The organism is Dolichospermum sp. DET69 (assembly GCA_017355425.1).
Classification (GTDB): domain Bacteria; phylum Cyanobacteriota; class Cyanobacteriia; order Cyanobacteriales; family Nostocaceae; genus Dolichospermum.
Map to the genome: position 1 here is coordinate 3,139,977 of CP070233.1, position 115,343 is coordinate 3,255,319.

A 115,343-nucleotide genomic window follows, 5' to 3' on the forward strand; every position below is an offset into this window, starting at 1 on the left:
GGATAAAAATTCATCTTTAGCACGGTTGGCTGTTTCTGCGGCATTTCTGGCTGACTGTTCTTGTTCTAGGAGTTGAACCCGTTCTGCTTCAAATTGTTTCTCTTGGGTAATATCCTCAATTACTAAAAGAATCAGTGTTTTATCCCCTATTTGCGGCATTTGACGGGCATTGAGAAGCATCACTTTGGAGCCGATTTCCTCGAAATTATGCTCAACTTCCACGTCTTGAAACTGGTTTTGCTGGGGGAGAACTTCTTCTAAGAGCGATCGCAGTTTAGCAATATTCCACTGTCCATTACCGATTTCATAAATTAGGCAATTTTCTGTTGCTTCTCGCACCACCCTAAATGTGTCGTAGAAAAACTGATTAGCTGTAACTACCCGTAAATCTATATCCAGCACCACCAAAGATTGGCGCACAGTATCTACAATTGCTTCTGAATAATCACGGGATGCTATAAGTTGATCAGCGCCATGTTTGAGTTCATCAATATCCACCACAACTACCACAGCACCATCAATTTTATCATCTAGCGTCCGATAGGGGCGAATGCGTAAATCATACCAATGACCATTTTGGTCTTGCACTTCCTGAGTTTTAAAATTCAGAGTCCTAATTACTTCTAAAACTTGTGTCTCCAAATCTGGTATATTTAACTTATGTTTAATATTACTAAATGGTCGTCCCATATCGGAAGGAATTAAATTAAATATTGACCCTGCCATGGGAGTAAAGCGACGAATCTGTAAATCACTACTTAAGATCAGGACAGAAATATTAATATTAGTCAGGAGATTTTGTAAATCATTGTTTACCCGATTAGATTCAAAATTTCGCCGTTGTAGTTCATCATTAATCGTATTTAATTCTTCATTAGTAGCTTGAATTTCTTCCTTCGCTGTTTGTAATTCTTCATTGGTACTTTGCAATTCTTCATTGCTAGAAAGTATTTCCTCATTTGCCGCTCGCAAATCTTGATTAGAAGCTTGCTGTTCCTCAATAACTGATTGCAGATAATCTTTATTATTTTTTAATTCCTGTTGCAGAGCAACAATTTCTTCTTTGTGATTGTTTTTTTCTGCTTGTTTGGGTTGGATATCGCTGGTTGGGGCTGTGGCAGAAGTAACTACAGAGGATAACTCGCTAAACAAAACTAAAAATGTGTTTTTTACCTCTTCACTATTAATACTAAAAGGAATTACATCAATTTTTATCAGCCTAACTGCATTTTTAGTTCTGATTTCTATTCCTGCTCTTGTGACTGGTATCTGTCCTTTTCTGGCTTGATAGATACAGTTACGTAGATCTAACCGCAATTCTTCCTTAGCCATTTTCAACAAATTAAAACTGGGTATGCCTGGTGCAGGTTCTAAATAAGAATTGGTCTGACCTCGGAATTGCAAAATTTCCAAATCATCATTAATCACCACACCCACAGGTGCAAATTCGTTTAAGACAATCTTGTCAGCTTGTTTCTGTATTTCCAGATCATCCCTATAAATATTAGGCAATGGTGATGATGTTGATACTTTCGGAGTTTCCAAAGCATAGTTCATGCTAATTAACTCAATCCCTAATCGGGAAGATATGAGTTTTCGAGCATATATCTTGTATTTTTTATCCACTACAGAAAACAACTCAGAAAAATCCCCTATTGTTTCTGATATCCCTAACATCAAAAAACCCGTAGGTTTAAGACCATAATGGAAAGTGGGAATAATTTTCTTCTGGACAGCCGCACCCAAATAAATCAGGACGTTGCGACAACTAATCAGATCCAATCGAGAAAAAGGCGGATCACTAATCAGGTTTTGTCTGGCAAAAACACACAGTTCTCGGACTGACTTAGTAATTTGGTAGCCACCCTCGACTTTTACAAAGAAACGTTGCAAGCGTTCTGGAGAAACACCTCCTATTTGGTTGGTTTTGTAAATGCCAGTTCTCGCTTTTTCTATGGCAATATCATTAATATCTGTCGCAAAAATCTGAATGGGGATATTAATAATGGGCTGATTTTTTAAAAATTCTATTAAGCAGATGGCAATAGAGTAGGCTTCTTCACCGGTGGAACATCCTGCTACCCATAAGCGGATTGGATCATCCGATTTACGTTCTTTCGTAAGAATAGGAAATACTTGAGTTTTTAAGGCTTCAAAGCTTAGTGGATCTCGGAAAAAACTGGTGACAGTAATTAATACATCTTGATATAGGGCGCTAACTTCCACCGGGTGAGTTTGCAGATAATAAACGTAATCTTCTAGCTTATCTAATCTATATAACATCATCCGGCGCTGAATTCGCCTTTGCAAAGTATTCTGTTTGTAATAGGTAAAATTAACACCAGTAGCCAACCGGAGGATATTGAAAATTTTGAATAGAGTATCTGTTGTGTCTGGAATAACTTCAATTTCTGGAATCGTTTCTACTTCTTTAATATAGGGATGAGTGCTGACAGTTGTTAGTTTCTGGGCAATTTGTTGGGGGGTGAGGATAAAATCTACATAACCAGAAGCTATAGCAGTATTAGGCATGGTATTAATCATTCCCGGTTCTTCAGCTTGGGCAAAGGTAATGCCTCCTGCACATTTAATGTTTTCTAAACCCTTTGTCCCATCTTCGTTACCTCCTGACAGCACCACACCGATGGCTTTGCTACCTAAATCCTCTGCTAAAGATATGAGGAAATCATTGACAGTTAGTGCCAGTCCGCGAGTTTTTTCACGGGGGTTGAGTTTTAGCACCCCTTTAACAATGGTCATGGTGACATTAGCCGGAATCACATAAACATGATTCGGTTCTACTTTCATCCCTTCCCGGACTTCATTTACAGGCATTGAGGTTGTCCGAGACAGAATTTCCGGCAGCATACTTTTTTGATTAGGACTTAAATGCTGAACTAGCACAAATCCCATCCCCGTATCTGTTGGTAAATGGCTTAATAGTTGGGTAAATGCCTCCAAACCACCGGCAGAAGCGCCAATACCGACAATGGGAAATAAATTTTTTTCTTGTTCTTGCTGTTCTGGGGATAGTTCAACAGTAGTTTTATTAACTTTAGATTTTTTGGTAGTCCGTCGAGTATTCATGATATGCACCCGATTAAAGTCCAGGGTTTGAATATTTTTGAGTTAAGGAAATTTGATTCTCCTCTATTTACTCTAGCGGAATCTAAGTTTGATATTATCAGTAAACCAAAAAGTTTTTTCCTGAAGGGAGATCGCCAAATACTGTGTAGTATAAAATACTTTTTTATTCCCGATACTCTAATCAGCAGACATAGTATAGATAATAATTACTTATGATTAGCTGGTTAATAATTTCTTGACGCTAACCGGATGGAATATAAATGCTTTCAACGACTTGATATTTCTTCTGTAGGGCTTGAGATAAAAAGGCTAACATCTGTTTGAGTGTAAAAAGTGTGCGATAAATTAATCTACTACCTTTCCTTTTACGACTGATTTTGAGCCATAGTAGATTCACCCAGATGTTAATTAGAAGAAAGGATATTCCAATGAATAGTAATCTCAAGACTGGATTTTTGTTATTCGTCTTAATTCGACAAATATTTTTCAGACGATAACTGGTTTCAATGCCAAATCTTTTTCGATAATCTTGATAGATATAATTTAAATTTGTTTTGACCTTATAAGCAACATAAACAAAGTATTGAACCCCATGCTTTTTATGCTTTCCCTTTCTATATTTACAGACGATCCATAAATCAAATGTGACAAAATCATCTTTGTCTCTTGTAATAGTATAGGTAGTTTTATAACTTTTTTTACCCTTGAGGAATTGTTTGATTCCTCCTTTTTTTCCAGTCTTGATAGCAGGCATAAGAAAGGGAATATCTAATGCCTGTAACCATCTAATTACAGGAGTATTAAAAAATCCCCTATCCAAATAGAGTTTTTTTACATTTATTTTTAGGGATTCAAGTTCTGCTAATAAATAAGTAATTAAAGCCACACTAGTATCTAATTGGCGAACACCTCTTATTGCTAGAGTTACACGCTTATTATTACTAATAACATATAAAGTGGCATAGGCATAAAATGAATTAGTACCAGATTTAGCTTCACTTCGATATATGTAGGGTAATTCTGACGATGTTGGTTGACCATAATAACAAATTAAATTTAAATCAATCGCTATTTTCAAACACCCTTTTTTTAATCCTAAAGGAATTCGACTTTTTAATGCTTGATTTATTTGCGCTTCTAATTCCTCAAAATTGTTAATTTTATTGAGATGATATCTAATATCATTAGCTGTCGGAATATTTTTTAACAATTTAGCTGTGTTTTCAATACTGTCTCCAGTGCTGGCTGCTTTAACCAGAATCTCGAATAAAGTTTGTTGGTCACAGGCTCCTTGCGTTTCAATCGAAAAATTTTCTACTAAACACTGAATAACCTCATCAAGAGTTTCTGAGTCGGTTAAAACGAGTTCTTCTGTAGACTCGCCCCGCGTGGCTTTTGTTAGAGATGAAACAGTCAATTTTTTCAGCCAATATGCTACACACTACTTTCATCATTTCATATTTTGATCCAGTGCAAATTATGATAACTATTTCTTATATATTTGGTATTCTATAGTACATGAGTATCTGTCGTATTTTGTTAGTGATGCCTGCTGCGTCTGTAGCAATAGCGTCAGCACTCCGTAAAAATCACTCTTTGGGAAAAACTTTTTGGTTTACTGATTATATATATAAAGTCATAATTGTTGATAAAATATAGTCAGTAACTCGTGTGTTGATTCTGTGTCTTTTGAGGGGGTAAAAATTCATGCAAAATCTCTGATATCTATTTAGGGCAAAAGCCTATTTTACAAGGGCTTTACGTTCACATGGACACAAAATTTGCATGAACGAAAAACGGGAAAATTTCATCAAAATTAAAAATTAACACACTAAGTAGGTGAACACAATAAAATCAATCTGTGTAAAGAAAAGTAAAATCGCCCAAACTCTCTTCAATCTTGCCTTTTGCCTCTTGCCTTGCCATAACGACAATTTTCAATGCTAACCTACTTAGTACCGCAAGGCGAAAGTCAAAAGTCAAAAGCTTGCCCTCGTGAAAACGGGGGTCAAAAGTCAAAAATAATATGGCGTAAGCTTTTTGGCGATTGAGAATGGTTGTTTTATTTACGCCGTGCTGTACTAGTAAAAAGGAATGTATGGTCGGTAACAGAACAACCCATAAACCGAGTATTTTGTGAATAAAATCCTCCTTGTCTACTATCCTTCCTTGTCTTCCTGGTCTTGCACAATGGAGAGGGGGAGATTCGAACTCCCGGAAGCTTTCACTTCACCTGATTTCAAGTCAGGCGCATTCGACCACTCTGCCACCTCTCCAGGTTATTTGTCAGAATTGTGTAATACAAAAACTGACAAATACAATCATAACATATAATTACAGAATTGGCACTACTGAAATCGAAGAATTATAGAAAACCTCCTCAGCAGCGACCTGGAAGTCTTTACCCACCCAAACTAGAGAGGCTTTTGTGACTACACCATCCTCCAAAGAAACTAGAGAAAAATTCCGTAACTTCACCCCGTTTTCCTGAATAATCCGGGGGACAGTAGCCGCATTTAAGTAAATTGTTCCCTCTGGACTTCTAAACACAGCCTTCCGTTGCAGCTTCTTAGTATGGCGCAGAGTCCGGTGCATATGTCCAAAAGTGACGAGAGAAACATTTTTCTTCAGGTTGAGACTTTGAGAAATAGCTTCAGCAAAATCAGGATCACCAAAATCACCGCCAATGGGATGCCAATCTTTGCCACAAGGGTCCTCAGCGCGATCGCCTAAACCACTTGGTCCATTGTGTCCGAGAAAAATAATATTGTCACAAGTAACACTTTTGACTATTTTAACGATTTTATCTGCGGATTCTTCTAAATTAGACACACCATAGCGTTCTTGACACATTTGGGCAAATCGCCATTCAGGTCCACCCCAGGTAAAAGGACGACCACCCACCACAGTTAAATTCCAATGGGGGAAATCCAACTTCCCATAACCGACATGGGACACTCCCAATAAATCTAATTGTTCCTGTACCCAGTCTTCCTTGGTGCGGTCATAAGGACATTTTTTGCGTCCCCATTCAGTTGCCGAGTACCAGGCATCGTGGTTGCCCATAACAGCCGCTTTGGGAATATCTAGGGAAGCGATCGCTTTTACCACTTCTACCGATTCATTCCCGAAATCACCGACAAATAGCGCCAAGTCAACACCAAGTTGCTTGAGTGCTATACCGTCTTCTACTTCCCATTGGTCGTGAACATCGCCAATTACAGCAATTTTCAAGGTTATTGATTGAGTTTTCTGACTGGTCATGCCACTTTAAAAAGCCGTATATCTCCAGGATATGAAACTACGCCGGATTTGGATATAAATTGCTCAAATCAATTCCCCACTATTTTGGTAAAAACTACTATAATTAAATGCACAAGATAATATAACTTTACAAAAAGCAGTTTTTAATTGTGTTTACAACTACACTTACTCCCCAAAAATCAGGAACTCTACCATTAGATTTATTTGCTGCTATTGCGGATCTAAAAACAGAACTTAATGCGGTGATATTAGCCCACTACTATCAAGATCCCGATATCCAAGATATTGCCGACTTTATTGGCGATTCCTTACAATTAGCTAAAGCCGCAGCCAATACCAAAGCAGATGTGATTGTGTTTGCGGGTGTTCACTTCATGGCGGAAACCGCAAAAATCCTCAATCCTGATAAATTGGTATTGCTACCAGATATCAATGCCGGTTGTTCTTTAGCAGATAGTTGTCCACCAAAAGAGTTTGCTGCCTTCAAAGCCGCACACCCAGACCATTTGGTAATTTCCTATATTAACTGTTCTGCGGAAATTAAGGGGATGAGTGATATTATCTGCACCAGTTCCAACGCTGTGAAGATTGTCCAGCAAATACCCAAAGAACAGCCGATTATTTTCGCCCCAGACCGCAACTTAGGACGGTATGTAATGGAACAAACCGGACGGGAAATGCTCCTATGGCAAGGTAGCTGTATTGTTCATGAGACTTTTTCCGAAAAGAAAATAGTCCAGTTAAAAATTACACATCCTCATGCGGAAGCGATCGCCCACCCAGAATGTGAAACCAGCGTCTTGCGTCACGCCAGCTTTATTGGCTCTACAGCCGCCTTACTCAATTATTGTCAAATCAGCCCTAGCCAGGAGTTTATCGTGGCTACAGAGCCGGGAATCATTCACCAGATGCAAAAACTAGCACCCAACAAACACTTTATTCCCGCCCCCCCGCAAAGTGATTGTAACTGTAACGAATGTCCATTCATGCGGCTAAACACCTTAGAAAAGCTGTATTTAGCCATGAAAAACCGCACCCCTGAAATTACTTTACCAGAAGAACTCCGCCTAGCTGCACTACGACCAATGCAAAGGATGTTAGAAATGAGTGTCTAGTTACAGCGGTTTCCGCTTTTATGAGGTACAAAGTTGAATCATGAAACTCTTGTAGTGCGGGCATCTTGCCCGCTAGATATGTACCTCATAACACAAAGGAAGTGCTGTATAATTTACAAGCATAACTGCGTTGCTGAATTAGAGGATAATTTTGAGGTTTAGAGATTTAGGGAACATCTTTAAACAAAGTAAAACTCAACCTACTTGACACTCTCACTGGCTAAAGCCGCTGAGATTCTTGGTTCAATGAGTCCACTTAACTTAGAACCCTTGCGGTATCTAAGCCAGAGGTGGTTCTCTCCCCAAGCGTTAACTTTCCCTCTGCCCGAAGGTAGTTGCATTACTGCAAATTTTGCTTGAGTTTAAATTCTGTGTTGTCTAGCTCCCATGAAGATTTTACCTATTCGGAGGGTAGTCACTAAAACTATGGAATAGAACCCTATATCCTCAATTGTCAAGGACCAGAAAAGCCGTTAGGCAGTTAGGTTTTTATACAGGTTGATTACCATTCCTGTTGTGAATAGTATAACATCATCAAATACAAAGGCGATAAACCTTTGCTCATTTTAACCAATCTTTATAAAAAGAAAAACTCTATGCGCTTTATTACCGCACGAGTCGCTTATATCTCAGGTCTAAAGACACTGAGTTTTACGCTTACCGGATATCTCTATAATTTAATTTTCAAGAACTTACGCACTGTACAAATCAATCATGATATGCGTTCACCAAAATACTTTATTTCAGGCTACAACTAATTCTGTTTTTACCGATAAATCAACCGTGGGGTAGGGGTTTAGCACTGCTCATTGGTGTCAACTTAACGTGAAACCTACAGCCCCCTCATCGCTTGCGATGAGGGGGTTGGGGGCTGACAGGTGTAGGTTTTTAATATTCTCTGTAAAGGCAAGACCAGGAAGACAAGGAGGGATAGTAGACAAGGAAGATTTTATCCATAAAATACCCAATTTATGGTTTGTTTTATTACCAATCATCCATTTCTTGTCCGGTTTTCCTCCCTTGTCACCTTGTCTGCCTTGTCTTCCAAGTCCTGTCCTCACCCAATTGTAAAAAACCTACACCTGTCAGGGGGTTGGGGGTGGGGTTCTTGTACCTCATAACACTCGGAAGTGCTGTAATCTCAAGAAGTTTAATTACCAGATTTTTCCGCAATCTGTCTTACGGCTTCAATATCCACAGCTAACCTTGCAGCTATTTCTTCCACAGTTAAACCCAATTCTAATAACAGCGGTACTGTTTCTAACTTACCTTCTAACTTACCTTCTAACTTACCTTCTAACTTACCTTCTAACTTACCTTCTAACTTACCTTCTACTTTTGCATCTTCGGCAACTTCTCGAAAATACCGTGTTTGCTTTAATTCATCTAGGGTAAACATGGCTTCAATCTCCTGACGAGTTAAATTAGTTAACTTATAAACCAAGATCGTCTCTAATAATTCTAGAACCTTCTGTCTTTTACTGGCATCTGTTAATTGTTGTCGGGTTTTTTGAATCAACTGCCTAGTATGATCAATTGCAGTTTCTTCTTTTTCCACAACTAGCTTTACCATTCCCAACCCTACAGAATTATCGGTTGTGACTTCCAACTCATCCAAATAAATAAACGTGACTTGCTGACTCATTAGCAAACCCCGATACTGCATTGGTACACCAGGATCTAAGCTACGTTTAGCAAAAATCGCTACTGCATGAAAATCATTCTTTGGTTGATATTGATTCAGATAAACAAAGATTTCTGTAAATAGTTTCCAGTAAAAATCCGCCTTTGGTTGAAATTGAACTTCTACAAAGTAAATAGGTTGTTCAGGAATATCCGAAGCAGGTACAAATAAACCATCAAAACGAAATGCTAGTTCCTTAATTTCTACAGATGTAAATTGATATGCTTCCACCTCTGTAGCTGGCTTACCAATCAATTCAAACAGGATACTCGGTAAGGTCTGAAATAGTTGATAGAATATAGTATCAGTTTTCACAATTTTTAAGTTATTTTACATTAGTTCACAAATATTAAGATTTACTTTTCTGAGCTTCTTTCTGAGCAGCCTCACTAAATTTTTTATACAACTTAGTTCTAATCTGTGCTTCTTGATAGCGGCTATGACTAGGTGAAACCTGACTCATTAAATCAGAAGCCCGTTGCCAATTAGCAGCCAATTCCAACCACTGAGTTGAAGTTATAGCAGTTTTACCAGCCGCAGTAGCCTGGTTAGCCAGTCGCACAGAAGCTGCAAATGGATCATTAGATGAATGAGAAAAACTTTGGCTAAGAGGAGGATTTGACGATTCTGGCTGTTTCTGGTCTGCTGTTTGGGAAGATTGAGAACCTGTTAATGGTAAGAGATTTTTTAGTGGATTACCTAACCGAGAATTTAGCAACCAAGCTAGTAAAATGACTGAAAATAACCCAGAAACCCCTATAAATAAAGTTTTAACTGAAATTTTGCCCTGATCTTGATTCTTCAGTAAAGATAGGGGTTTTGTTAAAATAGGTGTTCTTGATTTGGTATAAGTTTCAGTTAGATCTGAAAATAACCGCTTAAACAAATTTGGTTGAGATACAGTAATTTCCTGTGACCACAGTAATTGACCATCAACATCACGGTTAATCTCTTCCAACCATAATAATTGGTCTTCTCGAACAATTCGACTATTGATATTAACTCGACGAATGTGACGCGGTGCAAGTGAGTCCAAAATTTCTTTAATTTTTGGGACTAAAGTAGATTGCTCCAGTTGCTTTACCGTAGCCGCTTCACACAAAAGTTGTAAAATACCATTGGCAAAAATTGCTCTAATTCTGACACCAGACATAACTAGCTTTTCGTTCAAGACTTGAATAACCGCTGCAACGCTGCCCTGGTGAGCTTGCCAAGCGATATCATTTATTCTATCTACCATTTGATATTTAGTGATAGCCTTCACACCCTGATTTGTGAAATAATATAACCTAATTGGTCAGTGGTTAGTGGTTAGTGGTTAGTGGTTAGTGGTAAAGACCGGAATTAACGCTTTAGAGGGTGTTTGAAAAGTATTAAATAAAACCAATAATCTCCAAAAACCTAACCCCCCTGCCCCCCTTCCCTCGTAGGGAAGGGGGGTTTCAAAGCCTCTCTCCGCTTCGGGGAGAGGTTTACAAGAGGGGTTAATTTATACCTTGAAAACTTTTAAAACATCCTCTTAGGAGAATCGACCTCTACTTTGGTTGGAGTAATCCTGCTTTTGTAAGTTGGCTCATTGATTAAAGAATCTTAGTCCCTTTCGGGACTGAAAGTGTCAAGTTAATATACATTCAATTTGCATATAAGATGTTCCGCATTTAAATTGTATAACCTGTTAAGTTAGGAGTCTAAATATTGTGGGGTGGGCATCCCTGCCCGCCCAAATATTTAAACTAGGTGCGTTTTAGCTTATCAATTGTAAATTTGAGCAACTCTATATTCTATTTGCTCAAGTGCGAATTGCCACACTTGATAACCTGCTGGGGATAAATGCAATCCATCCGTAGTTAATTCAGGACGCAAGTTACCATCAGTATCCGTAAACCAATTATGAATATTCAAATAATTAGCTCCTTGCTTTTGGGCAATTACAGCAAGTTGGGCGTTAATATGACGAATTCGACTATTAGCAATTTTCCCAGAGCGGACAGGTAAGATAGATTGAACAATAATCTGACTGGTAGCATGACTCTGACGTAAACGGTGAATAATCCGCGAGGAATTTACCAAAATTGATTTGTCAGTAGCACCCTTACGTAAATCATTAATTCCAATCATTAAATAAATTACATCAGGCTTAGTTGCCGAAAATGCTGACAATCTTTGAGAAACCCCCTCGGAAGTATCTCCAGATATACCTTGATTCAGCCATAATTTACCCGTAGGTAGTTTATCTTTAGGAAACCACAAACTTAAAGAATCACCGACCAAAATACTCAAACGGTTTGCACCTTGACCTTTGGTAATAGCCTTAGCTTCAATAACTAAAAGGCTTTTCCAGTCTTGATAAGTTAGTTTATATGCTTTGTCTGACTCCCAGGATGATTCTGAATTTTCATCATTATCAGTGCGCGTATAAATTTGACCATTTCTCAGTGCGGCTAATCTTTGCTGGTAGAGTTGACTACCAGAAACAGGTGATTTAGTTGGAGTTATTTGGGAATTAAAGTTAAATGATGATTTTATTGGTGTTGATAATCCATGCCGTCTAAATTCTGATAATAAAATTCCCAACCTGGGGAGGTTTTTCCCTATTGCTGATGATTGTTCAACCTTCGGCAGAGTTTGTCTACTAAATTCTGGTAATGAGGTATCAATCTTGGCCAAACTCTTCCTGACGGGGGAAGACTTTTCAGTTTGACTACTAAATTCAGGTACAACAATTTGACGGGAAGAAATTTTTTCTCTTTCGTAAGATTGGAAACCCTGTGCCAAATCCAACAAGGATAGAGAATCTTTTGGAAGATTAGGGCTTTGAGGAATTGTTGATGTTGGGATTACCAATCCTGTTAACAAGCTTGCGGCTAACAGATAAGGTTCACTCATCGTTGTTTTGTTCCTTGTGTGTATTCACTACTTTTTCTTATGACAGCGTTAACTAAGTGAATTCAGGAAGATTTCGATTTCTGTCTATTTTTCTAGTTCACTGAAGAAGGGAATAGGGAACAGGGAATAGTTTTTCCTATTTCCTGTTCGGTGAACTGGGAGTAAGAGACCCCGACTTCTATAACAATGCCTTAGCCATTTTTGTGTAGGTCGGGTTGAGCGAAGAGAAACCCGACATATTTGTTGGGTTTTGTCCCTCAACCCAACCTACGAATCAATGAATTTTTTGATTTGGCTAAGAGGATGTTTTAAAAGTCCCTGGTGATGTATCAAATATTTATTACCCCCCTTAATCCCCCCTTGTGAAGCTACGGTGTACACACATCTCTAGACAGGATGCTAAACGTGATCCGATCCCCCTAAATCCCCCTTAAAAAGGGGGACTTTGAAGAATTTAGCCCCCCTTTTTAAGGGGGGTTGGGGGGATCTAAACGTTGTGGGGCAACTCTAGAAGACTTGTGTGTACACCGTAGCCGATGTATTGGGGGGTTGGGGGGATCTAAACGTTGTGGGGCAACTCTAGAAGACTTGTGTGTACACCGTAGCCGATGTATTGGGGGAAACAAGAAAATCTAGTCCCCTCCCCAACACATCGGGGAGGGTTAGGCTGACAGGTGTAGGTTTTTTACAATTGGGTTTTATGCGGGACTTGGAAGACAAGGAAGGAAAGTAGACAAGGGAGTGTGAAGAGAAAGAACCGGAAAATTCTGCCCGATATGTTCGCTATCTTCATGGGTTTTAATTCTTCTTTGTCCTTCTTCCCTGTCCACTTTCCCTCCTTGTCTGCCAAGTCTGTCCCCTATGATAAATCTCAATGTAAAAAACCTACACCTGTCAGGGAGGGTTAGGGTGGGGTATAACTGTGATAAAAATTACAGAATAATACTTTTAAAACAACCTCTAAGGTATTGCTATAAGTGGAGTGTTTCAGGTGGTGTCTAAATCCCCCTTTCTGAAACTCCCTGTTGCCGGTTCCCTCTTTAAAATATTTCACATTGTTGAGCAATATAATGCTATTAGATCCTTTTAACTATGATCCATGCTGTTCAGTTAGGATTAAAAGATACTAAAATTGAGAATTTATAATTTGAAAAGACTTACTATATATAGCTTATAGCGTTTTATCTGTCTTTGTATCACCATCATTTTCTCACGTCTTATTCCTTGATGATCTACTAAATGTGGAGTTTCATACTTTTGATAGATGACAATTATTAATAATTTATGCTTTATGTCGTAATAAAAATTAACAAATAATTGTATCAGTATCAATTTTCGTTTGTGAAAAAGTAGGGCTAAAAATCTGGAAGTATTAATATATATAGTCTAAATAGCATCTTTTTTTTAAAGATAGATATGTTTATTGATACCTGTTGGTTTAACAGCCTGACTATTAATACAAACAGAAATATGTCATATTATTATGCAATTTTAGCAATATATCTATATGCAATAAAATAAGAAAATCCTGGAAATGCTTGCTACAGAAGAGTTATAACTCCGTTTAAACTATGTCTTGATGATCTAGTAAATTTGGTTTTTATCCATCAAAAGGATGAAAATTATGCATTATTTGTAACGCTGGTGATAACAAAAATCAATAAATAAGTATATTGGTATCAATTTTCGGTTGTAAAAAAAATAGAGCTAGAAAGCTGGAAAGTCTAATTTATAAGGTTTAAACAGCATATTATTTTTTTTAAGCAGGTACGTTTATTTATACTTATTTAATTAAATATCTTACTATTAATACAAGTAAGAATATGTAATTTTATTATGTAATTTTAACAACATAGCTATGTGCAGCAAAATAAGTAAATCCTGGAAATGCTTGCTACAGAAGAGTTATGCCCGTAGTCAGAAAGTTAGATTTGCAGAATTATTAAGTCAGTTTGCTATTTATAGTCTGGACTAGACATATAAAGATTTATCGAAACTAAAGTAGATCAGTTCCGGGGATGTAGAATAACTTCGCAAAAAGTGCTACTATTTATCCGATGTAATTAATGTTTTCTTTTATCCCGTGGCTAGAGCTAGTACAGCAATCGGTGTATCTCCCATCATTAAGGAGATTGTGCAAAAACAGGCACATTCAACTCGCTTAACCTTGAAAGAGGTTATTCTCATGGGAATGTTGGCAATTGATAAGTTAGATCCTCAAAGTTGTCAAGAATTGGCAGATCAAGTTCATCAAATGCAGGTTAATGGTGAAATCTAAAACTGCGGGCAAGAGTCTAAAATTCAAAGTCTCAAGCCTCCAGTTTTCAAGCTAAAAGATAACAAGGGTGGTAGTGTGATTTATCAAATCTCTATTCTTGGCTAAAACAATAGCAATTTCCCATTAAATAGTTCTCATTCAGTTCCAAAATTAACCAGCGGTGTTGCTAATTTTCAGCAACAACTCCCGTTGTGTTAATACCAGCGAAGGGATCTAAAATTAGATACCCTTTATGTCTGAAAAACTTAATAAAAAACTCAGGGAAAGCCTGAGAAACCGTCCTGGATAAAGTTTAATTCCTGCTTGTTTACAGCGGTGGAAATAAGCAATATTAGACTTGATATTCGCAATCTTTAGCAAATTTGGCTGAATTGCCCCTGATGTTCCTTTAGGAATTGAGCAGAAATATCATGTCCAAGTCGTAAAATATTTTGGCCTTATAGCCGTTTTTGAGTAGTTTTGCATACTCTGGCTATAAGGCTTTGATATTTTTTAATTATTTATTGGGATTCTGATTTAAGAGGTTGTTTGAAAAGTATTAGATGAAACCGATAATCTCCAAAAACCTAACCCCCCTGCCCCCTTCCCTACGTTAGCGCAGCGTGCCGAAGGCTGGGAAGGGGGGTTTCAAAGCCTCTCCCCGCTTCGGGGAGAGGTTTACAAGAGGGGTTTCTTTATACATTAAAAACTTTTCAAACATCCTCTAAGAATTATTCTGATTTCTGACATTTAGTGTTAATGGTTCTGAGTTAAAAACTTTGACAAAAATAGTTAAGAAATAAAAATTTAGAATAATGCCATTATCGCAGCGGGAGAACCAGAACCTCCTTTCAACCGGAGAATCCCAATGATTAAGGTAGTACCTTGAGGTGGTAAGTTATCTAAGTTGGTGAGATTTTCGATCACAATTAGTGATTGCTCCAAGAGCAACCGATTAATAGTAAAGTTGGTATCCTGTCCAGAATCTACACCGTGAGTATCAATGCCCACTCCAGCAATTTGCCTGTGTGTAATTAAAAACTTAGTCGCTTCCTGGCTAAAACCGGGAAAGTGCATTTTCCCTTGTATATCTTGGTTAAAAAACTCCTTTTGATTTGACCATTTTTCTTGCCAACCAGTATATAGTATGACTAAATTACCTGCGGGAATTTGCCCAAATTGAGTTTCCCAAGTTTGAATATCACTAACAGTGAAGACATAATCAGGATTTATTGCCGCTTGTTCGCAAATATTAATAACTACAGCAGGTACTATGAGGGATGATGCTGGATATTTGTCAACACTGACACCGTTTGCATAGAAGCTATTGGGGGCGTTAATATGAGTGGCGCTATGTTCCCCCAAAGAAAAGCGTCCTAAGTAATAACCATCATCCTGAATTTCTGCAACACTAGCAAATTCTACTGGTGGATCACCAGGCCATTTGGGTATATCTGTATCAATCAGATGGCTGAGATGGATAACACGAGAGTAACTAATATTACTTGATGGGTGGGAATTTTTGCTAGTCAAAGGGATTTATTCCTAATTTGATGACATTTTCATAAATAAGCCCCCAAGCCTATTCACTTCAAGGTAATTGGGGGGAATTTTAATGTTGCAGCAAAAAGTGAATTTAATATCAGTAAACAGTGAAAAAGTTAAGCTTTAAATAAGGAATAGTTAATTTTAGATAAACTTTCTTAAAATTAGGATTACAGGAATCCGGTTTGATTTTTTATTCAGGGAATCTGTAAATAATTCCTTTTTTATCACGTGCTTCAAACAATACTATTGCCAAATTACGAGGGTGAGATGATAATGCTTTAACCATGAACTCCCGTTTCTCACTCTTGCTTGGCAAAAACAATCAGCCTTAAAAATTCCTTAAAGGTTTCCGACAAGGATTTTTTAAATGTATTGACGGGGTAGATAAGGGTTTTAGATTCTAAATTACCTTTTCCTCAAAACGCTTATGTATGCTTATTTTTGCCGTTTTTGCCAAAAATTATCAAGGCTCTTATTTTGGCAACAGTATTGTCAAAATTAGCATTTAATTGTTTAGCTTTTTCGTCTAAATATAGTTTGGCTTCTTCTATAGATATTTGAGCAGATAAAGCAATACAATCGAGGGCGGGGAAACCCCGCCCCTACAGGTTTTTAAATTTAATCACCGTATCTCATTTAAGTGTATACCGCTATATGTAATAGGAAAATATTTACACACTAATAGCATTTTAGGTAGGGGATTTTTAGTGAAATGTAAAGATTTGTAAAACATCAGGTAAGTTTTGAAAATTAGACTGAGAAACAAAAGAACAGATACTTAAAAGCACTGTTCATATATCTAAAATCCTCTACCTTATCTGCCTTTACCACAGCAGTTGATTGTTGTTCTCACATCTATTTTTGCTTCTGTGGGTGCAGCAGGTATTCCAGAAGCTGGTTTGGTAACGATGACTTTGGTATTTACTTCTGTTGGTTTGCCTACTGAATATATTGCTTTATTAGTAACTGTGGACTGGTTTCTTGATCGTTGTCGCACTGCTATTAATGTTATGGGTGATATGACTGTTAGTTGTTTACTTGATGGTAAACATCGAAAGGTTTAGTTAGTGAAAAATTAGCGAGATTTTTATTTTAGAGACTTCCAAATAGAAAAATATCCCAAATTCTCTTTTGGTGCAGGATGAACAACTTGCTAATAATACCAGGAGGGGCCAGATGCAAACGTGAATCATAGCAGCATATTCTACAGCCTCAGGGATGAACAACTTTCTAATAATACCAGGACGGGCAAGATGCCCATCCCACAAGATTAGACATTTTTTTTGTGGAGTTCTTTTATAGCTGGTTTTGGTGGGCATTGCCCACCCTACGTATTAATTGAAAAAACAAAAGTGGCGTTTTTTTCTATCTCATGTTCTGCTTTTTCTCGGCTTTAGGATCACGATTAGCTACGGCAGCTAATTCGGCATCCATTAAGGTTTTTCCGGTGGCTGCTAGGTAAACATCATCTAAACTGGGACGGGATTGGGCAATACCAAAAATGGGTAAGTTGGCATTATTTAACGCCTGTTGAATAGTTATCAAAGCGTCATTTTGGGGTGCGACTACCAAATTTAGGGAGTTACCTTGGGCGCTGTTGATGATGATTTCTTGGACAAAGGGTAAAGCTGCTAAAAGGTTTTTTGCAGTTTCGGCTTCTTCGCTGGGTGAAAATTCACGGATTCTCAAGGTGATGCGATCGCCTCCTACCTGATCTTTTAACTGAGATGGTGTACCATTAGCAATAACCAAACCTCTATCTATAATTGCCACTCTATCAGCTAAAGCGTCAACTTCTTCTAAATAATGGCTGGTAATGACTACGGTAGTTCCCGCAGCCCGCAACTGACGCAAGAAATCCCACACTACAACCCGGCTTTCAATATCTAGCCCTACCGTTGGTTCATCTAATACCAAGACATCTGGTGCATGAAGTAAACCAGCAGCCAAATCTAACCGTTTACGTAAACCACCGGAATATGTGCCGGTTTTTTTATCTGCGTATTCTTGTAAACCCAGCAAATCTAGAATAGTGTTAATTCGCTGTTTAATCAGCGCACCGGGAAGATGATAAAGCGCGGCTTGTAATTGTAGTAACTCCCGGCCAGTTAGCACTTTATCCAAGGCTACTTCCTGCGCTACATAACCCAGTTTTTGCCGGGCTAATTTGGGATGATCTAATACGGAAATGCCAGAAACTTCAATTTTTCCAGCATCAGGGGTTGTCAGCGTACACAATGCCCGGAGAGTGGTTGTTTTTCCAGCCCCGTTGGGTCCTAGTAAACCGAAGATTTCTCCAGGTTGTACGTGAAAGGAGACATCCTGAACTGCGACTACATTACCGTAGCTTTTTTTTAGATTTTCGATGAAAACGGCGGCAGCCATAACAGCTATAATCCCTAACTATACAATTCGCAACAATCTATCTTCTATTGTATGAGTTGAGCGATCGCTGTGATGAGTTCAATATTTCATAATGCCTGTTCTGGTGATAAATTAATATTCTTTGCCAAACTAAAGGTTTTCAATTCTTTTTTTGACAATAGGTACATAGAGTTTGCTGAAAAAGTCTTTTCTTGAAGGCTAGGAGTCAGGAGAAAGAATTAAAAGGAGTAAAGAATAGTCTCGAATCTGGGAAAGTGAAATCTTGGTCAAAACAGGTATTGCTAATCTGATTCCAGTGTTACAGAAGGGCAAACAATGGTCCGAAAACCAATGTGGTTAGTGGAGGTATCTATATCCTCTGGGTGTCGAGCGGCGGGACGGTAACGAGCGCAGTAGTTAGGCGCGCAGAGGAAAGAACCCCCTTTGAGTACCTTACGCGGTTTCTGCATTGAGGGTAATAACTTGCGGTTATAGCTATCTGCTTCTGTTCCGCCTTGAGGATTTTTAGGAGTACAGCAAGCTTTTGTGGGGTTTTCTGGATGTTTCTCCTGATACCAATCGGTTGTCCATTCCCAAACATTACCAATCATATCGTAGAGGCCATAGCCATTGGGTGGATAGCCACCAACGGCTTCTGTGCCTGGTGGGTGGGGTTTAAGATTTTCGGAAGGAAACTTTCCTTGCCAAGTGTTTGCCATTAGCTTACCATTGGGCATAAATTCATTTCCCCAAGCGAAGTCTGCACCATCTAAGCCGCCTCGTGCTGCTAATTCCCACTGAGCTTCGGTTGGTAGTTCTTTTCCTGCCCACTCAGTATAGGCAAGGGCATCTTCATATACAATATGTACGACGGGGTGATTTTCCCGATTTTTAATCGAACTATTTGTCCCTTCAGGATGCCGCCAGTTAGCACCGGCGAGGTAGTGCCACCAACATACTGTCCGGGGATCGACTGGGCGATCTGGCTTCATAAATACTGCTGATCCGGGTACTAACATTTCAGGAGTAGCATCAGGATAGTCTTCTGCTTTTGGCGGTTTTTCTGCAAAGGTAACGTATCCTGTTTCTTTGACGAATTTTTGAAATTGTTTGTTAGTAACTAAATACTTATCCATCCAGAAGCCACTAACGGTGACGGTGTGGGCTGGTGCTTCTTCTGGATATTTTGAGTTGTCTGCTCCCATCTCGAAAGTCCGCTCAGGAATCCATACCATATCTTGATGGGGAGGTTTACCCGGATGAGAGAACGGTTTTTTAGATACTTGGGGATTTGAAGTCATTTTGAATATTAGGAAGATAATTAGGTTTTTGGGAAAATGCGATCGCATTATCGAGTCGAGCGATCGCAATTCATCTTTAATCAAATCAGGTCATTGCCCAACCAAGGCGCGGAACTTGCCTGCTGTCATCAGATCAGCCGCAGCAGATTTTGCGAATTTCAGCTTATACAGCCAATGCTCATCTTTATAGGGGCTATTATTGATGTTGAAGGGTGCTTCCAAAGCTTCGCCATTCCACCCGTCTTGTGCATTTAATCTCATAAAATTGTAGTTTTCCGTAGTCAAACGTAGCTATATCCGTCACTACAATGAACCTTAGTAATATCTTTCATTGTTGAAAATTCAACCCACATTCCGCACCCTGGGGTGTCACATAGTATTATCACTTGATTTTCTCTTGATTTTTGGATATAAATTATGCCTTGTCGGCATCATGTATCCGTTAATTCATTGAGATTCGGTATATAATACATCCTCATTTCATCATAAAAAACAGTAAAAACCGATTGTGACAGTTGAGGGTGCGGAAGATAGGATTCAACTCTAAAACCATTGATAACAATCTCACATCCGTTTTTTGTGGGAGTTTTAACACGACTTACATACTTTCTGTGAAGTTATGTTTTTACGATCTTTGTGCAAAGTAGCCTTAACAAAATCTCCTGTAGAAACATGAGTGAATATTTGTTTAGGCTCGGTGCAAGGAAAACCAAATTTATTGATCCTACAGAATCTTCTGCAACTATGCCCCGTGCTTTTTACTGTTAAAATTTTTGTTGTAAGTATTTTGAGAGTTTCAACTTTCCCTACACAAGCAGCATCAATCCAATGAGTTTTAGGCAATCCTAAACAATTTTGGTAAAGTATGTTTTTGGTAGGGGCAATTCATGAATTGCCCCTAGAGATAGGGTTTAAGCGTAAGTCCTAAGACTCAGGAGTTTAGTCACGTCACAACCTATCTATTTTATTGAATCCCCACAGCAATGCGTAAGCGCAGTTCAGGAGAAATACGGGTTACTTCGCCGTCACTAACATTAATTTTTACCCAATTCACCTCACCATTAAACTTGGTGACATCATAATCTTTAGTCACAGGAGAACCCGATTCAAAACCAATATCACAGGTTTCATCAGCAGAAAATATAGAAGGTTCTGTTTGATCAACTCGCCCTTCTCCTACTTTTTTGTCATCAATGAAAAGGCTAACTGATCCCCCCTTACCTAAACCACCACCATCATAGGCAAATTCCATGCGCACTTTAGAGATACCAAAGGGAATAGTATCCCCTTCGACATAATATTGATATTTATCCAAGCCAAAAAAGTTGTAACAATATTTCAGTTTGCCGTTTTTGGCATACAAACTCCAACCGCCGATACTGCCACCAATCGCAATAATAACGCCTTCTGCCCGTTTTTTCTTTGAGAGAGGCAGGTTTAACTCTGCTTCTACCGTAAAAGACCGATTTTTGTAATCAACAATCGAGCTTTCCGTTAGGCGACCCATCCCACCATATAATACTTGTGTCTTGCTTTCTATCAATTGTGGACGACCTGCTAAAACAGGATTAGAGCGTTCTGCAAAACGATCATCAAGGGGTACAACATTGTACTTAACCGCCTCAATTAACCAGAGCCTTTGCAATTCCTTCAATTTATCAGGATAATCTTTAGCTAGATCCTTGGCTTGAGTCCAGTCTGTAGCAGTATCATAAAGTTCCCAAAGATCATCATCAAAAGCAGGTAAAACCTCGACCCCTGTCTCCCAGGGGATGCGGTGTTGAGTTACAGCCGTCCAACCTTTATGATAAATCCCCCGATTACCCATCATCTCAAAATATTGGGTTTCGCGGCGATCGCTCGCTATCTTGTCATCAAAAGAATAAGCCATACTCACCCCTTCTATGGGCTTTTGCTGTACCCCATGCACAAAAGTTGGTTCGGGTAACTTGGCGAGTTCTAAAACGGTGGGAGCAATATCAATCACATGATGGAACTGAGAACGGATTTCCCCTTTCGCCTCAATGCCATTAGGCCAATGTACAATACAACCATTGCGAGTTCCCCCAAAGTGAGAAGCTACTTGTTTTGTCCATTGATAGGGTGTATTCATGGCGTGGGCCCAACCTACCGCATAGTGGTTATAGGCTGCTGAGGTACCCAACTTGTCTTTATGGGCGATTAAGAAGTCTTCGGTTTCTAGGTCTTCATAACCCATAATTGTGACCATTTCGTTAAAAGCGCCTTGCATGGAACCTTCCGCCGAAGCCCCATTATCGCCGATGACATAGTAGATGAGGGTATCATCGAGAACGCCTAAGTCTTCTAAAGATTGCACCAACAAACCCACATGATCATCCGCGTGTTCTAAGAAACCTGCATAGACTTCCATTTGTCGAGTGAGGACAGGCTTCATCGCTTCCGATACCCCCGTATCCCACTCAGGAATCGCCTCGTGACGATCAGTTAATTGAGCATCATTCGGAATTATGCCTAACTCTTTTTGGCGCTTGAAGGTTTCTTCCCGTACCTTATCCCAACCTTTCTCAAATGTTCCCTCGTTCTTATCAGCCCATATTCCCCCTTTCTTATACTTATCAGCCCATTCCTTTGGGACATGGTGGGGAGCATGACAAGCACCTGGAGCAAAGTACATAAAGAAAGGCTTATCAGGCATTAAGGATTTTTGCTGACGTACCCACTTAATGGCCTTTTTGGTCAAATCGGTGGTAAGATGATATTCTTCTCCGGGGGTTTCTTCGGGTTCAATGGGGATAGTCCCTTCATAAAGACCGGGATAATATTGGTTAGTTTCACCGCCAATAAAGCCATAAAAGTATTCAAAACCACCGCCACCACTGGGCCAGCTAGTAAATGGACCCATAGGGCTTGTTTCCCAGACAGGAACTTCGTGGCATTTACCAAACTGAGCGGTAGAATAGCCGTTAAGTTTCAAGATTTCCGCCAAGGGAGCCGCCGTATTTGGGCGGAGGCAATTGTTACCAGGTGCTGAGGTAGCCATTTCGGTAATCGCTCCAAAGCCTATAGAATGATGATTTCTTCCCGACAGTAAGGCGGAGCGGGTAGGAGAACAAAGGGCGGTGGTATGAAAACGGTTGTATTTAAGTCCTTTTTCGGCTAGTTTTTCGGCTACAGGGGTACGAATCGGTCCACCAAAGGCAGAAGATGCTCCGAAGCCCACATCATCTAGTAGGACAATAAGAACATTAGGCGCGCCTTTGGGGGGACGTAAAGGCACAATGGGGGGATATTTGGTATCGGGATCTTTGGCATCAAAAGTCGTTAATCCTGGGGGCGTAATATCAGGAATAGGCAGGATGTCGCGTGATGGTTTGTTTGTACTGTTGTTGCTGACCATAAAGTTAGAATCTCCTTAAATGATAATAAGTAGGTTTGGTAGGGGCAATTCATGAATTGCCCCTAGAGATAGGGTCTATGGGTAAGCCCTAAGACTAAGTAGATTAGTCACGCAACAACATACCCTGAAATTCTTTCTCAGGATTCATTGTTTCAGCGTCGTTTTTGATTGTGACTAGGACCTGTTTAAGGGTCGCTCCCTCAAACTCATAAGGTATGTGTGTTGCATAGTCTGACGACACGGGCTGACCGGCATCTCGACCAATATTGAATCCTTCCCCAGCTAGGGCAAACTTGCCTGGTTGAGTCAGGAACTTGTCTTCTGGCTTTGTTTTGTCTGCAAAACTATCCAGATTATGTTGAATTTGAGCTACTGGGATTTCTATGTCATTAATAAATAGACTGACATTTCCTAAAGTGCTACTACCAAAAGTAGGATCTGCCGATAGCATCCCAGTTTTTTCAAATTTAACTTTGAGCTTCACGCTACCAGTCAGTTTTTTTGGAAGTTGACAACTGACCTTTTGCTCCCGTTGTCCTAGCCAGTTATAGACATAACAAAGCCGGTTCTCATGGATATAGAAACTGTGTCCACCAAACCGCCCTCCGTGAGCTAACAGAACCCCCGCTGGATTTTTTACCTTGGAGAAATCTTCAACAGTTGCCGTAATAGAATAAGACCGCATCCGAATGTTGGGAGCTACCGCTTCGGGAATTTCTGATCCCCCTGGATAGTAGATATACCCAAATTCGCCTTTAGGCCAGTCCCCACCACCAGTAAAGTCTGGTGGATCTGCCAACTGGGGACGTTCCGCACCAAGCCCAACAGCAGCCGAGCGATCATCGAGTGGCATACCGTTATATATCCCTGCTTGCACGAACCACATATTTTTCATGATTTCGAGCTTTTTGGGATAGATTTCAGCTAAGTCTGTACTTTGAGTTGGGTCAGCAGGCACAATGACGGGTACAGCAGATACTGCCTTCCCTTCACCAGCCTTTTTCTCTAACCACTTATCACCATCCATACAGTAAAGTTCCCATCTATCTAGCTCAAAGCTGCCCCAATCAGAGGGTGCAGGAGCATGGGAGGTACAAGCGTGCCAGCCCTTATACCAAATTCCCCGTGTTCCCAGCATGGTATAGAACTGAGTCTCTCTTACCTTCTTTGGCTTACCATTCTCGTCTTTGGGCTTGAGAGCATCGTCTTTGTAGGGAAACTGGTACTTGGGTTGACCATATTCAGGAGCAAAAGTATATTTAAAGCTGATGCCCTCAATGGGGTTTTGGGTGAAGCCTTTGACCACTTCTGGTGGTTCTATGTTCAAACAATCATAAAGGGTTGGCACTACATCAACCGCATGAACATACTGTTTGCGATATTCGTATTTGAAATCTTTTGTTTTTTTGTCAATGCCGGGTCCGCAGATCATGAAGGGAGTCGCTGCACCTCCTTCATAGCCAGACCAACGTTTCCAATATTTGAAAGGGGTATCAAAAGCCCATGCCCAACCCGTGGGGTAGTGATTGTAGGTTTTGTCTGTCCCTAGATCCGGAAGAAGAGCAAAGTTTTTGTCAAAATTGTCGGCAACGTCGTTGAAGAATAAGTTTTCGTTGACTGAGCCATTGGGTCCTCCCTCCGCACTCGCGCCATTATCAGCCACGGCAATGATAATGGTATTATCCATTTGCCCTGTTTTTTCGAGAAAGTCTAGCAAACGACCAATTTGTTCGTCGGTGTAGGTGGAGAATGCCGCATAAATCTCTGCCATGCGGATAAATAGAGCTTTCTCTTTTTGGTTCAAACTATCCCAAGGTCTTACATAATCTGTTTGAGGCCACACCTTCCCTTCAGGTACTCCTACGATAGTATGGTCAGAACCTGCATAGTTTTTATCAAGCACACCCTCATTATGAGGATTGATCACAGATGGGTCAAAATTGCCGGTGAAGATTCCCAACCTTTTCATCTCGTCGAGAACTTCTTTGCGGTAAACCTCATAGCCATCTTTAAAGATGCTAGTTTGCTCAAAGGAGATATCTTTTGGATTCTCCGAGTATCTCAATGTTGTGTTATATCCGTAATCTACTATCTTCTGTGGCCAGATTTGATGGGGAGCATGATTTGCACCGGGAGCGAAATACATCATCCAAGGTTTTTCAGGAGCGATCGCTGTTGTATCTTGGATAAAGGAAATTGCCTTATCTACCAAGTCTTTCGATAGATGATAGCCCTTCTCAGTGTCACTCAAATCTGGTGCATAGGGAGGCTCAATTAGATGATTGTCATAGACGAGATCGGGATACCATTGATCCGTTTCTCCCCCTAAAAATCCGTAATAGCGTTCAAACCCACGACCGAGTGGCCAGTTACGCTTACTCGCAGCCATATTTGCTTCTTCTTCTGGCAGCAAATGCCATTTACCAAGAGCAAATGTGTTATACCCCCGTTCGCTTAACACTGCGGGAATTAGGGCGTTTTCAAAGGGGATACGCCCATTATTTCCGGGGAAACCAGAAGTGGCTTCTTCAATGCAGGACATCCCATTACTGGTAGCATTGCGCCCATTTAATAGGGAAGAACGGGTGGGAGAACATAGGGCTGTGGTATGGAAGTTGGTATATACCAAACCTTTTCTAGCAATTCGGTTCAGATTGGGCATCTTGATCTTGCCACCAAACATTTCCCAAGCGCCGAAGCCTGTATCGTCAATCACGAGGTAAAGAATATTTGGTGAACCTTTTGGGGCTTTTGGTTCTGCGTAAGGTTCCCAATCTGGGACGGAATCACGAATGTCGAGAGCGATTGTACCGTTGAATTGCTTAGTCATTAGAGTCTCCTTAAATGAGCATCCTAGAAACAATTTGCACAAACAAAAGTAGGTTATAGGTTAAATAATCAGGCAGGTGCATTACTTCTTGAACGCACCCCAAAGCATTGGGTTATCTGGATTAGGGGGATAGCTAAACTGCCGTTTAGCAGTAGTGTTACAGTTCTTGATAGCTAGAAAAAATTAAAGACGCAAGAGGGGGAAGTCCTAACTTCTTTCAACAATCTAGTTGAGATTAGTGCTATGAAACAATCACCCAAGGGAATAGTTTGATTGTGCTATAAGAAGTATTCTGATCTGTACATTTAGAAGGGAAGTATTGTCTTTAAATTTACAGAGTTACATTAAAAATAGATGCTGGTGTGAAATTTGCAATAGCAAATGCAATAGAAATACATCGGAGGTTAGGAGAATCAATTAGGATTTTGCGAGATGGTAAAATTGTGACTTTGACAGCAGATGAAATACCATCTCGTGATGTTAAATTGAAGTTGTAATTATTTATATGAAATCTAAAATCCAAAAGCTAAAGCATCAAACAAATTCCTCCTAATTCTTCGAGAGGAATTCTAAAGCCACCAATACCGGAAAATAGGTCTATAAAGGTAAATTTAGTGGTAGGTTTTATGGTAGTTACAGGTTGAAATAATGGGAATATTTCTAGCTGTTGAGCATCAATACAAGATTTCATATTAATTTAATACACAATTTCATATTATATGATATTGACATTATATCAAGAAAATAGCGAAATGTTTTCAGTAACTTATTTTTCTTTTGCTTGATTTCCCTACATTAAATTAATCAGATATTCACCAATTTCTTTAGCAAGTAACACCGGAACTGCATTACCAATTTGTTTATACTTAGAACTTATTGAACCATGAAAAATCCAATCATCAGGAAAAGTTTGAATTTTCGCAGACTCGCGCACAGTTAAAGGACGAAGTTCTACAGGGTGACACATATCTGTAGCTTTTTGGTGAGGACAAGTTGTAATAGTTGGAGAAGGTTTATCCCAAGATAATCTTCTGTAAAAACCAACTTTTCCCCCACCAGAATTATAAGCACCTCCCATTGCTTCGGCTTGTAATTCTTTTGGTAAATATTTCCAATTTTGTCCTGCTTTTAATAATCTTAAAAACTTGAGACGATTTTCTGAATAACGCATAAATTCTGGTTGAATATCCACAAAATCTGTTAACGCATCTTTTAACGTTATCCATTTTGGTAAAAATTTACCATCTTTGCTATATTTAGCTAGAGGAAATGTAGAGGCTTCACCATCTCTAGAACCAATAAAAACTACCCGCAATCTATTTTGAGGAACACCATAATCTGCTGTTTCTAAAAGGTTATAAACTACGTTATAGCCTAATTCCTTCATTTCTGCTAAAACTATCTTTAAAGCTGCACCATTCATTTCATCAGGTTCTAAAGCTGGGTAATCTTTTCCGCGTTGATTTATTGGTCTATGACGTAGAGAAGCAGAAAGTAAACCTCTAACATTTTCCATCAAAAAAAAGCGGGGTTGGACTTCTTTAACAATGCGAATAAAGTCCATAAATAAACTACCGCGAGGGTCCATTACAGAACCGCGTTTTCCTGCGGTGCTAAATGGCTGACAAGGGGGACCACCTGTTACTAAGTCTACCTCCCCAGGAACTAAAGCGCGACCTAGATTTAAAACTTTTCCTCCTTCTTCCAGTAATTCCTGGGAACTTACTTTTTCTAATTCTCTGGGAATAGCACTTTCTTGGAGATAAGGTCTATTAAGAGAAATTGTTTTAACTGCATCCCGGTCTTTTTCTACTACACTAACAGTATGAAATCCTGCTTGTTCTAGTCCTAAATCTAAGCCAAAAGCACCTGTAAATAGGGAAATGCAAATAGGTTTGTTATTGATCATTTTATGGTTCTACGAGTTGTACCATAGCGGTTATCGGTTGAGTGAGATACAAAAACCCCACCCCCAACCCCCTCCCCGCAAGCGAGGAGGGGGCTTAGGATGTATCTCACAAAGAGTGCATACCACTCGCTATATTAATAGCTGTCATTTGTTAACGAATGAATAGAAGTTAGTCGGAAATACCCGCATCTATAAGGCGTTTTTCTAACTCTTCTAACCGTTTTAATGCGGCTTCTTTAGCAAGTCGTTCTAGGTTAACTTGTTGTTGTGCAGTTTCTTTAGCAAGTCGTTCTTGTTGGACTAACTCAGAACCCCAAAGCAACAAATTATTATCTTGATCCCACCAGCGCAACCAGTAACCTTGACGATTTTCGCGCTTTCCTTCCCACACACCAATAAATAATTCCATCTCCGCTAACCAGTAACGCTGATTTTCGTGATGTGAAGACAATTTATAATGTCCATTGTTATCTAATTGATGTACTTCTAATTCCCCAATGTTTGGTTCAAAAATGATGTAGTTAGGAACTTTTAAAATTTGTTCATAAAAAAACCATTTTCCAGGAGGATAAGTATGCTTATTGGAATATTCACTTCCATCTGTATCGGAAAGAAATTCCATTACTACCACAGGGATTTGTCCCTGTTTATGGGGAGTGTAACTACGTTGAACTTGCTCTCTAGGCACTGTGATTTGTGGCACGTAAGCCCAGTCAGGAGCTTTGATGACAAATTTTTCATTTACTGTGGCACAGATGCCGTAATTGGTCGTAGAGAGGGAGGTTTCTGGAAGTTTGCCAGCAAGTTCTAGGCTTTCTGTTAATGCTGCGGCTAGACTGGGTTGATTGACATTATCCACGGGTTCATCGTCTAAAATGAAGTCTTCTGGTAGGAGTTCCCAGGTGATCTTGGTGGTCGAAGCAGTTACAACCATAGAAAACACAAATAAGGGATTAATTTTTAGTATAGCTTGTGATGGATATGACAATTATGATCTTAATTCCTGCAATCCCTAAAACGTAAGTTGCTAGTTAGGGAAACTGTCTGAATCAGGATATCCAAGATTTAAGGATTAACAGGATTAAAACTGGGATTTTATTACCAATTACTGAATTTGGTATAGATAAGGAAATCATAATTTATCACGCTTTTATTATATGATATTAATATGGTATCCATAAAATTATAGATTTTACTTTTGTTCAAATAAAGATTTATTTTGATGGTAAAATGTAAATAAATACACTAGTCAATATATATTATCATAATCATGCCTAATTTGTACATTATCGGGGGTGCAAACGGTTCTGGTAAAACAACCGTAGCTTTGCAAATTCTCCCATATTTTTTAGAAGTTTTTGAATATATCAATGCTGATAACATTGCAGCGGGTATTTCTCCTTTTAATTCTGAATCTGTAGCTATTGAAGCAGGAAAGTTAATGTTACAAAGATTAGAAACTCTTGTTAATAAAAAATCTGATTTTGCTTTTGAAACTACTTTAGCTGCTCGTAATTTTGCGCGGTTTATTAGAGAATGCAAAACCCAAGGTTATATAATAAATTTGATATATTTTTGGTTAGAAACTCCAGAATTAGCCATAGCTAGAGTACGGAGACGGGTAGCAAGTGGAGGTCATAATATTCCAGAAGATATCATCCGTAGACGCTATGAACGTGGACGCAGAAACCTAACTGACCTTTATTTACCTTTGTGTGATACTTGGATAGTATATAATAATTCTGGGGATGAACCTCAATTAGTGGCTGAATCAGGTATAAATAAGGAAGTGATAATTTATGAATACGGAATCTGGAATCAAATTACAGCAAGATAATAAATCTCATGTTCCCGTTACAGAGTTACATCAAAAAATAGATGCTGGTGTGAAATTTGCGATCGCAAATGCAATAGAAAGACATCGCAGATTAGGAGAATCAATTAGTATTTTGCGAGATGGTAAAGTTGTGACTTTGACAGCAGATGAAATACCACATCGTGATATTCAGAATATTGTATAAGCACCTGTCGGTAGGATAATATATCAAGATACATATAATAGAAGCATTACGGTGATGAACAATATAAAATCGATTAAAGATTTGAAAGCACTCAAAAGTACACCTTACTATGTGTCTATTAAGAAATTTGCTTTTGCAGAAATAATCGAAATATCAAGTTTTGCAGAAATCACAAATATCAAAAAGCTTCAGGGATATGATAGTGCTTATCGGATTCCCATAGGTGATTATCGTCTTGGTATTATTTTTGATAGTGAAACATTAATTTTTGAAAGAGTTTTACACCGAAAAGAAATTTATCGCTATTTTCCTAAATAGATAATTTTGTGAAATAGGATTATGCTTTAAAATAAACTATGTCAACAAAATCCCCATACCCAAATGAGTAGAGAATTTAATGTAATTATTGAACGAGATGCTGATGGTTACTTTGTTGCATCTGTACCCAGTATTCCCGGTTGTCACACCCAAGCAAAATCTTTAGATGAACTAATGGAAAGAATTAGAGAAGCAATAGAACTGTGTTTAGAAGTAGATGAAAATCAAACAGAATCTCTGGAATTTGTAGGTGTGCAAAGAATTGCAATTGAAGTATGAGTAAATTACCAAGTTTAACAGGAAAAGAAGTCATAGCAGCACTTTGTAAAGCAGGTTTTGAAGTCATCAGAGTGCGAGGAAGTCATCATATTCTTGTACACAGTGATGGGAGAAGAACCGTTGTTCCAGTCCATGCTGGTGAAACAATTGGAACTGGATTAATGACACAAATACTCCGTGATTGTCAATTAGATAGAGAAGAATTTAGAAACTTACTTTAAAATAGGTAATCGAGGAGTTTTTGAAATAATTATATAAATACATGAATAAGGGTTTAGCATTGCTAAACCCCTACATAATTTATTGCTATTTGGCTAATAAAATATTTACTGCCAAACGTAAATAAGCAGAAACAAAACAATCCAGATAACATCAACAAAGTGCCAAAACAAAGAAGTGGCATTTATGCCGAAATGGCCATTATCAAAGTTACCAGGAAGGAAAGAACGAAATAACACTATTGACTGTAAGAGAATCCCGGTAAAAACGTGCAAACCGTGAAAACCAGTTAATAGGTAAAACATTCCTCCAAACGTACCAGAAGTAAAGCCAAATTCCAGTTGACTCCATTCCACCGCTTGGCCATAGAGGAAATAACTACCCATAGCCATTGTTAAAAACAACAGCAACCGATAAGTTTTCAAGTCATGTTTTTCTAATGCCTTTTCTGCAAAGAAAATCACAAAACTACTAGCAACTAAAATAACCGTATTAATGCTGGGTTCTTTGATTTCCAAACCAGAAACACCAGCCGGCAACCAATTAACAGCAGTAGTTTTGTAGACAATATAACCAGTAAAGAAACTTAAAAAGATTACACTTTCCGATAACAGAAAAACAATAAAACCAAACATTTTACTGCCTTCTTCATCATGTCCATGCTCATGACTAACATGATCTAATTCATCAGGAGAAACAGAACTATCCATCATAATTTCCAATTGAAGAGATTAGTGAGAAATAAGATCCCCGACTTCTGTTATAAATTCCTAACTTATTCACAAAATCAAAAAGAAGTCGGGGATCTAAATATTGACAAATTACTCATGTTCAGCAGATACCATTAATTCAGACTTGCCATAACCATAAGGTTCGCAAGTAACAATCGGAATTTCGTCAAAATTCTCAACAGGAGGAGGAGAAGAAATAGTCCATTCTAAACCAATTGCTCTCCAAGGATTATCAGTAGCTGGCTCTCCGTCCATCCAAGAAATTAACATATTGAAGATGAAAGGAAGAGTGGACATTCCTAACAAGAAACCACCCAAACTAGCCACAATATTCCAACCAACTAAATCTGGAGAATAGGAAGCAACACGGCGCAACATCCCTTGCAAACCTAATGGGTGCATAGGTAAGAAATTCAAATTTGTGCCGATAAAAGCTAACCAAAAATGGACTTTTCCCCAACCTTCGTGGAACATTCTGCCAGTCATTTTGGGAAACCAATGATAGATAGCTGCATACAGTCCCATAGTTACAGTTCCATAGAGAACATAATGGAAATGTCCAACTACAAAATAGGTATTGTTAACATGAACATCTACTGGTACAGAAGAAAGCATAATTCCTGTAATCCCAGCAAACACAAACATTACCAAAGCACCCAAAGCAAATAACATGGGTGTATTTAGCCGAATTTTTCCGCCCCAAATAGTGGCTACCCAAGCAAATACCTTAATCCCTGTGGGAATAGATACAAACATGGTTGTCACCATGAAAAATAACCGTAGCCAGCCAGGAGTACCACTTACATACATATGGTGTACCCAAACAATGCCGCTAACTACAGCAATTAACATTGAAGAGATAGCAACGACTTTGTAACCAAATAAAGGTTTGCGGGAATAAACCGGGAAGATTTCCGAGAAAATCCCGAACACTGGCAAAATGATTACATAAACCGCTGGGTGAGAATAGAACCAGAAATAATGCTGGAACATTACCGGATTTCCGCCTTTGGTGGGGTCAAAAAAGGCAGTCCCGACTGTAATATCTAATAGCAACATAACAGCACCGGCTGTTAAAGCTGGCAGGCCAAATAATTGGATAATTTGGGCGCTAAATACTGCCCAAACAAACAGGGGCATTCTAAAGAAACCCATTCCCGGCGCTCGCATTTTCACAATGGTGGTGACAAAATTCACCGCACCCATAATGGAAGAGACACCGGAAATAGCCACTGCTAATAACCAAAGAACTTGACCGTTAATCAAGTTTCCTGTGGGGTTTTGGGTACTAACGGGGGGATATGCCCACCAACCAGATTGAGCAGGTCCACCGGGAACGAAGAAGCTGGACATGAGGAGAATTCCCACCACAGGAACCATCCAAAAAGCGACGGCGTTCAAGCGGGGAAATGCCATATCTCGCGCCCCAATCATCAGGGGTACAAGGTAGTTAGCTAAACCAACAAGGGAGGGAAATGTCCACAGAAACAGCATAACTGTTCCGTGCATGGTGAACATGGCATTGTATACTGTGCGGTCTATTAAGTCGGATTCAGGGGTGATGAGTTCTCCGCGTAAAATCATGGCGAAGATACCGCCAACCAGGAAGAACATAAAGGAGGTAACGAGGTATTGGATACCGATGACTTTATGGTCTGTGCTAAAGCTGAAGTATGTTCTCCAGGTTTGAGGCGGTTCGTGGTGATGTGGCTCACCACCAATATGAATGGGGATGTTAGTCATTAGTTAAAGAATAGGAAATTGGGATTAAATGTCTGATAGCGTGGCCATATCAGGATGCTGAGGATTAGAAAGATGAACAAGATTTAAAAAATACAAATAAATAAAATCCTGAAAATCCTTAAATCCTGGAAATCCTGATTCAGACAAAAGTTAGTTAACCTGAGAAATTGACTAAGGGTGGGGTTGCAGGTTCAACGCTTTTCCAACCGCTGTTAATGCCGTTTTCTAGTTTTTGGGCATATTCTGAAGCCGCTTGGTTGGGGGCTGGGCTGGGTTTCTGACTGCCAGCTTTTGTTAACCACTGGTGATACTCTTCTGGAGTTTCCACAATGACCTTGGCTCGCATGGTGGCAAAGTATGTACCGCTATACTGAGAGTCCGTTAGGCTATATGCACCGGGGCGAATGGGGGTAAATTCAAAGTCGAGGTCGTTACCAGGAATGATGTCTTGTTTGAGGCGAAAAGCGGGGATATAAAAGCCATGAAGTACGTCTTCTGAATGTAGATTTAGACGGACACGGCGATCGCTTGGTAAGTGTAATTCTGTACTGGTAACATTGTTTTCTGGGTAATGAAACACCCAAGCCCACTGTTTAGCTGACACATCAATGTGTTCTAAGTCCTCAGCTACTGCGGCTTCTGAAGCTGGATCTACCATAGCATAGGCAGTTTCCGTCTTCATGGGATTATGTAGATGTATCTGGTGAGATGGTCCCTGGATACCCATTTCTTCGTAAACTTGGTAACTATAACCCGCAATCCACAACACCAACATCACCGGGATTGCTGTCCAAATTACTTCTAAAGTAACGTTACCTTCAATGTGGGGACCATCACTTAAATCATTAGCTTTCACGCGATGAAAAGCGATGGAATAGAAGAGAGTAGCAGTTACTCCCAGGAAAATTAAAGATCCTAATGTTACCAAAAAGCTAAATAAATCATCAATCAGATGAGATTCAGCAGCCGCTTGGGGAGGTAGCCAATAATAAGCCTGTTTACCAATCCAGAGACTAGTAAGAGTAACAGCAACTGCTCCAGTAACTATGGTCAAAAAGTTTAAAACTTGCCGCATATTCATGGTAGTCAGTTGTTCGTTGTCAGTTGTTATTTGTTACCAAATATCTGATTAATATCTTGTCCTGCTCGCAATAATTTATCGGCTGTATTGTGAACACCAAAATCTGCTGCTAGGTGCGCTCCTAATGTGCCATGAAAATACATCAGCAACATAATAACTACACCAACAACTAGATAAGAAATTTGTACTTCTCTTTCTTCGTATTTGCCGATAACATAACGTTGCCAACCTCGCCAAAAAGTCATACCAACAATGAGAGCCAGTAGTAATACACCACCGACACCATGCCACATCATTGTGGGCATTGCTAACATTCCCCAAGGACTTTTGATATCTGCTGGTGGGGCTGCTAATAACATTTCATAAAAACCTGCACCAACTGTGAAAAATGTAATCACAGCCGCAGCAAAAATGTTGTACCAACCCACATCAAATAATTGAGAACGTTCAACTTTAATTCCCAAAAATCTGAATAGCCATTTTTCCAAAGGGAAGAAGACACCTAAAATATCAAAGATAATGGCAATGATGAATAAACCTAATGTGAGATGCACTAAATTAGGATGAATGGGAATGGCATAAGGTAAACCATTTGCACCCATTTGCTGACTAATTTGGTCTAGTAATTCTGAATTCATGGCAAGATTCCATCCTTTACCGCTTCCACAACAGGTACGGTGTGTAAGCCATACACCCATACAAGTTCATCACCGAGATATACTTGAAAACCAACAAGTGCCGTTAATAAAACTGCCATAGCTATGTAATGAAAAGGGAGTTTTTTCGGGTTACGACTCCGCAAAACATAGCGCCAAGCAGTAAATGCCGCGATAATTCCTGACAATGACCAACCAATGAGAGTATGCACATTTAAAACTGATTTAGCAAGTTCGTAGGGTTTAGCTAAACCAGCCTCAAATTGACCAAAAATAATTGCCACAAAAATAGCAACTGTGGCAATACACATATTCCACCAACTCACCTCAAACAAAGTAGTTTTACCAGTTACATAACCAGCAAAATCACAGAAAACAGAAAACAGAACCATCGCAATTACAAAGTGAACCACGATAGGATGTAAGGGATCTGGATATGGTAAATTATGCTCATTCAATGAAGTGAAAAAATCCAGCATTAAATTCTCCTAGACTTATTTGCTACTCCTTAGCCAAACTTAAATAATTGCTAGATACTCACTCACTGATATCAATAAATTATTTGATAAAATTAGTGTGAGTTTGCTGCAATAGCTATTTCTTCATACCTGTGAACAACAGTAATTATGGATGTAGATAAACTAAATCACTGTGAGAGGTTGAATTTACTAGACCTAATTTTTAGGTTACGTAAATTTTTATGAATCGTCACCAAAACTAAAAGCAGAACTTCTAGAATTAACAAGAGAGCCAACAACAGATTTTGATCTTTGCTGTATTACAATATTTGTAAAGCAAAACCAACTATTTTTATGTTTATTGATGTACAATAAAAAATTATCACTTTGTAATTTTAAAAACCGAAATATATAATTTTTATAGTAGGTAGAAATCAGAAACAAGAAAGAATCATCTACAAACTGAAAAAGTGTTGAAATTTACAGCAATATCTATATCAAACTCTTTCTCTTTGCGCCTGGAGCGTGAGAAAAAAGTTTAATTCACTACCCATATCTGCATTCATAAATACCCACCTAATCCCCAAATCCCTAATTAACCTTGATACGGGTTATCTAGTCTATCTACAGAAACATTAACCGACAATGGTAAACGACCGGGATTTAACCGAGGTTCGGCTGCATAACCTACAGGTACTAACACAGCAATAGCTATATCTGGATTATTTTCCGCACCAATGATGGTTTTAACTTGATCCTCAATCCAACCATTCATGAAGCAGGTAGATAAACCCAAGCTTTCCGCCGCCAATACTAAACTTGTAGCAGCTATCATCGCATCTTTAATGGCGTATTCCCGGCGCTTGTCTCCTAAGCTTACCTGAAATTGAGGAATCGCATTTCTAAAGTAATTAACTGTTCCCTCATTCCAAGCCCCAGTGGCTGCACCTTGTTCTAAAATGGGTGTTATATCTTTTTCTCCCGCAGCAGCGTCAGCAGCGAAAACAAAGGTAACAGGCGCTTGAATAATTTGCTTTTGATTCCAAGAAGCTGCACATAACGCTTCTTTTTGGGCTTCGTCTTGAACTAAAACTATTCTCCAAGATTGGACGTTAAAACTACTGGGTGCAGCTACGGTTAATTCTACCAGTTGCTTGAGTAGTTCTGGGGAGATGGGATCTGATTTGAAGGTTTTGATAGAACGACGTTGTTCTATGGCGCTAGGTACGTCTAATGCTTTGATTTGGGTGTTTGAAGTCACGGTATTCTCCTCTGTTTTATCCTCTCCACTTAGGGTAACGCTTTTTTGTACGCAGTTCAATTGACTTAAGGATTACAGAATATTTTTTCTCACGCTTCAGACGCAGAGGAGTAAGTACGGAGTTTCAATTCCTCATAGCAAGATTTACTATAGAAATTCCCCATATCTTTAACTATGACCGTGCAGTAACATACTTATCTAAAGTAGCAGATAAAGTAGTTTTAGGAACAGCACCAACCACTGTTTTGATTTGTCTTCCTCCCTGAAATACCATCAAAGTAGGAATACTGCGAATCCCGTAATGACTAGCAACAGTGGGATTTTGATCAGTATTCAATTTCACCACTTTTATCTGTCCCTCATATTCCGCAGCCACTTCTTCCACTACAGGAGACAGCATTTTACAAGGTCCACACCAAGGGGCCCAAAAGTCAACTAAAACAGGAGTTTGACTTTCTAACACTTCTTGCTTAAATGTGGCTTCCGTGACATTGGTAATGGATGACATAAATTGTCTACCTAGATTTAAATTAATAACTCAATAATATCTAATAAATAGGGGCAGAAATATGTTGTTAAGTTTAATTTTGCTAAGTTTCTGATTATTCAAGTAGGTTGGGTTGAACCACAGTGAAACCCAACATTTCTGATAATTTCTAAGAGGATGTTTTAAAAATTTTCAAGGTATAAATTAACCCCTCTTGTAAACCTCTCCCCTATAAGGAGATAGGCTTTAAAATCCCCATTCCCTTGTAGGGAAGGGGGGTAGGGGGGTTAGGTTTTTGGAGATTATTGGTTTTATTTAATACTTTTTCAAACACCCTCTAACTTCTGGCTGCGGTAACAGAATTTTGATCAGCACCACAATGATGACAATAAGGTAATTCTTTATAAGTTAAATTATGACAATTATGACATTCCATATATTGATAATAACCGCAGTGTGGACAGTAGTTATCTTGAGGACGAATTTTCTTAGCACACCGAATGCAGCGTGATTTTTGAATTCTGCTAACTACCTGAACTTTAGGATTAAATACAACAGTTTGGAAGAATTTAATCATGCCAAAACCAACCAGGGGAATTAGCAAAATATACGCGTAACTAATGAGGAAAACTAAACCACCAAAGAAGAAACTAATGATATTAAAGAAGAATTGGAATATTGCACCAACTTGCAGAAATTCAAATACTTTCAGAATTAACGGAATTAAAAATATAACTAGCAAATGCCAGCTAATTAACGCTATTAATCCATATCCCTTGCGTTGACTGAAATTATTAACTAATAATGCAATGAGAATAAGGGGGAGTAAAAAGATAGCCTGAAAAACCAGTTGAATACTAGGATACCAAAATGAAGCGTCTTTATATCCTTTGGAAACTTGATTGAATTTGGTTTCATCTTTAACAGAAGACAATAAATTAATACTTTCAGGTTTTGTCAGTAGTTGATTTTGCAGGTTAGCAATTTCCTGTTTTAAGGTGGAGATTTTCTCGCTATTTTGTGTTAATTCCTGTTTAGCTTTTTCGGCGCGAACCTGATTAATGGAATTACCTGAAGACTGTCCAGCAATTTTTTCTAATAAGGTTGAATCATATTGATTACGAATAGTAGTATTTGCTTGTTCCAACCTATTAATTTGATCTTGTGTCTGATTTATCGTTGTAAGAATTTTCTGATTTTGAGGATTATTCAGTTTATCTTTAGATTCACCATAATTCAAACATATTTCCGAAACCTTACCCAAATGTCCAACTTCTGCATCTTGATATGTTTGCCGAACTCTTTGCTCATTACTACCATAAGGTAATGAACTTCGCAGAAATTCATACTCTTTATTTTTGGTAGTTTGGGTTTTGTAATTGTTCCATTCTGAATAACATGGATAAGCTTGAGTTGGGCTAAGATGCCATTCACTAATATTATTTAAACCTGTAAAAACGTTAATTAAAATAAAAATATCAACTAAAATAATGACAATCAAACTCACTTTATTGAGTGGTTCATTATTAACTGTTCGAGAGTTATTAAAAAATTGACTGAAAAGACGACGGATTCGAGTAAACATATAACTATCCTATATCTACTTAAGTTAATACACCAACAAAAAACGCGACATCATCACGGCTATTACTGAAATTAACTTACCATTTTCTTGTGACTTTGGTAGCAGCTTAATACAACTTATATATGGCAGAATTCAGGAGTAGGGGTAAAGCAAAGGCTCATTGGTGTCAACTTAACGTAAAAGCGATGTTCCGCAAGGAACTCAAGTTCCTTGCTAATAGCCAAAGTTGTCTTTTGATGACTAAACACTGGGAAAATTCCTTAGTCCACTAAGCGTGGACTTGAGCTATTAGACAGGGAATTTATTCCCCGGTGAGTGTAGAAGCCAACGAATAAGGGGCGTATTGCAATACGCCCTTACTTGATTTAACACCAATGATTACTGCTAAACCCCGACAAATACTTCATTTGTTATGATATTAGCTGGGTAATAGCTTGACAATATCCAACTAAAGTATCAATGCGTTCTTCAATGGTTTTCAACCTAGACTGTGATGTTGTTGACTGTCTGGCACCTTGGAGAAACATCATATCTACTTCCAACAGTCGCAACTGCTTATTTATTTCGGTTTTATAAGATTGTTCCCGTGAATTAGCGTCAACCAAAGGGACAATTTGTTGCCCAAAAAATTCCTGCAACTGGGCTAAATTCTCTCTTAATTCCCCAGCATTGAGTTTATTTCCCGTTACATTAGCTCGGAACTCATCTATAAATGTTGCCAATTCCTGATATTTATCACAATTAAAAGACATCTGTTGCTAGTTAAGATAGTATTAATGTCAAGAAAATTTTCTTATATAACCAAACTTTCTTTTTTTTCAGATCAAAGTCATAAGTCTCAAATCTTACTTTGAGGCTTGGTTTGTCGTCAATAGGTTTTTTGATTATGTTTCGAGCAACCTTCAAGGGATGATGACTACAGACGATTAGACATCATCTGTCCAACTTTGTTTCTTTTGCAACAGCATCTATTTATAGAGGTGCTGTCAATTTTCCTTATCTGTCAACCTATCCACCAATTACCTTTTTTATTTTATGAGTACTGTAACTATCAAACCCCCCGTTGATGTCATTCTCCCAGATTGGCTTAACAAATGTTTAATTGAACCACCAGCACCAATCCTTACAGAAGAAGAAGATCGAACGTATAACGGTAACGCCTTAATTTGTCGAGCATTTCAGTTTGCATATGAACTACATGGGGGTCAAATTCGTAAATCGGGAGAACCATATATTGCCCATCCTGTTGCTGTAGCGGAAACACTCCGTGAATTAGGTGGTAGTCCAGCTATGATAGCAGCCGGCTTACTCCATGATGTAGTTGAAGATACAGAAATTACAGTTGAAGATATAGAAGCCCGTTTTGGTCCAGAAGTACGGCTACTGGTAGAAGGTGTTACCAAGCTATCGAAAATAAATTTTACTAGCAAAACCGAAAGTCAAGCAGAAAATTTCCGGCGAATGTTTTTGGCCATGGCGCAGGATATTCGAGTAATTGTGGTAAAACTGGCAGACCGTTTGCATAATATGCGAACCCTCCAATATATGTCAGAATCTAGCCGGCAACGTAGCGCCCAGGAAACACGAGATATTTTTGCACCTTTGGCGAATCGGTTGGGAATTTGGCAAATTAAATGGGAATTAGAAGATTTAGCATTTAAATATTTAGACCCAGAAGCCTATCGCGCAACTCAGCAAAGTGTGGCTGAAAAACGCACAGCCCGGGAAGAAAAATTACTCAAGGCTACGGATACTTTGCGCCGTCGGTTACTGAAAGCGGGTATTAATTGTTTAGAAATTAACGGTCGTCCTAAACACCTTTATAGCATTTATCAAAAAATGCAGCGGCAGCAAAAGGAATTTCATGAAATTTACGATTTGGCGGCACTGCGAATTATTGTCCAAACTAATGAAGAATGTTATCGAGCTTTGGCAGTGGTTCATGATTCTTTTCGTCCCATCCCTGGTAGATTTAAAGACTACATTGGACTGCCTAAACCAAACCATTATCAATCTTTACATACTGGGGTAATTGGCTTGACTGGCCGCCCGTTGGAAGTACAAATTCGCACCTTAGAGATGCACCATATCGCGGAGTATGGAATTGCCGCCCATTGGAAGTATAAAGAAAGTGGTGGTTCTGATAATGCTAATCTAACAGGCTCTGATGAAAAGTTTACTTGGTTGCGCCAATTGCTAGATTGGCAAAGTGATTTAAAAGATGCTCAGGAATACTTAGATAGTGTTAAAGACAATCTATTTGAAGATGACGTTTATGTCTTCACCCCTAAGGGGGATGTTGTTCCGTTAAGTCCCAGTTCTACAAGTATAGATTTTGCCTATCGGATTCATACAGAAGTCGGAAACCACTGTGCGGGGGCGCGAGTGAATGGGCGCATTGTTCCTTTGTCAACACGGCTACATAATGGGGATATTGTCGATATTATTACCCAAAAGAATTGTCATCCCAGTTTAGATTGGTTAAATTTTGTTAGCACTTCAGCGGCTAAGTATCGGATTAAACAATGGTACAAGCGATCGCGCCGAGAAGAAAATGTTGCCAGAGGTAGAGATTTATTAGAGAAGGAATTGGGAAAAACTGGTTTTGAGAGTTTGCTCAAATCCGACGCTATGCACACCGTCGCCGAAAAATGTAACTATCACAGTGTGGAAGATTTGCTCGCCGGTTTGGGTTATGGGGAAATTACCTCAAACTTAGTGCTGAACCGTTGGCGGGAAGTCGTCAAAGCCAGACAACCTGTGACTGATGTCGTTCCATTTATCGCCAAAGAACCAACACCAAAAACCTCACGGGATACACCACTAATTACTTCCCGTGCTAGTGATTCCCCCATTATTGGGATGGAGGGTTTAGCTCATCATGTCGCTGGGTGTTGTACTCCCATTCCCGGTGAACCAATTGTGGGTGTAGTTACACGCGGAAGAGGAATCTCTATTCATCGCCAAGGCTGTCATAATGTAGATCCTGTTGAGCATGAGCGTTTAGTCCCAGTGCATTGGAATTTAGCTATGGAAAATCGTGGCCGTCCTCATACTTATCCTATTAATTTACAAATTGAGGCAATGGATCGCGTGGGAGTATTAAAGGATGTGTTATCACGGTTAAGTGACCAAGGCATCAATGTCCGTCATGCTCAAGTGAAAACTTCTCTAGGACAACCCGCTTTGATGGATTTGGGTATTGATGTCCGCGATTGTTCTCAATTGGAACATTTATTTGTGCAACTCAAGAAAATGAGTGATATTCTCAATGTCCGTCGTGTTTGTGAGGCTGAGGACTGCGGATGAATTGAAAATTAACAATTTTTGGCTTGTTTCACGCAGGGTAAGCCATAAGGGGAATTTATCCCCTACAGACATTACCCTCAAATATCCTCCTTGACATACTCCCCATCCTAGAAGGGTGAGGATTCTGGGTTCAAACAACAGTTGCGGGCATAACCCGTCTTACACTATCTCGCCCAACAGACAATGCCCTGCCTGTTCTCACCATTATATCAAAAAGCCGTCCTAGAAGGACGGGGCTTTAAACCCAAATTTTTGGTAAATTTGTTGTCCGCCATTTTTGATAGCAATGGGGGTTGTATTTCCGGTTTGGGCGGAGTATTTGTTGGTTGCGTCTTTGAGAAAGATGCTATTCCCAGCATTTTAGATGATTGCATAGCCAATTTGACCGTCACCATTGGCATCAATTTGGAAGTTAGTTTCTTGGGTAAGCACTATAGAATCGCTTGTTTATAGGCATGATATGATGCGAGAATAAACGATTTTTTTAAATATTTAATAATGATTGAAAGTCTCTATCTTGACACCAGTATTATTGGCTATCTGACAATTAGGCCAAGCACTAATCTAATAACTGCCTCAAATTCAATAATTACACAGAGTTGGTGGGATACTCGACGGCAAAATTTTACTCTATATATCTCTGAAGTAGTTTTAGAGGAATTAGCCAGAGGAGATCAAGAAATAGTTACTAAACGACTTGATCTAATCAATGAATTACCATTACTAGAACTCAACGAAACAGTGGAAGAATTAGCCCAGCAATTTCTCACAAAAAGCAATCTTCCTCCTAAAGCATCTGATGATGCCTTACATATTGCCTTAGCTACTGTTTATAAAGTAGATTATTTGTTAACATGGAACTGTAAACATATTGCTAATGCACAAATACAGAAAAAACTCTCACAAATTAGTATTCAATCTGGTTATGAATTACCAACAATCTGTACACCTTATGAACTTATGGGAGACTAACTATGTGGAAAGATGAAGTATTAGAGGAAATTTATAAAATCCGAGAAGAACACGCTAAATCTTTTAATTATGATTTGCATGAAATTTGTAAAGATTTAAGAAAAAAACAGATAGCTAGAAACAGAAAAATTATTACTCAGCCTCTGGTAACATTACCATCCTAAAATAAATAGATTATTACTAAGTGCCACCTAGTAATCACTTTTCGGAATCCAAGATTTAGATCCCCGACTTCTTAAAGAAGTCGGGGATCTGGTAGAGTTTTTTTAAATTTCATTCAAGGCTTGCAAGAGTTGATCAATTTCTTCAACTGTGTTGTAATGGGCTAAACCAATTCTCAATAAGCCACCAGATGTTTCTACGTCTAATTTTTCGGTGAGGTTAACTGCATAGAAATTTCCGTACCAAGCAAATATTCCCTTTTCTCCTAATATGGTTGCTATGGTTGCTGGTGTTTTTCCTTCTATGCGGATAGATACTGTGGGTGTACGCCATGTAAATTGGCTGGGTTCAGTAATTCCATATAAGGTTAAACCAGGGATTTTTAGCAATCCTGAAATCAGCTTTTTACTTAATTCTCTTTCATATTGTTGAATGGCTGACATTGCTGCAACTAAAGCAGCTCGGCGACTATGATAAGCTGATGCTAGTTCATGGTTTGGTTGTGCTGTTTCTGTCAGAAATCGCGGACAATGGAAAGTTGTTAATCCTTCTTTATCGGCTTCCATTAAGGAGGAAAGTAATTCACTATCTAAGGTTGGGGAAACATGACAACCTAATTTTGCTAAATAGTTAATTGCTGCTACTAATCCGGCTAAACCTTCATGATTTAAAGTTCCTGTTTCCCATCTGGAAGGAACTTCTTCTGATGCAGGTTTCACTTTATAAGGCGAAAATCTCGTTAAATATTCTCTTTTTCCGTAGAGAATCCCGACATGAGGAGCGAAGAATTTATAAGCGGAACAGGCGAGAAAATCACAGTCTAAATGATGAACATTAATCGGTGCATGGGGGGCATAATGGACAGCATCAACATATACTAAAGCCCCGACATTATGGGCGAGTTTTGTTATTTTGGTAATATCATTAATTGTGCCAACGGCGTTAGAAGCATAGGTGACTGCAACTAATTTTGTCCGGGAATTTATCTTTTGTTCTAAATCTTTTATATCTAAAGTACAGTCGGTAATATTGATATCAATAGGACGAATAATTACACCTTTTTCTTCTAAAGCATACCAGGGAGAAATATTGGCTGCGTGGTCTAAGTTTGTGACAATGATTTCATCACCTGGTTGTAATTCTCTCCCGATAGCGCGACTCACGGAGAAGGTGAGGGTGGTCATGTTTGCGCCAAATACTACTTCATCATTATCACATCCTAGGAAGTCGGCGATCGCAGCCCTGGCGGAAATAATCAAGGCATCTGTTCGCATACTCGTAGCAAAAGCACCGTGAGTATTAGCATTCGATCTAACTAAATAATCACTAATTGCGTCTAATACTCCACCAGGAACTTGTGTTCCCCCAGGTCCATCAAAGAAAATCGCTGGTTTTCCGTTGATTGTTTGTGTCAGTGCGGGAAACTGGGCGCGTATCCATTTTATGTCTAAAGATTCGTTCATATAATTCACGTCTTGTCAAAAAAAGATTAAATGATATTTTTAAGAGGGACGAGATTTAGCACAACATTATCCCCTGAATATAACAGCATCATTATCATTAGATTAATTCCCAATTTAGCATGACCAATCCACAGACAGAATATGATTCTCCTTGGAAAACTATTCTTCAGACTTATTTCTCCGAATTTATCAGCTTTTTCTACCCGGATCTTTATGCCGATATCGACTGGACTAAACCTATTGAGTTTCTGGATAAAGAGTTACTCCAAGTCACTAGAGATGCTTCAATTGGTCGCAGATTAGCGGATGCTCTCGTCAAAGTTTATCGGATTAATGGTGAAGAAAGTTGGCTGTATATCCACATCGAAGTGCAAAATCAGCGAGATGATGATTTTCCTCACAGAGTCTATGTTTACAACTACAGAATTTATGACCAGTACCAACAACCAATTACATCCTTAGTAATTTTAGGAGATGATGATATTAGCTGGCGACCTGATTATTTCGTTATCCAAGCGCGAAGAACGACAGTTAGAATTGATTTCTCTACAATCAAGCTGCTAGATTATAGGGAAAGATGGGCTGAATTAGATGCTGACCGCAATCTGTTTTCTACGGTTATTATGATGCACTTAAGAACACTGGAGACAACAAAAAATCGCCGAGCCAGAAAAGAATTTAAGCTGTCTTTAATTAAACGCTTGTATGAACAGGGTCATGATAGACAGGATATCATTAATCTCTATGGACTAATTGACTGGATGATGACAATACCAGAGGAATTACAGGAAGAATTTAATCAACAAATAACTCAGTATGAGCAGGAGATGAAAATGCCTTATATTACTAGTATTGAGCGAAGTGGTGAAGTCAAAGGTGAAGTCAAAGGTAAACTAATACAAACACAACAAATAGTTAAACGACAACTTCACCGTCGAATTGGCGAAATTGATTCCTCTTTGATTCATCAAGTTGAAGCGTTACCTATTGAGGTATTAGAAGAATTAACGGACGCGCTTTTAGACTTCTCAACTATTGCTGATTTTGAACAGTGGCTGGAAAATAGATCTAAGCCTGAAGAGTAAGAGTAAGATTAGATACCTGATACTAGAGGGAGCGATTGTTTTGGATATAGACGATTGCCCTCTAATTAACGTGAGAATAGGCAGACAGAATCACGGTGATTTGGAAGATGAAGTTTCCAGTAGCTGGTCATATTTGCGCCAAATACTACTTCATCATTATCGCATCCTAGGAAGTAGGCGATCGCAGCCCTGGCAGAAATAATCAAGGCATCTGTTCGCATACTCGTAGCAAAAACACCGTGAGTATTAGCATTCGATCTAACTAAATAATCACTAATTGCGTCTAATACTCCACCGGGTACTTGTGTTCCACCGGGTCCATCAAAGAAAATCGCTGGTTTTCCGTTGATTGTTTGTGTCAGTGCGGGAAACTGGGCGCGTATCCATTTTATGTCTAAAGATTCCATAATTTTTCCTCTTTTTCTTGATGAAGATTTCACGCAAAGGAAACATAATAACTTACATTGTAGTATAAATTCGATTTTGTTATTTACAAAAAGCAACTTTACTTAAAATGTTAATAGGGGTGATATCTTTGAGTAATTGCATTTGTTCTTGACTTTTTACTAATAATGCACCTGCAAATCCTAATGAGTTGACAGAAATTGTCTCAAACTCGTCATATTGTCGAGGGACAATTAACATCCATTCTCGCGTCATCAAAAGATTATATGCTCCAGATTGCATATTATTTTCTAGGGGTTTAATTCCCACAGTTTGCAGTAAAGTATGATATTTTTCTAAAGTTATTTCGGCACTTTCTCCCATATCAAGATTAGTAAAAGCGTGGACAAAAGGAAATTCTGGTATACTTCCAATAGCGGTTTCTAATTTTGCTGCTTTTAAAAGTGGTGAAATAGGAATATCTGTTTCCGCAAAAGGGACAATTTGCAAATGTTTATGTAGTTGACTCGCACCGGCAAGTTTACCACCATTATAAAATACTAAACTTTCAAACTCTTCTAAACAGGCTCCCGTTGCTGTAAAGTCTTCTAGGGTAAGTAAATTTTCCTGTGATTCAAAAGCGCGAGTGATAATTAACAAGTGATAATCAACAACATTGAATTTATTTAAAATACAAACATGAGTAGGAGAGATATCAGCTACAAATAAATCTACTTCGTAGGGTAAAAAAGGATTAAATTCTTTACCAGTTTTAGCAACTTTATGATCTCGTTTTTTTTGTTCAGCGATTTTGCGGTTGATATTTTCTAAAATTCTGACAACAAATTTCACACCATTTTGTTCAATAATTTCCAATTTTGTGGGAATAGATTTTAATGCCCCAGATTTTAAAGCCAGTTCCGTTGTTTTTTTGATCCTTGTCCATAAGGTGCCTGGTTCAAGTAAGATTTTGCCCTGATTCATATTTTCCAAAAGTTCACTTTTTTAAAATCCTAGGTTGGGTTTGATTTTTCCTGTTCATGACGTGGTACAAGAACCCCACCCCCAACCCCCTCCCCGCAAGCGATGAGGGGGCTAAGATGTACCTCATAAGAGCGAAAACCGCTGTATATTGTTGGAAAATGATTGAGGATTTCTATAGATCCTTAATTTTTTTTGAGCAATTGGGAATCTGGATATATCATCCTCTAAGGACAAAATAAAGTTTCTTTTGTCTCTCTACCTGTTACAGGATTAGTGCCTTTAGCTAGTTTACAAAGTTTATTTTGTTCATCTCGACGCAATAATACATCAGTAAAATCTGCTCCGTCAATTATAGCTCCATCAAATTTGGCGTTAGCCGCAAATGCCCCTTCTAAATTGGCGTTGGTTAAATTGGCTTTAATCAAACGCGCTGAATCTAATGTAGCATTAGTTAGATTTGCTCCCTGTAAATTAGCTGATTCTAGATTGGCTGCAAAGAATTCGACACCACGGAGATTAGCATTAGTAAAATTACTGTAGCGAAGATTTGCTTTAGTAAAACTGGAATCTGTTAAATCACGTTCAGAAAAATCAGATCCGACAAGAATTTCTTTGTTATATTCCAGTGCTACAGCAGAAGGCACAAAACCTGCTAAGGCTGTGGTGGAAATAATTACCCAAAGTAATAAACTGAGTATAGTTGTCCAATTGCGATAGCGAAGCACGACCTGGGAATCGTTATTATTCATGGTATTGTTAAGTAATGGCTAATCCTTCTCTATTTAATTATGCAGATATTGGTAACATAGGTGAAGACCTAGCCGCTAAATGGTTACAATCTACGGGTTGGGAAATTTTGCATCGTCGCTTTTCGTGTCGTTGGGGAGAAATTGATATTATTGCCCAATATCAAGACACAATACTGGCATTTGTAGAAGTAAAAACCCGCAGTTCTGGTAATTGGGATGAAGGGGGAAAAAATGCCATTACTCCCCAAAAACAAGCAAAAATATGGCGGACGGCGGAAATATTTTTAGCTGAATATCCCCAAAAAGCTGATTATTCTTGTCGCTTTGATGTGGCTCTTGTTCACTATCAACTAGAAACTAAAAAAATCATTGCCGAAGAGTTTTTAGAGCGTTTATCTATATCTGGATATGAGTTTAAGCTACAACAATACATTGAAGCAGCTTTTGACCAACAATAAATATGGGAGAATAATTATTTTTCACTTCCTAACCTATGCAAACAAGTTTGAATTTTGAATTGCTTAGGCCAATGTTTCCGGACAGTAACCTAAACCGCGAACAAACTGTTGTCTAAATGCTTCAATTTCTTCTCTTTCCGGGCTACCATGAGAAACAATCGCTACTTGGTAACGACGCATCACGTCTACAGGCGTTTGTCCGGCTTCCAAACTCCAAAGTGCCATTTGGACTCTCATTGGTGGCTGATAGCTAATTCCTAATTCATTAAGAAAAGCTCGAAAATCACCATCTTGTTGATCTGAGACTGTATCTTTGAGTTTAATTCTGACTACCCAACCATCAATTTGATGAATTACACTCACAAAGGAAACGGGAAATTGAGGTCTACCGTGTAAATATTGAACAATTCTCAAACTGAGGCTGGCATTTCCTAGATAGTACAAGTATTCCATCATTCTCTTATAGGATATGGGATTAAATTTAGTTCTACTTATCTATCTTCGTGAATGGAGTGGAGTTCCCGGTAGGGTAAAAGCACCCGTCTTTCTATGGGGAGATTTACCCAATCTGGGAACAGTTGACAGTTGACAGTTGACAGTTGACCGTTGACAGTTGACCGTTGACAGGAATTTTCCTATTACCAATGACCAATGACTTAATTAATATGAAGCCAAAAATACGACAAGCAACAGCGGAAGATGTAAATTTAGATTGTTTATTATCTGGTTATGACTACGAACTTCCACCAGGACTAATTGCCCAAAATCCTGCTGTTCCTAGAGATAGTTCGCGGTTATTGGTGGTAGATTCTCCTGAAACTGCTAAAACTATACCACCGCTACATCACGTTTTCCGTGATTTATCGGAACTGCTAAAACCAGGGGATTTACTTGTGATGAATAACACAAAAGTAATTCCCGCTCGGTTGTACGGCTGTAAGTCTACGGGGGCTGGGGTAGAAGTGTTGCTGTTGGAGGAACGACGACATAATTGCTGGTTGGCTTTGGTGAAACCTGGTAAGCGGTTTACCGTGGGTAGTGAGATTATTTTTACAGCGGGGAAAGATGGAAAACAACAGGAATTGAGGGCGACTGTTGTAGAATCAGATCCAGAAACTGGGGGACGCTTGTTACAGTTCGATTTACCCGCAGCAGTTCCTTTAGTACAGGTGTTGGAGAAGTTTGGACAGATTCCCCTACCTCCTTATATCACGGCTTCTACCGCTGCTGATGAACAGTATCAGACGGTGTATGCGGATGTTCAGGGAGCGATCGCTGCGCCAACAGCAGGGTTACATTTCACACCTGAATTATTAGAAAAGCTGCGTAGTTGTGGCATTAATCAAGCCTTTATTACTCTTCATGTCGGTGTCGGTACTTTTCGCCCAGTGGAAGTAGAAGATATTACCACCCATGCAATGCACGAAGAATGGATTGAAGTTCCCCCTGATACTGTTGAGCAAATTCGGGCTACTCAGGCTGCTGGTGGGCGCATTATTGCGGTGGGGACAACAGCGGTAAGGGCCTTGGAGGGTGCGGCACAATCGGGGGATTTACAGCCTTATGTGGGGAAGACCAATTTATTTATTTCTCCTGGGTATAAATGGCAAGTTGTGGAGGGTTTAATTACCAATTTTCATTTACCCCGTTCTAGTTTATTGATGCTGGTTAGTGCTTTAATTGGTAGAGAAAGATTATTGGAGATTTACCAACAAGCGATTGCTGCTGAATATCGCTTTTATTCTTTTGGTGATGCCATGCTGATTTTACCGGAAGGGAAAAGTATTAAATTATGAATTTTTGATGAAGTAATGGATAATCTAATTTAGATGAGACTCAGTATAACTAAAGGGTGGTAAAATATGTATCAAAAACATCACAAATATCCGTACCTAAACCCAATCAAGGCTGTATGTAAACAAGCATTGACGGTAATTGTCTCTACTTCTTCAGCATTTTTAATTTTCACCTTACCTGCAATTATTAATTCTCCCAATGACAAGCTATTAGCAATAGAAGTTGTTTCTCAAGATTTAGACGCAGCTATATATTTTCAGCAGGGAGTGACACTTTATAATAATCAAGATTTTCAGGGTTCAGAAATAGCTTTTCGCAAAGCCTTAGAGCGAGATCCTAATATTAGTACAGCGCGAAATTATTTAGGGAATATTCTGTTAGAACAAAATCGGCTAGATTTAGCTATCCAAGAATTTGGAGAAGCAATCAGATTAAATCCCAATTTGGGAGAAGCTTATTATAATTTGGGTGTAGCTTTACAAAAACAGGGACAAAAAGAAGCCGCTATTACAGCTTATCGTCAAGCTTTAGTAGTCACTCCCACCCTAGCTAATGCCCATTATAATTTGGGAGTTTTGTGGTATGAACAAGAACAGCGTCAGGATGCGATTGCTGCTTATGAACAAGCAATTAATTTAGATAGAAATAATAAAGATGCTTATTTTAATTTAGCAATTGTTCAACAACAAGAAGGTCAAGTAGAATTGGCAATTTCTGCCTATCGGGAAGTTTTGAAAATAGATCCCAAAAATGCTATAGCTTACAATAATTTGGGTAGTCTTTTAGTAAATCAAGGTAAAATTTCCGAAGCAATTAATATTTACAAAGAAGCAATTCGTCAAAATCCCAAAAATACCTCTGCTCAGTATAATTTAGGAGTAACTTTATATAATCAAGGTGCTTGGCAGGATTCGGCTCAAGCATTAAGACGCGCTCGTCAACAGTATACACTTGAGGGAAATACTGAGCAACTTGCCAAAACTGAACAAGTAATGCAGCAAATTGCCCAGATTTTAATACCTAAAAAATCACCAGTAAATCCATCAGGTAGCACAACAGCAATTACTACTCCACCTGTTGAACAAGCACCCGCAAATCTTCCACCTGTAGAAGAAGCACCTGTAAATACTCCGAAACCTGTAGAAATTACTTTACCTAATTTGACACCAAATAAATAATTGGTCATTAGTCAGTGGTCATTGGTCATTAGTCATTGGTAAAGTTTTTCCCTATTTCCCATTCCCTTAAATTGGTAAACGATTAATATCTTTATTGCAACCAATTACTACCATGGCAGAACCTTTTTCTAAACGTTTAGTTGGTTCGGGATTAATGATAAATTTACCATCATGACTTACAGCCAACATATTTAAACCATAGCGGTTACGAAGTTGGAGTTCAGCAATGGTTTTTCCATTAAATTCATCAGGGACAATTAACTCAACAATACTGTTATCTGGGTCAAGATCAAATCTTTCTAAAATTCCCGGTTTAGTCAGTGTGCGTGCTAAAGCACAACCAGCTTCATATTCAGGAAATACTACATGATCTGCTCCTACTCTATTTAATAATTTGCGGTGAACTTCACTAGAAGCTTTTGCAACTACATGAGGTACACCACCTTCTTTCACATTTAAGGTAGTAATAACACTTTCCTGAACATAATTACCAATAGCGACAATTACTGTATCAAACTCAAAAATTCCGGCTTCTTTCAGGGCTGCTGGTTCGGTTGAATCTAGTTGTAACGCATGACCAACTATTTCTTCATTTAAGGCTTCGGAAACCCGTTTTTCATCAATATCTGTAGCTAACACTTGATAACCTAAATTATGCAGTGTTGAGCAGACAGAACGACCAAAACGACCTAAGCCAATTACAGCAAATTGGTGATTGTCTCTACGTAAACTGCGAAGAAATTTTAATGATGAAAGGTTCATAATTTGGTAATTGGTAATTGGTAATTGGTAATTGGTAATTGGTAATTGGTAATTGGTAATTGGTAATTGGTAATTGGTAATTGGTAATTGGTAATTATCCAACCAGGAGATTTTCTTCGGGATAGTGAATTCTGGTAGAACGAGGATCTCCTAATATGGATGACATTAATAATAAAACACCAACTCGGCCAATATACATGGTGAGAATTAAAATTAATTTTGCTGCGGTGGAAACACTAGCTGTAATCCCTGTGGAAAGACCTACTGTACCAAAGGCTGATACGACTTCAAAGAGAATTTGAATAAAAGCCAATTTGGGGTCTGTAAGACTAATTAAAACCGTGGCAACAATCACTGTTGCTAGTGAACCAAATACCACACCAACAGCTTTTAAAATCAATGAGATGGCAATTTTGCGATTATATAATAATACCTCTTCTTTGCCTTGCAAAATTGCATTTGTACAACTGGTAAGCACTCGTAAAGTAGTGGTTTTGATTCCTCCTCCTGTCCCTCCAGGACTTGCACCAATAAACATCAAAGCAATCATAATAAATAACCCGGCATTAGTCATTTTACCAATGTCAATACTATTAAAACCAGCAGTTCTGGTGCTGACTGACTGAAACCAAGCTCCTAATATTTTATCAGATAAATTTAATTGTCCCAAGGTACTATCGTTTCTAATTTCTATCAGAAATAAGGCAATTGTTCCTACTACTAACAAGATCAATGTTGTGCTAGTAGCGACTTTAAAATCCAGGGAAAATATTAAACAACTTGTTTTTTTGATGATGCGATTACTTTGATAACTAAAACTATTTCGTAACCACAAATACATATCCAAAATTACCTGATAACCAATCCCACCAAAGATGATTAAACAGCCAATTGTGACAATAACTAAAGGAGAAGATTGATAACTCATTAAATTGTCTTTGAATAAACTAAATCCAGCATTATTCCAAGCACTAACACTATGAAAAATTGCTAACCAAGTTCCTTCTTGCCAACCTTTTTCGGGAACAAAAACTATCATTAATAAAAATACTCCCGTGAGTTCAAACAATAAGGTAGTCGCAATAATCGAACGGATAATTTGCGTACTACCACTCATGCCAGGACGGTCTAAAGCTTGTTGAATTGCTACTTTTTGTCTGAGATCAAATTTTCTACCAATTAACAACATTAAAAATGTGGTAGTTGTCATATAACCTAAACCGCCAATTTGTGCTAATAGGGCAATAAACAACTGACCTAAAAAGGAAAATTCAGTCCCAGTATCTACCACTGCTAAACCTGTAACGCAAACCGCTGAAGTTGAAGTAAATAATGCAACAATTGGATCATTCCAATTACCATTACCAGTAGAGAAAGGCATTGTCAAGAGAATGGCTCCTAAGAGAATGACAGCGACAAATCCCAAACAAATTGTCCGCGCAACAGTCATAATAATTAAACATCAAAAATGAATAAACTTTCAGGTATTAGGCTATTTTGACATCTTCCCAAGGTAGAATTAATGAGTTATTCCCAGGTAGAAAAATATCCCTATCTAATTAAAAACATAGATGGTAGCCTAGAAATAAGTTTTTTTTGAATTTCCTGTCATTTTTTATCACTAAATTTATGAGTCAAATACTTTACAAACAAATTCAGCAATTTTACGATGCTTCTTCTGGTTTGTGGGAACAAATTTGGGGGGAACATATGCACCACGGTTATTATGGTGCAGATGGAAAACAGGTAAAAGAACGCCGTCAAGCACAAATTGATTTAATTGAAGAACTGCTAAAGTGGGCAGATGTTAAGGGCGCTGAAAATATCCTGGATGTGGGTTGTGGAATTGGTGGTAGTTCTTTATACTTGGCTGATAAGTTTGGGGCAAATGCAACAGGAATTACACTCAGTCCTGTACAAGCTGCTAGAGCGACAGAAAGGTCTTTGGCAATGAATTTGAGTCAGAAAACTAGATTCATGGTTGCCAATGCTCAAGAAATGCCTTTTGAGGATAATTCTTTTGATTTGGTGTGGTCACTGGAAAGTGGTGAGCATATGCCAGATAAAACTAAATTCTTACAAGAATGTTATCGCGTGTTGAAACCCGGTGGGACTTTGATTATGGTAACTTGGTGTCATCGGAATACAGACAAATTAGCACTGACACAGGATGAGCAAAAGCAGTTAGAAGATATTTATCGAGTTTATTGTTTACCCTATGTTATTTCTTTAGCAGAGTATGAAGCGATCGCTTGGCAATTACCATTAAATAATATTCGCACGGCTGATTGGTCAACCGCTGTTGCTCCTTTCTGGAATGTAGTAATTGATTCGGCTTTTACACCGCAAGCGTTTATAGGTTTATTAATGGCTGGTTGGACTACAATTCAGGGGGCATTATCTTTAGGGTTAATGCGTCGAGGTTATGAAAGCGGATTAATTCGGTTTGGATTATTACGAGGGACAAAAGAATTTAGAATTTAGAATTTAGAATTTAGAAAAATAACAAAAAATGAATCAGTTCTATCAACAAAATTCGGCTATTTCTCCAAAAAATTGGTTTTATTCTTTTTGGAAATTTTCCCGTCCCCATACAATTATGGGAACAAGTTTGAGTGTATTGGGGTTATATTTAATTACCCTTGGTGTCACTTCTACACCATTTTCTAGTTCGCATATTAGTCAAATTTTAGCAACATGGATTGCTTGCATAAGTGGCAATATTTATATTGTTGGTTTGAATCAATTAGAAGATATTGACATTGATAAAATCAATAAACCTGATTTACCTTTAGCGTCAGGAGAATTTACCAAAGGACAAGGACAATTAATTGTTATTATTGCTGGGATTGTTGCTTTAGCTTTAGCATGGCTAACTGGACCATTTTTAATGGGAATGGTAGGCATAAGTTTAGCAATTGGTACGGCTTATTCTTTACCACCAATTCGGTTAAAACAGTTTCCTTTTTGGGCAGCTTTGTGCATTTTTTCGGTGCGGGGAACAGTTGTTAATTTAGGTTTGTTTTTGCATTTTAGTTGGGTGTTGCAAAGAAGCCAAGGAATACCGGGTGCAGTTTGGGCTTTAACGGTGTTTATCTTAGTATTTACATTTGCGATCGCTATTTTCAAAGATATTCCTGATATGGAAGGAGATAGAACCTACAATATCACAACTTTCACCCTACAACTCGGACAACAAAAAGTATTTAGTCTCGCACTTTGGGTAATCACAATTTGTTATGTCGGCATGATTTTAGTAGGATTATTCCATCTTGCCGAAGTTAACAGCATTTTTGTATTAATCACCCATACAGTAACTTTAATTGTCTTGTGGTGGCAAGGTACTGGAGTTGATTTACAAGATAAAAAAGCAATTACTAATTTCTATCAATTTATCTGGAAATTGTTTTTTATTGAATATCTAATTTTCCCCATTTCCTGTTTATTAGCTTAAACTCATGTTAGAAACATTTCCCACATCTGATATTATCGCCATTTCTGTAGTCATTGCTGGTCTTGTTATCCTTGGTTATTTGAGTATCAAAACATTGATTACCTCGAATTTATTTCAGAAGGGTATCAATTTTTATCAAGCCAAAGATTATGAAAATGCCGAAATAGTTTTTAGAAAAGTCATTGCTATCAACTCTACCAATGATATGGTACGCTTGCTGTTAGGAGATATTTTAAATCACAAGGGACAAATTCCCGAAGCAAAAGCGTTATTCTGTGAAGTAATTGATAGCAGTCCTAAAAATCCTGATGCTTATTTACGTTTAGCAAATATTCTCATGCAGGAACAACAGGAAACTGAAGCAAAAAGTAATTTAGTTCAAGCAAAGGAATTATTGCAAAAACAGCGTCAACCAGAAAGAGCGAAAAAGGTAAGTCTTTTGTTAGATAAAATAAATGCTAAAAATGTCTGATAGCGTAGCGTGACGCGCTAACTCTGGATGAATCTTGTCCGCAGCGTCAACAACTTCCTTAGAGGTTGAAAGAACAAGAAGCTTGGCGACTGGAAGTCGCGGCTACACAGACAAAACCCACCTTCGTGGGTTAAGAAACTTTATTATTGGTTAGTCCACGCAGGTGGACTTCGCTTGTGTAGTAGCGAATTATATTCGCCCAAAGCTTTCAAACATCCTCTTAGCTATCTCATTCTCATTCTATATTTACTACAGCATCAATAGCCGCTTCTAATGCAATAGATACATGAGTCCAATGAGTCCCCCCTTGGCAATAAACAATATAAGGCTCACGCAATGGACCATCGGCTGATAATTCCAATGTACTGCCTTCAATAAATGTCCCCCCAGCCATGACTACTTGGCTTTCATAGCCTGGCATATCATCTGGTATGGGGTCGAGATAAGATCCGATAGGTGAAGACTGTTGAATGGCTTTGCAGAAGGCGATCAGTTTTTTGGCTGAACCAAGTTTAATTGCTTGAATCACGTCTCCTCTGGGCGCTAATGGGGGTGGGTTGACTGGATATCCGAGTTTATCAAATACGTATCCTGTCAAGTATGTTCCTTTCATGGCTTCCCCTACCATTTGCGGGGCTAAAAATAATCCTTGGAATAATAGGCGGTTTTGGTCAAAGGTTGCTCCTCCTTCGCTACCTATACCGGGGGCTGTTAGGCGACAAGCAGCGGCTTCTACTAGGTCTGCTTTACCTGCAATATAACCACCAGCACTCACGACTGTTCCTCCAGGATTTTTGATCAATGACCCAGCTATTAAGTCAGCACCAACATGGGTTGGTTCTTGGGTTTCTATGAATTCGCCATAACAGTTATCTACAAAACAAACTGTGTGGGGATTTTGCTGTTTAACTATGTAAACAATTTTCTCGATATCGGCTATGGAGAGGCTTGGCCGCCAGGAATATCCGCAGGAACGTTGAATTAAAACTAACTTTGTATTTTCAGTAATGCTAGTGTTTAAAGTCTGCCAATCTATTTTTCCTTCGGAAGTTAGTTCCAATTGGCGGTATTTTATGCCAAAATCAAGAAGAGAACCTTGGTCTTTTCCTCTTAAGCCAATCACCTCTTCTAAAGTATCGTAGGGAGAACCTGCCACTGCCAACATTTCATCCCCAGGCCGAAGAACACCATACAACGCACAAGCGATCGCATGAGTTCCCGAAACAAACTGCACTCGCACCACAGCAGCTTCAGCACCCATCACTTGGGCAAAAACTTTATCTAAAGTTTCTCGTCCTAAATCATCGTGTCCGTAGCCACTTACCCCGGCAAAATGGTGTGCGCCTACTCGATGATGACGAAAGGCATCTAATACTTGTTTAAGATTATGCTTGACCTGAGCGTCAATACCAGAAAAAATTTCTAATAGTGCCTGTTCTGCTTCCCGCAACTGTTCAAAGCTGTTCATCATTTCCTCATTCAAAAACATAAAATAGATATGCGGATTTTCGGATCGCGCAGACTAAGCTGCACAATTTCTATTCAGGTTACTGCATGACAATTGCTACTTCTAAACCTCCCATTAACTGGGTTAATACCCTATTTTTCGTTTCATTGCACGTCGGCGCTCTATTTGCCTTGATTCCTAGCAATTTTAGCTGGAGAGCAATAGGTGTTGCTTTATTGCTCTACTGGGTGACTGGAGGTTTAGGTATTACTTTGGGATATCACCGTCTTGTTACTCACCGGAGTTTTCAAACACCAAAATGGTTAGAGTATGTATTGGTGATTTTTGGGACACTATCTTGTGAAGGTGGTCCAATTGAATGGGTAGGTACACATCGGATACACCACTTACATTCTGATACCGAATCTGATCCCCATGATTCAAATCAAGGTTTCTGGTGGAGTCACATGGGTTGGATGATTCATTTCGCTCCCGCTCACAGTCAAGTTCCTCGCTTCACTAAAGACATTATTGATGACCCAGTTTATCAGTTTTTACAGAAAAATTTCATTTTCTTACAAATTGCCTTGGGCTTAGTCCTCTATTACTTTGGGGGCTGGTCAATGGTGGTTTGGGGAATTTTCGTAAGAATTATTTGGGTTTATCACTGTACCTGGTTAGTAAATAGTGCTACTCATAAGTTTGGTTACCGCACTTACGATTCTGGTGACCAGTCAACTAATTGTTGGTGGGTTGCTATCCTAGTTTTTGGTGAAGGTTGGCACAATAACCACCATGCGTTTCAATACTCTGCTCGTCATGGTTTGGAATGGTGGGAAATTGATATGACTTGGATGACTATTCAGTTATTACAATTACTAGGTTTAGCTACAAACGTGAAACTGGCAGAGAAAAAGGCATAGACAGATTTCATGCTCAAAGTCAATAGTTTTCTCGTCATTTTTTGGCTGGAAACTATTGACTTTTTGTGTTTATAACCAAAGCAATTTTGAAGAAAGAAAATTTTAATTGCCGACTATCTATCCTAAGTGGTTCTTAGGTTGCTATAATCTCAGAAATTAATGTTACAAAACTTTGCAAGTCAAGTTACTTTTTTTAGTAGCCTTGTCTAGCAGTCTGTTGTTTTTCAGGTATTCATGACTACATCAATCATCAAAAGTCAGGAAAAAGCGGTCTCCACAGACCTTGGTAAAGACCAAATCAAACTAAAACATATTATCAAAAGTCTACCCAAGGAATGTTTTCAGAAAAATAGCCGCAAAGCATGGACAACTGTAATTATCAGTTTATCTATGGCTGCATTAGGCTATTATTTCATAGCCATTTCCCCTTGGTTTCTTTTACCCCTAGCTTGGATTTTTACAGGAACTGCTTTAACAGGTTTTTTTGTCATTGGCCATGATTGCGCTCACCGTTCCTTTGCGAAACGTCGCTGGGTAAATGATTTAGTGGGACATTTCTTCATGATGTTCTTAATTTACCCTTTTCATAGCTGGCGCATTAAACATAATCATCACCATAAACATACCAATAAGCTAGACGAAGATAACGCTTGGCATCCTATTAGAACAGAAACTTTTGCAAGTTGGGGTAAAAATAGACAGACTGTGTTTGAGTTGTTTATTAGTAAACGTCTCTGGTGGGTAGGTTCAATTGGACATTGGGCCGTTGTGCATTTTGATTGGCGCAATTTCCAGAAAAAAGAACAAGCTAGTGTCAAGCTTTCTGTGGCTGTAGTAGCTGCTTTTGCCGCTATTGTTTTCCCAACTCTGATTATCACAACTGGTGTTGGGGGTTTTCTTAAATTCTGGGTTATTCCCTGGATGGTTTACCATTTCTGGATGAGTACCTTCACTATTGTTCACCACACTCTTCCAGATGTTCCTTTTTCGACTGCTGAGAAATGGAATGAAGCTTTAGCACAGTTATTCGGGACAGTTCATTGTGATTACCCCCGCTGGGTAGAAATTCTTTGTCACGATATTAATGTTCATGTTCCCCATCATATCTCGACTGCGATTCCTTCCTATAATTTACGGTTGGCTTACAGCAGTATCAAAGAAAACTGGAGTCCTTATCTGCATGATGAATATAAGTTCTCCTGGGATTTGATGAAAAAAATAACTAATGAATGTCAACTCTACAAAACTGATATAGGTTATATTACTTTTGACGGATATCGCAAAGAGAGATAATCAACCATCAGTAATGAATTTTGAAGTATGAATTAATTACTTACTTCTAATTTCATAGGTAATTTTTTCAGTTTGGCAATTAACCAAAATTGAAAATGTTTAGGTAAATTGCCAATATTTTCCAGTTTGCATTCTAGAGGTAACTAAATATTACCTCACTGATAATTTTTAATTTACAATTAACCAACCAACCCAGTGCAATTAGATACAATCCAGTTTAATCAAAACTCTAGTGCTGAATCTTCTGAAGGTCAAGAGAAATTACCGTTTACTCTTCAGGATTTAAAAGCTGCAATTCCTGCTGAATGTTTTCAGCCTAGCGTGACTAAATCACTTTATTATTTCTTCCGTGATGTTGCCATTGTTGCTGCGTTGTATGCACTGGCTAATTATCTAGATTCTTGGTATTTTTGGCCAGGTTTCTGGGTAATGCAAGGAACTATGTTTTGGGCTTTGTTTGTCGTTGGTCATGACTGCGGACACCAATCTTTTTCTAAGCATAAATGGTTAAATGATCTGGTTGGTCATATCACCCATACTTTCATTCTCGTTCCTTATCATGGTTGGAGAATTAGCCACAGAACCCACCATAAAAATACAGGCAGCTTGGAGAATGATGAAAGCTGGTATCCTGTCTCTGAATCGGAATATGATGAAATGCCTTTGTCGCAAAAAATAGGGCGTTTTAATTTGTTCTTATTGGCTTATCCAGTATATTTATTCAAGCGTTCTCCTGGTAAAGAAGGTTCTCACTTTTCCCCCAGCAGCCCACTGTTTAAGCCTTCAGAAAAATGGGACATTATCACTAGCACCACACTTTGGATTAGTATGGTAGCTTTGCTAGGTCTCTTCACCTATCAATTTGGTTTCATGTCGTTGTTAAAATACTACGCTGGACCATACATTGTCTTTATCATTTGGTTGGATATGGTGACTTTCTTGCACCACACTGAACCCGGAATTCCTTGGTATCGTGGTGAAGAATGGACTTTTTTGAAAGGGGCAATTTCTAGTGTTGACCGAGATTATGGAATTTTCAACCACATTCACCATGATATCGGGACTCATGTTGCTCACCACATTTTCCTGAATATGCCTCATTACAATTTGTTAAAAGCGACTGAAGCGATTAAACCAATTATGGGTGAGTATTTCCACGAGTCAAAGGAACCTGTTTGGAAGTCCTTATGGAATTCTGCTATCGGTTGTCATTTTGTTCCCGATACAGGTAGTAAGGTTTATTACACTTCTAAGAGTCAGAATACCAAGTAGTCGGTAGATTATTTAAATCAAGGAAGTCCGCTATTGCGGGCTTTTTTTATTTTAAATTTTCTTTAAAAGTGAAAATAGCGGATAATTATTCTCAAGACTCGGCATACTTAAATAGGGTTTGCTGATAGCGTGGCGTAAGCCATAAAAGTCTTTTCGTTAAGGTTGGTAGGGGCGTATTGCAATACGCCCCCTACGGCAGGAATCAGTACGGCTGTATAGCAATACGCCCCTACAGGAATCAATACGAACATATAGCAATACGCCCGTACAGAAATCAGTACGAACATATAGCAATACGCCCGTACTGAACCACGTTCGCGGAGCGTCCCGTCAGGGATAGGAGCGAAGGACACGAAGGAAGAAGGAAGAAGGAAGAGGTGAAAATGCAAGGGTTTTAAACATCTATTGTCAATAATCTTGCACTTGTTTGCTTATAAAACCCTGTAAACCTTTATCTATCAACGCTTTTACTTTCTTTCAGCAAGCCTTAAATATAAGGGAAAAATTAAAAAACCACTCTTGACATGAAGGTAAGAAAGCAAAAATGAGACGTAAACCTAGTAATAAATCAACTAATACTCCTAAACCCTCTATTTTTTCATCCTCGACCTTTAACTTCGCTACTATTGCCCTTTTAGGAGGGGTGATGATTTTGGGAATTGGGATTGGGATTGCGTTTAGTTCTACAACTACCTTGAGTTCATCAAATGTGGCTTCCCGTGAGTTCATTGACACCAGAGCGCCAAATCCTGAGCTTTGCGTGCAGTTTGGATCTAGTGCCATGGTGATGGATGCTAGACTATTTGTAACTCTTAATCCATTTAATGTCTTTGTTGCCCAGCCAAATATCCGTCCTGGATGTGTAATTCGTCAAAATAACTGGGCAATTTTGGAAAATAAAAAACTTGTAACATCAGATCAGGTACGAGAATGTAAGAATCGTTTGAATACCTTTGGCTTTACGGGTGACTTAAACAGTGAAAAGCCAGATATTAGATGTATTTATCAAAATGAATCGGCTCAAAATTTCTTTTTATCTCAACCAGGGGCTGTGGGAAGTCCACAAGATACGGAAAGATTTTAAATAGCATTAGTCATTAGTCATTAGTCATTAGTCATTAGTCATTGGTCATTAGTCATTAGTCATGTTAATTAGAAGAAAGGATATTCCAATGAATAGTAATCTCAAGACTGGATTTTTGTTATTCGTCTTAATTCGACAAATATTTTTCAGACGATAACTGGTTTCAATGCCAAATCTTTTTCGATAATCTTGATAGATATAATTTAAATTTGTTTTGACCTTATAAGCAACATAAACAAAGTATTGAACCCCATGCTTTTTATGCTTTCCCTTTCTATATTTACAGACGATCCATAAATCAAATGTGACAAAATCATCTTTGTCTCTTGTAATAGTATAGGTAGTTTTATAACTTTTTTTACCCTTGAGGAATTGTTTGATTCCTCCTTTTTTTCCAGTCTTGATAGCAGGCATAAGAAAGGGAATATCTAATGCCTGTAACCATCTAATTACAGGAGTATTAAAAAATCCCCTATCCAAATAGAGTTTTTTTACATTTATTTTTAGGGATTCAAGTTCTGCTAATAAATAAGTAATTAAAGCCACACTAGTATCTAATTGGCGAACACCTCTTATTGCTAGAGTTACACGCTTATTATTACTAATAACATATAAAGTGGCATAGGCATAAAATGAATTAGTACCAGATTTAGCTTCACTTCGATATATGTAGGGTAATTCTGACGATGTTGGTTGACCATAATAACAAATTAAATTTAAATCAATCGCTATTTTCAAACACCCTTTTTTTAATCCTAAAGGAATTCGACTTTTTAATGCTTGATTTATTTGCGCTTCTAATTCCTCAAAATTGTTAATTTTATTGAGATGATATCTAATATCATTAGCTGTCGGAATATTTTTTAACAATTTAGCTGTGTTTTCAATACTGTCTCCAGTGCTGGCTGCTTTAACCAGAATCTCGAATAAAGTTTGTTGGTCACAGGCTCCTTGCGTTTCAATCGAAAAATTTTCTACTAAACACTGAATAACCTCATCAAGAGTTTCTGAGTCGGTTAAAACGAGTTCTTCTGTAGACTCGCCCCGCGTGGCTTTTGTTAGAGATGAAATAGTCATTAGTCATTAGTCATTAGGTCATTAGTCATTAGTCATTAGTCATTGGTCATTAGTCATTAGTCATTAGTTAGGGCTTGCAAAAAGAAAACAAAAGCAGTGATAGATAAAGGTTTACAGAGTTTTACACTCAAAAAAGTGCAAGATTATTAACAATAGACGTTTAAAACCCTGGCATTTTAATTAAAAATAACTGCGTAAATTCGAGGGCTAATTGTCCAACTCTTCTCTTCCTTCTTCCTTCGTGTCCTTCGCTCCTTCGTGGTTCAGTAAGGGCGTATTACAATACGCCCCTACTTCATTAAAAGATTTCTATGGCTTACGCTACGCTATCAGCAAGCCCTAGTCAGGAGTTAGGAAAACTACCCAATTCCCCAATTTACTTAATCACGACCATTGATAGCAATAAGCAAGCGTAAGATAAAGACAAATAAGTTGATGTAGGTGAGGTACATTGACAAAGCTGCTGGTAAATACTCATCATTGCGGTAAGTGCGGGGCAAGATGTAAAAATCAACTACTGATGCTCCCGCAAAGAGAAATACACCTATACCAGAGATACCAATTTCTAACCAACTGGGTGTATAAACACCAAACAAGGCAAAGACAAATTGGAGCAGACAAACCACCAATAAGGCAACAATCCCCAAACTAATGGTTTTTGTCAAAGCCATACCGTCTGCTTCCGAAAGGTTAGAACCGATTTTTCGGGCAACAATGAAGGTAATGCCACAACTTAAAGCAGCAATAGCAATACCTTGAATACCTACCCCTTGGGTTCTCAAAGCTACAAATACCAAGCCACTCAAGGTATATCCAGATAATAGACTGTAAATACCCAATAGGGGCAAGGCTAGGGCTTTGTTACCTTTTGATGCCACATTTTGGGCAACGAAAAACAAAATTAACTCTAGAATTACTGCTACAATAAATGTAGGAAAAAAGAGTCCAGGGTTATTGCGGATAACACCTAAACCACCATAAGTTCCGAATGCTGTCAGCACCAATCCACCACCGACATAGGGCAGGGCGTTAGCGATGACATTAGGCCCAATGATGCCATGAGTTCTGGCCTCACGGAAAGCTTCACGAAAATTGCTGGAATTACTCATATCTAAAAACTGCCAAAAGATATAGAAATTGAAGAAAATAACTAACTAATTTCTATTGTTACAAATTTTTGGGTGAAGAAACCAGTAGAGAAATCCGTTAATTTAAAATTTTTGGCTGGGTAAAGGTTGACCAAATTCGATAATGGGAATTTCTTTAGGGTTACTTGGGGAAATATTATTATTTCCTAAAGGTGTGGACAACATAGCGGAAGGCAGAGGTGAATTGATAATTGGTGGAGGGTTTTGAGAATTTAAAGGTGGTACTGTGATTAAGGGTTGTTGGGAGTTAGTTGTCAGGTTTGTGGATGGTGGTAGGGTAGTAGACGGTGTGAGTAAAAGACTGTTGGCGGGAGAATAAGAAATATGGGGTTTTAATACCCAGCGCGTGGGTTTTTGTCGAGAAAGAGGTTGAAGTTGTACTTGGTTGGGTTGGAACTGAGTTTCTGGTGCTAGATCAAGAACTATCCGAGTGATATTTTCATTAAGTTGGGAAATACGAATTCTCTGAATTGCACCTGAATATTCTTTTTGGGTAAGGACTTTACCTAATTTGGTATTAGGCAAATCGAGAACCAGACGTGGTGGTTGAGGTAAGTAAAAATACTTTGGTGTTGCGGTAGCGGAGAGGTTGATTTCTAATTGCTGGGCTTTGGGGTTAAATTCCCAACTATTAAGTTGTGCGACTGTTTGAGCAATGCTGATGTTAGGGGTAAGAGTAATTAAGCCAAATAAACTTACGCCAATAGATGGAAGAATTTGATTAGTTCTAGTTTTCATAATTCAGTGGTTTTTTGCTTTGGCATCTGGTAGGTATCTAATTATATCTAATGGCTAAGTGTTGTTGGCTATGACTTTTAACGTTTGAATAATACAAGGACGGGCAGGATGCCCATCCCACAAGATTGGATAGCGTAAGCGCTGCTGCAAGCAGTTCATTTTTTGTGGAGTTCTCTTAGTAAAAATTATGAATTACTGGTTACTTCTTGGACATTAACTGCTGGTAAGAGGGCAGTAAGGTGTGAGGTAACTTGACTGTGACGACGGGTAATGAGTAATGAAGAACGACATTGGATGGCGAGTTGATCTGTGTATCTTCCCAGGGTTTGACGTTCTATTCCCCACAGACGGCTAGTGCCAACAATGGTGAGATCAACATTTTCTGAGGCTGTAACTACCGCTTGGATTGGTTCTGGGGATGTAACGGTTTTGATTTCAATGCGATCGCGGACAGTCTTAGGTAATCGTTCAATCATGGCGTTGAGTTCATAACTTAATTCGTCTTGGGCATGAGTGCCTGTAAATACTTGTAAAACTTGTAACATACAAGTATCACGGTTAATGAGCATTCTCAAGGCGATAATTAATGCTAAATCGTCATGAATGTTCGCTGAGTAAGGAACTAAGATACTTTCTAAGCGATCGCCACCTTTATCTACAAATACGGCTACATCTACTGGTGTAGTGCTGAGAATTTGTCCGACTCTTCCCCCTAAACGATTGTTACTAAAAGCTGGACGATGCCAGCCGACAAGAACTAAATCTGGTTGTTCAATTTTGGCTATCTGTGCTGTTTCTCTGGCGACATTGGTAGATATGCGAACTATGGGATGAATACAGGAACGTGTCAGTGATGGTTCTAGGGTATTGATTAATTCTTCTAGTTTTTGGCGACGTTCGGCAATGAGTCTGTCAGCTTCAGTTGGGGTACTTTCAAAGCCATAGTCTTCTTCTAGTTCAATGAAACTCAAGGGATAAACAATAGCAGGTTGTCGGTTGTTAACGGCGATCGCTGTTGCTAACTGTAACAAACCTTTTTGGGCGCTGGGATTAGCCACTGGGACTAACATCCGATATGGGATAATTTGAGGTTCTCTGATTTCTGGTGCTGTTTCTGGTTGTATTTCTGCTTCTGGTTCAACCATATCTAATCTGATCAGGCGTTTGGGATATGTCCATTCCAGTAATGGTGAAGTCATGAATGTTGTCACCAAAGCCATAATTACTAACATGGTAAAAAGTAAGGGTGTAATTACGCCTAACTCTAAACCAATATTTAGGACAATTAACTCAGTTAAACCGCGAGTATTCATTAACCAACCCAAGGCTGAAGATTCGCGTTTGTCAATGCCACTAATCCGAGCAGCTACATAAGCACCTGTATATTTACCTCCAATTGCTACTAATAAAATCAAGGCAGATAATAGCCATAATTTAGGAGTGTTGAGTAAACCAATTTGTGTCTTTAAACCACTGTAAGCAAAGAAGATTGGTAAAAGAAAGATGAGAACAAAATCTTCAGTTTTTATGGCTAATTCTCTAACTAATTCTTCATCTTTGGGCATGACTGCGCCTAATAAGAATGCGCCAAAAATGAGGTGAATGCCGATAAATTCAGTAATTAGGGCCGAGGAAACAACTCCCATATAAATGATAGCCAAAACCAATTGACTCAAACGCCCAGCCCGACGATGATGTTTACTCAAACGTTTGAGAAACCACCGTCCGACTGTAAACATGAAGCCAATATAAGCAATGCTTTCAATAATGGTGAGAACAGCTTGTTGATCAATGCTACCGTGACGAGCAACGGCGATCGCTATGGCTAAAATACACCAAGCTGTGACATCATCTACAGCCGCGCAAGTTAAGGCTAATGTCCCTAAACGAGTTCCCTGTAAGTTATTCTCGGTGATAATTCTCGCCAATACTGGAAAGGCGGTAATTGACATTGCTGCCCCTAAAAACAAGGCAAAAGGGAAAAAGTTTACATGGGTACTAGAAACTAAGGGATAAAGCAGTAAAGATAGGACAAAAGCCGAAGCAAAGGGAACAATAATACTAAGATTGGAGATAAGAATGGCAGTTTTTAAGTTACCACTCAGATATTTGGGATTTAATTCCAAACCAATCAGAAACATGAAAAATATTAGCCCTATTTGCGATAAAACATTCAAATAAGGCATTGTTTCTGGTGGAAACAGGCTATGTGCTAAATTGGGAGCAATTAAACCAAATAATGAGGGACCAAGCATGATACCGGCGAAGATTTCGCCAATTACCAATGGTTGTTTAATTGATTTGAATCCCAGTCCGACAAGTCGGGAGAGTCCAATAACAATTAACACCTCAACTAGAACGAGAACAACTGTGTGCATAATTTGCCTACCAACGACTATCCGGGTTCACTATGATAATTCTTTATAAGAGTGTAAATTGTCAACCTTACTAGATACATTCTCGACTATTTTTATTAATTTAAGATGTTAATTATTGTTGCTTTACTATCTGAATTATTCAAAAAAATCAGTATTAATTTATTGTTAACCTGCAAATAAACTTGAGAATTAACCAGCATAAAACCCATATCAAGAGAATAAAGTGGTCAGAACCTTTGATCAATCAATTATTTCCTTGAAAACGGGAATAATACCCCATAAATAGGAAAACAATCCTACAGCTAAGAGGTTAGAAAAATATCTCAGTTGTAATGTGTAATACTTCTGTAGTAAATGCTGAAAGAATCCAGCGAAAACATGGATATTGGTGACGATTTTCCGGCAAATGCACCTATATTTTTGATGATTACCCACAATCCCCAGCCATAAATTTCAGTATCAGGTCTAAATATCAGAAAAACTGCTATTAGTTACGGCTGGGTTAGGAAAAAATTTATGTTCATAGTCAAAAAAATGTACATAAGGCGTTAAATTTTGTTAAGATTGTATACGGCGTTAGCTTTGCCCCTTTTCCTACCCACGAAACACTTCATGCTGCGATTAGAACATATCAGTAAAATTTATCCTACAGGCGAAGTTCTTAAAGATATCAACTGGGAAGTCAAACCAGGAGATAGGATTGGTTTGGTTGGCGTTAACGGTGCGGGTAAATCCACCCAACTAAAAATTATCTCTGGGGAGATTGAACCCACCGCTGGAGAAATTGTTCGTCCCTCCAGCCTACATATAGCTTATCTTAACCAAGAGTTTGAGGTTGACCCCACTCGCACAGTCAGAGAAGAATTTTGGACTGTCTTTCAAGAAGCAAACGAAGTGCAGAAGGCTTTAGCTCACATCCCTCATGAGATGGAAACTGCTAATCCAGACGAGTTAGATGAACTCATCCATCAGTTAGATCGGTTACAGCGTCAATTTGAAGCTTTGGACGGATACAACTTAGACTCCAGAATTGGTAAGATATTACCAGAGATGGGATTTCAGCTAGAAGATAGCGATCGCCTAGTTAGTGCCTTCTCTGGTGGTTGGCAAATGCGGATGAGTTTAGGAAAAATTCTCCTGCAAAAACCCGACTTGTTACTGCTGGATGAACCGACAAACCACTTAGATTTAGAAACCATTGAGTGGCTAGAGAATTACCTGAGAGGTTTAATTACCCCAATGGTGATAGTTTCCCATGACCGGGAATTTTTAGATCGTCTTTGTAACCAAATTGTCGAAACTGAACGGGGTGTTTCCAGTTCTTACCTTGGTAATTACTCATCCTACCTCCAACAAAAAGCGGAAAATCAGTATGCACAACTGAACGCTTACGAACGTCAACAAAAAGAATTAGAAAAACAACAAGCGTTTGTAGAAAAATTCCGTGCTAGTGCTACTCGCAGTACCCAGGCTAAAAGTAGAGAAAAGCAACTAGATAAAATCGAACGCGTCGAAGCACCAACAGGGGGAATGAGAACCCTGCATTTCCGTTTTCCTGATGCAACTCGTAGCGGTAGAGAAGTAGTAGAAATTAAGGATTTAACTCATGTTTATGGGGAGAAAATTCTGTTTTTATCGGCAAATCTTTTAGTCGAAAGAGGAGACAGAATTGCGTTTCTCGGTCCTAATGGTGCGGGTAAATCCACACTGTTGAAAATTATGATGGGTGTTGAACCACCCACAGAAGGGATTGTTAAATTAGGTGATCACAACGTTATTCCTGGTTACTTTGAGCAAAACCAAGCGGAAGCGTTGGATTTAAATAAAACCGTCATGCAAACTATCCATGATGAAGTTCCCGACTGGACAAACGAAGAAGTCCGCACACTGTTAGGAAGATTCTTATTTACCGGTGATATGGTATTTAAGAAAGTTGGGGCATTGAGTGGAGGTGAAAAAGCTCGGTTAGCCTTGGCAAAAATGCTTTTAGTTCCAGCGAATTTAATCATTTTAGATGAGCCTACCAATCACTTAGATATTCCGGCGAAGGAAATGATGGAAGAGGCTTTACAAAACTATGACGGTACAGCCCTTGTAGTTTCCCATGACCGTTATTTTATCTCCCAAGTAGCTAATAAAATCGTTGAAATTCGTGATGGTGAATTCCGCGTTTATTTAGGAGATTATCACTACTATCTCGATAAGAAAGCTGAAGAGAAAGAACAAGCAGAGTTAGCAGCAATGGAAGCACAAAAGTCTGCTAAAAAAGCCGCTAAAGCTGCAAAAGCTGGAGCAAAAGGTAAATAAGAAGATCCCCGACTTCTCCAAGAAGTCGGGGATCTAAATTCTGAATCGAATTATTTAATTAATTTTCATAAATCAAATATGATTGGTATAAAAGAGTTATGAACCCCAAATATAGCTAAAATCTATGATTCAAACTACTGTAAAGCGGCTCACTTTTGCAGAGTACCTAACTTATAATGATGGTACAGATAACAAATATGAATTAGTTAATGGGGAATTAGTATTAATGCCACCGGCTGTATTTCGACACGCTACTATTATAAATTTAATTTACATAGCTTTTTATTTAGAAATTCAACGTTTAGGTTTAGACTGGTTAGTAATGCCTGGTACAGTAGGCGTAAAAACGACTTTAAATAAATCCCGTATTCCTGACGTTTCCGTCATTAGGGGTGAAGAATGGCGACAAAATCCTCCTGATGCTCCTGCGGTTTTAGAAACTGCGCCATTATTAGTAGTAGAAATTGTGAGTGAAGGTTCGATAAATACTGATTATCGCCGAAAACGGACAGAATATGCGATTAGAGAAATCCCTGAATATTGGATTGTAGATCCGATTAATGCTAAAGTTTCTATATTATTATTAGATGAAGGATTTTACAATGTTGTGGAATTTATAGATAATCAAAAAATTGTTTCTCAGACATTTACTGAATTGGATTTAACAGTACAACAAATATTGAGTGTATAAAGCTAAAAATTTGCTCAATTTGTTGCCAATATTTAGGTTACAGCACAAGCGGACGCAAAGACTTGTTTTGCTGTTAATTGCAAGTTAGGAAAGATTGAGGAAACAAGTGGATCATTGTTTTGAAACAATCGCTTTTGATACTCGTCTTCAACTAATGGACAAATTGTCACTGTTGGCTGCTTGATTTTGCCAATATATTCTCTACCACCAATGCCTAAATAATCTACAATCCAATATTCAGGAACAGCTAATAGGGCGTAATCTTCAACTTTGCGAGCATAATCATTTTGCCAGTTTGTACTCACGACTTCAGCAATTAGTTTAATTGATTTTCCTAATGTAATTACAGGTTCTTGTTGCCATAATGGTTCATTGATTAATTGTGTTTGGTCTAATACAATCACATCGGGACGAAAGACTGTGTTTGTTCCCAATAGTTTGATCAAACACCGATGGGGGATAAAGTATGGTAAGTCTTGATGATCAATTTCTACATTCAGTTTTCGCCCAATTAAAGATGATACCTGTTCATGAGGTCCTGTTGGTTCCATCGCGATTAATTCCCCATCAATAAGTTCATAGCGATTATTGTCGCCATACTGAGCAATAAATTCATTAACTGTGATTAGTTTTAGGGCTGATTGTACCATTATCATGTTTCTTGCTGATTAAATAAAGATTATTCTGGCAGTTCAAAACCGCATCTACACAAATAAAACCCACCTGCCTAGATTAAAGTTAACAAATTATTCTGGCGATTGGAAACATTAAACTAGAAGCGTAGTGAAGGGAAACTCTCACACTATGTTTTGAAGGGGATATCTCCCGTGGCAACATGGGCATCGAATCTAATAGAGGGGTGAGAAATAATAGTCCCCCCTCGACTCAACCAGGCGTTGTTTGACGAACACAGCGAGAATTAGACTTTGGGTTTTACCCAAGTCTACTCTATCCGCAGAATCTCACTGGCTAAAGCCAGTGAGAGTATCAATCTGGTAACTTATACTGCGCGACTATCTGCTTCGCAAATTCCGGTACGTGCGCTGCTAATTTCTCAGGATGATTTCGCTTTACATATAAATAATTTCTCGCAAAGTGAGAATCTATGGAAAATCTCGCATATTCCAGTCCTTTGGGGCCAATTTTATCTATGACTACTCCCATGAGTTTAGCCGCCCACATTGGTAATGTAACTGCTTGGTCGTAAGCTGGTATGCTTTGTTGTACTGCGGGTTTCCGGTTTCCTTGGGACATGACTGGCTGGGTTTCTATTTGGTCTTTTACCAGGTCGAGCATTTCTTTGCCTGTATCATTTCTGACTACTATCCATTGCCACTTATAGGGTGCGCCCATATACCCGACTACTATATCGGCTAAGGAGTTGACGTAATCGAAGCAACTCATACAGGAAGGGGCGAAGATGTCTTTAAGGACGTTGGTTTTTAAGCCGAAGAAGGGGACTGTTTCTTCTGAACCGTCTTCATGTTTAAAATGTACCCGGAAGTCTTGCATAAATTCGTAACTAACGACGGTTTGGGGGGAACGGCTAGTAGTTTCTAGGAATTTTTGCAGTCCGGCGCGGGTAACGTTATCTACGCATGGTGTGCCGAGTACATAGAGTTTTTCTAAGCCGAGTTTTTTTTCTACTGCGCGTAATGCTTGGATTTGACAACCTACTCCAATCACTAATAACCGTTTCATTCCTGATTGTTCTATCTGTTCTAATACGGATAGGTTAGGGGATAGTGTAGGTTTATTAACTTTGGCTGCTAGTATTTCTTCGGGTGTGCGGGCGATGATGGGCATGGGTTGAAAGCGGTCTTCTTTGCTGTTTTGGACACAAACTACGCCTTCAACTAAGCCGCGATTCAGCATTTCTATGGCTATGCTGCTGACTATTCCTGTCCATTGTGCGCCTTCTATGGGTTCTGTTTTGCGTGCGGACATCATTTCTTGATGCACACCAAAATATACTTCGTTTTCGTCTTCGAGGTTACGGGGGCGGTTATGGGTGGTGGTTTCTAGTTCGTCTATTCTTTGGGTAATGAAGGCGCAGGCTTCTTTGACGTAGTGGATGTAGTAGGTGTCGCATAGTCCGCATTCGCTACAGAGTTCTTTGGCGGGGCGCACGCTTCCGGGTTTGAGGGCTTTGGCTTTTTTGTGTTTGCTGGAGTCTATGGAGGTCATTTATTTTGTTTGTTTTATAGAGATATCCGGTAAGCGTAAAACTCAGTGTCTTTAGACCTGAGATATAAGCGACACGGGCGAATTTATTCGCCTTCAATCTTTTTTGGTTCAGGTAGTTTTATGTTACTATATTAATAGGTCGAAAATAGGTAAGTTAAGCAACAAGGAAACCTCGTGATAGTTTTAGAATATAAAGTTAAAGGTAAACAACATCAATACGATGCAGTAGATGAGGCTATTCGGACTACCCAATTTATTCGCAATAAAGCGATTAGGTATTGGATGGATGCACCGAGTAATTCAAAAATTGATAGATTTGCTCTTAACAAATATTCCACTTTACTACGCGAAGAGTTTTCTTTTGTTGCCGAATTAAATTCAATGGCTGTACAAGCAGCCGCAGAGCGAGGATGGTTCTCTATATCTAGGTTTTACGACAACTGTAAATCCAAAAAATCTGGGAAGAAGGGGTTTCCTAGATTTCAAAAAGATTGCCGTTCAATTGAGTACAAAACGTCAGGCTGGAAGCTACATAAAACAAAGCGGCGTATCACTTTCACTGATAAAAAAGGAATTGGTGAACTTAAACTTTTGGGTAAGTGGGATATTCAATCTTATAATCTCAAAGATATTAAGCGAGTGCGTCTAATCCGTCGTGCTGACGGGTATTATGCACAGTTTTGTATCGGCATTGATGTAGTATATATTCAACCAAAAACAGGTGAGGAAATCGGTTTAGATGTAGGAATTGAGTCATTTTATACAGATTCTAATGGACATCACGAACCTAACCTTAAGTTTTTGAGAAAGGCTGAAAAATCAATTAAGCACTCTCAAAGACGGATTTACAAAAAAGTTAAAGGTTCTAACTGTAGAAAAAAAGCTAGAAAACTTTACGCCAAAAAACATTTAAAAGTAAGTAGGCAACGGAATGAACACGCTAAGAAAATAGCGCGTAACGTGTGCAGGTCTAAAGACCTAGTAGCCTATGAAGATTTACGTGTTTCAAACATGGTTAAAAATCATTGTTTAGCAAAATCAATTAGTGATGCTAGTTGGTATTTGTTCCGTCAATGGATAGAATATTTTGCTGTTAAATTTGACAAGATTGCTATAGCTGTACCGCCACATTACACTTCTCAAAAGTGTTCTAGTTGTGGCGTAATTGTCAAAAAATCTCTATCAACTCGTACACATAAATGTAGTTGTGGTTCGTATCTTCATAGAGATGCAAATGCAGCGATAAATATTCTCAATCTTGCAAAACAAGCTAGGGTCGGGCAGACCCAAAGTAACGCTACAGGAGTCGAAACCACTACTCTGCTTGGCGCAAGCCTGGTTGAGCAAGTTTTGACGATGAATGTAGAATCTCAGTGTCTTTAGACCTGAGAGTGTCAATCAAATATCGCTTTTATTACCTTACCGTTAGGGGTTGTGATGTGGGTGTTTTAAGTTGGATAAGAGTTTTGTTTCCCGCAGAGGCGCTCCAGTCGCGGAGAGGGACGCAAAAGGTAGGAGTTTGTGATGCAATGAAAATTTATTTATGTATTTTTATTTAATTTATCAAATATTTTGTTGTAACTTTATTTTGTTATTAAGTAATCATACTATTCTAAGTATTATAAATTCCGATTATAATTAAATAAATTTACAGTAAGTATAAAACATGGCAGAAGGCGATCATATATTTGCTTCGTTCTATTTTAATGGCTTACCTATCACACATCATGGTATTGACTGTGGAAATGGTACTGTAATTCATTATGATGGAAGTAAAGTTTGTAAAGTTTCCAAAACTGAATTTGCAAAGGGAACAAAAATTCGGATCAAAGAATATGGACAATGCGACCCAGACTATCTTGTAGTCCATCGTGCTGAACAAAGGCTATATGAGAGAAATTACAATCTCTTTTCTAATAACTGTGAGCATTTTGCCTACTATTGCAAAACTGGGAAACACAAGAGTGAGCAAGTAAATCATATTGCAGCAGCAGGAGCAGAAGCAGTCTCAGGAGCATTTGTAGGTTTTGCTGCAAAAGAAGTAACTAAAGCAGCAGCTACAGCAGCAGTGAGTTCTTTAAATCCCATTTCAAAAGCTCTTGTTAATGTAGGACTCAAGCAAGCACCCAAAGTAGTCGGACGTGGCGCTGCTGGTATTGCAGGAGCAGGAGGTCTTGTCAGTGGTGTAGTTACTGATTTAATTGTAGGTAAAATCCTTGAAGATAATGAACATTTGCCACACCATAAACGTGAGGCTAGAAAAAAAGCTAGACAAGCAGGACAAGTGGCTTCAGTAGCAGGTGGTATTGCTGGAACAGTTGCAGCAGCAGCCGTAGGTGGTACTGCGGCTATCGCTATCAGTGCTGCTGCTCCAGCAGTTTTAGGAATAGGAATTGCACTTGGTAGTTATCAGTTATTTAAAGATAGTCAAAAATAGCAAAGCACAAGAATGCATTTGTTATTTAGGGTTATTTAGTAACTCAAGCTAATAGTAAAAAGGCAGATCATGTTAAAGGTACACAGACGATGAAATAAATATTCAAATTAATTAGCCTTTGGTTAATTTATCGAAGGTTTTTTGCTGTTTAAATACATCTTTCATTATCTCACAAACCCGCCTGATAATTAATTATCAGTCTCATAGCAAAAGTCTGTTAAAACAGACTCAATAAATATCAATCTTCATTAAGTTTTAGCTGAATTTTGCCATGAGCCAAGAAATTTATTTTCTTGGCGGTGGTGATATCATTTAAAAAATGTATTAAAATAACAGAAACAACATGAAATGGCCTCAGTATTTTCCTGAAAATTGCCCTCCTGAAGCTGCTCAACCAATTTCAGGAACTATTTACCGTCTGGTAGATAATAACCCTCCTACATCTGATGATTGTAGATCATGGCGTGAACAAAATATAGATCAACCTTGTCCTAAAAACATCACAGAATGTCAAACTTGTGGACTCTCAGTTTTTACCTCAGCAGCAGGAGTTTGTAATGCTCGTAATAAAATTCCTGCACTTCGCAAAAAACAAGTAGCATTAGGATATGGAAATTCTGATTTAGGAGTAATGTTAAACACACCTTCCAGAAAAACAGGTAATGATCATCATACTTGGTGGTTTCCAGCTAATCAAGAACCTTGGAAAAATTTTGAAATTGTTAATATTACTTCTCCTGACTAAACATGAGGTTTATCTATGAAATTACTACCACAATACCCACCGCTAGTAAACCTAGAAATTATTGAAATCTATGAATATTATGATTTTCCCTGTTTATTTAGCTGTCAAAATGCTTCAGGACAGATTTTTTTAGCTGTTTGGATAGATGAAACACCAAATCATAAAACTTGGCTTTATTCTCCCATGTCGAAAAGCAGATTAAAAAATATTCGTTCTGGTAATATTGATTTATATGATGCTTTTAAAAAATCAGAAGATGGTTTTATTTATCAAGCTATAATTTCTGAAAATGATAATTTGGATGTTGTAGAAATTATATTTTGTGAATATCTCAATGATGAATATTTACCCATAGCTGGCGAAACTATTGATTTTTCCGATGCAGTTTTTCCTCTGGAAAATAAGGATTTAATTGAAAATTATGGATAAACTAAATTACTATCGTCAATGTTTGCGAGAATTTCTGACTCAATACGCTAGTTACGGTTCACAAGATCAAAATATGGAAACTCAATTGATCTTTGATACTGAAAATGATCATTATCTTTTACTGCGAACTGGTTGGGATAAAAAACGGCGAATTCATTCCTGTATATTTCACTTTGATATCAAAGATGGAAAAATCTGGCTTCAGGAAAATAATACAGATATTGATGTTGGTGATGAATTAGAAGAAAGGGGAATCTCTAAACAAGAAATTGTTATTGGTTTTCATTATCCTTCACTTAGAGAATATTCTCAATATGCTGCTTCTTAATTCAGTATTAAACATTCTCTCTGTGACTGGAGCGCCTGGAGCGTGAGACAAAAATTAATTTATAAAAATATAAAAACTCAGATTCCCAACTTATTAAATAAATCGGGAATTGCTGAGTTAACAAATTATTTAAACCTGCTATAGATCAAACAGGGAATTGATAGATAAGCACCTTTCCTTGCCAATTTTCTTCGACAAATACGAGATATTTATCATTAGCACGACGGAAAGCACGGATACCATAGGGAATATCAACCCAGCCACTTTCTTTGCCAACTTCTGCACCTGGAGTCATCTTTTTCACGAGTTCTCCCGTTGCAGTTTTGTAAACATATACTTCTGCGGTTTTTACACCTACTGCAAATACATAATCACCAGCTATACTCATGGCTGCGGTGGCAATTTTTCCCTTACCTGTAGTGTCGTAGGGAACAACAGTTCGCCATTTAGGGGTACGATTTCCTTTACTCCAATTATCAAAGCGGGCAATTTCTGATCCTATGACTTTAGCATCATCAGCAAATGCAGGATGTTCAATGGTAAAACCTGACAAATACATAGTATCTGTTTCGGGAAAATACTCAATTCTTCGCAAGTCTTTAAAGGTGCTAGGAGTCTTGAGCTTTTGCATCGAAGAATGGGTATAGATGGGGTTTCCTTTAGCATCTATTCCCTGTAAAGGATAATGACGAATGCCATCTTCTGTTCGCAAAGTTTTCCAAACATCACCTTTGCTATCTACCCACCAACCCCCTATATATGGATAGTCTTGACTGCTATCATATTCATTTTTTTCAAATGCGCCATTGCCATTACTATCACGCCAAATCCATTCTCCTTTTACGGGTTGATAGGGTGGCCAATTTCCACTAATAGATTGTTTTCCCTGATCATTACTACCCACAAACATCCCGGCAGGAATTGCAATTTTACCATCTGTTTTTGGTTGAAACCGATAAATTTGCAAAAAGCTATTGTACATATCTGTCAGGAATAAAAAAGGTTTTCCTTGAATACGGCGGACAAAAGTTCCATCTGGTGATGTATGTAGCCGTGGATCTTGAGCATATTTAAAGGGATTGACTGTGTAGGCTTTATAGGTCCACTCTTTACCAGCCGGTTTACTATAGTCCATCACATATTGTTCTTGTTTGGTGAATACATTCACACCATCTGTTTGTGGATCAGTATCTGCATTATCTACAAATATTAATCCTAGTAATTGCCATTGTATTTTGCCTGATGGAGAAAATTTTCTCAAATCTGTTCCTGATTTATTAAAGCCATTATTATTGACATAAAGATTACCTTCAGCATCTGTACCAACTCCTGTAATGCCATAGAGTTTTGATGTTTTTACTTCTCCAGGTACACCACCCAAAATACCATTTTTATCACCAAAAGTATCTACACGAACTGGCTGATTATTGATATTATAAATTACTATTTGTTGATTAATACCATTTTCTGCTACTAACAGCCTACCAAGATTATCAATAGCTAATGCTGATGGTTTATCAATATCTAGAATTTCTGGGGGTAATTTTTTTCCTGCTTGTGAATAATTGACAATTTTTCCAGATTTAGTACCTTGCTGATTTTGAATAATCCACAAGTTACCTTTTTTATCAATGGTGATTTTTCCGGGGTTATTAACTGTAAATTTATTGATTTCTGCCATCGTTTCGGTGTTATAAACCCGAACTATATTTTCCTCAGCATTGCTAACAAATAGATTAGTATCTATCGTTGCTATTCCTGTCACTTCCTTGCTTTTGCTGGTAATTAACATACTTTTATCCCAGCCATTTCCTTTCTCAAAAGGTGCAGGTTTTCCTGTTAAGTCATAACGTCTGACACAGTACCAAGTTTGCCCTTCGGGTGGATACTCTTCTTTGGTTTGATTCATTCCTCCTTGAATCATTGTTAAGTAAATATATTTGCTATTTACTGTTATCGCTTTACCACCTAAACGATTCCAACCATGTGTATCTTGGAGGATAAAAATTGGTTTACCATCTTTATATATGCCTGCTTCGCTACCGGCTTCATCCCAAGCACTATTTGTATATATTGTCCCATCATCTTTAACATACATTCCCTCTATATTATTTTGTACTCGCAATTTACCATTACCAATGGTATTTCCTAACCAAGAAGTAATATATGTAGTTTCCGAACTTTTCACTGCTTTGGATTTTTTAGTTGTGGCTAAATCCATTGTCATTCCGGCAAATGTCACGATTAATCCACAGCTTAGACCAAGTAAAATATTGAAGACTATTTTTTTTTGCCAATATCTACTCTGAAATAAACTATGAAGAAATTGATAAAGTTTGTAGCAAGCTTTACTAATCTGCATAAATAATTTGTTGTTCATGAACATGGTTGCATTAACTAACTATTAAATTGTCCACAAAAAGTATACTGCACCAACTTTTTGAATTTCTAATTTAACTCTGTGGAATTAGTATTCAAATTCTTATTCATAAACTAACAAAGAAATTCTATTCGGCATCTTATTTCATCAAAACTTTATCAATAAAATATACTTGGTGAATAAATAAATTATACTTAATGTGGGTAATAATTCTATTTTCTGGATACAATTGTTACTTTTTCTGAATGAGCCAAAGTAATGGTTTGTACTTATTTAGTAATATAGCAATTCTCTTTTTATTAACTATTATTTTGTATTGATGACATCAATTTGAATTCGTATATCTTGATGTCTAGTATAGAATTTATCATTTTCCATATTTCTTATTTACCGAAAAATTCTGAAAATAGTGGGTTATAAACTTCGTAATCACATATTCTACAAATACTGTTGATATTTTTACAAGTATGAAAATCATCAATGATATTTGCAAAATTTTAAGTATTGTTGGCATTGATGATAATATTCTGGTTTTGCCGGGCATTGCCCACCCTACAGAATATTATGGCTACGCTAGGCAAGCTATCACAAATCAAATATTAGTCCTATATCTAAGATTAGTTATGTGAATATATTTTTTTGATATATTTTTTTTGTGGAAATAGAATAATTTTTATATTTAAACTGGTTTCGATTCTGGGCATCGTATTAAAAGATCATGCTGAAAATAAATTACCTTGGCATAGGCACAATAAATCAAAATAACTAATGTCAATTTATCTATCAAGGGGGAGAGAAGTAAGTGGAAGGTAAAGATATAAAATTAAATTCAGCATCGGCATCTATTCTAACTTTGGGTACAGGTTGGTTTCCTAAAAATCCTGGAGGATTGGAACGGTATATTTATGAGCTAACTCATAAATTAGCAGCGTCTCAAGATCAAGTAGAATTATGTGGAGTGGGTTTACCAGTAGATGCTGAAAATACACAAATTAAGTTGACTAATTTAGCTGATCCAGATAGTAAAATTAGTTCTCGGCTCTGGTCAATTCGTAATAATTTTAAGAAAACAAGGTTAGGTAAACCTGATGCAATTAATCTCCATTTTGCATTATATAGTTTTCCAATTTTAGATATTTTGCCCAAAGGAATACCTGTTACTTTTAACTTTCATGGTCCCTGGGCTTCGGAAAGTCAGGAAGAGGTAGTTAATAAAAAATTTAGTGTTTGGTTAAAGGAAAAACTAATAGAACAAAGCACTTACAATCGCTGTGATCGCTTTATTGTTCTGAGTAAAGCTTTTGGTCAGATTTTACATCAAAAATATCAAATTCCCTGGCAAAAAATTCACATCATTCCTGGTGGCGTTGATATTAATCATTTTCAGAATAATTTATCCCGTCAAGAGGCCAGAATCAAACTAGGTTGGCCAACTAATCGGCCAATATTATTTACTTCCCGGCGCTTAGTTCATCGGATGGGAATTGATAAGCTATTACAAGCTATAGCAATGATTAAAACGGGAATTCCTGATATTTGGTTAGCTATAGCTGGTCGTGGTCATATTCAAGCTTTACTTCAACAACAAGCTAGAGAATTAGGTTTAGAAAATAATGTGCAATTTTTAGGTTTTTTACCGGAAAATGATTTACCAGTGGCTTATCAAGCGGCTGATTTAACTGTAATGCCGAGTCAATCTTTTGAAGGGTTTGGATTAGCTATTCTGGAATCTTTAGCCTGTGGGACTCCTGTTTTATGTACACCTGTGGGGGGAATGCCAGAAATTTTACAGAAATTTTCTCCAGATTTAATTACTGAGACAATTACTCTAGAAAGCATTGCTGATAAATTAGCACAAGTTATGTTAGGAAAACTGCCTTTACCTTCTAGGGAAGAATGTCGAAATTACACAATTAAAAATTATGATTGGACGAATATTGCTCAACAAGTTCGGCAAGTTCTCTTAACTTAAATTGATATTACTATAGAGATGATATGAAAATTCTATTTTTAGATCAAAGTGGTAAACCTGGTGGGGCTGAATTGTGTTTAGTGGATATTGCTAAACCTTATGGTGAAAATGCCCTGGTTGGTTTATTCGCAGATGGTGATTTTCGGAAGTTACTGGCAGAAAATCAAATCCCTGTGGAGGTTTTGACAACTCAAGCTATTAAAGTTAGTAAACAAAGTGGTTTATTTCAAGCATTAGGCAGTTTAGGACAAATTATACCTTTAATTAATCAGGTAGTTCAACGGGCAAAAAAATATGATTTAATCTATGCCAATACTCAAAAAGCTTTAGTTGTGGGGGCAATAGCTAGTTTTTTAGCTCGTCGTCCTTTGGTTTATCATTTACATGATATTCTTTCACTAGAACATTTTAGTAAAACTAATTTGCGGGTTGCTGTTAATTTAATTAACCGTTGTGCTACTTTAGTAATTGCTAATTCTCAAGCTAGTAAAGTGGCATTTTTACAAGCTGGAGGAAAACCGGATCTAGTCCAGGTTGTTTATAATGGTTTTGCTGCAAAAAAATATGAAGTTGATGAATTAGCAGTGAGAAATTTAAGAGATAATTTAGAATTAGAAGGTAAATTCGTTGTTGGACATTTTAGCCGGCTTTCTCCTTGGAAAGGACAGCATATTTTGATTGAAGCTCTTGGCCAATGTCCGCAAGATGTGGTAGTAATTTTGGTAGGTGATGCTTTATTTGGTGAACAAGAATATGTTCAAGATCTACATGAAAAAGTAATTGCATTAGGGCTAGAAAATCGAGTCAAATTTTTAGGCTTTCGCGCGGATATTCCGCAATTAATGGCAGTTTGTGATTTGGTCGCCCATACTTCCACTGCACCTGAACCTTTTGGCAGGGTTATTATTGAAGCTATGCTGTGCGGTAAACCTGTGGTTGCGGCTCAAGCTGGTGGTGCAATAGAATTGGTGCAAGATGGGATTAATGGTTTTTTAGTCACACCTGGAAAACCTCAAGAGTTAGCACGGGTGATTAATAATTGTCGCCAAGAATCTGTAAAAACTGCGAATATTGCCAATAATGCGAAAATTATTGCTAGTCAACGTTTTGATGTCAAGATTATTAATCAGCAAATTCAAGAATTACTAAAATCAATAGTTTTAAGATCCCCGACTTCTTGAAGAAGTCGGGGATCTGGTCTTTGGGAAACAATGTATAATATGTATTGTATGGCTGGAAAAATTCCGCCTCTACAAATTAATAAATTTTAAAGTGAATTCTTGTGGCACAAGTTGTATTAGAAAACGTTTATAAAAGTTTTACTTCCCGCAGCGGGGAAGGGGCAAAAACGCAGCAGGATGGGATAGAGGGTGTAAGTGTCTTGCGACGGATTAATTTAACCATTGCTGATGGTGAATTTATGGTGCTGGTGGGACCATCAGGTTGTGGTAAAAGTACCTTACTCAGGTTAATCGCTGGGTTAGAGGTGATGACTGGTGGTAATATTTCGGTAGGAGATTGCCTGATTAATGACTTACCACCTAAAGCTAGAGACATCGCTATGGTGTTTCAAAATTATGCTCTCTACCCCCACATGACTGTATATGACAACATCGCTTTTGGCTTACGTCGTCAGTTTCCCGATGCGGAATTTGGCAAAAAAAGACTAATGCAATGGGGCGAAGATATACTGGTGGGATTGACAAAAAAGTTACCCGGTGGATTGCGGTATATTTCTCCAAAAGAAAGAATTGTTGATGAACGAGTCCAAAAAGTTGCGGGTTTGTTGCAAATTGAAACTTTGTTAAATCGGTTACCCAAACAACTTTCCGGGGGACAAAGACAACGGGTAGCATTAGGAAGAGCGATCGCTCGTAATCCCCAAGTATTCTTAATGGATGAACCATTATCTAATTTAGATGCTAAGTTACGGGCTGAAACCCGTAGCCAAATTGTTAAATTGCAACATCAGTTGGGAACAACGACGATTTATGTTACCCATGATCAAACGGAAGCGATGACAATGGGCGATCGCATTGCTATCATGTCAGAGGGTAAAATTCAGCAAGTTGCAGCACCTTTAGAATTATATAACCGTCCTGCAAACCGCTTTGTTGCCGAATTTATCGGTTCTCCACCCATGAATTTTATCCCGGTGGAGTTTCACGCACCTTTATTAATAACGCATCCTAATTTTCGTTTTACCCTCCCAGATATTTGGGGAAGTGCGTTACAACAATACGACGGACAAACTTTAATGTTGGGTATTCGTCCAGAACACCTAAGTTTGGGTGTACCTGCTACTAAAAATCTACCAGTCAAAGTAGATTTAGTAGAAAATTTAGGAAATGACAGTTTTCTTTCTGTGAAAATTGCTGATCCAGACCTACAAAATGTAGACGGACAACCTTTGCAGGTCAGAGTTCCCCCAGATAGATTTATCAAGATAGATGAGCAACTTTGGTTATCATTTGTGCCTGATAAACTGCATTTTTTTGATCCCAAAACTGAGTTAGCAATATTTCCTAAATAACTAATTTATAATATTTGTAGGATGTATTAGAACGAAGTTTATAACGCACCCTTATCAAGATTTTGGTGCGTTATGCTGTCGTTCTAGCGCAGCTATGACCGAAGGGCTTTACACTAACTTCAGGATTTAATAAATCTATATTAACTGTACCTATCTCATTTATTAAAAGGCTGAGTGCTTACTGACAATCAATTTCTCCCTTTTTCAGTTGTTGCCAAGGGGATTCCATATTTTTAAACTCAACAATTTTACTTACATCTACGCACTACTATTTTATGGCAAAAAATCAACTATGGGAATCTAAATCTCAATTTTTTAAATTAAGGATAATTTATGAAAGAAATGGAAATACTGAAAAACTTATATGCTCAAGATTTAGAAACTAGAAAAAACTGGTATTCCCAGGTAGCAGAAGCTTATAATAAACTCAGACCTCGCTATCCACAAGAAATTATTAAGGGTGCTGTAGAAGTAGCTCAACTTGATAGCAATGCTCAGATTTTAGAATTAGGTTGTGGTCCGGGAAATGCAACTTTAGCATTTGCTCAATTAGGTTTTTCTATGATTTGTCTAGAACCAAGTTTAGCTGCTTGTAATTTAGCTAGAAAAAATTGTGCAATTTATCCACAGATAAAAATTCAGCAAACTACCTTTGAAGAATGGGAAATAGAACCTGGGAAATTTGATGCTGTTTTAGCTGCAACCTCTTTCCATTGGATTAATCCTGAATTTGGTAATCTCAAAATTGCTCAATCTTTAAAAAATGATGGTGCTTTGATTTTACTTTGGAATATGACACCCCAACCAGAATATGAAGTATATCAAAGTTTTCAGGAAGTTTATCAAAAGTATGCACCATCATTAGATAGATATGAAGATATAGAAACCCAAAAAGAGATAGTTCAAGCTTTAGGACAAAAAGCTATTGACTCAGGTAAATTTCAAAATTTAGTTTCCGAAAAAGTTGTCTGTAAAGTTAATTATGATATTCATGATTTTTTACTACTTTTAAGTACCTACACACCTTACTTAAAATTAGATATAGAAACTAGAAATTGTTTATTTACAGAATTACGAAAGAAGATAGAAAATAACTATGGAGGTAATATTCAAATTACCTATATATCAGCTTTTCAAGTTGCTAAAAAATCTTAGAGGTTGTTTGAGAAGTTTTGAGTGGTGATTTTAGGTACTTACTGATCCCCCCTAACCCCCTTAAAAAGGCTACGGTGTACACACAAGTCTTCTAGAGTTGCCCCACAACGTTTAGATCCCCCCAACCCCCCTTAAAAAGGGGGGCTAAATTCTTCAAAGTCCCCCTTTTTAAGGGGGATTTAGGGGGATCTGAAAATATTTGATACACCATGAGAGACTTTTAAAACATCCTCTTAGATAAATTTTAAATCAAATTTTTTGAGGAAAATCATGAAAAATCATGTTTTAATTCTGGGAGGTAGAGGAAGAATCGGCAGTAGCGTTGCTGAGGATTTATTCAAATATACCCAAGCAGAAATTACTATTACTGGACGTTCCCCACAGATAGAGAATTTTTCTTGGGGAGAAAGAGGACATTTTTTAGTATTAGATTTAGCTGATATTGACAACCTCAAGAAAGCCATATCTAAATCTGATTTAGTCATTCATTGTGCAGGACCTTTTCACTATCGAGATACTCAAATTATAGAAATTTGTATTAATGAAGGTGTAAATTATATTGATGTGAGTGACCACCGTTCCTACACACAAAAAGCCATGAAATTGCATACTCAAGCCGTTAATGCTGGAGTAACTGCAATCATTAATGCGGGGATTTTCCCCGGTATCTCTAATAGTTTAGTTCGTCAAGGAGTCGAAAAATTTGACTTACCGGAAAAAATACATTTAAGTTATTTAGTTTCTGGTTCTGGTGGTGCAGGAATTACCGTCATGCGAACAACTTTTTTAGGACTAGAACACCCTTTTGAAGCTTGGATAAATGGTAAATGGCAGACAATTAAACCTTATACAGAAAGAGAAAATATTGACTTTCCCTCTCCATATTGTAGTAAAGGAGTTTACTGGTTTGATATCCCAGAAACCTTCACAATTCCAACTTCTTTCCCATTGGTGAAAACAGTAATTACCAAATTTGGCTCAGTTCCCGATTTTTATAATCATTTGACTTGGATAGCAGCCAATATTTTTCCTAAAATATTAATGCAGAAAAATAAGATGATTGAATTTTTATCTCTTATTAGTTACAGAATGACAGAAATTACAAATATATTTACTGGAGTTGGGGTAGTAGTTAGAGTAGAAATAACAGGAAAGATTAATAATCAAACAGCAGTTTATTGTGCAACTTTAATCCATGAAAATACAGCGATAGCGGCTGGTTTAGGCGTTGGTAGTATTGCTAAATTATTACTAGAAGATAAACTCAAACATCCTGGAGTTTTACCCGTAGAAGCAGTATTACGGACGGATTTATTTAAACAAAATATGCAAGAACGAGAAATTGAAATTAATTCTTTTCTCAGATTCCTTTAAAAATTTATAAATCTGATTACAGGGGGTAGGAACAGTTATAAGCTAAAAAACATCTAATTTACATCATCGAATTAAACATAACTCTTGTGGGGTGGGCATCTTGCCCGCCCAGCTTATGCAACTTAAATGCTGATTAGCTTATGCAACCTAAATGCTGATTAGCTTATGCAACCTAAATGCTGATTAGCTTATGCAACTTAAATGCTGATTAGCTTATGCAACTTAAATGCTGATTAGCTTATGCAACTTAAATGCTAATTAGCTTATGCAACTTAAATGCTAATTAGCTTATGCAGACAAAGATAGTAGAGACGTTTTTAATAAACATCTCTACATTTTGAGGAATTTGACACTCTCAGGTCTAAAGACACTGAGATTCTACTGACAGAATTAGATTAAGGATATTACCCAAAGTCTAATCCTCGTTACGACCGTCAAACGTCGTCTACTTAGTCACTCTAAGTCCAGCTTAGGTTTCTAGCTACTTTTATCGTTTCTAATGTTTTTGTGAATCTATCACTAAGCCAAGACACGGTACGCTCCGCAACCTGCCTTTATTTGCTCTTTCAAGTCAATACTGTCATTAGGACTTAAACCTAACCGTTGTTTCATGGGAGCCGGGATTTCTCCGATACTAGGATGCTTCAACACGTAGACAATAATTCTTACTCACAACGTCATCATAACACAAAGACAAAGAACATGGCGAATAAATTCGCACTCTTCGGGATCTTGCTACGTGTCGCTTCCCTCTCAGGTCTAAAGACACGCTCGTTTCCCACTTACCGCGAGGTTTTATGAATGTTAAGTTATTTATTCACCCTCTACCAAAGCCCGATATTCATCTGCTGTCATAGCGTCCTCTATTTCAGCAGCATCATTAATACGTACCTTAATTAACCAACCGTCACGATAGGGATCATCAGCTATTTGTTCAGGATCGTTAATTAAGGATTCATTCCTTTCTATAACTGTACCGCTGATTGGTGACTTCAGTTCTTCTACGGCTTTTACTGATTCAACTGTGCCAAATTTGTCTCCTAAATTAATAGCATCACTAATTTCTGGCAATTCCAAAAAGACAATATCACCTAATTGATCAACAGCAAATTCAGAAATACCGATAGTAGCAATGTCGCCATCTAGACGAACATATTCATGAGAATCTAAGTAGCGCAAATCCTGGGGATATTCAAAAGACATATCACTTTCTCTTCTACGTTAAAAAAATAGTGTTACAAGATTAACCTAAAACAAATTATTCCTCAAAAACCACAAAGGTTATCAATTAGTAACACGATTCTTAGAGCGATAAAATGGGCGTTTCACAACTACAGCGGGGTAAGCTTTGCCGCGAATTTCCACATCTAGCTGCTGCTTGAGGGTTGCTAACTGGGTGGGAACATAAGCTAAGGCTATGGGATAACTAAGTGTAGGTGAGAGAGTACCACTTGTTACTTCTCCTACAACTTTATCTGATGATAATACAGAGTAGCCGTGACGGGCAATATTTCGTCCTTGTGTTTGTAAACCTACGAGTTTACGAGGTATTCCCTGGGCTTTTTGCTGTGTTAAAACTTCCCGACCAATAAAATCACCTTTAGTATCTAAATGTACTAGCCAACTTAAACCAGCCTCTAGAGGTGTGGTGCTATCGTCAATATCTTGCCCATAAAGTGCCATTGCAGCTTCTAAACGCAAAGTATCTCGACAACCAAGTCCGCAAGGAACAACACCAACACTATATAGGGCTTGCCACAAGTTTATCCCTACTGATGAATCTACCATCACCTCAAAACCATCTTCGCCAGTGTACCCTGTCCGGGCGAGGAATGCGTGTTTTCCGAAAATAGTCGTTTCTAAATGCCCGAAAGCCTTAATGGGTGATAAATCACTTGTTACTAAGGATTGGAGATGATTAGTAGCTGTTGGTCCTTGAACAGCAATTAAGATTTTATCCTGTGAAAGGTCTTGAAATTGGACTACATCAGGATCAAGATGTGCTAGTAGCCATGTTTTATCTTTATCGGTAGTTGAAGCGTTAACAATAATTACTAACTTTTGCGTATCATTTCTGTCTGTGCTTTGGTAGTAAATAATTATGTCGTCAATAATTCCGCCTTGAGGGTTTAGTAAGACGGTATATTGCGCTTGTCCGGGTTGTAAACGACTCAAATCGGAAGGAACTAAATACTCAAGTTGGGAAATCAGGTTTTTACCTTGAAGGGTAAATTTGCCCATGTGAGAAATATCGAACATTCCAGCGGTATTTCTCACAGCATGGTGTTCTTGCGTGATACTGCTATATTGTATGGGCATTTCCCAGCCTCCAAAGCTGGTAAATTTGGCTTTGAGTTCTACACCCATTTGATATAAAGGGGTTCGCGCTAGAGAGGGGGTAATATTTTCTTGATTAGCCACAGATGGTTATTGGTATTTAGTGGGATTGCACCTCAACATTTATCTATCCTACGAGATAGCGGCTAATTTAGCAGAGAATTACTTCTGTCCCCTCCTGCGGTTTAATGATTAATATTGACACTCTCTGCAATAAAGATTAAACAGTAGGGGCGTATTGTTAAAGATTAAACAGTAGGGGCGTATTGCTACAGATTAGACAGTAGGGGCGTATTGCAATACGCCCCTACTTTTCGACGGCTGGAAACATTAGCTCGGATACTATTCAGAGATACATTAATGATCCACATCACGGATAATATTTGTAAGCGAATAAATTCGCTCCTGTGGGCTTTCCTCCACGCTCTGAAGAGATGTGGACCCCAGCCCCACCGTATTCTTCTGGTAGAATTGTTGAGATTTATTAAGCAAAGATGATGAAGTATCCCCTAATATTGGCTAGTATGATTTTAGCCCTAGTGTTGTTTGTGTTCCCCTTATCAGCGCAAGCTGCAAGTTCTTCCAGTGTGACTAATTCTCTTTTGCGTAAGGGAGAAATTGGACAGGATTTTTCTGGACAAAATTTAGTTGGGATTGAGTTTACAAGTGAGAAGTTAGAGAATACTAACTTTAACAATGCTGATTTACGCGGTGCTGTATTTAACGGTGTTTTATTAGATGGCGTTAATTTTCACGGTGTAGATTTTGGCCAAGGTATTGCTTATTTATCAAAATTCAAAGATTCTGATTTAAGTGATGCAATCTTTACAGATGCCATGATGTTACGTTCGATCTTTGATCAGGTTAATGTGACCAATGCTGATTTTACCAATGCAATTTTAGATCTGGTACAGGTAAAAAAACTCTGTATTAATGCCAGTGGTGTAAATCCTAAAACAGGTATAGATACTCGTCAATCTTTAGGATGTAAGTAAAAACCCCATATCCCCTTCATTAATCAGAAGGGGCGTTAAGTTTACAAGATTACTCGGTAAGCGTAAAGCTCAGTCACTTTAGTGCTGAGATATAAGCGACACGGGCGAAAATATTTAGCCTAACTCGTTGACTAGTAACAGTAGGTGTGATATACTTTTGAAAGTTCCATAATTTAAGTATAACTAAACAACGTAAAAACTTAACTAATTTGGTTGAGTGCGTAGTCATACCTAACAGTATTGCAGTTTAGGAAAGCTAAATTTGGTGAAAAATGAAATACAAAAATCGAGTACGGTAGGGATACGGTCATTAACGCTTTAGGAGAATCGACCTCTGTTTTTGTTGGAGTAATCCAGCAATTGTAAGTTGGCTCATTGATTAAAGAATCTCAGTGTCTAAAGACGGTGAGAGTGTCAATTATGCTAATTCTGGAAATGTGGAATGTGCGATCGCACCCAAACCTGTCAATGTTTCTAATTGGGATGAGGTTAAACCAGTAGCTTCATAAACATTCATACCTTCGTAGGGGCGATCGCTGGTTAATACTTGTATACATTTTGCCATATTCACATCCCAAATTCTAATGGTACTATCAGCACTACCTGTGGCAAAAGTATCTTCATTCACGATAGTTAAACTAGTAACAGGTGCTTGATGATCAGTTAAAATATGGAGACATTTTCCTGATAATAATTCCCAGATTCTCACTGTACTATCCAAACTAATAGTAACTATTAGTTGATCTTGTTTCATAAAAATTAGACCTACAAGTTGAACAGAATGTCCTTTTAAAGAAGCAAGAAAAGTATTACTTTCTAAATGCAAAATTTCCACTTTAGCATCATCACTACTAAAAGCGAGATAAGCATGATCTTGACTGAAATTTAAACCATTCCTGACATCATTAATATTAGATTTTTCCCTTTGAAAAATTTTATCTAAACAATTTTGTGAGAGATCATAAAGAAAAATTTGACCTGTTCTGGTATCTATGGCTAATAAATTACCATCATTTGACCAAACTAATTTCATAATTTCAGTAGTTTGTATTTCTAATTCATGATGATATTGATTAGTGGTATATTGCCAAAAATAAACTTTATTTCCTATCCCAGCTATCGCCAATAAATCTCCTTGGGGATGCCATGAAATAGAAAAAATTACATCTATAGGAGTTGACAAGATTTGTAAGCATTCTCCTGTTATACCATCCCAAAATTTAATAGTGCTATCGCTGCTACAACTAGCTAAAATTCTACCATCGGGATGCCATTGAAGCACATGAATAGACCCTTTATGGGCATTTAATTCTCGTAAAAGAGAGGCTTTTTCTACAGACCATAATCTAATTTTACTATCAGTACCACCACTGGCTAATACATTATTTTGGTTAATAGATAATGCCCAAATATGATTACTATAACCAGATAAAATTTTTAAATGATGACCACTTTCCACATCTACAAAAATGATACATTCATTGTGTGAACCTGTAATTAATGTTTTACCATCAGGACTATAATCTAGGGAATTAACTGTTCCTTTTTGTTTTGTTAAATGTTTTAAAATGCTTCCAGTAATCGTATCCCAAATCGTCAGAATTGATCCTGAAGCTGTGACAAAAGATTTACCAGTGGGATCAAAAGTAGCTGTAAAAATCATTAATGTTTGATTTCCTACAGTGTACAAACATTGACCACTTTTTATTGACCACATTTTTAATTTACCATTAAAACTAACACTTAAAAGAAATTGATCATCCTTAGTAATTGATAATTTTTTTACGCCAGTGACATGACTTTCAAAAGTTTTAATACATTTACCTTCAGCTAAATCCCATTGTTTAATTGTATGATCTGAACTAGCAGTAAATAAATATTTTTCATCGCCACTCAATTGTAAACTATTAATTGCTCCTTGATGACCTTTTAAAATCTGATGTTGATTTTCCTGCCAATACCACAATTCTAAATAATTTGCACTTGTACCAATAATAATTATTTTATTATCTTTACTAATAGTAACTGCATTAGGTTTATCTTTTTTTAATTCATAATTAGCTAGACAATTACCTGTATTTATATCCCAAACTTTTACAGTTTGATCATTGGAAGCACTAACTAATAATTTACCATCAGCACTAAATTTAAAATCCCAGATCAAATATTGATGTCCAATTAATTTTAAGATTGTTTGTCCATCACTAACTCGCCATAAATGAATGATCTTTTGAATATCAGAATTTGCTATAATCTCACCTTGGGGATGATAAGCTACTTTTAAAACCAGGGCAAGATTTTGGAGAAATTTCACATTTTTAAAGTCTGCATAACTAAAATTAACTCCTTTTACTGATATTTGTGATAAGTCGGTTTGCCAAATCGGTAATTCTGAAAAATCATAGTCTTTAAGAGGTAATTTTAGACTATTATAAATATTAATTAAATTGCCTACTCCATAATTTGCCATTACTGAATTTCTTAATTGATGGAGAATATTTTGTAAATGTTTTTGCAGACTAATTTTAACAGGAAAAGTCTGTTTTAACATATTAACTAATGGCTGAATAATTAATCTTCTTTGCGTTTCTCTTAAATATTCTTTAACAGTGGTTTTATTCAGGGAATATTTACCAAATAAATCTATTTTTAAATCAATTAATTCTTGATAAATTTTATTAATTAAATTATCTAATACATATTCCATAATTACAGCTTGTTGAGTATATTTTCCTTCTTTTTGTTCGATGAGCAATCGCCCAATTAAAGATTCTAAACTCTGTAATAATTTTGACTTAGTAATAGGCGGAAAAATATCTTGTTCCAATTCTTGAATAGATGTTAATTCTCGATTAATAGCTAACCAATTCATAATCGTTTTTTCCTCAGTGCTAAGACAGGTAAATTGTTCATCTAATAAACGATTTAGCCCATTAAAAATAAAAGTTTTCTCTACTAAAAATGTTTGAATATCACCATTAAATAAATCTTGAATTGAAGTTGCTATAATTTTAATAGCTAGGGGACTATTATCATATAGATTGGTTAAATATTGTTTATCTTCTAAAGTTCCCTGAATATTTCTGGCTTCTAAAATACTTAAAGATGCTTCTAAAGAACCTTGGACAATAATACTTTTTACCTTAGTTTCTTTTCTTTCTACATAATGAACTTCGGGAAATTTTTCTCTGCTAGTAATAATAATACGACTTTGATGATCAGACTCTCCTAAAAAGTGAATTAAATTACCATAATTTTTAAAGCCTGAACGATAATAACCAATTTTTCCTGATTCTAAAATTGTCTCAAAATTATCTAATAAGATTAAACAACGATGATCTTGAAGAAAAATTAATAAATCTTCAATTGATCCTTGTAAATTTTCTGATTGTGAAATAACAGTAACTAGATCAGTTATTAAGGTATTTAAAGGAGGTGCATTACGCAGCGATCGCCAAATTATTACTTCAAAATCTTCTTGATATTGTTGAGCAAACTTAACACTTAAAGCAGTTTTACCAATACCGCCCAGCCCTAATAAATTAATTAAACGATTATCATGATGAAAAATTACATCTTTAAGTTGTTTGATTTCTTCATCTCTACCATAAAAGTTCTTTAAAATTGGACAAGCATTCCAATCTATAATTTTTATTTTCTGATGTATTTTTTGACTTTGGTTAATTTCCGCTTGATATTTTTCTGTAATAATCGTGCGAAAATTCTTTTTGGTAATTTTAGTATCGAGATATTGGGATAATAATTGCCATAATTCCGCAGCAACCCGCTTAATATAATTAGCATCATAACTAATTTCTTCAGCAATTTCAGAATAACTCTTTTCTAATAAAACTTCTTTTAAAATTAATTCCATCACTGGAGTTAAACTATCTGGAGGAATGATAGTTTTCAGATAATTAATAACTTGTCCAAAATCATTGATTAATAACATATAGGCTCTTAGGTACTTATTATACTAAGTTACCAGTCGGTAATAGGGCAAAGAGAAAAAATTTGGTTCTACCGCTCCCTTTATGGAGAAATAGGATTGAAATACCAAGGTAGTAAGGCACGAACTCGGAAATTTTCAAAATTCCGAAATCTATAACCGAGCCGTTTAATTAATTTGAGTTTGTTATTAATTCCTTCAACAGCGCCATTAGATGTCTTACAGCACTTCCTTTGTGTTATGAGGTACAAGAACCCCACCCCCAACCCCCTGACAGGTGTAGGTTTTTAATATTCTCTGTAAAGGCCAGACCGGGAAGACAAGGAAGGAAAGTAGACAAGGAGGATTTTATCCACAAAATACTCAATTCATGGGTTATTTTGTTACTAATTATACATTTATTTGTACGGTTTTCCTCCCTTGTCACCTTGTCTACCTTGTCCACCAAGTCTTGTCCTCAAGACAATGTAAAAAACCTACACTTGTCAGCCCCCAACCCCCTCCCCGCTCTTCGATAGGGGGCTAAGATGTACCTCATAAGAGCGAAAACTGCTGTATGGTCAAAATAGCCTGCTACTTCTTCAAACCATCTACTAATAGTTATTCTGAATCTTTCTGGATCTCTATAACTAATCCTAATCCTTCTATTTCATCGGAATTTAATACTTTCATCTCTTGTAAAATCAGCCAGTAGTTTTTGATGATAATTTTCCTTAAAAAGTAACCTTTTGAGAAATTTAAGTAACCTTTATACATCTACGTAATTTCACTTATATTTTACTCTAGTAAATAGATTATAGCACTCAGGCATAAGGAAAGGAAAAATGATAGTTTTCAGATAATTAATAACTTGTCCAAAATCATTGATTAATAACATATAGGCTCTTAGGTACTTATTATACTAAGTTACCAGTCGGTAATAGGGCAAAGAGAAAAAATTTGGTTCTACCGCTCCCTTTATGGAGAAATAGGATTGAAATACCAAGGTAGTAAGGCACGAACTCGGAAATTTTCAAAATTCCGAAATCTATAACCGAGCCGTTTAATTAATTTGAGTTTGTTATTAATTCCTTCAACAGCGCCATTAGATGTCTTACAGCACTTCCTTTGTGTTATGAGGTACAAGAACCCCACCCCCAACCCCCTGACAGGTGTAGGTTTTTAATATTCTCTGTAAAGGCCAGACCGGGAAGACAAGGAAGGAAAGTAGACAAGGAGGATTTTATCCACAAAATACTCAATTCATGGGTTATTTTGTTACTAATTATACATTTATTTGTACGGTTTTCCTCCCTTGTCACCTTGTCTACCTTGTCCACCAAGTCTTGTCCTCAAGACAATGTAAAAAACCTACACTTGTCAGCCCCCAACCCCCTCCCCGCTCTTCGATAGGGGGCTAAGATGTACCTCATAAGAGCGAAAACTGCTGTATGGTCAAAATAGCCTGCTACTTCTTCAAACCATCTACTAATAGTTATTCTGAATCTTTCTGGATCTCTATAACTAATCCTAATCCTTCTATTTCATCGGAATTTAATACTTTCATCTCTTGTAAAATCAGCCAGTAGTTTTTGATGATAATTTTCCTCAAAAAGTAACCTTTTTAGAAATTTAAGTAACCTTTATACACTTACATAATTTCACTTACATCATACTCTAGTAAATAGATTATAGCACTCAGACATAAGGAAAGGAAACAAATGGGTATCTTCAAAAAAATACGTAAAACAGTTACAAAGACAGTTGATAATGTAACTCAAGACATTAATAATGCCATTAACCCTTTTTACCAGTATGGTGGTGCTGGAGACGATAATTTAACAATTTCCGGTGGTGGTGAAGCTTACGGGAACGGCGGTAATGACACTCTCAAGGCTTATGCTGTTAAAGTCAAACTAGATGGTGGTGATGGTGATGACAAGATTTTCTCTTATTCAGGCGTTTCTAACCTCTATGGTCGTGATGGTAATGACTACATTGAGGCTTACGGACTTTCTAATAAAATTTCCGGCGGTGCGGGCGAAGATGAGATAAAAGCTTATGGCGGCTCCAATGAAGTCTATGGTGACGATGGTGACGACAACATTGAAGCTGTCGGGGTTAACAACTCGCTCTATGGTGGATCGGGAAATGATACTATCTTAGCTACTGGTGGTGTCAATTTTATTTATGCAGGCCAGGGCTACGACATCATTGATGCTTATGGTGGTGCTAACGTAATTTATGCTAATGATGATGGGCTTGACGACGACATTGAAGCTTATGGTGGTGCTAACGTAATTAATGCCGGCAGTGGTAGCGATCGCATTATTGCTGGTGGTCTTGCAAATGTTGTCAATGCTGGTAATGGTGACAACGATGTTCAAGCATACGGTGGCGTAAATGTTGTTAACAGTGGTTCTGGAAACGACGAAATTATTGTCGGTGGTGGACTCAACGTCGTTATCTCTGGAGGGGGGGACGACAATATACAAGCATACGGTGGCGCTAATGTCATCTATAGTTCCGGTGGTAATAATGAAATGTTGGGTGTGGGACTTGGCGGTAACGTTTTTGTTAGCACTAGTAATGGTAATGACAAAATGTATGCCGCAGGCGGTTTAAATGTTCTCACCAAAGTTGGCAGTGGTAATGCAACGATGATTGCTGGTGGTTATGGTAATGTTCTGACCAAGGTTGGTAATGGCAATGATACTTTAATTGCTCTTGGTAGAGGAAACCTGATTACCAAAGTAGGAGATGGTAGTTCTACGATCATCAGTGCAGCACAGTACAATGTCCTCACTTCTTGGGGTAACAGTACGGACAAAATTGTTGCCGTCGGTCAATACAATGCCATTGTTGGTGGTGGTAGCAATGACATTACAGTTGCTGCTGGTCAGGGTAATATTGCCTTTGGTGACTCTGTGCTGGGTGGCATCAACCTCGGTGGTTTCAAGTCTAGTGAATCTAGCAGCGCAGGTTCTCAAGCCAAGACAGATAAAATTGATCCAGGAATTAATTGGAAAAATGCTGGTAATGCAGATGTCACCGGACAGGTATCTGGAGATGATTTTATGGTCACTCTTGGGAAAAACAATGCCTCTATAGGTGGTCTTGGTTCAGATATCATTATTACAGGTGGCCAGAGTAACTACGCCTTTGGTGATGACCTAGTTGATTTTAGTTTAGACAAAATTAAAACTCCTGATATTAATGCTGTAATTCCATTAAGCTTCGACTTTGATTTTAATTTCTCAGTTCCCGATTTTAATTTCTCTCTACCAGAGTTTGGTTTTCCTTCTTCTCCATCTTTACCGAATATTTCTCTACCGAATATTTCTCTACCCAGCTTATCCTTACCTAGCTTTTACCTTCCGGTGGTAGATATTGACATTCCGAATATTTCTCTACCCAGTCTTTCTTTGCCGAATATTTCTCTACCCAGTTTTTCTTTACCCAATCTATCTTTACCCAATCTACCTTTACCCAATCTATCTTTACCAGACTTTTCTCTACCCAGTTTTTCTCTACCCAGTTTTTCTGTTCCCAACTTTGACTTATCACCACTGGTTAACCTGCCTACGCTAAAACAACTCCCCGACTTTAAACTCCCCGACTTTAACCAATTTTTCCCCAACTCATCTCGCTATAATTTTAATTTCCTGAAAAATAATGGTGATTTCTTAGTTACTGGTGGTCAGTCAAACTTTGCTAATGCTGGATTGGGAGATGATATTCTGGTCAGCGCCGGAAAAACTAATTATCTATACAGTGGTATAGGGAATGACGTGGTTTTAGGCGCAGGACAGAATAATTATATCTACGGTGATGCAGGTAATGACCTAATCTTTGCTGCTGGTGAAGTTAACACCGTATTTGGTGGTAGTGATGATGACACCATAGTTACCGCCGGGAAAAACAACCGCGTTGAAGCTGGTGATGGCACAGATATAGTTGTTGGACTTGGCCAATTCAATACAGTACGTGGTGATGCTGGAAAAGATGTCGTTATCGGGTTAGGTGAAGCTAACAAACTATATGGCGGTGATGATAATGATCTCTTATTTGCCGGTGGTAAAACCAATACATTTAATGGCAATGCTGGTAATGATATTGTCATCGGTATTGGCGAGAGCAACACAGTCACTGGAGATGATGGAGATGATTGGCTATTAGCTGGTGGTAAAACCAATAAATTTTGGGCGGGCGCTGGTAATGATATTGTCATCGGTATTGGCGAGAGCAACACAGTCACTGGAGATGATGGAGATGATTGGCTATTAGCTGGTGGTAAAACCAATAAATTTTGGGCGGGCGCTGGAAATGATGTGATTGTCGCCATTGGTGAATCCAACTATGTTTACGGGGATGATGGTAACGACCGAATCTTTGCTGCTGGTAAATCCAACTATGTTTACGCAGATGATGGTAACGACCTAATCTTTGCTGCTGGTAAATCGAATGTAGTATTTGGTGGTGGTGGAAACGACTTTATATTTGCTGGCGGTGAGTCAAATATAATCGATGCTGGTGCGGGATTTAATGTGGTTCTTAGCTTCGGTAAGCAAAACATTATTAAGGGTGGTATCGGTACAAATTTATTCTTTTCCGGCGGTAGTAGTAACACTTTTGAGGGTGGAAGTGGTAAAAATACTTTTATTCTCTCTGGCGGAAATACTTTAAAGGGAGGTACTAGTGGTAATACTTATGTTGTAGATAAAGCTAATTCTGTCTTCAGCAACTTTGATGTTATCACTAACTTCAATGCTAGTAATGATTTATTCCGCGTTTCCACTGCCCGCAGCGGATTCTCTAATGCGGGAATTGTGGCAACACTTGATACAAATGAAATTGCAGCTAAGTTAACTACTACTGCTTTTACAGCTAACGCTGCCGCTCAATTCTCCTTTGGTAGCCGTACCTTTGTGGCTATTAATGATGCTACCGCAGGATTTGGTGCAACTACTGATGCCATCATTGAGGTGACAGGTTTAACTGGTACTTTAGGACTCAATAACTTTACAACTACCTTAGCGTAGCTTCTGGTATCCTTTAGGCAAACCACGTTGTAGAGATGTTTCATGAAATGTCTCTACATCAGTATTAAACCATCCTGTAGTTGATGCGATTGCATATCACTTCTTTGTCAATTTGTCAATAGTGAATTTTTGCGATCGCTCAAATTAGATCATTTCTGAGCAAATTCATGGCTAAAATTGTTGAGGGAATAGCTATTAATTTGTAAAGTTTTGTATTAGCCTGGGAAATTAATTTCTGAAACTACTGTCAATAAAGGGTTTGAGACTAACATCTTCTGAAAGATCTAAAATTGACAATAATAACCCAACTATGAAATTCTCTGAAATTATAGCAAATCGCTGAAAGTATAGCAACCTCGTTAATAAATAGAAAAGATTCTCAATTAATTATTAAGACAATCTAAAGGCAATTGCTAAAACTTATAAATATCAAAAGTATTATTGATTTTATATAATTCAAGCTTATCATATAGCCATTATGAATAATATATCTGATAAATAGCATCTAGGATAAAACTAAGAGCATATTATTAGATTATAGTTTTGCGATAGCGAAGCGATGCTGCAAGCAGTTCGCTTTTTTGTGGAGTTCTCTTAGCTGGAATGGGGACACCTATGAGAAATCCACTCCCTTTTCCAGAATTATTTCTAATAATAGCCATTATATTACATATTAATACTTAAATTTATTGGTAATTTATGTTATTTATTTAACTATTTTTAATGAGATTTTGGAACCTTACGCATATTACATAATGAAGTACGGAAAGTCAGGGTAAAAAAATTTTGCTTTGCTTATTGACTTCTATTCTTAAAAAGTCTATAGTTTTTAACGGAGTTAATTGCAAATAATTTGCAAAAGTGTTGAAAATAATTCTTATTGGAGTAAAAAAAATGGTAGTGAGTAAAAAAAGCTTTTGGGGTGTTGGTGGCGGATTGTTAGCCTTGACGGGAATGGCTTTGAGTGGTTTGGGTTCTATGCAAATAGCCATAGCTAACCCTTTAAAAAATCAACCAGCACCACGTTTAGTTGCTCAAAAAATGCAACCTTTAACTATAGTTTTTCCTAGTCGTGCTGATTCTACTGACTTGCAAAATAAAGCTAATAATGTAGCTGCTTTTTTATCCAAGGAGTTAGGGATACCTGTTAAAGCGCAGGTAGGTGATGAAACAGCGGCAGTAGAAGCATTAAGAGCAAATCGGGCTGATGTAGCGTTTTTAAGTAGCCGTCCAGCTTTAAAGGCTGAACAATTAGCAAATTCTCGGTTATATTTGGCTGAAGTTCGCAAAAATTACTCTGGTAGGTATACTTATAATTCTATTTTTGTTGTTCCCAATAATAGCCAATTAAAAAGTAAAAATTCTCCGAAAGCAACTTTAGAACAACTCAGAGGAAAAACTATTGCTTTTACTTCTCCTACCTCTGGTTCTGGGTTTATTTTTCCAGTGAGTGAGTTAGTAAAACAGGGTTTTGTGCCTAACCGCGATCGCTTAGATGCTTTCTTTAGTAAAGTTAGTTATGGGGGAAATTATAGCAAAGCTTTGGACGCTGTAGTTAGAGGTCAAGCTGATGTGGCTGTAGTATCAGAATATGCTCTTTTTCCTCCCTATCTTGCGGCTGAGAATAGAGATAAGGTGAGGATATTACATAAAATTTCTGGTGTTCCTGCTCATGGGATTGTGATTGATGATGATGTCCCAGTTATTATTAGAGAAAAGCTGATTAATGCTTTATTAAAGTTAAATAAATCAGACAATAATCAATTACTAACTAGTTTATATAATTCTACAGAATTGGTAAGAGTTGATCATGATCGTCATCTTAAACCAGTGCGAGAAGCTTTGAAAAACGTGGGAATGGAATAATATAACCCCACCCCCAACCCCTCCCCGCAAGCGAGGAGGGGAGCAGGATAGAACAAAAATTATCATATTCCCATTAGCCATGACTATTGATCAAGTAGCACATAAAAATTATCATTTATCCAAATTATCTCAAAGTAACGTGAATTTTATTGAATGTTGTCATTTAGAAACAGGTTATATTTCATCCTTACAGCGTCCTATATTAAATAATATTAGTTGCCAAATTAATCAAGGTGAATTTGTAGCGTTGTTAGGATTAAATGGGGCAGGTAAATCCACATTATTAAAATCCCTTGTTGGTTTAGTTCCCTTAATTAAGGGAGAAATTAAAATTAATGGTGTTTCTGTAAGTGATCAAAACTTATCCCAAATCCGTCGAGATGTAGGAATGTTATTTCAGGGAGGGGGATTAATTCGTCAATTATCAGCAATTGATAATGTTTTGTGTGGAAGATTGGGAGCTAGAAAGACGGGACAAACTTTATTCGGATTTCCACAACGCGATCGCATATTAGCTTTAGAATTACTAACACAATTAGGTTTAAAAGAACAGGTATATCAAAAAACTGGTCAATTAAGCGGTGGACAACAACAGAAAGTAGCGATCGCTAGAGCATTAATGCAATGTCCACAAATACTTTTAGCCGATGAACCCACCACAGGTTTAGATGTTGTAGCCTCACAACAAGTAATGGCAACTTTAGCCCAACTGCATCAACAAGGGTTAACTATTATTACCGTTTTACATGATTTAGCATTAGCTACAGAATACGCTCAAAGAGCGATTATTTTAGATAATGGCAAAGTAATTTATGATGGTAAATGTGAAAATTTACAAGCACAATTTTCATCAGCTATTAATTAAGAAATATCAGCTTTATATTTAGTCATTAAAAACAATGAAAAATATTTCTAAATTGCAAATTTTCCATCGTTATCCTTGGTTTATTCCTTTACTTGTCTTCCTATTAATGATCGGAATTTATATTTGGGCATTACAAGGATTAAAAGTTGATTTCAAATTATTAAAAGATAGTTTGCCTTTCATCACAGATTTTATTTCTCGGTTGTTTCCTCCCGATTTGCGAGTTTTAGATATTGCCATTAAAGGATTAATTGAAACTGTGCAGATGTCTGTCTGGGGAACATCCATAGGTGCAGTTTTATCATTACCAATTGCCATAGCTAGTTCTAGTAATGTTGCCCCTTTATGGTTAAGATGGATAGCAAACCTACTGCAAAACGCTGTTCGTTCAGTCCCTTCAATTATCTTAGGTTTAATATTTGTAGCTGCTACAGGTTTAGGCGCACCCGCTGGTACATTAGCACTATCAATATATACTGTTGGCTATCTTGCCAAATTTTATCAACAAGCAATAGAATCTGTAGATCATCGTTCTTTAGAATCTTTACAGGTAATTGGAGCATCAAAAATACAAATAGCCCAGTATGGGATATTACCACAAATATTACCTCTAGGATTAGGTTATACCCTGTGGATGTTTGAATATAACATTCGTGCTGCTTCAGTTTTAGGGGTAGTTGGTGCTGGAGGAATAGGTTTTCAATTAAAAAGCTATATAGATGGTTTTGAATATACTAAAGCCACAACCATGATGTTAGTGCTATTAGTAGTAGTTACAGTTATTGATTGGTTTAGTAGTAAGTTACGTCGGTATTTAGAGTCAATGTAGAATTAATTACGGCAGATTGGGGTAAAGACAAGATCCACGCAAAACTCATCATGATGTAAAGTTGTGTAAGGTAGTCATGTATTTATGTCGTTGAAACATTGCCTAGTTTGAGTCTGTAATAAATCAGTAATGAATAATCAGTTAAAAACTCATTTTGCTTTGAGGAGTGCATCCGCTCTGACAGCTTTAGTTGGAATAGTAAATTTGTTATCAGCCGTTACACCTAGTTTACCTGCAAGAAATCACTGGTTAAAACAATTTCTCCCATTTGAAATTCGTCAAAATGGACATATTTTTGCAGCATTAACAGGATTTATTTTATTGACATTAGCTACTAACCTATTACGCAGAAAAAAAGCTGCTTGGTTATTAACTATTGGGTTATTAATTATTTCGATAATCAGTCATTTATTAAAAGGTTGGGACTATGAAGAAAGTATTTTATGTGGTATTTTATTATGTCAATTAGTTTTCATGCGTCATGTTTTCACAGCTAAATCAGATCGTCCTTCAATTGCCCGAGGTGTGCGGGTATTAATAGGTGCGGTGATATTTACTTTGGCTTATGGAACAATTGGATTTTATTTATTAGATCACAAATTTTCCCATGATTTTAATTTACTTACAGCCATACTGCAAACTCTAGCTATGTTCTTTACCGAGGACAATTGGGGATTAGAACCAAAAACTCGGTTTGCAATATTTTTTATCAATTCTATATATATAATCGCCGCTAGTACGATTAGTTTTGCATTATTAATGCTATTGCAACCCGTATTTCTCCGTTATCCTGCTACCTTGAAAGATCACCAAAAAGCTCAAGAAATTGTGGAACAATATGGACATTCTTCTTTAGCAGCTTTTACACTTTTAAGTGATAAAAATTATTATTTTAGTCCTTCTGGTCAGAGTATAATTGCTTATGTTCCTAAAGGTAGAGGTGCAATTGCGCTAGGAGATCCCATTGGACCAGTTACAGACAGAGAAGAAACAATAATTGGTTTCCAACAATTTTGTTTACTGAATGATTGGTATCCTGCTTTTTACCAAACTTTACCTGATAATATTGAACTTTACACATCTTTAGGATTTAAAGTAATTAAGATTGGGGAAGAAGCAATAATTGATTTAAAAACCTTTACTTTGCAAGGTAAAGCTGGTAAAAACTTTCGACCTTCAATCCATCGTTTAACTAAACTCGGATATCAGATTCAGTTCTACCAACCACCAATCAGTAATGACCTGTTACACAAATTAAAACCGGTCAGTGATGAATGGCTAAAAATGTTACGAAGTTCAGAAAAGCGGTTTTCTCTCGGTTGGTTTGATGAAGCTTATTTACGGAAGTACCAAATTGTTGTAGTATATAATTCTCAAGGTAAAATAGTTGCTTTTGCCAATATTGTCCCTGGATTCGGGATTAATGAAGTCACCATTGATTTAATGCGATATCGTCCGTCTATTGAAAATGGCACAATGGACTTTTTATTTGTTTCCATACTTCAGTATTTTCAAAACCAAGGTTGTGAAGGGTTCAATTTTGGACTATCTGCTCTAGCTGGAGTGGGAAAAACCCCAGAATCACGCCGATTAGAGCGAGTTTTAAACTATCTTTATCAGCATTTAAACAAATTTTATAACTTCAAGGGTTTACACGCCTATAAAGATAAATTTCGTCCCCGTTGGGAATCACGCTATTTAGTTTATCCCAGTTTAACTGCTTTACCTGATGTAGTTGTTGCATTAATTAGAGCAGATTCTGGCGATCGCCTTCTTGATTATTTTAAACCTGGGACTTAATTAGGGGTAAAGACAAGATAAACACAAAATTTATCATCATGTAAAGTTTTTGTAACAAATTTACAGCGGTTTCCGCTCTTATGAGGTACATCTTAGCCCCCTCATCGCTTGCGGGGAGGGGGTTGGGGGTGGGGTTCTTGTACCTCATAACATCGGGAAGTGCTGTAATGTGATCGTCTTTGTCTATACAAGAAAAAAGAATACTGAGTAGGGCTTTTACCAGACTGAAAGCTTTGCGCTTATTTATTATTTTGCATAGTAAGTACCAAAAGGCTAAAATCCCTAATAGCTTCAGCGACAACCCCAGCACAAGTTTCTGATAAATTATCTTCTCCATGAGCAATATTATTTAACTGAATATTAGGGATTAGTCGAGCATAAGTATCACTTCTTGATATAGCAATTTGTGTATCTTGACCACCTTGTAAAATTAAACAGGGAACTTTAATTTCTGGTAAGTGTTTTTCTAATAATTCTGCTGCTATTTCTGCTTGCTTCCGGTTAAAAAGTAATTGACAAGCCGTAGAAGATTGTAACAATGTTTTTCTTAACTCTAAATTCGTAGCTATTCTTTTTTTCCAACCAATCAATTTAATTAAAGGATGGATTAAACGTAAAAATTTAATTATCCATGGTGGACAATTAAATAAACTTCGTCTTTTTTGCCAATACTGTTTTTCTCCTTCCGCTGCTACACCCTCCGGTGCTAATAGGATCAAACCAAATATTTGCTCTGGATATTTTAAAGCATAACTGGCCGCAATCCAACCACCTAGAGAATGACCAACTAAATAAACTTTTCCTAATTTCAAAGCTGCTAAAAAATCAGCTAAACATTCAACTTGCAAATCTATAGAATGGTGAATATTAGGATTTGCTGATTCACCAAAACCTAATAAATCTGGTGAGAAGCAATGGAGATTTTTAGCTAATAATTCCATCGTTGATACCCATTCACTACCATCATTCCATGCACCATGTAGAAACACTATGGGTATTCCTGACCCAACTTCACGCCAAAACATTACCCCTTGAGTCAGTTTTATTCGGGAATTATGAAATAAAAGATTCATGTTATTTTACTGATTTAATTCTCTAAGTTTTGCAATTTACAATTATAGATTTTGGATTGATTGTTTAATTTTTAAGCAAGTGTTGTTAAGCCATTTAAGTAGTCTTGTAACTGACGAAAATGGTCGTGAGACATATCTGGTTTGGGTAGAGAACTAGGAGGAAAAGCTGCAATTTCTATGACTTCTAAAGGATCTTTTATCGTCATTTTTCCTTGCACTTCTACTTCAACAGCAATACAGATAGAATGAATGCGAGGATCACGGTTTGGTGAAGAGTAAACGCCTACTAAACGGCGAATTGTGACCACTTCTAGCCCTGTTTCCTCCATCAATTCTCGACGAACTGCATTAGGAACATCTTCTCCCCAATCCACCATACCACCAGGCAATGACCAACAGCCATCATCTTTTCTTCTAACGAGGACAATCTGACCATCAGGTAAAATGGGGATAATACTTGTACCAGTAATGGGATGACGAAATATAATACCCAATACGGTTTGTCCAAAGTTCCATAAGCTCCGAGTGAACTGAATCATTGGTGTAAAAAAAGCTAGAATATTCAAGTTTAAAACTGCTTCATTGTAATCTATATATTTTTAATTTGATGTTGTTGTTTCTGCAATCTGGAAAATTATTTCTTCTAATGTCCGTAATAATTCTTGCTCATTGTACGGCTTAGAAAAATAAGCTTTTGCCCCTAATTGCATAGCTAACTGACGATGTTTACTACTACTACGGGAAGTTAACATGGCTACAGGAATATTTCTTAATTCTGCATTGTTGTTAATTCGCTCTAGAAAACTATAACCATCAATACGGGGCATTTCAATATCACAGATTACCGCTTGGACTTGTAAACCACTTTCCAGCTTTTCTAAAGCATCTTGACCATCTTTAGCCTGTTCTACTTGATACCCACCTTTTTCCAGAGTTAGGGCTAAATAACGCCGGACATTAATTGAATCATCAACAATCAAAATTATCCCTTTTTGGCGACTAGATTGGATTACAGTGGGTACTTTTGGCGGTTTTAGGAATGCGGTTTGTAATCTTGTTGTTGGTAACTTATTACTAATGTGAGGACGTTCACCAGTTGTAATCCATAACACCAAATCGTTAGTATTAACCAGGGGAACTACCCGACCATCACCAAGAATTGTACAATTATTAAAACCGCTAGGTAGGGGAATATTACCTTCTACTTGACGAATAGCCACTTCTTGCTCACCCCAACAGCGTTCTACTTGCACTGCGACCTGTTGATGATCATGTTTGATTATCAATACACTTATAGCATTAATTATCGGCAGAGTTTCTAATTCTAGGTTATTGTAGCGAGAGCAATTAAAGTCAAAGTAACTATTGAGACGTAGTAATGGTAATTGAGTATTTTGCCAATTAATAAATTCTTTGCCGTCTTGGGAGAATATTTGCTCATTTTCCAGTAAGAAAATTTCCTCTATTACGTCTGTAAAAAATGCTAACACCAAGCGATCGCTCTCTACTAATAAAACCCGCGCTACTGATAACGTAAATGGTACTGATAAAGTAAATTTTGTCCCTACTCCTGCTTGGGTGTCAACATTCACATCTCCTCGCGCTAACTTGAGATTATTCCGCACTACATCCATTCCCACCCCTCGACCAGATAAAGCTGTTACCTGTTCCGAGGTACTAAACCCTGGTTCAAAAATTAATGATAGTAGTTCCTCATCACTAGCGCTCGCTAATAAAGAATCATCCAGACCCATTTTTAAAGCCTGATGACGAATTTTTTCTAAAGAAATACCTTGACCATCATCACGGACAGTAATAATCGTGCGATTACTATGGTAAACTGCCTTCATTTCAATTAACCCCTGTGCTGGTTTTCCTTGAGTTTGACGGGTGGTAGGATCTTCAATTCCATGATCAAAAGCATTACGTAACAAGTGCATTAAAGGCTCATTTAAAGCTTCCAAAATGCCTCTTTCAATTAAAGTATTACCACCTTCAATTTTTAACTGCACATTTTTTCCATACTCTACATTCAAATCCCTAATAGCTCTAGGAAAACGCTCCACTAAATCAGAAAAAGGACGCATCCTTACCTGGGTTAATTGTCTTTGTAATTGTTTAGAAGTTTTATTCAGTTTTCGGGCTATTTGGTCTGTGTCATCTACACTCAATTGAATATCACTGGTAACTTCTGCAACTTGGACAATAGTTTCCATCACATTCTGAGATAACAAGTTTAATTTTTGATAGCTATCTTGGTCTAAAAAATTATTTTCCGTTTCTTGATTACCATGATTGGCTGATTCCTCTGGCAAATGATTATGAGTTATCATTTTTGCGTAAGCTGTCCGCAGTTCTTGATTTTCTTGATCAAGAATTTCCACTCTTTGACTGAGATTACGTACTAATTTACGTAATCTTTCCATTTGCACATTTAACCCATTGCGTTGAATAATGACTTCTCCAAATAAATCATTAATTTTCTCTAAATGTTTACTAGGAACCCTAACTGTATTTTCCTGATTTTCTCTTTCTTTAGGAAGAGGAAGTGGATTAATATCACTTTTGCGTTCAGTATATTTATAATCTATTGGGAGATTTTCTGAAGCTAATACTCTATCAGCACTTTCGGGAGATAATTCAACATTTTCTAATAATTGAAAATCAGAAATAACTGATTTATTCAATAAATAATCTTGCTTATTTAATAGATGAGGAAAATTATCATGAATAACTTCACCAAAATCAATTGTTGTTGGTAAATTATCTCGGTGATTACTTAATACTAAAGTTTGCGATTGCCGCCATGCTTTTAATGCTAAATTGGCAATCTCTACAGAACGATCAGGAGAAGTTTCTAAGCAATAAATAACTGATTTACATAGTTGAGTAAATGCTGTTAATTTCAGCATTTCTCCTAACCCACTTAACTCAGTTGCCATCATTACCAATTCTCCGCTTAATCCCGATTTATGACTATTCTTTAATCGAGCTTCTAGATGTTGTAAATACTCTTCAACTTCAGTTTCAAATAATAAAGGGATAATTTCTTGATCATCTTCTGATGATAGTAAAGTTGTAATATCCTCTGGAGTTGGTTCACCTAAACGCTGATAAAGTTCATCAAAAATTGGGTAACAAGATTCTCTCAACCAACCATTATCCAGATTATTCCCCTTGGCAAGTAACTCAACAATTTGTCGGAGCCAATCAACACTAGATAGTAATAAACTTTGTAAATGAGTATCAAGTTCTAAGGAATCCTTTTGAGTCTTTAAAACTTTAAAAGCATCTTCCAACCTATGAGCTAAATCACTTAATACCCGAAATCCCATCATAGCTGCTCCACCCTTAATAGAATGAGCGGCTCGCATTGCAGCATTAATATGTTCTAAGTCAATACGTTTATTGGTGTCAATTTCCAGTAATACCCCCTCTAAAGTATTGAGATAATCAGTTGCTTCTTCCAGAAATTGCATCTGGATTTCCAATTCTTTATCTTTCGTCATTAGTCATTAGTCCTTAGTCATTAATTATTAATTCAGAACAAATGAAGAGGGAACAGGGAACACCGGAGTAATACAAAAGGGGGATTTAGACCTCTACCTGAAACACTCCACTTATAGAATTCGGGGTTTCTTACTCCCAGTTCACCGAACACCGAAATAGGAAAAACTATTCCCTGTTCCCTATTCCCTATTCCCTATTCCCTGTTCCCTTCATTGATGAGAATATCAATTAGCTGGGAAAGTCTCCATAGTCTCTTTTAACTCCTGAGAAATGTCCACTGCTTTTTGTAAAGATTGGGAAACTTGACGAGAATTATCACTATTACGTGCTGATATAATAGTAATATCCCTAATAGTTTGACTAACAATTTGTGATGTTTCTACTTGAGATGTAGTAGAACTTAAAATTGATTGCACTAAAGTATCTACTTGCTGTGATATATCAACAATTTGTTGTAAACCATGTTTGGCATTGGTGATCATATCGCTGCTTTGGGTGACTTGATTAGTTCCCATTGTCATTGTTTTTAATACTTCACCAGTTTCTCGTTGAATTTTCTCAATTATTTCCTCAATTTCTTGAGTTGCAGTTGCACTTCTGGCGGCTAATTCTCCTACTTCTTCCGCTACTACGGCAAAACCTTGACCCTCTTCACCGGCTCTGGCAGCTTCAATTCCTGCATTAATTGCTAACAAATTAGTTTGCATAGCAATTTGATTAATTATGGAAACTACACGGGAAATTTGTTGAGAAGATTCCCCTAAACGTCTGACTTTTTTAGCTATTTCATCAACTGTTTCTTGGACAAATAAAATATTTTGCAATGTTAAATCCATCGCTTCTTCAGTTTTAGTAGCTGTCTGGTTAGCATCATTAACAATGGTGACAGCTTGCTGTGCTATATCAGCAATACATTGAATAGCAATAGTCATATTATCAATGGTTTCTAAGCTCCGGTTCATTTTCTCAGGTTCTATAACTGCTTCTGCTGTAAATTTTTCTAAATAAACATTTACTTCACTAACAGCTTGTTGAATTTGGTTCACAATCGGCTGAATACTATACTGAAAATTCTGGAGTTCCAAACTTTCTTGATTAGTGTTTACTTGACCATGTACTTTTAATTTTTTAATTTCTGCCAGTAGATACGATTGTTCTAACGCATAGCCAATTTGTGTGGCAATTTGGGTTAAAAAATTAATTTCTCCAGATTGCCAAATATGGGGACTATGGCAATGATGAGCAATCAAGAAACCGGAGATTTCTCCATGACTCAAAATTGGTGCTGTTAAAATGCTTTGCACAGAAAATTTCTTTAACCACTCAATATAACTACTCGTTAAACTTGACTCTTGTTCAATATTTGATATCGCCTCAAACTGGCTATTTCGACTAAGTTCGCGCCAATGAGCATCATTGTTGTATACACCGAGCATTTTTTGGCAATCATCAATTACCAATTCAGCAATTACTTTTACAGCTTGCGTCTTACGATGCAGTTTATAAATGATTACTCGGTCTGTTTTTAAAACTTGACTAACTTCAGAAATTGCCGTTTGATAAATAACTTCAGACTGAAGATTTAGACGAATTTTTTTAGTAATCTCTAACAGTAATTGTATCCATTCAATTTCTCTTTCTTCTTCCTCTTGTTTTTTACCTAAACTCAAATGTACTTGCTCTTCACCATCCTTTACTTCTGCTATAGATGTATTAACAAGTTTAGCATTGATCCTCTGGCTTAACCAAGCTACAAGCAACGTCATCAATAATGCAATTAGTGGTGTTGTACTAGCAGTTAATGTTAAAAATTCTCTTTGCGGCTTAAAGGCAATTGCTGCATTTTTCGCCACAATTAATTGCCAATTGATATCCGGTAAACCTGATAATTTTCGGAATGGTACATAACTAATTAGTTGCTGCTGTTGATTATTTTTGGCAACGGCTGTAAATGTATCAATATCTTTAGCACCCAAAACATTAGCTAAACTGGGATATATACCTATCAACTGTTCACCCAATAAATTTTGATAGGAGCTAATTATAATTCTGCCTTTTCTATCTAAAAAATAATATTGATTAGTATCATCTAAAGAATCTTGTACTACTTTTTCTAAAGCCTTTATAGGCATACGAGTTCTGACTATACCAATAGTATTACCCTGAACTTTATCCTTAATTGGTGCAGCTATATAAATTACTGCGCCTATATTTTCAACTATTTCTGGTTGACTAATAATAGCAGTATTCTGTTTAATTACCTCTTGAAAATAGATAAGTTGTTTTTCTGGATTTAAATATTCTCCTTCTGATTGAATAATCACTTGTCCATTGAGATCAAATACAGCTACACTATCATAAATTTTACCAGTTTTCATCAAGCGATCTAAGGAGGCTTGTGTTTTTATATTAATTGTGCCGAAATTAAATTTGAGTGTGTTGCTGGATTTTTCTGATCCTGTTTTTTTCCCCGCAATAGAAGGACTGAAAAAGGATATTCTAGATAATACTTTAATATCTCCATAGCGTTGTTCAAGAAAACTATTAACTGCATCATTTAAGTTAATTGCTTTAGTTTCTTGGGATGTAATAATTTGCTTTGTAATTAACTTACTACCAAAAATATAAGTGATCACCCCAATTCCCAAAACTGGTAAAGTACCAATAGCTATGGACAAAATTATAGATTTTGTACTCAAGTTAAATTGTCGTAAATATTCTAATCCATGATTCCAAGCCCTATTATAAATAGAATTTTCTCCTCTAATATCAACAACTTGCGCTGAAGAAATTAAAGATGCTTTATTTTGAGAACTACCACTTTGTTTGATATCAGTTTTATTCAACATATCTTCCTCACACCACAGCTATAAAATCAAAAAAAAATACCCCGTTCTTCGAGTATTAATTATTAGTTAATACAAAGAATATCTGAACGTAAAATATGTACTGCATCTAATACCAATAATATTTCTTCTTGCTGCACTACACAACCACATAAGTAAGGGACTAAACTAGATGCTACTTGTCCTACAGGAGAACGAAGATCATCAGCGATAAACTTGGTTGTACCTTTAATTTCTTGGACAACCAAACCCAAGATCATTGATTCTATTTGAATAACAATGATATTATACTGACGCAGCCGATAATCAAGACATTCTAAATTAAACATCTTCGGTAAATCAACTACCCAAATTATATGACTGCGCCAATTCATTAATCCTAATATGCAAGCAGGCATATTAGGAATAGCTGTAACTGATGTTACGGGTACAACAATTGCTTCTTGAGTATGAGCAATGGATAAAACAGCACCAGTTTGTTGATTAAGTTGAAATTTAAGATAACCATCTTCTCGACTGTTATACATGGCTTGATGGTTTAAGTCAATTTGCAACTTTTTCATAAGTGAGTATAGTTAAAATCATTTTATTTTCGCTTTCTGGGATAACTACGAGTTTCCCTAACTGTCTCCCATACTACCTTACTTGAGATATATTGCTTTTATTCTGGTCAATAAGCTAAAAAACATCTAATTTGCATCATCGAATAAAATATAACTCTTGTGGGGTGGGCAACATGAGCGCCCAGGACATTATATTTCCTCTTATGGTGTACCAAAGCTTTTCTCGTCAGTCCAATTTTCTTTTAAGGCAATTTCTGTTGTATATTTATTTAGGCGATCATAAATTAAATTAATACAGCTATTAACTTTACTATCAATTACAAAACCTACAGCACTTCCCGGTTTTATGAGGTACGTTGTCCAACAGTACCTGAATCATCCAATGGCAACATAACTTATTTCATCCTTAAATTTTCAGCTAAAACAGCATCAGCATCATTCAACCCAGCAGAACGACTCCAGTAACGAAGTTGACGAGGTTTAATGATATATATATTTTCACCTACATAAACTTTTAAATTGCGTCGTGTAAAAACACGATCACCAAGTTGTGGTGGTAGTTGTTTCGCAATGCTTTGCAGCACAGTTATCAAATCCTCAGCCTGAATAGTTTGTACAATTTGTTCACGACCTGGATACCGTACTATACTAAATTTAACCACCTGTAATGGTGTATTAGCAATATCAAATATATCAGCAGCTATACTTCTTTCTTTGAGCGTGTCAAAAAATGGTTCAATCACACTCATAAAACTCAAAGTGTATGCTTCTAAATCACTAGCTTTAGGTTTTTTTAATGCTGCTGATTTTTCACGATTCATATATAAATCAATCGTGATTTGGGTAGTATCTTCAACTAAAATACGTTCATCATCATTTAAATCATAGAGATCAAATACAGCTTTATCAAGTTGTTTTTTTAAATCTTTTTCAACAGATTTACTGTGAGATTGACGCAATCTACCTTCTATTTCAATAATTTGATCAATCAATAATTTATTATTTTTGTTAAATTGAGGAAGACAAATACGTTCTAAATCTTGTTTTGTAACTTCTTCACGCTCAATACCCCAGGATGAAGCTGTTAAAAATAAAAAATAGCTAATGAGTGACGAATTGATGACACCATTGAGATAGTGAGCAATATCTACTTTTTCTGTTAAGAAAGAAATACCACAATACTTTTGTGTGTAAATAATATCTTCTTGACTAAAAGCAGAAAATGTCTTATTTCTATCAATACTTTGTGAGATTATAACCAATGGAGCTTTGTAAATTTCCGGCTTTCTTGAAGCTCCCATTTTATTATATGGCAAAATATCTAAGTCATCTATGTTCATTTGATACTTAGGCATTTTGCCGGATTCTAACCATTTTTTACCCATCAACTCTTGTGGTACCGCTTGATAATTACCATTTTTAAATCCATTTTTGAGTTCATTACCAGCAATTTTTCTAATAGTTGAAAAAGATCGTAATTTTTGAACTAGGGACATATCTCTAGCACTACTCCAAGTAGCAATTTTCAGCATATCTGAATCTAATGCTGTGCTAAAAACAGGAAGTTTTTTAATATGTTCTGCTCCAATTTCTATAATTCCATGTTGTTGGAAATCCATAGAACGTTCTGGACATACAAAATAAAAATTATCTCTCTGTTCTGAATATTTACCTTCTGCTATTAAAATCATTGCTGGAGCTTTAGAATTAGGAAATAAATTATCTAGACGCAATTTAGACAAATTGATAATAACTGTTGGCTTATATCTCATTAGCAAAGATTGTTTTGCTTTTTTACCTGCTTCATCATTACTAAAGAATGGTTTACCATGCAAAATTAAGCCAATACAAGTTTTATCATTGGTAAAGTCACCAATACGCCATAAAAATGCTTGATCTGGAGGTGTACCATAAGCTGTAGGATAGCCATTTGGATAACCAGATTCAGGACGCTTTCGCTGACAATATTTTCCTGCTGACTTATTTGATTGAGATTTTGTCCAAGGTGGATTACCAACTATTACATGAAATTGTTTCTGTGCAAATACTTCTATTTGGTTAAACTCTTCTTCTTCATTAAATATGTCGCTAGTAAATAGATTTTTACCAATTAGCTTTTCAAATTTTAAATCATTTGTTAATTGACGATTTTGTTCTAATTCATAATCTAACTCTAAAGCAGTCAAATAAAGGCTAAAAGCAGCAATTTGAACTGCTTTTGGTTCAATATCTACGCCATAAATTTGATAATAAAGAGTTTCCCGAATTAGATGACGAGTTGGTATTTCTCCATTAGCACAACGTTTAATAACTAATCTCCGCAAAGATTCAACTAAAAATACACCTGAACCACAAGCTAAATCCAGAACTTTGGCATTACCATCTAATTCTCTAAATACTTCAGAAAGTACCAAATCAACTAAATTGATAGGTGTATAATGGGTACTATTTTCTTTTGCTGATTTAGCATTTGTAGCATAAATAAAACTTTCATAAATTGAGCTAATCAATTCTATGGGAATTACCTTAAAATCATAATACCGCCATAAACGTAGTTGTCCTGTTTTTGGATCTACTTTACCACTTATTAAATCTTGTGCAATTTTGAGATGTTTGTTGTTTACAGCATTTCTTTCTTGTGAAGAAACAGGAAATAAATCTCCATTAAAAATTGTTTGTAACCACTCAAACAAATTATAAGTTGCTAATTTATTATTTAGTAATAGGTTAAACGATTCTACTCCAAAGCGATTGCTAAAAAAGTCTTGATTTAAAATACCTCTATCTTGTAAATAAGCAACAAAGACAGAACGAATTAAAAGCGCGTGAGCAAATTGACGATCTAATTTTTGATTTTCGGTCAATTCTTCCTCCGCGTCATTCAAATCTTTGACAAGAACTGAATCTACTCTTTGTTGACGATCAATTTTTCTAGCTTTTTCCCACTGCCAAAATTCACCAGATTCAATTTGCAACCGACTAGCGTATTTATTCATACGTTCTAAGTCGCTTTCTGTTGTTTTAAATTTCTCAATTAAATTCCGATTTGGATCAATTTCATCTTGTTCTTTTGGTTGAGAATAAGAGTTATAAAGTAAAACTTCATCAGGAGTAATTACCCACAACATTGGAGCTAAACCATGATTCCAAGACAGTTTATGTAGTTTAGCTAACTCTCTAGGATTAGGTTCATTTAATTGAGTAAAATAAATACAAGGTGAACCAGATAATTCATATATTGCTGTAGCGTTAATTTGCTCAGGATTAATTACCGCACTGTATTTAATCCGCTTTTCTAAATTCTTGCGAATATCTTCCGCTTCTGTAACTCCTGTAGTTGGTACACCATCACGATAGAAGCCAGTATGCTCCATTACTCGCTGATATATTTTATTTGCAGCTATATTAGAACTCATGACTGGTTTCTCCTTACCATCCTTAGTATGTGTTTTTATTACCTCTTTAAAACTATTCCTGTACGTTTATCAAAATCTAAAACATGATGTTTTTCTGCTTCAATTGTCAATTCTGTAATGATATCTCCAATTTCTCCAATTTCGTGAATTACAACTTGTCCCTGATTCTTTCCCGATGTTTCTAATACCATTAAACCAAAATCTTGCATATTTTCAATTAAATAAAGTTGGGAATTAACAAAAACTAGGCGATGCTGAAAAAATGAATATTCATGATTTCTTGACTTTAAAAAATCTAAAACTTTTCTAGTTTCTTGTAATGAAAGTTTTTCTCTTAATCTTTCAATGGTTTTTATTTCTAGAATTTGCTGCCACTTGTAAACGACTTTAGGGTGCTGAGGATTACCAAACTTCTCTGGTACTACTAACCCAGTGCGGTCTAAGTAACTTAGTCTGCCAGAGCTTATGCTAGTCAAAGCGATGGTTTCTTGTCTAGTAAATCCACTAGCCATAAAAAAACTTGTACTCCATATAACATACAGCACTATTTTGTTTAAATTTTAGTTTAGATTTTAAACACTTGTTTTCAACATACCCTAAAACAAGATTTTTTTAAATAGTTGTTTAAAAATATTAATTTTAATGCTGGTTCAAGCTGTTGCGCTTCTGATTTGCACATCCAG

90 protein-coding genes, 1 tRNA gene and 5 pseudogenes (1 of these 96 only partly in view) are annotated in these 115,343 nt (G+C 37.4%); 42 read left to right on the forward strand and 54 right to left on the reverse strand.

The window, feature by feature from the left end; translation table 11 throughout:
- Together EZY12_14385 and EZY12_14390 are read right to left on the reverse strand one after the other, a co-directional pair.
- Window positions 1–3,087 carry the 5' portion of a PAS domain-containing protein gene (locus EZY12_14385; GenBank protein QSX66041.1) on the reverse strand. The gene continues 1,134 nt to the left of window position 1, outside the view, so 3,087 of the gene's 4,221 nt are visible here — the first part of the coding sequence; its start codon is at window positions 3,085–3,087; its stop codon lies beyond the left edge, outside the window.
- Between the two features lie 241 nt (window positions 3,088–3,328).
- A complete protein-coding gene (locus EZY12_14390; protein ID QSX66042.1) occupies window positions 3,329–4,504 on the reverse strand; it encodes an ISH3 family transposase in 1,176 nt (391 codons plus the stop codon).
- 101 nt (window positions 4,505–4,605) lie between these two features.
- Between EZY12_14390 and EZY12_14395 the strand changes: the two genes are divergently transcribed.
- Window positions 4,606–4,746, forward strand: a complete 141-nt coding sequence (locus EZY12_14395; protein ID QSX66043.1) for a hypothetical protein — start codon at window positions 4,606–4,608, stop codon at window positions 4,744–4,746.
- 532 nt (window positions 4,747–5,278) lie between these two features.
- Here EZY12_14395 and EZY12_14400 read toward each other — a convergent pair.
- Together EZY12_14400 and EZY12_14405 are read right to left on the reverse strand one after the other, a co-directional pair.
- Window positions 5,279–5,363 (reverse strand) — tRNA-Ser (locus EZY12_14400).
- A 58-nt stretch (window positions 5,364–5,421) separates the two neighbouring features.
- A complete protein-coding gene (locus EZY12_14405) occupies window positions 5,422–6,351 on the reverse strand; it encodes a TIGR04168 family protein (GenBank protein QSX66044.1) in 930 nt (309 codons plus the stop codon).
- A 149-nt stretch (window positions 6,352–6,500) separates the two neighbouring features.
- Between EZY12_14405 and nadA the strand changes: the two genes are divergently transcribed.
- A complete protein-coding gene (nadA, locus tag EZY12_14410; GenBank protein ID QSX66045.1) occupies window positions 6,501–7,466 on the forward strand; it encodes a quinolinate synthase NadA in 966 nt (321 codons plus the stop codon).
- 200 nt (window positions 7,467–7,666) lie between these two features.
- On the opposite strand, the gene EZY12_14415 is transcribed toward nadA, so the two are convergent.
- The 4 genes from EZY12_14415 to EZY12_14430 all read right to left on the reverse strand — a co-directional run bounded on the left by EZY12_14415 (window position 7,667) and on the right by EZY12_14430 (window position 12,036).
- Window positions 7,667–7,807, reverse strand: coding sequence for a hypothetical protein (locus EZY12_14415; GenBank protein QSX66046.1), 141 nt, complete (start codon window positions 7,805–7,807; stop codon window positions 7,667–7,669).
- A gap of 809 nt (window positions 7,808–8,616) precedes the next feature.
- Window positions 8,617–9,465 carry an Rpn family recombination-promoting nuclease/putative transposase gene (locus EZY12_14420; GenBank protein ID QSX66047.1) on the reverse strand — a complete coding sequence of 283 codons (849 nt, stop codon included), beginning with the start codon at window positions 9,463–9,465 and terminating at the stop codon, window positions 8,617–8,619.
- A 34-nt stretch (window positions 9,466–9,499) separates the two neighbouring features.
- Window positions 9,500–10,390, reverse strand: a complete 891-nt coding sequence (locus EZY12_14425) for a hypothetical protein (protein ID QSX70671.1) — start codon at window positions 10,388–10,390, stop codon at window positions 9,500–9,502.
- Between the two features lie 512 nt (window positions 10,391–10,902).
- Window positions 10,903–12,036 carry a G-D-S-L family lipolytic protein gene (locus EZY12_14430; GenBank protein QSX66048.1) on the reverse strand — a complete coding sequence of 378 codons (1,134 nt, stop codon included), beginning with the start codon at window positions 12,034–12,036 and terminating at the stop codon, window positions 10,903–10,905.
- Window positions 12,037–14,119: 2,083 nt separating this feature from the next.
- Between EZY12_14430 and EZY12_14435 the strand changes: the two genes are divergently transcribed.
- Entirely contained in the window at window positions 14,120–14,314 is a 195-nt protein-coding gene (locus EZY12_14435) for a hypothetical protein (GenBank protein QSX66049.1), read from the forward strand.
- Between the two features lie 786 nt (window positions 14,315–15,100).
- Here the strand turns inward: EZY12_14435 and EZY12_14440 are convergent.
- Window positions 15,101–15,826, reverse strand: a complete 726-nt coding sequence (locus tag EZY12_14440; GenBank protein QSX66050.1) for a cyclase family protein — start codon at window positions 15,824–15,826, stop codon at window positions 15,101–15,103.
- A gap of 830 nt (window positions 15,827–16,656) precedes the next feature.
- On the opposite strand from EZY12_14440, the pseudogene EZY12_14445 reads away from it, so the two are divergent.
- A pseudogene (locus EZY12_14445) lies at window positions 16,657–16,905 on the forward strand (cation:dicarboxylase symporter family transporter).
- A 301-nt stretch (window positions 16,906–17,206) separates the two neighbouring features.
- Here EZY12_14445 and EZY12_14450 read toward each other — a convergent pair.
- From EZY12_14450 to EZY12_14485, 8 genes are all read right to left on the reverse strand, one after another.
- Window positions 17,207–18,226: an ABC transporter ATP-binding protein gene (locus EZY12_14450; GenBank protein ID QSX66051.1), complete on the reverse strand. Its 1,020-nt coding sequence runs from the start codon at window positions 18,224–18,226 to the stop codon at window positions 17,207–17,209.
- A 281-nt stretch (window positions 18,227–18,507) separates the two neighbouring features.
- Entirely contained in the window at window positions 18,508–19,440 is a 933-nt protein-coding gene (locus EZY12_14455; protein ID QSX70672.1) for a formylglycine-generating enzyme family protein, read from the reverse strand.
- 156 nt (window positions 19,441–19,596) lie between these two features.
- Window positions 19,597–19,767 carry a hypothetical protein gene (locus tag EZY12_14460; GenBank protein ID QSX66052.1) on the reverse strand — a complete coding sequence of 57 codons (171 nt, stop codon included), beginning with the start codon at window positions 19,765–19,767 and terminating at the stop codon, window positions 19,597–19,599.
- A gap of 703 nt (window positions 19,768–20,470) precedes the next feature.
- Entirely contained in the window at window positions 20,471–22,885 is a 2,415-nt protein-coding gene (locus EZY12_14465) for an arylsulfatase (protein ID QSX66053.1), read from the reverse strand.
- A 103-nt stretch (window positions 22,886–22,988) separates the two neighbouring features.
- The gene (locus EZY12_14470) at window positions 22,989–25,715 is read right to left on the reverse strand and encodes a sulfatase-like hydrolase/transferase (GenBank protein QSX66054.1); all 2,727 of its coding nucleotides are present in this window, start codon (window positions 25,713–25,715) and stop codon (window positions 22,989–22,991) included.
- 526 nt (window positions 25,716–26,241) lie between these two features.
- A complete protein-coding gene (locus EZY12_14475) occupies window positions 26,242–26,406 on the reverse strand; it encodes a DNA cytosine methyltransferase (GenBank protein QSX66055.1) in 165 nt (54 codons plus the stop codon).
- Between the two features lie 99 nt (window positions 26,407–26,505).
- Window positions 26,506–27,624 (reverse strand): DNA cytosine methyltransferase, encoded by a 1,119-nt coding sequence (locus tag EZY12_14480; protein QSX66056.1) that lies wholly within the window; start codon window positions 27,622–27,624, stop codon window positions 26,506–26,508.
- Window positions 27,625–27,793: 169 nt separating this feature from the next.
- Entirely contained in the window at window positions 27,794–28,558 is a 765-nt protein-coding gene (locus EZY12_14485) for a Uma2 family endonuclease (GenBank protein QSX70673.1), read from the reverse strand.
- Between the two features lie 336 nt (window positions 28,559–28,894).
- On the opposite strand from EZY12_14485, the gene EZY12_14490 reads away from it, so the two are divergent.
- The 5 genes from EZY12_14490 to EZY12_14510 all read left to right on the forward strand — a co-directional run bounded on the left by EZY12_14490 (window position 28,895) and on the right by EZY12_14510 (window position 30,463).
- Window positions 28,895–29,461, forward strand: coding sequence for a zeta toxin family protein (locus EZY12_14490; protein ID QSX66057.1), 567 nt, complete (start codon window positions 28,895–28,897; stop codon window positions 29,459–29,461).
- Entirely contained in the window at window positions 29,442–29,645 is a 204-nt protein-coding gene (locus EZY12_14495; protein ID QSX70674.1) for a hypothetical protein, read from the forward strand. The genes EZY12_14490 and EZY12_14495 overlap by 20 nt, the downstream gene beginning before the upstream one ends.
- Before the next feature lie 54 nt (window positions 29,646–29,699).
- The gene (locus EZY12_14500; protein QSX66058.1) at window positions 29,700–29,963 is read left to right on the forward strand and encodes a type II toxin-antitoxin system RelE/ParE family toxin; all 264 of its coding nucleotides are present in this window, start codon (window positions 29,700–29,702) and stop codon (window positions 29,961–29,963) included.
- A gap of 63 nt (window positions 29,964–30,026) precedes the next feature.
- Window positions 30,027–30,242 carry a type II toxin-antitoxin system HicB family antitoxin gene (locus EZY12_14505; GenBank protein QSX66059.1) on the forward strand — a complete coding sequence of 72 codons (216 nt, stop codon included), beginning with the start codon at window positions 30,027–30,029 and terminating at the stop codon, window positions 30,240–30,242.
- Complete coding sequence (locus EZY12_14510; GenBank protein QSX66060.1) at window positions 30,239–30,463, forward strand: type II toxin-antitoxin system HicA family toxin; 225 nt, start codon at window positions 30,239–30,241, stop codon at window positions 30,461–30,463. Before EZY12_14505 ends, EZY12_14510 begins: the two co-directional genes overlap by 4 nt.
- A gap of 105 nt (window positions 30,464–30,568) precedes the next feature.
- On the opposite strand, the gene EZY12_14515 is transcribed toward EZY12_14510, so the two are convergent.
- From EZY12_14515 to patD, 9 genes are all read right to left on the reverse strand, one after another.
- A complete protein-coding gene (locus EZY12_14515) occupies window positions 30,569–31,171 on the reverse strand; it encodes a heme-copper oxidase subunit III (protein QSX70675.1) in 603 nt (200 codons plus the stop codon).
- A gap of 111 nt (window positions 31,172–31,282) precedes the next feature.
- Complete coding sequence (ctaD, locus tag EZY12_14520) at window positions 31,283–32,935, reverse strand: cytochrome c oxidase subunit I (GenBank protein QSX66061.1); 1,653 nt, start codon at window positions 32,933–32,935, stop codon at window positions 31,283–31,285.
- Window positions 32,936–33,089: 154 nt separating this feature from the next.
- Window positions 33,090–34,016, reverse strand: coding sequence for a cytochrome c oxidase subunit II (locus EZY12_14525; protein ID QSX66062.1), 927 nt, complete (start codon window positions 34,014–34,016; stop codon window positions 33,090–33,092).
- Window positions 34,017–34,042: 26 nt separating this feature from the next.
- On the reverse strand, window positions 34,043–34,654 hold the full coding sequence (locus EZY12_14530) for a DUF2231 domain-containing protein (GenBank protein QSX66063.1): 612 nt from the start codon (window positions 34,652–34,654) through the stop codon (window positions 34,043–34,045).
- Complete coding sequence (locus EZY12_14535; protein ID QSX66064.1) at window positions 34,651–35,151, reverse strand: DUF2231 domain-containing protein; 501 nt, start codon at window positions 35,149–35,151, stop codon at window positions 34,651–34,653. Before EZY12_14535 ends, EZY12_14530 begins: the two co-directional genes overlap by 4 nt.
- Window positions 35,152–35,725: 574 nt before the next feature.
- Window positions 35,726–36,391: a nitroreductase family protein gene (locus EZY12_14540; protein ID QSX66065.1), complete on the reverse strand. Its 666-nt coding sequence runs from the start codon at window positions 36,389–36,391 to the stop codon at window positions 35,726–35,728.
- A 172-nt stretch (window positions 36,392–36,563) separates the two neighbouring features.
- Window positions 36,564–36,899 carry a thioredoxin gene (trxA, locus tag EZY12_14545; protein ID QSX66066.1) on the reverse strand — a complete coding sequence of 112 codons (336 nt, stop codon included), beginning with the start codon at window positions 36,897–36,899 and terminating at the stop codon, window positions 36,564–36,566.
- Window positions 36,900–37,215: 316 nt separating this feature from the next.
- Entirely contained in the window at window positions 37,216–38,463 is a 1,248-nt protein-coding gene (locus EZY12_14550) for a hypothetical protein (protein QSX66067.1), read from the reverse strand.
- 410 nt (window positions 38,464–38,873) lie between these two features.
- Complete coding sequence (patD, locus tag EZY12_14555) at window positions 38,874–39,215, reverse strand: heterocyst frequency control protein PatD (GenBank protein ID QSX66068.1); 342 nt, start codon at window positions 39,213–39,215, stop codon at window positions 38,874–38,876.
- 283 nt (window positions 39,216–39,498) lie between these two features.
- Here patD and EZY12_14560 point away from each other — a divergent pair, with 283 nt between their 5' ends.
- The 4 genes from EZY12_14560 to EZY12_14575 all read left to right on the forward strand — a co-directional run bounded on the left by EZY12_14560 (window position 39,499) and on the right by EZY12_14575 (window position 42,908).
- Window positions 39,499–41,772 (forward strand): bifunctional (p)ppGpp synthetase/guanosine-3',5'-bis(diphosphate) 3'-pyrophosphohydrolase, encoded by a 2,274-nt coding sequence (locus EZY12_14560; GenBank protein ID QSX66069.1) that lies wholly within the window; start codon window positions 39,499–39,501, stop codon window positions 41,770–41,772.
- 183 nt (window positions 41,773–41,955) lie between these two features.
- The gene (locus tag EZY12_14565; protein QSX66070.1) at window positions 41,956–42,225 is read left to right on the forward strand and encodes a hypothetical protein; all 270 of its coding nucleotides are present in this window, start codon (window positions 41,956–41,958) and stop codon (window positions 42,223–42,225) included.
- A gap of 45 nt (window positions 42,226–42,270) precedes the next feature.
- Window positions 42,271–42,744 (forward strand): type II toxin-antitoxin system VapC family toxin, encoded by a 474-nt coding sequence (locus EZY12_14570; protein QSX66071.1) that lies wholly within the window; start codon window positions 42,271–42,273, stop codon window positions 42,742–42,744.
- A gap of 2 nt (window positions 42,745–42,746) precedes the next feature.
- Window positions 42,747–42,908: a hypothetical protein gene (locus EZY12_14575; GenBank protein QSX66072.1), complete on the forward strand. Its 162-nt coding sequence runs from the start codon at window positions 42,747–42,749 to the stop codon at window positions 42,906–42,908.
- Window positions 42,909–43,010: 102 nt separating this feature from the next.
- Here the strand turns inward: EZY12_14575 and EZY12_14580 are convergent, their stop codons facing one another.
- Window positions 43,011–44,369 (reverse strand): cysteine desulfurase-like protein, encoded by a 1,359-nt coding sequence (locus tag EZY12_14580; protein QSX66073.1) that lies wholly within the window; start codon window positions 44,367–44,369, stop codon window positions 43,011–43,013.
- 119 nt (window positions 44,370–44,488) lie between these two features.
- On the opposite strand from EZY12_14580, the gene EZY12_14585 reads away from it, so the two are divergent.
- Complete coding sequence (locus tag EZY12_14585) at window positions 44,489–45,454, forward strand: DUF4351 domain-containing protein (GenBank protein QSX66074.1); 966 nt, start codon at window positions 44,489–44,491, stop codon at window positions 45,452–45,454.
- A 122-nt stretch (window positions 45,455–45,576) separates the two neighbouring features.
- Here the strand turns inward: EZY12_14585 and EZY12_14590 are convergent.
- The 3 genes and pseudogenes from EZY12_14590 to EZY12_14600 form a co-directional block, all read right to left on the reverse strand.
- Window positions 45,577–45,861 (reverse strand): annotated as a pseudogene (locus EZY12_14590) (aminotransferase class V-fold PLP-dependent enzyme).
- Between the two features lie 79 nt (window positions 45,862–45,940).
- Window positions 45,941–46,822 (reverse strand): phosphorylase, encoded by an 882-nt coding sequence (locus EZY12_14595; protein ID QSX66075.1) that lies wholly within the window; start codon window positions 46,820–46,822, stop codon window positions 45,941–45,943.
- A gap of 224 nt (window positions 46,823–47,046) precedes the next feature.
- Window positions 47,047–47,571: a pentapeptide repeat-containing protein gene (locus EZY12_14600; GenBank protein ID QSX66076.1), complete on the reverse strand. Its 525-nt coding sequence runs from the start codon at window positions 47,569–47,571 to the stop codon at window positions 47,047–47,049.
- Window positions 47,572–47,585: 14 nt separating this feature from the next.
- Here EZY12_14600 and EZY12_14605 point away from each other — a divergent pair, with 14 nt between their 5' ends.
- A complete protein-coding gene (locus tag EZY12_14605) occupies window positions 47,586–48,029 on the forward strand; it encodes a YraN family protein (protein QSX66077.1) in 444 nt (147 codons plus the stop codon).
- Between the two features lie 63 nt (window positions 48,030–48,092).
- Here EZY12_14605 and EZY12_14610 read toward each other — a convergent pair whose 3' ends face one another.
- Window positions 48,093–48,482 carry a hypothetical protein gene (locus EZY12_14610; GenBank protein QSX70676.1) on the reverse strand — a complete coding sequence of 130 codons (390 nt, stop codon included), beginning with the start codon at window positions 48,480–48,482 and terminating at the stop codon, window positions 48,093–48,095.
- Window positions 48,483–48,694: 212 nt separating this feature from the next.
- Here EZY12_14610 and queA point away from each other — a divergent pair, with 212 nt between their 5' ends.
- On the forward strand, window positions 48,695–49,825 hold the full coding sequence (gene queA / locus EZY12_14615) for a tRNA preQ1(34) S-adenosylmethionine ribosyltransferase-isomerase QueA (GenBank protein QSX66078.1): 1,131 nt from the start codon (window positions 48,695–48,697) through the stop codon (window positions 49,823–49,825).
- 66 nt (window positions 49,826–49,891) lie between these two features.
- Window positions 49,892–51,004 carry a tetratricopeptide repeat protein gene (locus EZY12_14620; GenBank protein ID QSX66079.1) on the forward strand — a complete coding sequence of 371 codons (1,113 nt, stop codon included), beginning with the start codon at window positions 49,892–49,894 and terminating at the stop codon, window positions 51,002–51,004.
- A gap of 66 nt (window positions 51,005–51,070) precedes the next feature.
- Here the strand turns inward: EZY12_14620 and EZY12_14625 are convergent, their stop codons facing one another.
- The 3 genes and pseudogenes from EZY12_14625 to EZY12_14635 all read right to left on the reverse strand — a co-directional run bounded on the left by EZY12_14625 (window position 51,071) and on the right by EZY12_14635 (window position 53,216).
- Window positions 51,071–51,766: a TrkA family potassium uptake protein gene (locus EZY12_14625; protein ID QSX70677.1), complete on the reverse strand. Its 696-nt coding sequence runs from the start codon at window positions 51,764–51,766 to the stop codon at window positions 51,071–51,073.
- Window positions 51,767–51,868: pseudogene (locus EZY12_14630) on the reverse strand (alpha/beta hydrolase). It lies immediately after the preceding gene.
- Window positions 51,861–53,216, reverse strand: coding sequence for an ATPase (locus EZY12_14635; protein QSX66080.1), 1,356 nt, complete (start codon window positions 53,214–53,216; stop codon window positions 51,861–51,863). The pseudogene EZY12_14630 and the gene EZY12_14635 overlap by 8 nt, the downstream one beginning before the upstream one ends.
- A gap of 179 nt (window positions 53,217–53,395) precedes the next feature.
- Here EZY12_14635 and EZY12_14640 point away from each other — a divergent pair, with 179 nt between their 5' ends.
- The 3 genes from EZY12_14640 to EZY12_14650 are packed head-to-tail and all read left to right on the forward strand — an operon-like array spanning window position 53,396 to window position 55,692.
- Window positions 53,396–54,250: a methyltransferase domain-containing protein gene (locus EZY12_14640; protein ID QSX66081.1), complete on the forward strand. Its 855-nt coding sequence runs from the start codon at window positions 53,396–53,398 to the stop codon at window positions 54,248–54,250.
- A gap of 28 nt (window positions 54,251–54,278) precedes the next feature.
- The gene (locus EZY12_14645; GenBank protein ID QSX66082.1) at window positions 54,279–55,220 is read left to right on the forward strand and encodes a homogentisate phytyltransferase; all 942 of its coding nucleotides are present in this window, start codon (window positions 54,279–54,281) and stop codon (window positions 55,218–55,220) included.
- 4 nt (window positions 55,221–55,224) lie between these two features.
- Complete coding sequence (locus tag EZY12_14650) at window positions 55,225–55,692, forward strand: hypothetical protein (protein ID QSX66083.1); 468 nt, start codon at window positions 55,225–55,227, stop codon at window positions 55,690–55,692.
- A gap of 235 nt (window positions 55,693–55,927) precedes the next feature.
- On the opposite strand, the gene EZY12_14655 is transcribed toward EZY12_14650, so the two are convergent.
- On the reverse strand, window positions 55,928–57,160 hold the full coding sequence (locus EZY12_14655) for a methionine gamma-lyase family protein (GenBank protein ID QSX70678.1): 1,233 nt from the start codon (window positions 57,158–57,160) through the stop codon (window positions 55,928–55,930).
- Window positions 57,161–57,246: 86 nt separating this feature from the next.
- Between EZY12_14655 and EZY12_14660 the strand changes: the two genes are divergently transcribed.
- From EZY12_14660 to EZY12_14675, 4 genes are all read left to right on the forward strand, one after another.
- Window positions 57,247–58,062 (forward strand): acyl-CoA desaturase, encoded by an 816-nt coding sequence (locus EZY12_14660; protein QSX66084.1) that lies wholly within the window; start codon window positions 57,247–57,249, stop codon window positions 58,060–58,062.
- A gap of 234 nt (window positions 58,063–58,296) precedes the next feature.
- Complete coding sequence (locus EZY12_14665; GenBank protein QSX66085.1) at window positions 58,297–59,355, forward strand: fatty acid desaturase; 1,059 nt, start codon at window positions 58,297–58,299, stop codon at window positions 59,353–59,355.
- Between the two features lie 195 nt (window positions 59,356–59,550).
- Window positions 59,551–60,627 carry a fatty acid desaturase gene (locus tag EZY12_14670; GenBank protein ID QSX66086.1) on the forward strand — a complete coding sequence of 359 codons (1,077 nt, stop codon included), beginning with the start codon at window positions 59,551–59,553 and terminating at the stop codon, window positions 60,625–60,627.
- Between the two features lie 544 nt (window positions 60,628–61,171).
- Window positions 61,172–61,711, forward strand: a complete 540-nt coding sequence (locus EZY12_14675; GenBank protein ID QSX66087.1) for a DUF3172 domain-containing protein — start codon at window positions 61,172–61,174, stop codon at window positions 61,709–61,711.
- A gap of 48 nt (window positions 61,712–61,759) precedes the next feature.
- On the opposite strand, the gene EZY12_14680 is transcribed toward EZY12_14675, so the two are convergent.
- The 4 genes from EZY12_14680 to EZY12_14695 form a co-directional block, all read right to left on the reverse strand.
- The gene (locus tag EZY12_14680; GenBank protein ID QSX66088.1) at window positions 61,760–62,788 is read right to left on the reverse strand and encodes an ISH3 family transposase; all 1,029 of its coding nucleotides are present in this window, start codon (window positions 62,786–62,788) and stop codon (window positions 61,760–61,762) included.
- Between the two features lie 380 nt (window positions 62,789–63,168).
- Window positions 63,169–63,897, reverse strand: a complete 729-nt coding sequence (locus tag EZY12_14685; protein QSX66089.1) for a US12 family protein — start codon at window positions 63,895–63,897, stop codon at window positions 63,169–63,171.
- 102 nt (window positions 63,898–63,999) lie between these two features.
- On the reverse strand, window positions 64,000–64,674 hold the full coding sequence (locus EZY12_14690) for an AMIN domain-containing protein (protein QSX66090.1): 675 nt from the start codon (window positions 64,672–64,674) through the stop codon (window positions 64,000–64,002).
- 185 nt (window positions 64,675–64,859) lie between these two features.
- A complete protein-coding gene (locus tag EZY12_14695; protein ID QSX66091.1) occupies window positions 64,860–67,052 on the reverse strand; it encodes a cation:proton antiporter in 2,193 nt (730 codons plus the stop codon).
- Between the two features lie 612 nt (window positions 67,053–67,664).
- Here EZY12_14695 and EZY12_14700 point away from each other — a divergent pair.
- Both EZY12_14700 and EZY12_14705 read left to right on the forward strand, forming a co-directional pair.
- Window positions 67,665–69,359 (forward strand): ABC-F family ATP-binding cassette domain-containing protein, encoded by a 1,695-nt coding sequence (locus EZY12_14700; protein QSX66092.1) that lies wholly within the window; start codon window positions 67,665–67,667, stop codon window positions 69,357–69,359.
- Between the two features lie 124 nt (window positions 69,360–69,483).
- On the forward strand, window positions 69,484–70,050 hold the full coding sequence (locus EZY12_14705; protein QSX66093.1) for a Uma2 family endonuclease: 567 nt from the start codon (window positions 69,484–69,486) through the stop codon (window positions 70,048–70,050).
- A 32-nt stretch (window positions 70,051–70,082) separates the two neighbouring features.
- Here the strand turns inward: EZY12_14705 and EZY12_14710 are convergent, their stop codons facing one another.
- Window positions 70,083–70,700: a Uma2 family endonuclease gene (locus EZY12_14710; protein QSX66094.1), complete on the reverse strand. Its 618-nt coding sequence runs from the start codon at window positions 70,698–70,700 to the stop codon at window positions 70,083–70,085.
- Window positions 70,701–71,037: 337 nt separating this feature from the next.
- Window positions 71,038–72,237, reverse strand: coding sequence for a Coenzyme F420 hydrogenase/dehydrogenase, beta subunit C-terminal domain (locus EZY12_14715; protein ID QSX66095.1), 1,200 nt, complete (start codon window positions 72,235–72,237; stop codon window positions 71,038–71,040).
- A gap of 174 nt (window positions 72,238–72,411) precedes the next feature.
- Between EZY12_14715 and EZY12_14720 the strand changes: the two genes are divergently transcribed.
- The 5 genes from EZY12_14720 (at window position 72,412) to EZY12_14740 (ending at window position 76,176) form a co-directional block, all read left to right on the forward strand.
- Window positions 72,412–73,620, forward strand: a complete 1,209-nt coding sequence (locus tag EZY12_14720; protein ID QSX66096.1) for a transposase — start codon at window positions 72,412–72,414, stop codon at window positions 73,618–73,620.
- Window positions 73,621–73,903: 283 nt separating this feature from the next.
- Window positions 73,904–74,674, forward strand: a complete 771-nt coding sequence (locus EZY12_14725) for a lecithin retinol acyltransferase family protein (GenBank protein QSX66097.1) — start codon at window positions 73,904–73,906, stop codon at window positions 74,672–74,674.
- A gap of 343 nt (window positions 74,675–75,017) precedes the next feature.
- Entirely contained in the window at window positions 75,018–75,419 is a 402-nt protein-coding gene (locus tag EZY12_14730; GenBank protein QSX66098.1) for a hypothetical protein, read from the forward strand.
- Between the two features lie 15 nt (window positions 75,420–75,434).
- Entirely contained in the window at window positions 75,435–75,848 is a 414-nt protein-coding gene (locus EZY12_14735; GenBank protein QSX66099.1) for a hypothetical protein, read from the forward strand.
- Window positions 75,841–76,176 carry a XisI protein gene (locus EZY12_14740; GenBank protein ID QSX66100.1) on the forward strand — a complete coding sequence of 112 codons (336 nt, stop codon included), beginning with the start codon at window positions 75,841–75,843 and terminating at the stop codon, window positions 76,174–76,176. The genes EZY12_14735 and EZY12_14740 overlap by 8 nt, the downstream gene beginning before the upstream one ends.
- Window positions 76,177–76,321: 145 nt before the next feature.
- Here the strand turns inward: EZY12_14740 and EZY12_14745 are convergent, their stop codons facing one another.
- Window positions 76,322–78,556 carry a hypothetical protein gene (locus EZY12_14745; protein ID QSX66101.1) on the reverse strand — a complete coding sequence of 745 codons (2,235 nt, stop codon included), beginning with the start codon at window positions 78,554–78,556 and terminating at the stop codon, window positions 76,322–76,324.
- A gap of 802 nt (window positions 78,557–79,358) precedes the next feature.
- On the opposite strand from EZY12_14745, the gene EZY12_14750 reads away from it, so the two are divergent.
- The 5 genes from EZY12_14750 (at window position 79,359) to EZY12_14770 (ending at window position 85,590) form a co-directional block, all read left to right on the forward strand.
- The gene (locus EZY12_14750) at window positions 79,359–80,528 is read left to right on the forward strand and encodes a glycosyltransferase family 4 protein (protein QSX66102.1); all 1,170 of its coding nucleotides are present in this window, start codon (window positions 79,359–79,361) and stop codon (window positions 80,526–80,528) included.
- 23 nt (window positions 80,529–80,551) lie between these two features.
- Window positions 80,552–81,709 carry a glycosyltransferase gene (locus tag EZY12_14755; protein QSX66103.1) on the forward strand — a complete coding sequence of 386 codons (1,158 nt, stop codon included), beginning with the start codon at window positions 80,552–80,554 and terminating at the stop codon, window positions 81,707–81,709.
- 101 nt (window positions 81,710–81,810) lie between these two features.
- The gene (locus EZY12_14760; protein QSX66104.1) at window positions 81,811–83,061 is read left to right on the forward strand and encodes an ABC transporter ATP-binding protein; all 1,251 of its coding nucleotides are present in this window, start codon (window positions 81,811–81,813) and stop codon (window positions 83,059–83,061) included.
- 333 nt (window positions 83,062–83,394) lie between these two features.
- Window positions 83,395–84,216, forward strand: coding sequence for a class I SAM-dependent methyltransferase (locus tag EZY12_14765; GenBank protein ID QSX66105.1), 822 nt, complete (start codon window positions 83,395–83,397; stop codon window positions 84,214–84,216).
- A gap of 270 nt (window positions 84,217–84,486) precedes the next feature.
- Complete coding sequence (locus tag EZY12_14770; protein QSX66106.1) at window positions 84,487–85,590, forward strand: saccharopine dehydrogenase NADP-binding domain-containing protein; 1,104 nt, start codon at window positions 84,487–84,489, stop codon at window positions 85,588–85,590.
- Between the two features lie 813 nt (window positions 85,591–86,403).
- Here the strand turns inward: EZY12_14770 and gcvH are convergent.
- Window positions 86,404–86,793, reverse strand: coding sequence for a glycine cleavage system protein GcvH (gene gcvH, locus EZY12_14775; GenBank protein ID QSX66107.1), 390 nt, complete (start codon window positions 86,791–86,793; stop codon window positions 86,404–86,406).
- A gap of 81 nt (window positions 86,794–86,874) precedes the next feature.
- Window positions 86,875–88,011 (reverse strand): glycine cleavage system aminomethyltransferase GcvT, encoded by a 1,137-nt coding sequence (gene gcvT / locus EZY12_14780; GenBank protein QSX66108.1) that lies wholly within the window; start codon window positions 88,009–88,011, stop codon window positions 86,875–86,877.
- 413 nt (window positions 88,012–88,424) lie between these two features.
- Here gcvT and EZY12_14785 point away from each other — a divergent pair, with 413 nt between their 5' ends.
- On the forward strand, window positions 88,425–88,922 hold the full coding sequence (locus tag EZY12_14785; protein QSX70679.1) for a pentapeptide repeat-containing protein: 498 nt from the start codon (window positions 88,425–88,427) through the stop codon (window positions 88,920–88,922).
- A 418-nt stretch (window positions 88,923–89,340) separates the two neighbouring features.
- Here the strand turns inward: EZY12_14785 and EZY12_14790 are convergent, their stop codons facing one another.
- From EZY12_14790 to EZY12_14800, 3 genes and pseudogenes are all read right to left on the reverse strand, one after another.
- Window positions 89,341–92,874, reverse strand: coding sequence for a WD40 repeat domain-containing protein (locus EZY12_14790; GenBank protein ID QSX66109.1), 3,534 nt, complete (start codon window positions 92,872–92,874; stop codon window positions 89,341–89,343).
- 80 nt (window positions 92,875–92,954) lie between these two features.
- Window positions 92,955–93,092, reverse strand: a pseudogene (locus EZY12_14795) (transposase).
- A gap of 736 nt (window positions 93,093–93,828) precedes the next feature.
- Window positions 93,829–93,966 (reverse strand): annotated as a pseudogene (locus EZY12_14800) (transposase).
- 605 nt (window positions 93,967–94,571) lie between these two features.
- On the opposite strand from EZY12_14800, the gene EZY12_14805 reads away from it, so the two are divergent.
- From EZY12_14805 to EZY12_14825, 5 genes are all read left to right on the forward strand, one after another.
- The gene (locus tag EZY12_14805) at window positions 94,572–97,892 is read left to right on the forward strand and encodes a hypothetical protein (GenBank protein QSX66110.1); all 3,321 of its coding nucleotides are present in this window, start codon (window positions 94,572–94,574) and stop codon (window positions 97,890–97,892) included.
- Window positions 97,893–98,786: 894 nt separating this feature from the next.
- Window positions 98,787–99,758 (forward strand): phosphate/phosphite/phosphonate ABC transporter substrate-binding protein, encoded by a 972-nt coding sequence (locus EZY12_14810; GenBank protein QSX66111.1) that lies wholly within the window; start codon window positions 98,787–98,789, stop codon window positions 99,756–99,758.
- Window positions 99,759–99,837: 79 nt separating this feature from the next.
- Window positions 99,838–100,623, forward strand: a complete 786-nt coding sequence (locus tag EZY12_14815; protein ID QSX66112.1) for an ATP-binding cassette domain-containing protein — start codon at window positions 99,838–99,840, stop codon at window positions 100,621–100,623.
- Between the two features lie 34 nt (window positions 100,624–100,657).
- Window positions 100,658–101,452 (forward strand): phosphonate ABC transporter, permease protein PhnE, encoded by a 795-nt coding sequence (gene phnE / locus EZY12_14820; GenBank protein QSX66113.1) that lies wholly within the window; start codon window positions 100,658–100,660, stop codon window positions 101,450–101,452.
- 129 nt (window positions 101,453–101,581) lie between these two features.
- Window positions 101,582–103,252 carry a bifunctional lysylphosphatidylglycerol flippase/synthetase MprF gene (locus tag EZY12_14825; protein ID QSX66114.1) on the forward strand — a complete coding sequence of 557 codons (1,671 nt, stop codon included), beginning with the start codon at window positions 101,582–101,584 and terminating at the stop codon, window positions 103,250–103,252.
- A 239-nt stretch (window positions 103,253–103,491) separates the two neighbouring features.
- Here the strand turns inward: EZY12_14825 and EZY12_14830 are convergent, their stop codons facing one another.
- The 7 genes from EZY12_14830 to EZY12_14860 all read right to left on the reverse strand — a co-directional run bounded on the left by EZY12_14830 (window position 103,492) and on the right by EZY12_14860 (window position 115,172).
- On the reverse strand, window positions 103,492–104,325 hold the full coding sequence (locus EZY12_14830; protein QSX66115.1) for an alpha/beta hydrolase: 834 nt from the start codon (window positions 104,323–104,325) through the stop codon (window positions 103,492–103,494).
- 71 nt (window positions 104,326–104,396) lie between these two features.
- A complete protein-coding gene (locus EZY12_14835) occupies window positions 104,397–104,891 on the reverse strand; it encodes an NUDIX hydrolase (GenBank protein ID QSX66116.1) in 495 nt (164 codons plus the stop codon).
- A 33-nt stretch (window positions 104,892–104,924) separates the two neighbouring features.
- Window positions 104,925–107,834 carry a hybrid sensor histidine kinase/response regulator gene (locus EZY12_14840; protein QSX66117.1) on the reverse strand — a complete coding sequence of 970 codons (2,910 nt, stop codon included), beginning with the start codon at window positions 107,832–107,834 and terminating at the stop codon, window positions 104,925–104,927.
- Between the two features lie 225 nt (window positions 107,835–108,059).
- Window positions 108,060–110,684, reverse strand: coding sequence for a GAF domain-containing protein (locus EZY12_14845; protein ID QSX66118.1), 2,625 nt, complete (start codon window positions 110,682–110,684; stop codon window positions 108,060–108,062).
- A 62-nt stretch (window positions 110,685–110,746) separates the two neighbouring features.
- Window positions 110,747–111,244: a purine-binding chemotaxis protein CheW gene (locus EZY12_14850; protein QSX66119.1), complete on the reverse strand. Its 498-nt coding sequence runs from the start codon at window positions 111,242–111,244 to the stop codon at window positions 110,747–110,749.
- 395 nt (window positions 111,245–111,639) lie between these two features.
- Window positions 111,640–114,660: an N-6 DNA methylase gene (locus EZY12_14855; protein ID QSX66120.1), complete on the reverse strand. Its 3,021-nt coding sequence runs from the start codon at window positions 114,658–114,660 to the stop codon at window positions 111,640–111,642.
- Between the two features lie 38 nt (window positions 114,661–114,698).
- Window positions 114,699–115,172, reverse strand: a complete 474-nt coding sequence (locus EZY12_14860; GenBank protein ID QSX70680.1) for a hypothetical protein — start codon at window positions 115,170–115,172, stop codon at window positions 114,699–114,701.
- Between the last annotated feature and the right edge of the window lie 171 nt (window positions 115,173–115,343).

Bases quoted from the DNA above. Each gene is read 5' to 3' on its own strand.
- EZY12_14550 (QSX66067.1), bottom strand. From the start codon at position 38,463: ATGTTTACTCGAATCCGTCGTCTTTTCAGTCAATTTTTTAATAACTCT.
- EZY12_14600 (QSX66076.1), bottom strand. From the start codon at position 47,571: ATGAATAATAACGATTCCCAGGTCGTGCTTCGCTATCGCAATTGGACA.
- EZY12_14395 (QSX66043.1), top strand. From the start codon at position 4,606: ATGAGTATCTGTCGTATTTTGTTAGTGATGCCTGCTGCGTCTGTAGCA.
- EZY12_14565 (QSX66070.1), top strand. From the start codon at position 41,956: ATGCCCTGCCTGTTCTCACCATTATATCAAAAAGCCGTCCTAGAAGGA.
- EZY12_14405 (QSX66044.1), bottom strand. From the start codon at position 6,351: ATGACCAGTCAGAAAACTCAATCAATAACCTTGAAAATTGCTGTAATT.
- EZY12_14770 (QSX66106.1), top strand. From the start codon at position 84,487: ATGAAAAATCATGTTTTAATTCTGGGAGGTAGAGGAAGAATCGGCAGT.
- EZY12_14505 (QSX66059.1), top strand. From the start codon at position 30,027: ATGAGTAGAGAATTTAATGTAATTATTGAACGAGATGCTGATGGTTAC.
- trxA (QSX66066.1), bottom strand. From the start codon at position 36,899: ATGTCATCCATTACCAATGTCACGGAAGCCACATTTAAGCAAGAAGTG.
- EZY12_14765 (QSX66105.1), top strand. From the start codon at position 83,395: ATGAAAGAAATGGAAATACTGAAAAACTTATATGCTCAAGATTTAGAA.
- EZY12_14645 (QSX66082.1), top strand. From the start codon at position 54,279: ATGAATCAGTTCTATCAACAAAATTCGGCTATTTCTCCAAAAAATTGG.
- EZY12_14650 (QSX66083.1), top strand. From the start codon at position 55,225: ATGTTAGAAACATTTCCCACATCTGATATTATCGCCATTTCTGTAGTC.
- EZY12_14595 (QSX66075.1), bottom strand. From the start codon at position 46,822: ATGAATCAGGGCAAAATCTTACTTGAACCAGGCACCTTATGGACAAGG.
- EZY12_14790 (QSX66109.1), bottom strand. From the start codon at position 92,874: ATGTTATTAATCAATGATTTTGGACAAGTTATTAATTATCTGAAAACT.
- EZY12_14850 (QSX66119.1), bottom strand. From the start codon at position 111,244: ATGAAAAAGTTGCAAATTGACTTAAACCATCAAGCCATGTATAACAGT.
- EZY12_14685 (QSX66089.1), bottom strand. From the start codon at position 63,897: ATGAGTAATTCCAGCAATTTTCGTGAAGCTTTCCGTGAGGCCAGAACT.
- EZY12_14730 (QSX66098.1), top strand. From the start codon at position 75,018: ATGAAATGGCCTCAGTATTTTCCTGAAAATTGCCCTCCTGAAGCTGCT.
- EZY12_14635 (QSX66080.1), bottom strand. From the start codon at position 53,216: ATGACTGTTGCGCGGACAATTTGTTTGGGATTTGTCGCTGTCATTCTC.
- EZY12_14620 (QSX66079.1), top strand. From the start codon at position 49,892: ATGTATCAAAAACATCACAAATATCCGTACCTAAACCCAATCAAGGCT.
- EZY12_14430 (QSX66048.1), bottom strand. From the start codon at position 12,036: ATGAGTGAACCTTATCTGTTAGCCGCAAGCTTGTTAACAGGATTGGTA.
- EZY12_14705 (QSX66093.1), top strand. From the start codon at position 69,484: ATGATTCAAACTACTGTAAAGCGGCTCACTTTTGCAGAGTACCTAACT.
- EZY12_14485 (QSX70673.1), bottom strand. From the start codon at position 28,558: ATGGTTGTAACTGCTTCGACCACCAAGATCACCTGGGAACTCCTACCA.
- EZY12_14560 (QSX66069.1), top strand. From the start codon at position 39,499: ATGAGTACTGTAACTATCAAACCCCCCGTTGATGTCATTCTCCCAGAT.
- EZY12_14515 (QSX70675.1), bottom strand. From the start codon at position 31,171: ATGGATAGTTCTGTTTCTCCTGATGAATTAGATCATGTTAGTCATGAG.
- EZY12_14810 (QSX66111.1), top strand. From the start codon at position 98,787: ATGGTAGTGAGTAAAAAAAGCTTTTGGGGTGTTGGTGGCGGATTGTTA.
- EZY12_14465 (QSX66053.1), bottom strand. From the start codon at position 22,885: ATGGTCAGCAACAACAGTACAAACAAACCATCACGCGACATCCTGCCT.
- EZY12_14745 (QSX66101.1), bottom strand. From the start codon at position 78,556: ATGAACAACAAATTATTTATGCAGATTAGTAAAGCTTGCTACAAACTT.
- EZY12_14815 (QSX66112.1), top strand. From the start codon at position 99,838: ATGACTATTGATCAAGTAGCACATAAAAATTATCATTTATCCAAATTA.
- EZY12_14490 (QSX66057.1), top strand. From the start codon at position 28,895: ATGCCTAATTTGTACATTATCGGGGGTGCAAACGGTTCTGGTAAAACA.
- EZY12_14825 (QSX66114.1), top strand. From the start codon at position 101,582: ATGAATAATCAGTTAAAAACTCATTTTGCTTTGAGGAGTGCATCCGCT.
- EZY12_14725 (QSX66097.1), top strand. From the start codon at position 73,904: ATGGCAGAAGGCGATCATATATTTGCTTCGTTCTATTTTAATGGCTTA.
- EZY12_14580 (QSX66073.1), bottom strand. From the start codon at position 44,369: ATGAACGAATCTTTAGACATAAAATGGATACGCGCCCAGTTTCCCGCA.
- EZY12_14455 (QSX70672.1), bottom strand. From the start codon at position 19,440: ATGGTATGGATTCCTGAGCGGACTTTCGAGATGGGAGCAGACAACTCA.
- EZY12_14710 (QSX66094.1), bottom strand. From the start codon at position 70,700: ATGGTACAATCAGCCCTAAAACTAATCACAGTTAATGAATTTATTGCT.
- EZY12_14680 (QSX66088.1), bottom strand. From the start codon at position 62,788: ATGACTATTTCATCTCTAACAAAAGCCACGCGGGGCGAGTCTACAGAA.
- EZY12_14575 (QSX66072.1), top strand. From the start codon at position 42,747: ATGTGGAAAGATGAAGTATTAGAGGAAATTTATAAAATCCGAGAAGAA.
- EZY12_14610 (QSX70676.1), bottom strand. From the start codon at position 48,482: ATGGAATACTTGTACTATCTAGGAAATGCCAGCCTCAGTTTGAGAATT.
- EZY12_14605 (QSX66077.1), top strand. From the start codon at position 47,586: ATGGCTAATCCTTCTCTATTTAATTATGCAGATATTGGTAACATAGGT.
- EZY12_14860 (QSX70680.1), bottom strand. From the start codon at position 115,172: ATGGCTAGTGGATTTACTAGACAAGAAACCATCGCTTTGACTAGCATA.
- EZY12_14805 (QSX66110.1), top strand. From the start codon at position 94,572: ATGGGTATCTTCAAAAAAATACGTAAAACAGTTACAAAGACAGTTGAT.
- phnE (QSX66113.1), top strand. From the start codon at position 100,658: ATGAAAAATATTTCTAAATTGCAAATTTTCCATCGTTATCCTTGGTTT.
- patD (QSX66068.1), bottom strand. From the start codon at position 39,215: ATGTCTTTTAATTGTGATAAATATCAGGAATTGGCAACATTTATAGAT.
- EZY12_14665 (QSX66085.1), top strand. From the start codon at position 58,297: ATGACTACATCAATCATCAAAAGTCAGGAAAAAGCGGTCTCCACAGAC.
- EZY12_14625 (QSX70677.1), bottom strand. From the start codon at position 51,766: ATGAACCTTTCATCATTAAAATTTCTTCGCAGTTTACGTAGAGACAAT.
- EZY12_14715 (QSX66095.1), bottom strand. From the start codon at position 72,237: ATGACCTCCATAGACTCCAGCAAACACAAAAAAGCCAAAGCCCTCAAA.
- EZY12_14855 (QSX66120.1), bottom strand. From the start codon at position 114,660: ATGAGTTCTAATATAGCTGCAAATAAAATATATCAGCGAGTAATGGAG.
- EZY12_14740 (QSX66100.1), top strand. From the start codon at position 75,841: ATGGATAAACTAAATTACTATCGTCAATGTTTGCGAGAATTTCTGACT.
- EZY12_14475 (QSX66055.1), bottom strand. From the start codon at position 26,406: ATGAAATCTTGTATTGATGCTCAACAGCTAGAAATATTCCCATTATTT.
- EZY12_14640 (QSX66081.1), top strand. From the start codon at position 53,396: ATGAGTCAAATACTTTACAAACAAATTCAGCAATTTTACGATGCTTCT.
- EZY12_14510 (QSX66060.1), top strand. From the start codon at position 30,239: ATGAGTAAATTACCAAGTTTAACAGGAAAAGAAGTCATAGCAGCACTT.
- EZY12_14500 (QSX66058.1), top strand. From the start codon at position 29,700: ATGAACAATATAAAATCGATTAAAGATTTGAAAGCACTCAAAAGTACA.
- EZY12_14425 (QSX70671.1), bottom strand. From the start codon at position 10,390: ATGGTAGATAGAATAAATGATATCGCTTGGCAAGCTCACCAGGGCAGC.
- EZY12_14755 (QSX66103.1), top strand. From the start codon at position 80,552: ATGAAAATTCTATTTTTAGATCAAAGTGGTAAACCTGGTGGGGCTGAA.
- EZY12_14840 (QSX66117.1), bottom strand. From the start codon at position 107,834: ATGACGAAAGATAAAGAATTGGAAATCCAGATGCAATTTCTGGAAGAA.
- EZY12_14450 (QSX66051.1), bottom strand. From the start codon at position 18,226: ATGGCTGCCGCCGTTTTCATCGAAAATCTAAAAAAAAGCTACGGTAAT.
- EZY12_14525 (QSX66062.1), bottom strand. From the start codon at position 34,016: ATGAATATGCGGCAAGTTTTAAACTTTTTGACCATAGTTACTGGAGCA.
- EZY12_14700 (QSX66092.1), top strand. From the start codon at position 67,665: ATGCTGCGATTAGAACATATCAGTAAAATTTATCCTACAGGCGAAGTT.
- queA (QSX66078.1), top strand. From the start codon at position 48,695: ATGAAGCCAAAAATACGACAAGCAACAGCGGAAGATGTAAATTTAGAT.
- EZY12_14735 (QSX66099.1), top strand. From the start codon at position 75,435: ATGAAATTACTACCACAATACCCACCGCTAGTAAACCTAGAAATTATT.
- EZY12_14845 (QSX66118.1), bottom strand. From the start codon at position 110,684: ATGTTGAATAAAACTGATATCAAACAAAGTGGTAGTTCTCAAAATAAA.
- gcvH (QSX66107.1), bottom strand. From the start codon at position 86,793: ATGTCTTTTGAATATCCCCAGGATTTGCGCTACTTAGATTCTCATGAA.
- EZY12_14570 (QSX66071.1), top strand. From the start codon at position 42,271: ATGATTGAAAGTCTCTATCTTGACACCAGTATTATTGGCTATCTGACA.
- ctaD (QSX66061.1), bottom strand. From the start codon at position 32,935: ATGACTAACATCCCCATTCATATTGGTGGTGAGCCACATCACCACGAA.
- EZY12_14415 (QSX66046.1), bottom strand. From the start codon at position 7,807: ATGCAACTACCTTCGGGCAGAGGGAAAGTTAACGCTTGGGGAGAGAAC.
- EZY12_14530 (QSX66063.1), bottom strand. From the start codon at position 34,654: ATGAATTCAGAATTACTAGACCAAATTAGTCAGCAAATGGGTGCAAAT.
- EZY12_14690 (QSX66090.1), bottom strand. From the start codon at position 64,674: ATGAAAACTAGAACTAATCAAATTCTTCCATCTATTGGCGTAAGTTTA.
- EZY12_14830 (QSX66115.1), bottom strand. From the start codon at position 104,325: ATGAATCTTTTATTTCATAATTCCCGAATAAAACTGACTCAAGGGGTA.
- EZY12_14785 (QSX70679.1), top strand. From the start codon at position 88,425: ATGAAGTATCCCCTAATATTGGCTAGTATGATTTTAGCCCTAGTGTTG.
- EZY12_14660 (QSX66084.1), top strand. From the start codon at position 57,247: ATGACAATTGCTACTTCTAAACCTCCCATTAACTGGGTTAATACCCTA.
- EZY12_14695 (QSX66091.1), bottom strand. From the start codon at position 67,052: ATGCACACAGTTGTTCTCGTTCTAGTTGAGGTGTTAATTGTTATTGGA.
- EZY12_14535 (QSX66064.1), bottom strand. From the start codon at position 35,151: ATGCTGGATTTTTTCACTTCATTGAATGAGCATAATTTACCATATCCA.
- EZY12_14585 (QSX66074.1), top strand. From the start codon at position 44,489: ATGACCAATCCACAGACAGAATATGATTCTCCTTGGAAAACTATTCTT.
- EZY12_14655 (QSX70678.1), bottom strand. From the start codon at position 57,160: ATGAACAGCTTTGAACAGTTGCGGGAAGCAGAACAGGCACTATTAGAA.
- EZY12_14675 (QSX66087.1), top strand. From the start codon at position 61,172: ATGAGACGTAAACCTAGTAATAAATCAACTAATACTCCTAAACCCTCT.
- EZY12_14470 (QSX66054.1), bottom strand. From the start codon at position 25,715: ATGACTAAGCAATTCAACGGTACAATCGCTCTCGACATTCGTGATTCC.
- EZY12_14480 (QSX66056.1), bottom strand. From the start codon at position 27,624: ATGATCAATAACAAACCTATTTGCATTTCCCTATTTACAGGTGCTTTT.
- EZY12_14460 (QSX66052.1), bottom strand. From the start codon at position 19,767: ATGAGATTAAATGCACAAGACGGGTGGAATGGCGAAGCTTTGGAAGCA.